We start from the raw sequence: 115,343 nt of genomic DNA on the forward strand, positions 1-115,343 counted from the left end.
GTGCAGCCTTACATATGTAATCAATTATAAAAATATATATGAGTCAGATTAAGCCATCTTGTTGACAGCAGCTGTAAGACGTGATACTTTACGAGAAGCATTGTTCTTGTGGTAAACGCCCTTTGAAGCAGCCTTGTCGATCTCTGAGATAGCAACCAGAAGATTTGCCTGAGCAGCTTCTTTGTCACCAGCAGCGATAGCAGCTTCTACCTTTTTGATAACTGTCTTAACCTTAGACTTGATCATCTTGTTTCTTAAAGTCTTCTTGTCAATTACTTCAATTCTTTTCTTTGCAGATTTGATGTTAGCCAAAATTCTCTACCTCCATTTGAATTATAGATTATAATAAGGTTTTTACATTAAAACCGGACACGGACAATTCAATGTAAACATACTCATCAATATTAGTATAGAGAGATTTATTTGTCAAGGGGCGAAGTGAAAATATTTCCATTTCTGAAAAATAAGATCGGATCTTATTCCTATCAATTTTATTTCTATCTTATTTCATCCTATTTCTGGTACTTGTTGGCTTGTATGGAAAGGGAGGACATGGTATACTGTCTCTATTAATGCGTTATATATTATTACATACCAGGAGGTAAGAAAATGTTTGGATTTGATGAAATTACAAAAGTGGATCCGGAAGTTGCGGCGGCAATGACGGATGAACTGAACAGACAGAATAACAATCTGGAGCTGATCGCATCAGAGAATATCGTATCAAAGGCAGTTATGGCAGCTATGGGAAGCCATCTGACAAACAAATATGCGGAAGGTTATCCCGGAAAAAGATATTATGGTGGATGCCAGTATGTAGACGTAGTGGAAGATCTTGCCAGAGAGCGTGCAAAAAAAATTATTTGGATGTGAATATGTAAATGTTCAGCCACATTCCGGAGCACAGGCGAATATGGCAGTATTTTTCGCTATTTTAAATCCCGGCGATACGTTTATGGGAATGAATCTGGATCACGGCGGACATCTGACACATGGTTCACCTGTAAATATGTCCGGTAAATATTTTCATTGCGTACCTTATGGTGTAAATGATGATGGATTTATAGATTATGACAAGGTTCTTGAGATCGCAAAGGAATGCAAGCCAAAGCTGATCGTAGCAGGTGCATCAGCATATGCAAGAGCAATCGATTTCAAGAGATTCCGTGAGATCGCAGATGAGGTTGGTGCATATCTGATGGTAGATATGGCACATATCGCAGGTCTTGTAGCAGCAGGACTTCATATGAGCCCGATTCCATATGCACATGTTACAACAACTACTACACATAAGACACTTCGCGGACCTAGAGGTGGTATGATCATGTGCAGCAACGAGATCAATGAGAAATTCAACTTCAATAAGGCAGTATTCCCTGGTATCCAGGGTGGACCTCTGATGCATGTCATCGCAGGTAAGGCAGTATGTTTAAAGGAAGCATTACAGCCGGAATATAAGGAGTATCAGGCACAGGTTGTAAAGAATGCAGCAGCACTCGCCTCTGCATTAATGGCAAGAGGCTTCAATATCGTATCAGGCGGAACAGATAACCACCTTATGCTGGTAGATCTTCAGAATCTGGGCCGTACCGGTAAAGAAGTGGAGAAGCTTTTGGATGAGGTTCATATCACTGTAAATAAGAACACAGTACCAAATGATCCAAAATCTCCGTTTGTAACAAGCGGTATCCGTATCGGAACACCTGCAGTTACAACCAGAGGGGCAAATGAAGCCGATATGGAGACAATTGCTGAGGCGATCAAGGCAGCAGTGATTGATGATGATAAGGCAAGAGCAGAAGCCCTTGTTAAGAGTATTGTAGAGAAATATCCACTGTATGCATAAGGTTGTTATATGGAAGATTTATTTGACGAGAAGCTGTTAGAAGCGATCCGGCTTGCAGAAGCATTGCAGGATGGACAGTCAGAAGAAAAAGAGTCAGAAGGAAAAAAGACAGAAGTAAAACAGGATACCGAAAGCAGCGGTCCGGTCAGCCGGCAGGAAGAGCAGGCGGCTGACCTGGCTCCTCAGACGGGTGAAGAAGCTGTTGATCTGTTGATCAAAGAGATCGTACAGGAAGCGCAGGATGAGATTGCAGCGGAAGGAATCCTAACCGAAGATATAAAAAAGAATTTTTTTCAAAAGAAAGCGGAAAATCAGAACGAAACTTCGGTCAGAGAAAAAACTCAGAATCAAAAAAGAGATATTGAGAAAAGTACAGATGAGGATCTGTATGTACGTGCGCGGGAACATAAGCGAATGGGGCCGAAAAAGCTGCGTGATCCGTGGAGCCTGAAGAAGAAAATAATTGTTGGCACATTTGTGGCGATCCTTGTTCTGGTCGGAATACCGACAGCTATTCTGGCTTGGATGATAAATCAGGGAAAGAAACAGCTGGCAGCAAATGCAGCATCGGAGATCATTAGTTTTCATGAGGATGGTTCGCATTCTACTGCGGTAACCTATAATGGAAAAAATTATGTATATAATAAAGACATTATATCGATCCTTGTATTTGGCGTAGATAACAGTGAGTATCAGGCACCAAAAGAGGATTCTTCCGGTGACCTGAATCTGTATGGGGAAGAGACAACGGAAGAAACCGATACCAGAGACAGGGATGATGAATTGACATATTCCGATGCAAATGGATCGGAATATGTACGATATGGTGGAAGGGTTGATATGTGTTTCCTGTTTGTATTTAATAAAAAGACAGGAAAACTGGATGTGATCGATATTAACCGGGACAGCATGACGGATGTCGATATCTGTACAACGAAGGGCGAGGTCGCGCTGACTGATACGATGCAGGTGGGGCTTGCCTATGGATATGCAGATGACGGGACGATAAGCTGTCAGAATTTCACAAAGACGATTTCAGAGATGCTCTACGATCTTCCGATCCATGGTTATATCGCACTTGATATGGAAGGGATTGCGGATATCAATGACGCGGTAAAAGGTGTTACCTTATATGCCAAAGATACGGTGAGTGAAAATGTATTTGCCAAGGATACAGTGACGCTTGAAGATGAGGATGCATATAAGTATGTAGAGAAGATGGCGACCAGAGTGGAGACTCTTGGGGAACATGCAAACCGGATGGCAAGACAGGAACAGTATCTTACTTTATGGATTGAGCGTTTCCTGCAGCTTTATGGAGATAGCAGGAAAGAAGCAAAGCTTGTATATGAAGCGGCAAAACCATATATGCAGACAAATCTGGATCGAAATGATATCCTGTATTTATATTACCGGATGCATGGTATTGATCTGAATGTGGCGGAGTCGGATGTGATAGATCTTCCGGGTAGATACGAGAGAAATACATATTTTGATGAATATAAATTGGATCAGGAAGCGTTGGTTGATTTATTGATCCGGGTATTTTATACAGAAAAAGAATAATTTGTAAAAATGTTCCAAATGCGGATTGAAGCAAGATCAGAAAAATGGTAAAATTGACCTAGATTTTGCGGGTTTTCCGTATTTGGAATTTTTATTTTACAGGGCGGTCTGCTCCGCAGACAAACGAAGACATGGAGGGTTGCATAATATGAAAAAATGTGTAAAATTCGTAACGGCGTGGCTGCTAACCATTGTAATGGTAGCAGTGACAGTATTCCAGTGGGGAGGACTGGCGGCAGGTGCCGGAGGAACCGTACAGGCGGCAGACCTGATCGATCTGAGTGATGAAGACACGAATAACGTAAAAATTAATCTGACAAATAGCACAGGGAACTTCCGGTATACAGGTTCTCCGATTGAACCGGAATTTTCTGTTACCGTGAATGGACAGACGATCAGCCCGAATTGTTATACGGTTGAATATAAGGATAATGTAGAGCTTCGAAAGGGAACAGAATCAGCTGAGATCTGGATCTATGGTATTGAGAGTCGGGGATATACAGGTTCTCAGTATGCATATTTTCATATTATAGAGGGCAATATTTCAAAAGCTGACATTGCTTTTAAAGGTGATGCATATTATAACAGTACAGGATCGATCCTGTATGTGCCATATGTAAAACCGGGAGTAATGAATCCACTTATTGATAAAGTATCCTATGGAGGAAAAAAGTTAACTGAAAATAAGGATTATACATTGACAAAGGGAAACGCATTAAAAGGAGTTGGAGGAAGTGGCAATCTTGTTATTACAGGAAAATCAGGCTCTAACTGGTCATCGGCTTCTTCTTACAGTAAGAAAATACCTTGGCAGGTAGTAAAGACAGATATTGCGTCCGAGAATATCACCATGGAATATACAAATTGTACCTATGATGGAACAGCAAAGGCACCAAAGATTACAATAGAGGATTCCAGATTCAGAACATATTATCCAACAGCAACAGTTGATGGAACATTGGAAGAGGGTACAGATTATACAGTTACATATGGCGATGCAGCTCATGATAATATACAGCCGGGAACCGTGAAAGTAGTGATCACAGGAAAAGGTAATTATTCTGGTTCGGTTGAGAAAGAATTTACGATCAGTGATGCCGGAAAGAATCAGGATATTTCCCAGGCGGATATCAAAGTATCGGATGCAACTTATACCGGTGCAGCGGTGACTCCGGATGTAAAAGTTGTCTATGCCGGTACGACATTGAAAAAGGATAAGGATTATACGGTTCAATATCGAAATAACATAAATGTTGGTACAATGACTGCAACTGCAGTTATCAGTGGAATGGGTGATTATACAGGCTCGGTAGAAAAGAACTTTACGATCAATAAAAAGGATTTGAGTGATCCGACCATTAAGGTTACAGCAAGTGATGTGACATATGCATATGGTTCTAATGTTTCATCACCTGTAATTACTGTTACAGATACAGCATCGGGAAAAGAATTAACTGGTGGAACATATGGTACAGATTATACGATCAGTTATCCTACACGTCCTACAGAAGTTGGAGACAATTATTCATTTACGATCACAGCAAAGGCAGATTCTAATTATACAGGAACTGCAACAGGTACATATCGGGTGCTGCCACTTGATGTGTCACAGTCCGTACAGGTGACACTGGCACAAACGGAATATGAGTATAATGGTGAGGCGTTTAAGCCTGCTGTAACAGCTGTAGTTGTAAATGGAATAACCTTGGAAACCGGAAAAGATTATGCAGTAGATTATAAGGATAATATAGATGCTGGTGATAAGGCTAAAGTTATTGTTACATTTAAAGGAAATTATACAGGAAGTGTGACATCATACTTTACGATCACATCACCACTTCCAAATGTTAAAGATGCGTCTCTTGCAATAGAGGATCAGACATATACAGGAAAACAGATCACTCCGGATGTAAGTACGATAACGATAGCAGGTCAGACCTTTACAAAGGATAAGGATTATACCGTTACTTACGGGGAGAACAAGAATGTTGGTTATGGTCAGATCACATTGACAGGAAATAAACAGACCTGTGCAGGAACCCGTTTGATTGAGTTCAAGATCAATGCAGCGAATATTAATCGGGTTTGTACCGTGAAAGGTCTGGTATCCGGTCAGAAATTCGCATATACCGGTTCGGCGATCATACCAAAGATATCTGTAATTTACGGAAACATTACTCTGGTTGAGAATGAAGATTATACGATCCAGTATAGTTCATCGAATCCGGTAAAAGCGGGATCGTACGTTGTGGTGATCACTGGTAAAGGTAATTATACAGATCATATAGACCTGTTGTATATGATCACTTCCGTTTCTATTGATAGTGCAACCGTTAAATATGCAGAATATGATAATATCTATAATGAATCTGCAAAAAAGCCTAAGGTTACAAGCATTGTAACGGAAGATGGAACAACAATAACTGATCTGAATGCTTTTGATGTTACATATACAAATAATGTAGATGCAGGAACAGCTACGATTACAGTAAAACCAAAGAGTACAAATAGTAATTATACAGGAACTGCAAGTACAACCTTTACGATCAAGAAAGCAACCCTTTCAAATGACACCTGTACGATCAATACTGTTTCGGATCAGACATTTACCGAAAACGAGATCAAGCCGGAACCGACACTGACAATTGCCGGAAGAACCCTTGTAAAAGGAACTGACTATACGGCAGATTATACAGATAACATAAATGTCGGAACAGCGACGATCCGGTTTACAGGAACAGGCAACTATACAGGTAATGCAGTAAAGACATTTAATATCGTAAGTAAGAGTATTGCAGGAGCCAAGGTAACAGTTCCGTCACAGACATATACCGGTTCAGCACTTGCACCGTCAGCTGATCGGATATCTGTTGTATTAGATGGCAAGACGCTGGATTCAAAGTATTATACAGTTAAGTATACAAATAATACGAAGGCGGGAACAGCTACAGCAACTGTAACAGGTAAAAACGGATATAGCGATTCGGCATCAGGAGATTTCACGATCGAGAAAGCAACGATTGATAGTTGTACCGCTGAATATTCCGGAAAAATGATGTGGAATAACGGACAGGCAATTACGCCGGAGATCACTTTGAAACTCGGCAATTACACCCTTGTAAAAGGAACCGATTACACAGTTATTTATAAAAACAATCAGAATGAAACCGCAAATGCTGAGATTAATGTAACAGGTACAGGCAATTTCACAGGAACTAAGACCTATTACTTCGAGATCACAAGAAACAGAACAGATATTAATGACAGTTCCATTAAGGTTAATGCATCAGATCTGGAATATGATGGTGGAAAGGAAGTAACACCGGTTATAACAGTGACACAGAACGGAAAGCTTCTGGCAGAAGGAGAATCTTATGATGTAGCTGTGACAAATAAGACCAATGGATATGAAGTCGGTTCAGTAATTACTGTGAAGCTCACCGGTAAAGATGCATTTGCAGGAACAAGAGAAGCGACATTCAAGATCACGGCAATTGACCTTACAGGAGCAGTAGCAGAACTGGAGAAGGATACATTTGAGTATACAGGGGATGCGATCATTCCGGTTGTGAAGATGATCACGACAAAGTCAGGGAAGAAGATTACAGATCTGTCTGAACTGAGGGTACAGCCTTCTAATAATACGGCGGCAGGTACAGCAACGGCAACGATCACAGGTAAGACGAATCATTATACCGGAAGCATATCAAAGTCTTTTGAGATCCGGAGAAAGTCAATTACGGCAGCAGATATTATTTGTAAAGTAGCAGATGCAACCTATACAGGATCTCAGATACGGCCGAAGACATCAGATGAAATTAAGGTAACCAGAAATGGTAAGGAACTTAGTTTATGGACTGATTATAAGATCACATCCTATGGAGAAAATATCAATGTAGGTAAAGGTAAAGGTAAAGGATTTGTAGTTATTGAAGGTGTAAATAATTACACCGGTCAGAAGACTGTATACTTTACGATCAATCCGCAGAGTATAACCGGAGCAACAGTAAATGTTAATCGTTCTTATACCTATAATGGAAAGGCATGGGAGCCGCAGGCATCTGATCTTACAGTCAGCGTAAATAGCAGACAGTTAAGTTCAGGTGACTACACGATCACACGCTATGATGATAATACAAATGCAGGTACAGCCACAGTTACAGTTGCAGGTGTTGATAACTACACCGGGACAATGACAGGCAATTTCACGATTGCGGCTAAGAACTTACAGGATAGCAGCATTGATGTGAGATGTGCCTCAAAGGTATCCTATGAGGATGGTAAGGAATGTAAGCCTCCAGTCAGAGTTTATGATGGAAGTAAAGAACTGACTGGAAATGATTATACTGTTACCTACGAGAACAATACAGCTGTAACAACGGAATATTCAAAGGCAAAAGCTATTGTCAAAGGTATGGGTAACTATACAGGTCAGTTTACCAAAGAGTTTGAGATCAGTAAGGACATTATTAATATTACCGGTGCCACAGTAACGGTAAATAAGACATTTGTATATAACGGAAGTGTACAGACACCGGAAAAAACGGATATCACTGTAAAATTAGCAGATGGAACGGTACTTGATAATACATCATATACAATTGTAGCAGTAAAGGATAATATAGGTGCAGGTACGGCTACGATAACTGTAGAAGGCTGTGGAGATTACTCAGGTACGGCATCAGGAACCTACATGATCGCACCAAAGAATATCACAGAATGTCAGGTCCATTATTCTTCAAGTGTTGATTATACCGGTGCAGAATGTAGACCGGGAGTAACTGTAATGGATGGAGAAGCTGTAGAACTTGCAAAGGATAAGGACTATACAGTTTCTTACAGCAATAATACAAATCCCGGAACAGCTACGATCACTATAAAAGGTCAGGGCAATTATACCGGAATCTATACCGGAAGCTTTACGATTGTAAAGAAGAATGATCCAACACCGGAGAAGATCAATCTGTCATCCGCTGTGATAACAGTTGCAGATCAGACCTATACCGGACAGGCATTGATACCAAGTATAACAGTAGTGTTAAATGGAGCGGTTCTTCCGGCATCAGCTTACACCGTAGCATATAGCAATAATATAAATGTTGGAACGGCAACTGTTACGGTTACAGGTCAGGGTAATTATGTTGGAAGCGCTTCGGCGACATTTGCGATCAAGGCAGCAGCAAAGCCTGTTACACCTACGGTAACAAAGCCGGGTAAGGTAAAAGGAATCAGTGTAAAGAGTGTAAAGACAACATCTGCAACCCTGAAATGGAAGAAGGTATCAGGCGCATCCGGTTATATGATTTACAGGAAGAATCCATCAACCGGAAAGTCGAAGCTTGTGAAGACTGTAAGTTCAAAAACAGTTTCTTATAAAGCAACAAAGCTGAAATCAGCAACCAAGTATACATACACGATCTATGCTTACAAATTGTCAGGCAAGACCAAGATCAAAGGTTCCGGCACAGCATACACATTTGTTACAAAGCCGGGTGCTGTTAAGAAGACAAAGGCAGTATCCAAGAAAGCAAAGACATGCGTAGTAAGCTGGAAAAAAACAAAGGGAGCCGATGGTTATGAAGTCTATATGGCTACGTCCAAGAAGGGCAAATATAAGAAGATCGGTCAGACAAAGAAATTAACACTTACCAAGAAGAAATTAAAGAAAGGTAAGACCTGTTATTTCAAAGTCAGAGCGTATAAGACATATAAGGGCAAGAAAACCTATGGTGCTTATACAAAGGTTATAAAAGCAAAAATCAAATAGATGAAAACTTTATAAAAAACTCCATCCATAGCGGATCATATTCAGAGAGAATAAGGGCTGCTGTGGATGGAGTTTTATTTATATATGATTATTCTATAGTTTATAATGCTTGCCGTTAGGCATACGGATGTTATTTACATAAGATGTTTATCATATAGGGAATTGCCAGATAATTGTCTGCCTGATCCTGTAAAAAGGAGGTGATATTCTTATAAGGAAAGATTTTTGTCTCACAATCATCAGGAGAGTTCTGTGTATTAGAGCAGACCGCCTGATTACCAGAGCCGAATGCGGCCTGATCTTCAGACACGATTGCCTCCGCGGTTCCGACATATGCCGATAAACTTGTTTTTATCATTCCGGCATCTTCGGGTATACATTCTTTGATATGTATATCTTCCGCCCGGTATGATACATGATCCGGGACAAATGGATGAAACTGTCTGTTCAGAACAGGATTGATCCGGTCATACTCGCCATAGAACCATTTGTCAGAGAAGAAGTCCGCAAGCGGGATTCGTGCCTCCTGCCCTTTGAGAAGCCTTACAAATAAGGGATGCCTGGTATCGACAGAGGGAGCACCGGATTCATCTTCAAAGACAAAAAAATGCTGCCAGAAATCCGTCACATAACTGGCATCCAGTTGTAAATGAGCAAGAATCCCCAGATCGATAGGAGAAAGCTCCTGATTCCCATACAGAGCATAAACCGCTGTCATGTCCGGATATTTCGTGATCTGATATTTCTGGTATAATGGACGAAAATGCGTTCGCTCTTTATCCGATGTGACATCGGGAAGGATGCATCCAAGCATGAATTCTTCTGTAAATGTCTTAGATATATTTATTTGTTTTTTTAAATTATTTAAAATCATTTCGCCTTCTACAAGGTGCATCAAAAATCCTGGCATTGTCTTGACCTTCTTTCTCAGATAATAATAGATAGTTTATAGTAGAGTGTCAAGCACGGAGAAATAAGCTGCACCATTCATTTCCGGTGTTGACGAAATATGGAAAAGGCTTTAAAGTAAACGACAGAAGTACATTTGTTTGAAAAGAGGTGCGGTATATGGGTACAAAGCTTTGCCCGATTTGTGACAGTTCGGTAAATAGTATTAATTTTTGCAAGACATGTAAGCGGTTTGTTACTCCAATCGAGAATAATCATACATTTTATCTGAATGAAAGACGAAGTGATGTAGATTATCAGCGAGATTATAATTTTGACGGAGATGTCTATGATTATAGTGCGGATAAGATGGAGGTAGAAGATATTGTATCTGACTGCCATGATGAATTTGAATTCGACAGGGATGAGCGAAAGGATTTTCATGACGGATTCGGATCTGATCATAATGAAGATTACAACCGGAAGGAGAAACAGAAAGCATATTCTGACATACAGAACGGACAGACTAAATCGACAGAGGGAGAATGGAAATCCTGGCAGAATCGTGCACCGGGAACTTCATATAATACAGGAAATAAGAAAAAGAAAGCATCTGCGCTTGCTATTATCGGTGTCATTATTGGTTTATGCTGCGAATTTTTACCGGTCATATTTGATCATATAAAGGATGATTCGTATGAGGCAGATACAGAAGAAGAGTATATAGAAGATGATACTTATATGGATCAGGATACGGAATGGGACAACGAAGACATAGATGATGCTTCACTTGTTGCTCCGGACGGCTATATGTATTATACTTCTCCCGGAGAAAAACAGGGAACAGAAGGTAATTATTACACGGCACTTTCAGCAGAAGAAGTGTCAGAGGATGGCGGGGAATGTACTCTGGTTGGTCATTATGATGGCACAGCCATGGCGGATTTTGAATCTGATATGCTTGCAGGCGCGCAGAATATGGGAATCGATCTGCAGGCGGATGAGTATGGCAGATATCTTGGACTCTATAAGTATGACGATGGAAATACCTGCTATGAGAAAAAAGATTCATTTTATGCAGATATGGGATTCCTTCGTGTTGCGGTCTATGGAGATTATAACTCTGACAGAATTCATTCATTGATGATTGCACAGAAGATTCAGGATGACAATGATTATTACCGTATGGATGATATATATACGATAATTGCAAATGCTCTTGATGAACCGGATCTGGAATCCGGAAGTGGTTATGATTCTATTATAGCAGGGCTCCATACTTTGCGTGATGCGACGGATACATCAGATGAAACGGGAAATAATTATACAGAAGTACATATTGGAGAATGGGAGATATCGGTTTCACGTCTGGGAGGCTATCTGTACGTTGATATGTATGTAGAGCAATAAAAAGGTTAAATCTTCATGAACAAAAATGCTATTATATTGCAAGCAAAAAAGAATATGTCTATAATGAATGCGAAATTATCAGAAATACATACAAAAGAAAGATACAGTATAAGAACTGTATAAAAGGAGGTTCCGATTGGACAATAATTTACCGGAAAACAGTAACAATAATAACAACAGCAATAATAACAATAATAATGGAAATAAAGGGAAAAACAACCGCTCGATCATTGTGATCCTGGTTATTTCCATTTTACTGACATTTTTATTCTGGCGCGTATTTGACCGGGTGTCATCCGGCAGAGAAGAGGAAGTCACATATGGTCAGTTTATCGAGATGTTGGATAAGGGCGAGGTTGGTTCTGTAAAGATCTACGGAAGCAAGATCGTATTTGAAAATAATGCTGATGATAAGCTGATCAGTAAGACCAAATATACAGCAACCAGAATATCGGATGACAGTCTGGCAGAGAAGCTTCGTCAGGCAAAGACCAAATATGGAACAGAATATGAAGGTGTAGATGAGAGTGGAAGTGCTATGGTTGGTACGATCATTTCTTATATCGTGATGATCGTTGCATTCTATCTGCTGTTGTCGATGATCATGAAACGAAGCGGCGGCGTAGGCAGAGCCAATGCGAAGATCTACGTTGAGAAGAAGACGGGCGTTACCTTTGCGGATGTAGCCGGTGAGGAAGAAGCAAAAGAGTCTCTGACAGAGATGGTTGATTTCCTTCACAATCCAAAGAAATATCTGGATATCGGTGCGAAGCTGCCGAAGGGTGCGCTGCTTGTCGGCCCTCCGGGAACCGGTAAGACCCTGCTTGCAAAAGCTGTGGCAGGTGAAGCAAATGTACCATTCTTCTCTATGTCCGGTTCCAGCTTTGTAGAGATGTATGTCGGTGTGGGTGCTTCCCGTGTCAGAGATCTGTTCAAACAGGCGACACAGATGGCACCATGTATTATATTTATCGATGAGATCGATGCGATCGGAAGAAGCAGAGATTCCAGACATGGCGGAGATTCCGAACGGGAGCAGACCTTGAATCAGCTTCTTGCGGAGATGGATGGCTTTGATACATCAAAGGGTATTGTAATTCTTGCAGCAACGAATCGCCCGGAGGTACTTGATAAGGCACTTCTTCGTCCGGGTCGATTTGACCGCAGAGTTATCGTAGAGAAGCCGGATCTGAAGGGAAGAATCGATACACTGAAGGTTCATTCCAAGAATGTCAAGATGGATGAAACCGTTGATCTTCATGAACTGGCACTTGCAACTTCAGGTGCAGTTGGTGCGGATCTTGCAAATATCATAAATGAGGGAGCACTGGCAGCCGTTCGTGATGGCAGAAGCCTGGTTTCTCAACAGGATCTGATCGGCGCGGTAGAGGTTGTATTTGCCGGCAAAGAGAAAAAGGATCGTCTGCTCAGTAAAGAAGAAAAACAGATCGTTGCTTATCATGAAGTCGGACATGCATTACTTGCTGCAATTCAGAAACACACTGAGCCAATCCAGAGGATTACAATCGTTCCAAGAACAATGGGATCTCTGGGTTATGTATGGCAGGTTCCGGAAGAAGAAAAATATCTGGGATCCAAGAAAGAGCTGGAAGCAGAGCTTATAACCCTGCTTGGCGGACGTGCAGCGGAAGAATTGAAATTCGACTCGGTGACAACAGGAGCATCAAATGATATCGAGAAGGCGACCAAGACAGCCAGAGCCATGATAACCATGTATGGTATGTCAGACAAATTCGGTATGGTGCAGCTTGAATCGATAGAAGGGCAGTATCTGGACAGAAATCTTGCCCTTCAGTGTTCGGATGAGACCGCTACCAAGATCGATAAAGAGATCCGTGATATGCTGCGAGATTCCTATAATAAAGCAAAAAGACTTTTGTCTGCTCATATGGCAGCCCTGGATTCCATCGCCAGCTTCCTTATAGAACATGAAACGATCACCGGCAAAGAATTCATGTCGATTCTTGCTCAGGTGGAACCACAGAGATAGGTGCAATACCGCACATGGACGGTTATATCACACAACTATTATTCCGCAAGACGCTTGCGCTCTATTTCCACGCAACGGTGCTAAGTTCTCCGCCTGTGGCGGTTCACTAAGAACCGGCGTGGAAAAAGGCTTGCTACATAACAGTGTGTAATATAACCATCCATGTGCGGTATTTTTGATATTCCCTAAAAAACATATACCACCGCATAGTTGCAATATGTTGTGGTAGTTTTAAAAATGCCGTTTTTGGCGTGGCATGTAATACACTGTTATGAAGCAAGCCTTTCCGAGCGTCGGTACTTAAGTTGCGTATTTTGCAACTTTATGTACCGTTACGTCGAGGAATAGAGCGCAAGCGTCTTGCGGAATAATAGTTGTATTACATGCCACGCCAAAAACGGCATTACTAAAATTAAAATTGAAGTTGGTCGAGGTTTTTGCCGTAGGCAGGGAGGAAGTCGGACAGGAAATGGGTAACTTCCGGAAGGTCGGCAGCAAGCTTGTCGACAGCAGCCTTTGTGGATTCGTAGGCACTGGAAAATTCCGGATTGCCGACAGAAGTTTCTTCCATACATTTGATAAGAGCGGACAGCTTATCCGCAGCCTTTACAAGCTTCCAGATATATTCATCCCCGGACTGACGAAAGAAGAGCGGTTCATACTGTGGCTTCATCTCATCCGGCAGTTTGTTTAACAGCTTATAGCAGGCTGTTTTCTCGATCATTTTAAATGATTCCTTGATGTCATCATTATAATACTTGACCGGAGTCGGCATATCACCGGTTATGATCTCTGAAGCGTCATGGTATAGCCCGATCAGAGCAGCCCGTTCCGCATTCAGATCCTTTTCGTAGTAAGTATTGCCGATCACGGCAAGGGCATGAGCGATAATACTGACTTCCAGACTGTGTTCACACAGATTTTCTTCCCTTGTATTCCGCATCAACGCCCAGCGGTCGATGTATTTCATTCTCGAAATCATAGCAAAAAAATTATATTCCATCTTTCAATCTCCTTGTTGTATGTATGCAGATATTTGCAAAGATATATACCCGCTACACCTTGTTTGAACTAAAAACCGCCCACAGTCTGGAATATTGCATACTGTTATGCAGCAAGCCTTTCCGAGCGTCGGTACTTAAGCTGCGTCTTTTGCAGCTTTATGTACCGCTACGTTGAGGAACAGAGCGAAAGCGTCTTGCGGAATAATAGCTATGCAATATGACAGACCTAGACCTCTGGTGGCTTTTTCGTTCTAATACAACTGGGTAAATATCTGCATACAGATTATCTTATTCCTTGTGGAAAAATTCGTACACCATTTCGGCGGCGTTCCGGTTCATGGATGACACCTGCATCAGTTCATCGACGGATGCCTCCCGGATCTTTGCGATATCCTTGAAATAGCCCATCAGATCCTTTCGTCTGGCAGGGCCGATGCCCGGTATATCCTCAAGGATCGAATGTACCTGAGATTTGCTTCTGAGGCTTCTGTGATATTCGATGGCAAAACGGTGGGCTTCATCCTGCAAACGGGTGACCATGTCAAATGCCTGAGTATTTTTCGGAAATTCCACTTCTTTATTGTTAAAATACAGACCTCTGGTTCTGTGGTAGTCATCCTTTACCATGCCGCAGACCGGAATGTTCAGATGCAGCTCGTTAAGAACCTCCAGAGCAATGTTGACCTGTCCCTTACCACCATCCATCATAAGGATGTCAGGATAGACCTTAAAACGTTCATCGGTAAATCGTCTTGTCAGAACTTCACGCATACTGGCGTAGTCATCCGGTCCGTCGATCGTTCTTAATTTGAATTTGCGGTATTCATTTGGCCTGGCTTTTCCATTTTCAAAGACCACCATTGAAGCAACCGAATGGTAGCCGCTGATGTGCGAGATATCGAAGGCTTCCAGCCGTTTGGCCGACGGAACTCCGATCAGCTCCGCCAGTTCCTTTGCTGCGCCTTCTGTTCGTGCCTGCTCCCGTTTCAGCTTTTCTGTATCCTGTGTCAGAACAAGAAAGGCATTGTCGCGCGCAAGCTTTAACAGCTTGGCTTTGTCACCTTTTTGAGGGGTGAGGATGTGCACAAGATTCCCCCGCCGCTCGCTTAAGTATTGTTCGATCAGCTCCTGCTCATTTACTTCATGCTCCAGAATGATCTCCTTAGGGAGAAATGGAGTAGAAGCGTAATACTGCTTTAAAAATGCAGCCATAATATCTCCATAAGATTCCGACTGCACACCGGTCATATGGAAATGCTCTCTGCCGATCATCTTGCCGTTACGGATGAAGAAGACAGAGATAACGCCCTCGTTCATGTTGTTGGCAGCCATTGCGATCACGTCACGGTCATCGGTTGTTGTGTTGTCAACACGCTGTTTTGATGCGATATGTTTAATGCTTTCGATCAGATCACGAACCTCTGCCGCCTGTTCAAATTCCATGTCGGCTGCAAGCTGTTTCATCTTTTCTTCCAGCTCCTTTACCGTCTGCCGGTGATGTCCGGTCAGAAAATGAATTGCCTGTTCCACCTGCCTGCCGTAGTCCTCTTTTGAGATGTAACCCTGACAGGGAGCCTTGCATTGCCCAATGTGGTAATACAGACATGGACGATCCAACCCTGTTTCCTGCGGTAGCTTTTTGTTGCAGCTACGCAGATGATACAGCTTCTTTAACAGATCAATGGTATCCTTGACGGCACCTGCATTAGTATAAGGACCAAAATATCTGGCATGATCCCGGTGCATCTGATGCGAGAACAGAATACGAGGAAAATCCTCGTTGACTGTGATCTTGATGTATGGGTAGCTTTTGTCATCCGTAAGCATGGTATTATAGTGCGGACGGTGTTCCTTGATCAGGTTGCATTCCAGCACCAGCGCTTCAATTTCGGATTCGCAGATGATATATTCAAACCACGCGATGTGGCTGACCATTTTTTCGATTTTAGGTGAGCGTTTATATCCTGCCTGAAAATACTGGTGTACCCGGTTATACAGATCAATGGCTTTGCCGACATAGATGATTTCATCGGTCTTATTATGCATCAGATAGACACCCGGTGTATGAGGCAGTTTTTTTAATTCTTCTTCAAAATTAAACATACTTTGAATTAATTTCCTTTCCGCTGTTTATTCTAAAAATAACAGGTTCACACATAAAAATCAGTATAACACAAGATACAGAAAACAGGTGGCTTTTTTCCTGAAAAAATGAATTGATGAATTGACGATAAATAGGTTGTAGAATATAATGAAACAAGAACTGAAACTAGGGAAAACAGGAGGAGAAGATGGTTTACAGTATAACAGTATCCAAACTCATAGAGAAAATGAATCTGAAGAATTATACACCGGAGATCGATACCGATAAGGTGCTGATCCAGGATCCGGGTATGAACCGCCCGGCGGTACAGTTTGGAGGATTCTTTGAACATTTCGATGCAGGACGTATCCAGATATGCGGAAATGTAGAACATGCCTATATCGCAGCAATGCATACAGAGGAAGAAAATATCAAGATCATAAATGAATTTTTTTCGTATAAACCGCCATGTCTGATATTCTGCCGGGATCTCGAACCGTATGAATTTATTATAGAAGCAGGAAAGAAGCATGGAGTGCCTGTCCTTACATCCAGTGCAGTTACATCTGCATTTGTACATGAGGTAGACCGTTGGCTCCATGTAGAATTGGCACCAAGAATATCCGTACATGCCGTACTGGTCGATGTATACGGCGAAGGTGTTCTGATCATGGGCGAGAGTGGCATCGGTAAATCAGAGGCTGCTCTGGAACTGATCAAGAGAGGGCACCGTCTGGTTGCGGATGATGTGGTAGAGATCAAGAAGGTCAGTGATGCTACTCTGGTTGGACGTGCACCGGATATCACCAGACACTTTATCGAGCTTCGTGGTATCGGAATCATTGACGTAAAATCCCTGTTTGGTGTAGAATGTGTAAAGCTGGATCAGAATATCGATCTGGTTATCAATCTGGAAGAGTGGAGCAAGGATACGGAGTATGACCGTTTGGGTCTGGAAGACCAGTATACGGAATTCCTTGGAAATAAAGTCGTAAGTCATAACATCCCGATCCGTCCGGGTAGAAATATCGCGATTATTGTTGAATCTGCCGCGGTTAACCACAGACAGAAGAAGATGGGATATAATGCAGCACAGGAATTATATAACAGAGTGACGCAGAATATCATGAAGGGCAATGCAAATAAGGAGGAGCAGTAGAAAATGGCAAACTATGTATTTGGAGTAGACATCGGAGGAACAACTGTAAAGATCGGTCTGTTTACAATACAGGGCGAGATGGTTGAGAAATGGGAGATCACAACAAGAACAGATGAAGGTGGAAAGTATATTTTAAACGATATCGCAGCATCTGTTGAAGATAAACTGGCAGAGAAGAAGATCGAGAAGTCTGATGTGGCAGGTGTTGGAATGGGTGTTCCGGGTCCTGTAAAGGCAGATGGAACTGTTATCAAATGTGTAAATCTTGGATGGGGAATCTTCAATGTAGAAGAAGAACTCAGTAAATTATTAGACCTTCCTGTGAAAGCCGGAAATGATGCGAACATGGCAGCCCTCGGCGAGATGTGGCAGGGTGGCGGAAAAGGCCACAAGGATATCGTCATGGTAACACTCGGAACCGGTGTCGGCGGTGGTATTATTTTAAATGGAAAGATGCTCGCAGGAACCAACGGTGCAGGCGGGGAGATTGGACATATCTGTGTAAATGATGACGAGACAGAAGTCTGCGGATGCGGCAACAAGGGCTGTCTTGAGCAGTACACATCAGCAACCGGTATCGTTCGTATGGCAAAGATCATTTTAAATACAACAGACAAGCCATCCAAGCTTCGTCAGATTCAGTATATCTCAGCGAAAGAGATATTTGACGCAGCAAAAGAAGGTGATGAAGTTGCGGCAACACTGGTAGAGAACCATGGAAAGGTTCTTGGAAAAGCACTTGCACAGATTGCCTGTGTAGTAGATCCTGAGATCTTCGTGATCGGTGGCGGTGTATCCAGAGCAGGAGATATACTTATCAATACAACCGCTAAATATTTTGCACAGTATGCTTTCCATGCATGCAGACAGACCAAGTTCGCACTTGCTACACTTGGTAATGATGCAGGTATGTATGGTGGCGCATGCAGTATACTGAACCAGTAAAATGTATTAAGTAAACTATGTGTAAATTACATAAATTGGATTGAAACACCCTGAAATTTCTATACATTTTTAATATTGAATTCTAAAAGCCTTTAATGTATGATATTGTGTGGTAGCGTTCGAGATTTTGAGAAATCAACCGGAACAGCATGCAAAATCTTATATTAAGGGCTTTGTTTTGTCTATCAGGTTTGAAAGATTCTTGAGAGTTCGGAATAGAAAACAGGTCAGGAGTTTGTAGTTGTATGGCATCGTTTTATGAGAGAGCAGCAGCGATCACAGGAGAAAACAGAATAAAAACAAAAGAGCCTTTGAACCGATATACAACTTTTCGGATAGGCGGGGAAGCAGATTTTATGGCAGAACCGGAAAAACCGGAACAGATCGCAGAGCTTGTAGATCTGTGTAAAGAAGAAAACGTTCCATTTTTTATTATGGGAAATGGAAGTAACTTACTGGTATCAGATAACGGCTATCGTGGAATGATCATTCATATAGCAGATGGAATGTCTAAAATCATGGTAGATGGAACAAGGATCACTGCACAGGCCGGTGCATCCCTGATCAAAGCAGCAGTAACGGCAAAACAGCATGAACTGACCGGAATGGAATTCGCATCAGGAATACCGGGAAGTGTTGGAGGTGCTGTTTATATGAATGCCGGAGCATATGGAGGAGAGATGAAGCATATTATTTCATCCGTAAAAGTGCTGGATCAAAACGGACAGATTTATGATATTTCAGGTTCGGATATGGAATTTGGTTATCGCCACAGTAAGGCTGAGAAGGATGGTCTGGTCGTATTGGAAGCTGAATTTGAGCTTCAGACAGGAGATGCAGCTCAGATAGATGCAGAGATGAAGCGACTGGCAGAATCCAGAATTTCAAAGCAGCCACTTGAATATCCGTCGGCAGGTTCGACCTTTAAGAGACCGGAGGGATATTTTGCAGGGAAACTGATCATGGATGCAGGACTTCGCGGTTATACTGTAGGAGGAGCCCAGGTATCAGAGAAACATTGTGGTTTTGTGGTGAACAAAGGCGGCGCAACAGCGGCTGATGTCATGCAGTTGGTAAACGATGTAAAGAAAATGGTAAAAGACAGCTCCGGTGTGGATCTGGAGCTTGAGATAAAGACACTGGGGGCATTCTAGGATGAGATTTGTAATTGTAACAGGAATGAGCGGTGCAGGAAAAACAACAGCGATGAAAACGCTGGAAGATGCAGGATATTTCTGCGTAGATAATCTTCCAATCCAGCTTATCAAACGTTTTGCGGAAATTGCATACGATGAACAGATTCAGGTAGATAATGTGGCGATCAGTGTGGACATTCGAAGCGGAAGAGCGTTAAGCCAGTTGAATGCCTGTCTGAATGATATGAAAGAAAATGGGTATCAGTATGAGATCCTCTTTATGGAGTGCTCAGATGAGAAACTGGTAAAACGATTTAAAGAAACAAGAAGAAATCATCCGTTATCTGCTAAGAATGGAAGAATTATAGATGGTATAAAAAAAGAAAGAGAATTGATCAGCTTTATCAAGGATGAAGCGGATTATATTATAGATACAACGAATCTTCTGGTAAGGGAATTTAAATCTGAACTGGATAAAATATTTGTCCAGAATATGGAATATGGGAATTTTATCATTACCATCATGTCATTTGGATTCAAATACGGAATCCCGAGAGACTCCGATATTGTGCAGGATGTGAGATTCCTGCCGAATCCTTATTATGATGAAGAGCTACGTCCGCTTACCGGAAATGATAAAGTGATTCAGGATTATGTCATGAACTGTGAGGAAGGACCGGAATTTCTGGACAAATTCATTGATCTGGTGCAATTTCTGATTCCCAATTATATTAAAGAGGGAAAAAATCAGCTTGTTATCTCGATCGGATGCACCGGTGGCAAACATCGTTCCGTAACGATTGCGAATGAAGTATATAATCGCCTGCAGAAATCCACATACACTGTGAGAATATATCACCGTGATATCGGAAAAGATGCAGTTGTAAAGAAATTATAGAAAAGGAGTGAGGCATATGTCCTTTTCCTCGGAAGTAAAAGCAGAGCTTGCCAAGAATATCAGCAACGCAAGACATTGCAGAATAGCGGAACTTTCAGGAATGATGTCCATGGTGGCAGATGTGTGGTACAGAAATGGTTCACTCTTTAAATTATGTATAACAACAGAACGAAGTATTATAGCAAAGACAATGGCATCACTGATAAAGGTGTTGTTTGACATCCGTATGGAATGTTCGGTGAAAAGAACAGGTAGTAACAGCCGAATCTATCGAATGGTACTGGATCGGCCGGACGAGATCGAACGGATGCTGCAGACTTTGAAGCTTTCCCCGGATTTTAGGATTTCACAGAAGGGTGTGACAAAAGTAAGCTGTCAGGATATGACAGTGAATCGAATGGTAGTACAGCAACAGTGCTGTAAGCGGGCATTTATCAAAGGTGTATTTATGACATCGGGGTCCGTCAGTGATCCTAAAAAAGGATATCATCTGGAGATTGTCTGTGATAATGAAGACCGGGCGGGAATGATTGAGAAGATTATGGCGGAGCTTGATATCGAGAGTCGTATTATTGCCAGAAAAAAATACAGTGTCTGTTATATAAAAGATGGAACCATGATCGTTGATGTGTTAAATATCATGGGCGCTCACATTTCTCTGATGAATATGGAGAATGTGAGAATATTGAAGGATATCAGTAATAATGTTAATCGCAGGGTAAACTGTGAAGCCGCGAATCTGAACAAAACAGTCAGTGCTGCGGTCCGTCAGATTCAGGATATAAATTATGTGATAGAGACAAGAGGTATCACATATCTCCCGGATAATCTGAGAGAACTGGCGGAACTTCGTCTGGAAGAACCGGATGCATCCCTGAAAGAATTAGGTGAGATGATGAATCCCCCCATTGGAAAATCGGGAGTCAATCATAGATTAAGAAAAATAAGTGAAATAGCAGATGACCTAAGACAAAAGTCGTATGTGTAGGAGGAAAAAATGTTAGAAAAAACAGTTAAGGTAGCTATGACCGAAGGAACCGAAGAAAGACCGGTAGCAGTTCTTGTACAGATTGCAAGCCAGTATGAGAGTCAGATCCATCTGGTATCGGATGACAAGAAGATCAATGCAAAGAGCATTATGGGAATGATGAGCATGGGATTTACAGAAGGGCAGGAGATCACAATTATCGCAGATGGCAAAGATGCGGAAGCTGCAGTAAATGAGATCGCGGATTACCTGACAGCAAATGCATAAATTCTTCCGGCAATTAATTGGTGTTTTTATTGCACGCTTTGTTTGAATGTGATAAAATCAATTTATTAATGGACATGTGTCATCGGAGGAAGTAGATATGGGATTTTTTGATGGGATTTTTAAGAAAATACCTTTCGTATCCAGATTTTCTAAAAAGAAAGCACCGGTCAATAACGTAGAGTTACAGTATAATAAGGCGATGAACCTTATGGATAACGGAGATTCGGAAGAATCGGTTAAAATACTGGAGCAGGTTTCAGACATTGGTATAATGGATACCCAGTATAAATCATATGGGGATGACGCCCTGCTTGCACTGGCAGAATTTTATGAAAAGGGTGTTTATCGTAATGCAAAGACAAATGTAGATATGAATAAATCTACAAAATACTACGAGAAGTATGTAAATCAGAACCGTGACGGAGATGTTATTTACAAACTTGCCAAGATGATGCTGGAGATTCAGAATTTCTCAAAAGCAATCAAGTATTTTGAAATAGCCGCAACCGATTATGGCATCAAGGCAGCATATATGAGCCTTGGTTCTATTTATGAGAGCGGATTGAACCGAATCGATGAATATGGAAATAAGAGTGATTTTGTAGTTCCTGCTGATCTGGAAAAGGCAATGCAGTGGTATAAGAAGCTTGCAGATGCAGGCGATGCAAAGGCAAAGGCTTCATATGAACGTGTACTATATGCGAGCACACATGAGGACAGCCTGGAATTTGAAGAAAAAGATAAGCTGTATACAGAGATTTCCCAGAGAAGAAAAGAAAAGGGAAAAGAACCGAGATACAAGGTGATTGAGGCCTCCAGACTTCAGTATCAGTATTCCTATGTACATAATCAGGTGGAAGGTTATATTCACAAGCTTCCGAAAGACTGGGTGAAGACCATCAATGAGTCAACAGGCGAAGAATATTACGCACCAAGCCTTACATATAAAGATTTTGCAATCTATGTTTATTACGACAGTATACCAAAGGATTCTAAGAAGACGTTGGAAAACTATCTGAGATATTGTAATGATGCATTTGACGAAGATTTACAGTTGAAAGCATATATTACAGAGTATGCAGATGGTATCTGCACGACATACTACCATAAGGATATGGAAAAGGGTATTGTTTCATTTGCGTTCTATCAGGGAAGACGACTGGCATGTATGCGTTTCGTATGTGCAACGATGGAGATCATTGAACAGTACGAGGAGATTATCTTCGAGGTAGCAAACTCATTTGCATTTATTGATCCGACACTGGTCAGTGAAGAAAGTGCAAACCGGAGAGATATGCAGTATTACAATGAAGCAATCTACTGCTATTATCTGGAAGATTATGAAGGCGCAATGAAGGCTGCAAAGCAGGCTTTGAAGTTTGGCAGTATCAAGGCAAGTTATCTGCTTGTAGAACTGTATTATGATGAAGACAGTCCATATCGTGATCTGGAAAAAACGATCAGTTATGCAAAGCAGTTATTTGAAGCAACCAAGGATCCTGAACTTGCATTTCTGATCGGAAATGTCTACGATCAGCAGATGAAGGATTACATGAAAGCATTGAATTGGTACGAGAACGCAGAGAGATTGGGACACAAGAGAGTTGCATTCTATCTGGGACGTATTTATTACTATGGTCTGCTCCGTACCAAGAGAGACGGAAGAAAGGCTCTGGAATATTTTAAAAAGGCAAGAGCGAATGGTATACCGGAAGCAGAGGGCTATATTAAGGATCTGGAGGAACTGAAGGGTGAAGATCTTCAGACGGCCGTTGAGAAATGGGAAAGAGCGGTTCAGGCAGGAAGTGAATCCGCGGCAATTAAGATCGCGATGATGAAACAGCAGCAGATTTTCTATATAGCAACGCCGTACGAGATTGAAAAAGCATATCTGGAAGCACTTGGACTTGGAAGTGCCAGAGCAGGATATGAACTTGGACGTATCTATCAGCTTCAGGAGAAACAGGAAAATTATAAGGGCGAGATTAAGAGCATCAAGTATTTTGAGAAAGCCTTTAATGCGAACTTTGATGACTGGGATAAGGAAAACTTATTCAAGGTTATCAATTACAAGGTTGAAAAAGGTCTCGATAACGAAGAGGCTATCAAGCTCTATATTGAAAATGCAAGTATGGGTTACGTTCCGGCTATTGAGAAGCTGTTTGAACTGGTTCCGTTTACGACACAGCAGATTTGGAGTCTGTATGATGCACTGATCGAGCTTGCAGAGACCGGTGATGAGACTGCTATCGTAGCGATGAACAAACTGGAAATGCATTATGTGGATCTGATCATCCGTGAACCGGGTAAGGGACAGAAGATTGTGGAGAATAAGTTCTTCCGCCTGTGCGTTCCAAAAGAGTGCTCAGCAACGATCAATGATGAAGGCGGTACTATCAAGCTTGCCGATTCTGTTGTTGAATTTGCGGTAGCTGAGATGCCTGTCAATGCGACAGCAGAGCAGGATTATCTTAAGATCTATAAACTGATCGTATCAGAGTATCTGCCGGATGAGAATGCAGAAGTTATTATTGCGAACTCCAGAATGATCGGTTCGGCGATCAGAAGTTCAAAGGATAATATACATACATACAGTATTCTTTTGATCAGTTCAAAGAACCAGTATATCTTCAAGCTTAGTTCGAAGGATAAACGTGAGATGATGCAGTTCAAGGATGTATTGAATTCGATTGCTAAATCTCTGGTTGAGACCGGCGAGATCTATAAGGCAACAGGTGAAAACAGAAAGAATATTGGTCTTGCATTCCTTCTTAAGGCAAATGAGAATGGATTCCTTTCGATAGGAAAAGATGCTTAATAGAATTTAGAACAGTATGTTTTAAAGCAGTATCTTGCCCGAAGAGTAATTCTTCGGGCAAGTGTCTGTTGAAGCAGTATGTAGAAATGGCAAATGCGTTTGTCGTAGAGGTGAGTACAAATGTTTAGAAATATCATGAACGATCTGGCAACATGGTATGAGATTGGAGAAAATAAAGCAGCACTCATTAGAGGAGGAAAGTTTGTAGGAAAGACATGGGCAGCCCTTGATTTCGCTACAGGCTTTTTTGACGAACACATTCTTATCAATCTGGAGCAGTATCCGGATTTTTGCCAGTATATTTCAAAGGAGCGAAAGCCTGAGAAGCTTCATGCGAAATTAACGACCTCACTGGATAAATACGACTTTCAGGGCAAGTTATTGATTTTTGACAATGTACAGCTCAGTACGATGGCGGTACCAAATCTGGTAGAGTATGCGAAGGTAAGTAACAATGTGCGAATCTGTATGCTTGCAACTGTTAATGGACCGTTACCGGGTGAAGCGGAATGTCAGGATGATCTCTTTGTATACGAGTTGATGCCGATGACTTTTGATGAATTCTTAAAAGCCGGAAAGGGGCGTAAACTCTGGAAATATATCGAGAACCAGAGACTGGAAGGATTGCCGGAAGAGGTACGTAAAAGCATAGATACAATGTTGGATGCATTTTTAGTGACCGGGGGAATGCCGGAAGCGGTAAATGCATATTACAAAAATGAAAATTTTGAAGAAGTTGAAGGTATTTTGCAAAAAACACTTGACAAAATGACCGAATATATAGTAAAAGTAACACCGAAGAAACTTTTAACAAAGGTTATGTTGATCTGGAACAGTATTCCTGTTCAGCTTACCAAAGAGAATAAAAAGTTTATGTACGGATATGTAGATCCCAAGGCGAGAGCCAGAGAGTACGAGTCGTCTGTTGACCATCTTGTACGGATCGGAGTTGTCCGTCAGGTATATCGTATAAGACACGGGGTGTTACCACTTGCAGAGCAGGTGGATGAGAAATCCTTTGAGATTTATCATTTGGATCACGGTCTTTTAAGAATTATGGCAGGCATTCATTATAATGATATAGATAAGACCAATATCGTTGATACGATGGATGGTATGATAGCCGAGCAGTATGCACTAGAAGAATTATATGCGAATAAGAATATTGGCAAGCTGTTCTTCTGGATATCATCTGCAACAGCAAAGGTTGATTTTGTGTATGAAGGTGATGGCGAGGTTGTACCGGTTGATGTACAGACAGAGCCACATACCAAGGCACAGAGTTCCAAGGTGTTCAAGCAGAGATATGACAATGCGACGTCTATCAGAATCTCAACAGATGATATGTATATGAATAACGGACTTTTAAATGTTCCGTTATACGGCATCTGGAATTTTTAACAAACGCCGAAATAGCTCAGTTGGTAGAGCAACGCATTCGTAATGCGTGGGTCGAGGGTTCGAGTCCCTTTTTCGGCTTTAAACCTTATACCCCGAAACCTAAGAGAAAGCAAGGGCTTCGGGGTATTTTTTATGCCTTAAAATGGTTTTAGGGGCAGAATTATGAAAATTCTCAGGTAACTGCTTTCTTGGGTGTTGGCAAAAAGGGTAAAATGAAATACAATAAAAATCGAACAATATTTAGAATGAAATCGGAGATGAAAAGTTTCATGAATATGAACTGGTATAAACATTTGAAAACGATCAACCATCATAAGTGGCTGGTTATGAAGAATTGCTTTCGGGTAGGCTTATATAAACAGGGACTGCTGCATGATCTGTCCAAATATTCATGGACGGAGTTCTCGGTAGGTGTGAAGTATTATCAGGGAGATCGCAGCCCAAACGACGCGGAGCGTGAAGAAAAAGGATATACAAGCGCATGGCTGCACCACAAGGGAAGAAACAAGCATCATCTGGAATATTGGGTAGATTACAGTATGGATCGCTCCGGTGCATTGGCAGGCTGTAAAATGCCGGAGAAGTATGTGGTCGAGATGTTCTGCGACCGGATTGCAGCAAGTAAGAATTATAATAAAGAGAAGTATAATGATTCCTATCCACTGGAATATTTCAGAAAAGGAAAAGCAAGAAGAAATCATCTGCTTCATCCGGAGACGGATGCACTGCTTGAAAGTCTGCTTGTAATGTTGGCAGAAAAAGGAGAAGATTATACCTTTGACTATATACGACGTGAAGTGCTGCATAATAAAAGACCGAAGAAAAAGCAGAAATAAGATCGTTATCGGCAGTAACGTCAGACCGGAGAAAGTATATAAACGGAAGAGAGGCTGAAAAGCCGGAGGGATAAATATGGATTTTACACATTTACATGTGCATACGGAATATAGTTTGTTGGATGGATCGGCGAAGATCAAGAGTCTGGTGAAACGCGCGAAGGAACTGGGGTATGATTCGCTTGCGATCACTGATCACGGCGTTATGTATGGTGTTATTGATTTTTATGAGGCAGCAAGGGCAGAGGGGATCAAGCCGATCATAGGCTGCGAGATCTATGTCAGCCCGGGATCACGATTTGACCGTGAGAATACCAGAGGAGAGGAACGATACTATCATCTGGTGCTGCTGGCAGAGAACAATCAGGGATATAAGAACCTGTCAAAGATTGTATCCAGAGGATTTACCGAGGGATTTTATTATAAGCCGAGAGTAGACATGGAAGTGCTGGAACAATATCACGAGGGTATTATTGCGCTTTCAGCCTGTCTGGCAGGCGAGGTTGCGGTCAACTTAAGAAAGAACAACTATGAGGAAGCCAAAGAGGCAGCGCTCCGTCATTTGAAGATATTTGGAGAAAATAATTATTTCCTCGAGATGCAGGATCATGGACTGGCAGAGCAGGCGACGGTAAATGCGGGTGTTATGCGGTTGTCCAAAGAGTTGGGTATTCCTATGGTCGTAACTAATGATTCTCACTATATCCTTGCGGAGGACTGGGAGGCACACGATGTTCTTCTGTGTATCCAGACGAACCGTAAGGTACATGATGAAGATCGTATGCGCTATACAGGCGGACAGTATTACCTGAAATCCAAAGAAGAAATGTATAAGCTTTTCCCTTATGCGAAGGAAGCGCTTGCAAATACACAGAAGATTGCAGACCGTTGTAATGTAGAGATCGTATTTGGTGAGCAGAAGGTGCCGGAATTTGATGTGCCGGATGGGCTGACAGCCGAGGAGTATCTGGAAAAACTCTGTATGGAGGGTATCAGGAAGCGTTATAATCCGGTAACACCGGAGTTGATGGAGCGCCTGACCTATGAGATCAATACGATCAAGAAAATGGGATATGTGGATTATTTCCTGATTGTATCAGACTTTATAAGATATGCCAAGGATCATGGGATTGCGGTTGGTCCCGGCCGTGGATCTGCAGCGGGCAGTATCGTGGCCTATTGTCTGGAGATTACGAATATTGATCCGATCCGTTACAATCTTCTGTTTGAACGATTTCTGAATCCGGAGCGAGTATCTATGCCTGATATCGATGTGGATTTCTGTTATGAGAGAAGACAGGAGGTTATCGATTATGTTGTCCGTAAATATGGAAAAGAAAAGGTAGTACAGATTGTAACCTTCCAGACGATGGCAGCACGAAATGTTATCCGCGATGTCGGTCGTGCGTTGGATCTTCCGTATGCACTCTGTGATTCGGTAGCGAAGACAATTCCGATGGAGATCGGTATGAATATTGATACAGCTCTGAAGGTCAGCAAGGAGCTGAAGGAGATGTATGAGGGAAATGCAGATGTCAAGCAGTTGATTGATATGGCAAGGAAGTTAGAGGGACTTCCGAGAAATACCGGTATGCATGCGGCTGGTGTCGTAATCGGCAGAGATTCTATCGATGAATATGTACCGCTTGCAAGAGGCGGTGATGATTCGATCATCACACAGTTTACAATGACTACGATCGAACGGTTAGGACTTCTGAAAATGGACTTCCTCGGACTTCGTACTCTGACCGTTATTCAGGATGCGGTGAAGTTCATAAAGCAGGAGACCGGAGTTGATATTGATATCGACCATATCGATTATGACGATAAGAAAGTATTTGAGTTAATTACTTCAGGAAAGACAGAAGGTATCTTCCAGCTTGAAAGTTCCGGTATGAAGAGCTTTATGAAGGAGCTAAAGCCTCAGAGTCTGGAAGATGTCATAGCAGGAATCTCTCTGTATCGTCCGGGTCCTATGGATTTTATTCCGAACTATATCAATGGTAAGGAACATCCTGAGAAGATCACCTATGATGTGCCGGAACTTCAGGAAATCCTGGAACCGACCTATGGCTGTATCGTATATCAGGAACAGGTTATGCAGATCGTTATGAAGCTTGCAGGATATACACTTGGACGAAGCGATCTGGTACGCCGTGCTATGTCTAAGAAAAAAGCGGATGTCATGGCGAAGGAACGACAGTATTTCGTATATGGAAATGAAGAATTAGGAGTGCCGGGCTGTATCGCCCGAGGTATCCCGGAGGCAACTGCAAATAAGATTTTCGATGATATGACGGATTTTGCAAAATATGCATTTAACAAATCCCATGCAGCAGCGTACGCGGTTGTTGCCTATCAGACGGCATTTTTAAAATGCTATTATCCGGTTGAATTCATGGCGGCGCTGATGTCATCGGTAAAGGATAACAGTTCCAAGGTCGCAGGCTATATCCAGTCCTGCCGCCAGATGGGAATCCGGATCCTGCCGCCGGATATCAATGAAGGCTACAGCGGATTCTCAGCAGCCAAGGGTGCGATACGATATGGCATGTCAGGAATCAAGAGTGTCGGAAGTGCAGTAGTAGACCGGATCGTAGAAGAACGGGAGGCAAATGGGCCATATAAAGACATGAAGGACTTCCTGGTTCGTATGACACCGAAGGAGACAAATAAGAAGACTGTTGAGGCGTTGATCCTTGGAGGTGCATTTGACAGCTTTGGCGTGAAGAGACGTCAGATGATGATGGCATATCCGATGATGATCGATGAAGTCTATAAAGAGCGGAAGAATTTATCTGCAGGACAGATGTCATTTGCAGAATTCTTTGGCGGTGAGTTTGCAGAAGCTGCAAAGACGAAATTTCCGGATGTAGAGGAATATGACGAGCAGGAGAAGCTGGCACTTGAGAAATCCGTACTGGGTATCTATATATCCGGCCACCCGCTTCTTGATTATGAGAAACTGATGAGTGAGAAAACGGCATTTTCATCGGTGGATTTCATGATCGATGAGGAAGAAGGACGTGCAAGAGTTCAGGATCAGAGTATCTGTATTCTTGGCGGTATGGTAGCAGATGTTACGGTAAAAATGACGAAGAATAATCAGAATATGGCGTTTGTAACACTGGAGGATATGGTCGGACAAACGGAGATCATCGTATTCCCTAAGAAATATGAAGATTATCGTGAGAAGCTGACGGCAGATAATAAGATCTTCGTAAAGGGACGTGCAACGGTATCCGAGGAGGATGCGAAGCTGATCGCTGAGGAGATCCTGACCTTTGATGAGGTTGTGGCCGGAAATGATTTCAGCCGTTATAATAACAGCGGCAGAATGAAGCCACGCAGAGAAAATGCAGGAAAACCGGAATTTACAGAAGGTGATCTTCAGGTCTGGGTATGTTTTGACGATAGAAAAGAATATGATGAACTGGAGAAGGATTTCCTGTCGATTCTTGAAGAATATAAAGGAAACTGTCCGGTATACATATTCATAAAACAGGAAAAACAGTATAAGAATATGGGCAGAGGTTTTATGGTTGATGGCGCTTCCGGTATTGTTGACCGGTTGAAGCTGGAATATGGTGTCAGCCGTGTGACGGTTCGCCCGAACAAGAAGAAATAGCAGAGTTCCGGCGTGTATATATGGTGGCTGTGAATGATATTTAGAATAGATAAATGACAGGAGGATGCAGATATGGAGATCATTACTGCAAATTCAAATCCCAAGATAAAGAATATAAACAAGCTAAATAAAAATGCGTCATTTCGCAAAGAAGAACAGGTGTTTATAGTAGAAGGAATCCGTATGTTCCGGGAACTTCCGGTTGATCGTGTTAAGCAGGTATTTGTATCGGAAACGGCATATCAGAGATATGGAACCGAGCTTCCGGAAAAAGGAATCACGGAACAGGACAGACGACTGGTTGTCGTATCAGACAGCGTATTCCGATCGATGTCGCAGACGAAGACACCGCAGGGACTTCTTGCTGTCGTTGAGAGATATCATTATACAATGGAAGATTTGATTTCTGTGATGGATAAACGCGAGAACGGAAATACTTTCTTAGTTCTGGAATCTATACAGGATCCGGGTAATCTCGGTACGATCGTGCGGACGGCAGAGGCTGCCGATGTTACAGGTATTATTATTGGAGGAGATTCCTGTGATATATACAATCCGAAAGTGGTACGATCCACAATGGGAACGATCTTCCGTGTGCCGTTTGTCTATGTGGATGATCCGGCGAAGGCGGTTGACCGGTTGAAAGAACATGGGATCGTTGTCTATGGGGCGCATTTGGATGGATGTGACCTGTATGCAGGGAAGCTTAAAAGAAACAATGCGTTTCTGATCGGAAATGAAGGAAACGGACTGACCGATGAGTTATCATCAAAGGCTGATCGTCTGCTCCGTATTCCGATGGCAGGACAGGTGGAATCATTAAATGCTGCAATATCGGCAACCCTTCTTGCGTATGAAGCATACAGACAACGCAGATGATTAGAAATATGTGATATTAAAAAGGAGCCGGGCTTATATAGTCCGGCTTTATTCTATTTATTCAATTAATTTGCCCTAACTCCCGATATAAGACAAAACAAGACAAAAAAAAGCAGCATATCTTCCGGTATAAAAGAATATATTTTATGGTATACATTCGAAGGGATATACCAGAAGGGAGAAAAAACATGGAAAAAACATTAAACAATAACCAGGTGATCGTAGCGGGGGAGATTGCATCAGACTTTACATTCAGTCATGAGATCTTCGGAGAAGGATTTTATATGGTGGATCTTGTCGTTGCCAGACTGAGTGATACCTATGACGTAATACCACTTATGGTGTCTGATCGGTTATTTGATGTAGAGAATTCCCATATCGGGGAAAAGGTGATGGCGAGAGGACAGTTTCGGTCTTATAACAAGCATGAAGAGACGAGAAACCGTCTGATCTTATCGGTATTTGTCAGGGAGATATCGGTACTGGATGAAGATGATGAGGAAGCAGAGAATAAGCCGAATCAGATCTATCTGGACGGTTATATATGCAAAGAACCGGTGTACCGTATGACACCACTGGGACGGGAGATCGCAGATATTCTGCTGGCAGTCAACCGGGCATATGGCAAGAGCGACTATATTCCTTGCATCTGCTGGGGCAGAAACGCAAGATTTGCGGGAAAACTGAAGGTGGGCGAGCATGTCGCTGTATGGGGCAGGATCCAGAGCCGGGAATACCAGAAACGAATCGGGAATGATCAGATCATCAGCAAGACTGCTTATGAGGTATCTGTCAGCAAAATGGAATGCCTGGAGTAGACCGGTAAAGGGACAGTAAAGCAATGAACAGACAGGGAAAAGAAGTCGTTACATATTGACAGAAACAGACAGGAATGATATAGTAATTTTATCTAATGGAAAAAAGAAAAATTCAGTAGAGGCGCGGTATTTATCAGTAAATATATGGATATATATGGAGGTAGATGATATGTGTTGAAAGGGGATACCGCCGAAGGAAGCAGTTATCCATAGAGCTGTAACCTGGTTGTGCAGCGAATAACTGTATGACTGTCATCGTCACAGATGGAGGGCTACTTTTTAAAGAAGTATATTATTTCTAAAGGTCGGCGCTCGTATGCCGACCTTTAGTGCTGTATGGATACAGTAAAGAGAGTTCCGCGACGATTTTATGTATTAGATTTTAAGGAGGAAAATTTCATGTCAATTTTTGAAGGATCAGGTGTAGCTTTAGTAACACCGTTTAAGGAGAATGGTGAGGTTGATTTCGATAAGATGAAAGAACTCGTTGAATTCCATATTGCAAATGGTACAGATGCCATTATAGTATGTGGAACAACAGGTGAAGCATCCACATTATCACATGAAGAACACCTTGCATGTATAAAAGCATGTGTAGAATATGTAGATCACAGAATCCCTGTTATCGCAGGCGCAGGTTCTAATTGTACAGGAACAGCCATTTATCTTTCTACAGAAGCAGAAAGCTATGGCGTAGATGGATTGTTGTTAGTAACACCATATTACAACAAGGCAACTCAGAACGGTCTGATCGCGCACTTTACAGCTATTGCAAATTCTGTAAAGGTTCCGATCATCTTATATAATGTACCATCCCGTACAGGATGTAACATTCAGCCGGAGACAGCGGTTACACTTGCAAAGACTGTGCCGAATATCGTAGGTATCAAGGAAGCATCCGGTAATATCGCACAGGTTGTTAAGCTGGCAAAGCTGGCAGACGGCTGTATTGATATTTATTCCGGTAACGATGATCAGGTAGTACCGCTTCTGTCATTAGGCGGAAAAGGTGTTATCTCAGTAACAGCAAATATCGCTCCGAGAGATGTACATGATATGGTTAAGAAGTTCATGGATGGCGATGTAAAGGAAAGTCTTGATATTCAGTTAAAGATGATCGATCTGTGTGAGTCACTGTTCTGTGAAGTAAATCCGATCCCTGTTAAGAAGGCAGTTGAGCTTATGGGCTTATGCGGCGGAACGATGAGAATGCCATTAACAGAGATGGAGCCGGCACATGTAGAGAAGTTAAAGGCTGCAATGACAGCATACGGCTTACTTTAAAAAAGAAACTACAGATGATCTGATAAAGAGCCATTCTGTATGATATAGACAAAGATGGACAGAAGGGATACAGGAATCTGTCTGCAGTATATAAAATCCCGCAGGCTCTGCGGGATTTTTGTTTACGCGGTTACGTAAGCCAAAGTTCATGCCGCATGAGAATCTGGCGGCTGCCGCGGATGAATGAGTAAAACACAGGATAAATGGAGGAAAAGAACATGGTTCGAATCATAATGCATGGATGTAACGGTAAGATGGGACAGGTGATCACAGGACTTGTAGCAGATGATCCAAATGCACAGATCGTTGCAGGTATTGATATAGCAGATAACAGAGATAACGGATATCCGGTATTTACAGATATTAAGAAGTGTGATGTGGCAGCAGATGTAATCGTTGATTTTGCAGCAGCAGCGGCAGTGGACGCACTTCTTGATTACAGCGTGGAGAAACAGATCCCGGTAGTTCTCTGTACAACCGGTTTAAGTGATGAACAGCTTGCAAGGGTAAAAGAGAGCAGTAAGAAGGTTGCGATCTTAAAGTCAGCCAATATGTCGCTTGGAATCAATACTCTTATGAAGCTGTTAAAGGATGCTGCAAATGTATTTGCACCGGCAGGCTATGATATCGAGATCGTTGAGAAGCATCATAACCAGAAGGTAGATGCACCATCCGGAACAGCGATAGCACTTGCGGATTCTATTAATGAAGCAAGAGGCGGAGAATATGAATATGTCTACGACAGAAGTCAGGTCAGAAAAAAGAGAGATAAGAAAGAGATTGGTATCTCAGCCGTTCGTGGCGGAACGATCGTTGGTGAACATGAGGTCATCTTTGCAGGAATTGACGAAGTGATCGAATTCAAGCATACTGCATATTCCAAGTCAGTATTTGCAAAGGGTGCGGTAGAAGCCGCAAAATTCCTGGCAGGAAAACCGGCAGGCATGTATGATATGGCAGATGTGATAGGATAGGAGAAACAATGAAACCAGAAAAGGTTGTATTATGTGCTAGTTCGAAGTACGAACAGAAATTTTATCTGAATGAGGAGTTTAAAGGACTTCCGGAAGAAATAAAAAAAGAATTAAAAATCATGTGTGTATTGTTTACAGAGGATGTAGGTGGTATACTGAGGCTTGAATTTGACCAGGAAGGAAGCCTGAATCTTGTAACAGAGGCATTTGATGAAGATCTGTTATATGATGAGATCGGATGCGAATTGAAGATCAAGCAGTTACAGAAGGACAAGCAGCAGCTGTTTTCCAGTCTGGAATTGTTTTATAAGGTGTTTTATCTGGAAGACTATTAGAGGTGAGAGATGCTATTTGCAATTGATGTAGGAAATACGAATATCACGATGGGATTGTTTGACGGGAAAAAGTTAGAGAAGACATTCCGTATGACGACAGGAATATCGAGAACTTCAGACGAATTTGGTGTGTTTTTGGGAGAGTTGCTCAGAATGAGAAATCTTCCGTTAGATGTGATCGATGAAGTTATCATTGCATCTGTAGTGCCGAATGTGATGCATTCCTTGACAAACGGAATAAGGAAATATTTCAAACTTGATCCTCTGATCGTAGAGCCGGGAGTAAAGACAGGTATTAATATTGCAATTCCAAATCCAAGGCAGCTCGGGGCAGACCGTATTGTAGATGCGGTAGCCGCGTATCATATGTATGGCGGGCCTGTGTTGGTGATCGATTTTGGAACAGCAACCACATATGATCTGGTAAATGGAGATGGTTCATTTATAGCAGGAGTAACATCGCCGGGTATCCGTCTGGGTGCAAATGCATTATGGAGCGGAACTGCGAAGCTGCCGGAAATCGAGATCAAAGTGCCGGATACGATACTCTGTAAGGATACGATCTCCAGTATGCAGGCAGGTGTATGCCTTGGGTATATCGGACAGACCGAATACATTGTAAAACGTATGCGGAAGGAATCCGGTTTTGATAATATGAAGGTTGTTGCGACCGGTGGACTCGGTAAGATGATCTATGAGAATACCGATTGCATCGATACTTATGATCCGGATCTGACCTTATATGGATTACGAATTATTATGGATAAACAAAAACAGGCATAGGAGTATTTATGGATTTTACGAATAAACTTGTTTTGGCGCCAATGGCTGGGGTATGTGACCAGCCATTTCGTTTGTTGGCAAAGGAACAGGGCTGCGATATTTTATATACGGAAATGATCAGTGCAAAGGGCTTGTACTATGATAATAAGAACACAGTTCCGCTGCTTGCGGTTTCGCCGGAAGAAGATCCGATCGGTGTGCAGTTATTTGGGTCAGACCCGGAGCTGCTTGCAGAGATGGCGAAGAAGATCGAAGATCGTGGATTTGCATTTGTCGATGTGAATATGGGTTGTCCGGTTCCGAAGATTGTGAATAACGGCGAGGGATCTGCGCTGATGAAGAATCCGCTGTTAATAGGAAAGATCGTGTCGGCAATGACAAAAGCATGTAAGCTTCCGGTTACCATTAAGATCCGAAGCGGCTTTGACAGTGAGCATATCAATGCACCCGAGGTTGCACATATAGCGGAGGAAAGCGGTGTGGCTGCCGTGGCTGTACATGGCAGGACCAGAGAGCAATATTATCATGGCCATGCGGACTGGGGAGTGATCGCAGACGTGAAAGCGGCAGTGAATATCCCTGTGATCGGAAATGGGGATATCCTGACACCCGAGGATGTGATTCGGATGAAAGAACAGACGAACTGTGATGCTTTTATGATAGGAAGAGGTGCACGAGGCAATCCATGGATCTTCCATGAATTAAAGACATACTTTGAGACAGGAGAGATTCCGCCAAGACCGGATAAGCAGCAGGTGAAGGAAACAATGCTCCGTCATGCCAGGCTGATGATCGATTTTAAAGGAGAGTTTACAGGGATTCATGAGATGCGGAAGCATGTTGCCTGGTATTCGGCAGGTATGTATGATTCTTCCAGACTCCGGAATCTGATCAATCAGGTAGAGAGCTATGATGAGATGGTGGAGCTGCTTGATGCATGGACGGATGGAATGCTGCTTTAAGTCATGTATGAATCCGCAGGTGTGTTTTTGGGGGCTGATTGGTTCTATATGTAAACAAATGACTCATTTCGTTTCTATTCGATACACTCAACTTATTTGTCAGCAGTCGCCCAAACTCGCCCTGATAGGCTCAAACATGGGCTTGGTGCTGACTGTTAGGGTGTATCTCATAACGAAACTATATGAACGTCCTTGGTTACATATAGAACCAGCCAGCCCCCCAAAAACACACCTGCGAATTCAGATACAGACTTGGTGTGTCAGACATTAGAAACAAATAGAGATGATTTTGAAATATATGCAGCTGGATGCGTGTGCGATTCAAAATTATTTCTATTTTTTTTAAGAAAAAATGCAGTTTTGATGCTAAAAATTAAGAATTTATCTTTGTGGAAGTGTCCAATGTGCCAAGTTGTTGCATAAATGTTAAGATGTTAAAATATGCAAAATGCACAATACACAATTATTAAAATTATATAAAAATACCATATTATTTTGGTAAAATATTTTGTAGCTACGACATAATTAATAAAAATGGCTGGTTTGCTTGACCTTTTGATTGTCAGGCATTATAATAACGATACAAACAAGAGTTAATCTTTTTGTAACAATTTCGAAACTGAAAAGAAATCAAGGAGAGAAAATTATGAAGAAATTTTCAAGCTCCAGCCAGATGTTTTCAGAAAATATTAAGAAATATCTGATGAGAGCAGGTATTGTTGTAGTATCCACTTCCCTCGGAGTTGCATCATTTGTCACTCTGGCTTCGGATGAATCACGAGTTCATTCAAAAGCAAAGCTGGTAGCTGTTTCACAGCTTGAATCTACAGCAATCGAAGATACGAAGGTTGAATATTCTAAGATAGAATACACAGATTTACAGAAGTCCATCAATGATGCCGATATGTTGGCAAAGGTTGAGAAGACAAGTAAAGAGACAGAAGCCGTTGCTCTTGCAGCAAAGGAAGATAAAGTTGATCTTCTTACAGTTGAAGACAGAACAGAAGCAACTGCTGAGGAACCAACAGAAGTTACAACTGAGGCAACAACCGCTGAGGCAACAACGACAGAAACGACTACAGAGGAGCCGGCATCTTCATCAGAAGAGATGGCACTCGCAAAGAAGAGCAAGAAAGCAAAGAAGACAACAGAGAGCGTAGGCGATGAGAAGCAGCAGCGTGGTATCGAAGCTACAGAAGCTACGGAAGAAGCTACAGCTGGTGCAATCTATGTAGAAGATGACAGCTATCAGCCGGGAACTTATCTTGGTACATTCACAACAACAGCTTACTGCGGATGTTCATACTGTTGTGGTAAGTCCGATGGAATTACAGCCAGCGGTACATATGCTACAGAAGGAAGAACAATTGCGGCACCAAGTAATTTTGCGTTTGGTACAGAACTTATCATTGATGGTCACACATATGTCGTAGAGGACAGAGGTGGTGCAATTCGTGGTAACAGAATCGATATTTTCTTCTCAAGCCATCAGGCAGCTTTAAACTACGGAAGAAGAACTGTTGACGTATATGTCAAATAATTCAGTATAGACAGAGTGGGACAGAACCCTTTGGGTTCTGTCCTTTTTGCGTAGCGAGTAGACCATGCCCTGCTCACTGTGTGGCAACGATAAAGCCCATGTGTAGTAACAGCCTTCTATGATCGGGAATGACTCATTTCGTTTCTATTCGACACACTCGCCTATTTGTCAGCAGTCGCCCTAACTCACCCTGTGGGTTCAGACAAGGGCTTGATGCTGACAGCTAGAGTGTATCTCATTACGAAACTACATGAATGTCATTCCCGATCATAGAAGATTGTTGCCACACATGGGTTTTATCTGTTATATATATCATGAATAAGTTCCTATATGACGACATAAGGCCTGACTGCCGAACTACTCATATAAAACACATGACTCATTTCGTTTCTATTCGATACACTCGCTTGTTTGTCAGCAGTCGCCCTAACTCACCCTGCGGGTTCAGACAAGGGCTTAGTGCTGACAGCTAGAGTGTATCTCATTACGAAACTGCATGAATGTCATTGCTTATTATATGAGTAGTTCGGCAGTCAGACTTGTGTCTGTTATATATAACAAGATCAGATTAATATGAACAAAATACCTGGTAATATTTGTAAGGATGGATAGTGGATTTTCATTGTGGGATCCGGAAGTTATTGGTATAATTGATTTAACTGCGAATAAGAAGGATTGTTTCGGTGAGCTCATGACATGAGGGGTGGGATTACCGGAACGGCTTTTGAGAAAAAGGAAGGAGAAGGTATGAGCAGACAAAGGGACAAATGGGTTACAAGGGTCATAGCATGGATGCTGTCATTTGCGATGACAGTAAGCCTTGTGGTGATTCCTTCGGACAGGACAGAGGCAGCGGAGGAGACGATTGCTCTGTCTTACAGTACGGGTCAGGTGACGGCAAGTGGAAATGTGGATAATCAGGTCAGCCTTGATCTTGGAAATGGCGGATACAGCGATCTGTCGGAGCTTAAGAGTGCGGGGCTTACCAAGCTTCGTGTCAGCTTCGAGGTATCATCAGCCAGCGGAACAGGAAATGTTGGCGGACAGGCGTTTGTAAACGCGAAAGGAACATGGAAGGGTGAATGGGTCAATGTGAATGCAGGCTCCGGCACTCAGACCGTAGAACTGGATCTGACACAGTTCTATAGCAAATCCGGTCAGTTATATAATTTTGGTTTTCAGTTTGAGAACGTAACAAGTATCACATACAAGATCACAGAGGCTGTACTGGTAAAATCCGGCAGCAGTTCAGGAAGTGAATCAGGTGGTGATTCCGGTTCTTCTGATTTTGGAACAGAGAGAGATTACTCATCAGGCGTAACAGCAACTGTGGCGAATCAGGGATCACCAAGTACTGACTGGTCAGGCTTTGAAATGACGATCAATAACAATACAGGGGTATCAATCTGCGACTGGATCGTAGTGCTGCAGGTACCATCCGGTACGGCTTCGGCATTTAAGTGTTGGAATGCAACCTTTGTGGCAGATGGTGATACGATCTATATGTATCCGATGAAGAGTGGTGCAAATGCAGTCCTTGCGGCAGGAACGATGAAGAAGGACATACCGGGTGGCGGTTTCTCGTCAAAATATATTGATGCATCCAGTATTCAGGTAAAAGCCGTTTATTATAACAAAGGAACCTCTTCTTCTGTGGATTATTCCAAGGGCGAGACAAATGATGATAATACAGGCGGCTCCGGTGGTTCCGGTGGAACCTCGTCCGGTGATACCACAACGAATAAAGATCTGGATGTAGAATTCAACTATGCAAAGGCATTGCAGGAAAGCCTGTATTTCTATGATGCAAATATGTGTGGCAATCTGGAAGGAACCTGCGCACTTTCCTGGCGTGGCAACTGCCATACTTACGATAAAAATGTAACATATACAAAGAACGGAAAGACCTACAATGTAGATGCTTCCGGCGGCTTCCATGATGCAGGCGATCATGTGAAATTCGGACTTCCACAGGGATATGCAGCATCCATGCTTGGAATGAGCTATTATCAGTTCAAGGATGCATTTGACGAGCTTGGTCAGAAGGAACATCTGAAGAAGATCACGGATTATTTCTGCGATTACTTTAAGCGGTGTACAGTGTACGAGGGAGATCAGGTTATCGCATTCTGTTATCAGGTAGGTGACGGCAATACAGATCATGGTGTATGGACAGCACCGGAAACTCAGACTTTAAATCGTCCGGCATTCTTTGCAGATGCGAGCAATCCGGCTACCGATGAAGTGAGTGTTGCGATCGCAGCACTGGCATTGAACTATATTAACTTTGGAAATGATGAGGATTTAAAGACAGCAAAGGATCTCTTTACATTTGTAAAGAATAATAATAAAGCATGTGCAACTGATGGGGCATCAACATTTTATGCATCAAGATCATATGGTGATGATTATGCATTTGCTGCAAGTACACTTGCAGCTGCTACAGGTGATACTTCTTATAATTCTATTTATAACGATTATAAAGATAATTCTGATAATGGCGTGAATCAGTATTGGGTATTGGACTGGGGAAATACCGGAGCACTGGCGTGTATGCTTCAGAAGGATACCGCAAAGCTCAAAAGCATTACAGAGGTCTGCACGAACAAGAGTAAGATCGATGGAGTATTTAACTGTGTCAGTGACTGGGGCTCCTGCAGATACAGTGCAGCAGAACAGTTTACCGGTCTTGTGTATGATAAGCTGACAGGAACAACGACTTACGCCAAATGGGCAACCAGTCAGATGAACTATATGTTAGGCGATAACCCGAATAAACGATGCTATATCGTAGGCTATAATGAGAACTCCAGTAAATATCCGCATCACAGAGCGGCATCCAGATCGACAGATTCAAAGATCATAAACAGTGATCATTATACGTTGCTTGGAGCATTGGTAGGCGGACCCGGGGCGGATGGAACTTATAAGGATGATCAGGGAGATTATTTCTGTAATGAAGTAGCACTTGATTATAATGCCGGACTGGTTGGTGCGGCAGCCGGACTTTATCTGGTACATAAGAATGATGAGACTGTATATTTATCCTATGCTAAGAAGAATACAACGAATTACAGTACAAAGACAGCATCTGCTACAGAGCTTGGTGCTGTAGGCGTGAAGACTTATTACGGAACCAATTCCGGTGGTGATACAGAGGAAGAAGTAAAGGCAACAGCCATCAAACTGGATAGCCTGATCGTTGAATTAACAGAAGGACTCGACATTACGATCCGCGCAACGGTTACTCCGAAGACTGCGGAACAGAAGGTGATATGGAAATCTGAAAACGAGAAGGTAGCGACCGTTTCGGAAACAGGAAAAGTAACTGCGGTCGGAGCAGGTGAGACAACTGTGACAGCTACAACGACAGATGGAACAAATCTCACAGCAAGCTGCAGGGTGACAGTAAAGGCAGCACCAAAGGCAGAATTTGTTACAGATCAGACAGCTTTAACCTGTGATCCTGTTATTTATGGATATGAAGCAGGATCGACAGCATCATTTGTATTAGAGAATGAGGGAAATGATACAGGATTTGTAACGATAGCGTTAGAAAAAGGCACAGACAGCCCATTTGAAATATCCGGCGATACATCGATAAAGGTTGCAGCGTCAGATAAGACAACAGTGGGTATCGCATTAAAGACAGGTAAGGATGCAGGTTCTTACAGTGACAATCTGTTGATAGAGGCAGATAATGGACAGTCCTTTCAGATCCCGGTATCTGCAACGGTTGAGAAATGTCCGGTAACGGGTATTACATTCCCGACAGCAGGAATGATCGTAACCGGTCAGACACTTTCTGAGTCGAAGTTATCTGGTGGAGATGAGACCTATGGAACATTTGCATGGGCAGATGCAGCAACGAAACCGGAACGAGGAACGTATCAGGGACAGGTGGTGTTGACCCTTCGTTCCGATGTGAAGAAGAATTATGCATTTGACCGGATTACAGGGTATGATGCGGCAGCAGGCACGATCACACAGAATGTGACCGTAATAGTCAGCAGAGCAGGACTTCCGGCTATCACGTTCCCGGAGGCTTCTGATCTGGTATATGGACAGACACTTTCAGATTCTGTGCTGACAGGTGGTTCTGAAGAGTACGGAACATTTGCGTGGAGCACCCCGGATGTGAAGATGGGTGAACAGGAAGTAGCAAATGGAACCAATCAGTATGAAGTTGTATTTACATGGAGTGATGCAAGCAAGAAGCAGTATCAGATCGAGGATACAGATGAGGATGCTGTATATAAGAAAATGGTTTCTGTAAAGGTACAGAAGGCAGAACAGACAGCGGTTCCGGATAGTGTGGCACTTCTTGCAAGAACAAAGGATACGATCCGGATCTCCGGTCAGGCTGGCGTCCGGTATTCAGTGGATGGAACAACGTGGAAGCAGGCAGCTTCAAATGGCGAAACAATTGAATTTACAGGTTTGCGAAGCTTTACAAAGTATACGGTTTCAGGCAGATATGCAGAAACTGCAACTGCATATGCAGGAAAAGCAGTGGAATTGCTTACGGTATATACACTTGTTCAGGATCCGTATACGATCGATATAGCAAAGATTGCGGACAAAGAATATCAGGATGCATTACGGACAGAGGATGGAAGAACAACTGTCGATTATACAGAACCGGTTCTTAGACTTACAGAGGATGGCAAAGACTATGTGATCACAGGAAAGAATAGGGAGCTTGTTATTAAGGCAGGTGGAGCAACAAAGATCACATTGGATCAGGCGGAGGTCGGAGCTATTGAGATCACCGAAAATGCTGGTGGTAAGACCGAGATCGTGAGAAAAGGAACGATAACGATCGCAGGTAATGTCGAGACAGACGGCGGACTTGTGATCAATGGTGACGGAACGCTTATGGTTTCCGGTAAGATATCTGCGACCGGTGACATAACGATCAAAGGCGGAAAGGTATCGGTTGATGGAGGAGTCTTAGCAGGCGGCACAGTTCTGATCCGGGATACAGAGCTTGTCGCAGGTACAGATGAGACAGGAACGGCGATCAAAGCAGATACTGTACGGATCGAGGATTCCAAGGTAACGGTCGGAGCGAATCAGGATACGAAGAATCCACCGATCAAATCAGACAATATTATTCTGGTTGGAGACAATACAGTAGCATCCTCTTCAGGTTCAAAGGATATCTTTTCGTCGAAACCAAAGGATGAAAATGGAGATGAGATCCCGGATACGATCCTGATCGAGAAAATCACGTTAAACAAGACCAGCGTGGTATTAAATATTGGTGATACAGAACGGATCGCAGTAGCGGTCGTTATACCGGCAAATGCAACACTGAAGACATTTGACTGGAAGAGCAGCAACGAGAAAGTGGCAAGTGTATCACAGACCGGTGAAGTGAAGGGAGTAAGTGCCGGAACTGCAGTTATTATGGTAACAGCGAAGGACGGAAGTGGTGTTACAGGCTCCTGCACCGTTACGGTAAAGAAGAAAGAAACTGTAACACCGACACCAACACCGAATCCGGAAAAGCCGACGACCGAGAAACCTACGATCGAAAAGCCGACGACCGAGAAACCAACAACCGAAGAACCAAAGAAGACGGTCAAACCGGCAAAGGTCAAGATCCAGGCAGCAACCAAAAAGATCGCTCCGGGCAAGAAACTGACCTTAAAGGCAACGGTTACACCTAAGAAAGCAACAAATAAGAAAGTAAAATGGACGATCCGTAAATCGGATAAGAAGTATGCTTCTATCAACAGCAAGGGTGTTCTGACAGTTAAGAAAGCTGCCAAGGGTAAGACGATCAAGGTAACCGCAACAGCAGTCGGTAACAGTAAGGTGAAAGCAACTTATACTGTTAAAGTCATGAAAAAGGCAGTTAAGAAGGTTACGATCACATCAAAGAAAAAGACTGTGAAGAAAGTAACGATCAAGAAGAAACAGTCCGTAACCTTAAAAGCAAATCTGACTCCGACAAAGGGAATCAGTAAAGAGGTGACCTGGACCTCCGGTAATCCGAAGATTGCAAAGGTAACAGCCAAGGGTAAGGTAACCGGAAAGAAGAAGGGAACGGTTAAGATCACGGCAAAAGCAAAGGACGGAAGCGGTAAGAAAGCAACCATTACCCTTAAAGTAAAATAATCTTTTCCATTTGTAACAGGTGGAAACAGACAATACGATGGCGGAAGAATGATCAGATCCTGTAAAATATAAAAAACAGATTTGATAGATGCTTCCGCCGTCTTGTGTTTTGAAAACGGGTATGCTATAATGTGGACGCTTGCAGGTTGATTTCAGTATGTCTGGATAAAAGCATCGGAAAAAGAAAGCCTGCATAAGTCAAAAGAGTAAATAAAACAGAAGGAGAGTGCCATATGGAATTGATATACAGAAGTACAAGAAATGCAAATGAAACAGCGACCGCATCAGAAGCAATCTTAAAGGGTCTTGCAAATGAAGGAGGATTATTTGTTCCTGACAGTATTCCTGCTCTTGATGTCAGCCTTACAGATTTGGCGCAGATGAACTATCAGCAGGTTGCTTATGAAGTAATGAAGCTGATGTTTACAGATTTTACAGAAGAAGAGTTAAAGCATTGTATCAATTCAGCATATGACAAGAAGTTTGATACACCGGAGATCGCACCACTCGTACATAAAGCAGGTGCATATTATCTGGAATTATTCCACGGTTCAACGATTGCATTTAAGGATATGGCATTATCCATTCTTCCTTATCTGCTTACAACATCCGCAAAGAAGAATCATGTAAAGAACGAGATCGTTATTCTGACAGCTACTTCCGGTGATACAGGAAAGGCAGCACTTGCAGGATTTGCAGATGTATCGGGAACAAAGATCATCGTATTCTATCCAAAGCATGGTGTAAGCCCGATCCAGGAGAAGCAGATGGTAACCCAGAAGGGTGAAAATACATTTGTCGTAGGAATTACAGGCAACTTCGATGACGCACAGACAGGTGTTAAGAAGATGTTCTCAGATGAGAAGCTTGCTTCATACATGGACGAGAAAGGATATCAGTTCTCATCAGCTAATTCAATCAATATCGGACGTCTGGTTCCGCAGATGGTTTATTATGTATATGCATATACAAGACTGGTTAAGGACGGAACGATCAAGGCTGGCGACAAGATCAATGTTGTTGTACCAACCGGTAACTTTGGAAATATCCTTGCAGCATATTATGCAAAAGAAATGGGACTTCCGATCGCGAAGTTCGTATGTGCATCAAATGACAACAAGGTATTATATGATTTCTTTACAACAGGTACTTATGACAGAAATCGTGAATTTATCTTAACAACATCACCATCTATGGATATCCTGATCTCAAGCAACTTAGAGAGACTGATCTACAAGATCGCAGGAAATGATGCAGAGAAGAATGCAGCACTGATGAAGCAGTTAAGCACAGAAGGTGTATATACGATCACAGATGAGATGAAAGCAAAGCTTGCTGAATTTGCGGGCGGTTATGCAACAGAAGCAGAAACCTCGGCAACGATCAAGAAAGTATATGAGTCGGATTCTTATATCATGGATACACATACAGCAGTAGCAGCAACCGTATATGACAAGTATGTAAAAGAAACAGGAGATAAGACTCCTACGGTTATCGCTTCTACAGCAAGCCCATACAAGTTTACAAGAAGTGTTATGGAATCTATCGACGAAGCTTATGCAGCAAAGAGTGACTTTGAATTAGTTGATGAGCTCTGCAAGTTATCCGGTGTAAAGGTTCCACAGGCGATTGAGGACATCCGTACAGCTCCTGTTCTTCACGACACAGTATGTGACAAAGAAGAAATGGAGAGCGTCGTAAAGAAGTTCTTAAACATCTAAAAACAGATGCCGGTCAGATATGACAGACAATGCAGAAACAGAATAACTGACAGTTCATTAATACCATCCTGTCACTAAACAAAACTAGGAAAACACGCGCATGAAGGGCATTTTCCTATATGCGCGTTTTTTACATAGGAATGTTATATTGCACAGCTGTCAGCTTGTACGATGTAATAAGCATCGACATTTGTGTAGTTTCGTTATGAGACCTGCACTAGCTGTCAGCACCAAGCCCATGTTTGAACCCGTATGGGTGAGTTTGGGCGACTGCTGACAAATAGGCGTGCAGGTCGAATAGAAACGAAACAAGTCGGGCGATTACATCGTACAAGCTGACAGCTGTGCAATATAACATTCGAAAATAAAAGAAAGAGGAAGATATGTACAGTTTAAAGACAAATTCAAGTTTTGACAGCGCGCATTTCCTTGCGGGCTATGAGGGTAAATGCAGAAATCTGCACGGACACCGCTGGACGGTTGAAGTTGAAGTCGGCGGCGAGAAGCTGATGCAGGACGGACAGACCAGAGGCATGGTTGTAGATTTTGGAGATCTGAAAAAGGATCTCAGAGAGAAAACAGAAGAGATGGATCATTGCCTGATCATGGAGAAAGGTACATTGAAGGAAAAGACGATGGAAGCACTGGCAGAAGAACAGTTCCGTATCATCGAGCTTCCGATGCGTCCGACAGCAGAGAATCTGGCAAAGTATTTTTATGAATATATGGCAGATAAGGGATATCAGGTGATTCGTACCACAGTTTATGAGACCCCGACCAATGCAGCAACGTATATGGCATAATAGCAGAAGAAAAACTATATAGTGTAAAATAATATAAGACAAAAAAGACTTAGAATAAATAACAGGCAAGATCAAGGATGTCATAATAGATAAATGACATCGAAGGATATCATATACAAAAAGTAAGAAGGAAATAGAAATGGCAAAATTTAAAGTAGCGGAACGATTTGTCAGCATCAACGGTGAATCCGTAAAAGCCGGAGAATTGGCAGTATTTATTCGTTTTACAGGCTGCAACCTGAATTGCAGTTACTGTGATACCAAATGGGCAAATGAAGCAGATGCCCCATACGAAGAACTGACGGATGAAGAAATCTATGACTATATCAAACGAACCGGAGTCAGAAACGTGACATTAACCGGTGGAGAACCATTGATCCAGAAGGATATCGATAAGCTGCTCCTGATGCTGGCGATGGATGAGGAGCTTCAGGTAGAAGTAGAGACAAACGGAAGTGTTGATATCGCAGAGTTTAAAGCACTGACAGACCGGGTAGCATTTACACTTGATTATAAGCTTCCGGGAAGCGGAATGGAAAGTAATATGTGCTTTTCAAATTATAACTACATTGATAAGAAGGATGCGGTAAAGTTCGTATCCGGCTCGATCAAGGATCTGGAAACAGCAAGAGACATTATTCATGAATGGGCATTGGATATCAAATCAAACGTCTATATCAGTCCGGTATACGGTAAGATCAATCCGGAGGATATCGTTGATTTTATGATCGAGAATGAAATGAATGGTGTAAAATTACAGTTACAGCTTCATAAGTATATCTGGGATCCGGAGATGCGCGGAGTGTAAAACGGATGAAACCGCAGATATCGATATTAACATATTATTTGGATAATAGATTAAGAGTAATAAGAGAATGGAGTAGAAATGGCAATTGATAAAGAAGCAATAAAGGAGCATATTCGTGGAATCCTTGTAGCGCTTGGTGATGACCCTGACCGGGAAGGCTTAAAAGAGACACCGGACCGTGTTGCGCGAATGTATGAAGAAGTATTTGAGGGAATGAATTATACCAACGATGAGATTGCTGAGATGTTTGGCAAGACATTCAAAGAGGAAGATGCAGCACATACAAGTGATATGGTATTCGTAAAGGATATCGAGGTGTTTAGCTACTGCGAACATCATATGGCATTGATGTATGATATGAAGGTGTCAGTGGCATACATCCCACATGGCAGGGTCTTAGGACTCAGCAAGATCGCACGGATTGCAGACATGGTAGCGAAGCGGTTGCAGCTTCAGGAGCGGATCGGATCCGATATCGCATATGTGGTTGGAAAGGCAGCAGGCTCACCGGATGTAGCCGTACTGATCGAGGCCAATCATAGCTGCATGACAGCAAGGGGCATTAAGAAGCCGGGAACGAAGACCTATACAACGACGTTCCGTGGTGCATTTGAGAATGATGTGAATTTACAGAATAAAGTATTGATGATGAACCGATAGGAGGATATGAAAGATGCAGAATTTGAAGAACAGAGATGAAGCAGTTGTTGTATTCAGTGGTGGACAGGACAGTACGACCTGTTTGTTATGGGCGCTTAAGAAGTATAAAAAAGTATACGCAGTATCATTTGACTATGGACAAAAGCATATAAAAGAATTAGAATGTGCAAAGAAGATTGCTGAAAAATTTGGAGTAGAGCATCATATTCTGGATATGAGTCTGTTGAATCAGCTTGCACCAAATTCATTGACAAGAAGTGAGATGAAGGTAGACGAGAATGCACCGGAGGTCGGTACACCGAATACATTTGTAGATGGAAGAAATATGGTATTTCTGACATTTGTAGCGATCTATGCGAAGCAGAAGGGCGTCAGCGACATTATAACCGGTGTCAGCCAGAGTGATTTCTCCGGCTATCCTGACTGCAGAGATATTTTCATCAAATCATTGAATACAACACTGAATCTTGCGATGGACTATGAATTCGATATCATCACACCATTGATGTGGATCGATAAGATGGAGACCTGGAAGCTGGCAGATGAACTCGACGGACTCGATGTTATCAGAGATATGACCCTTACCTGTTATAATGGTATTCCGGGCGAAGGATGCGGTCACTGTCCATCCTGTAAGCTCAGAAAAAAGGGATATGATCTCTACATGGAATATAAAAAGAATCACAATGCATAAAGCATAAACCGGACGGGAACAGAGCAATCGGATAAATGCGTTCCTGTAAACAGTAATGAGGTATGATTATGAAAAAAATGCTGTTTATTGTAAATCCCAAAGCGGGACGAACAACTTTGAAGAATTGTCTTATAGATGTCATAGATATCTTTTGCAAGAAAGACTATGAAGTCAGAATTTATCTGACACAGGGAGTCGGTGATGCTGCCCGTGTCGTAAAAGAAGAAGGAGAGAACTACGATGTGATCGTATGTGCCGGAGGTGACGGAACTCTTGGTAATACGGTTACGGGATTTATGGAATGTGGACTGAATCGGCCGTTGGGGTATATCCCATGTGGCTCGACAAATGATTATGCCAGAAGCCTTGAGATTCCGAAGGAAGCAATCGAGGCAGCGGAACAGCTTGTCGCGGCCGCACCTTTTTCGGTAGATGTCGGAGAACTGAATAAGAATTATTTTGTCTATGTTGCGGCGTTTGGCATTTTTTCGGATACATCTTATGCAACCCCTCAGAATATGAAGAATATTTTAGGACATGCTGCATATGTATTACAGGGTATGAAGAGTCTTGTAAATGTTCCGACATATAATCTGAAGATTGAATTTAATAACCAGACATATACCGGTGAGTTCATGTTCGGTATGATATCGAATTCAGTATCGGTTGGTGGATATAAGAGTCTGACCAGCCATGGAGTTGAATTCGACGATGGCTTGTTCGAAGGAGTTCTGATCCGTAAGATCCAGAATTTTGCAGATCTCCAGAGAATCATCAATTCGCTGCTCCTTGGAAATACAAATGAGACGAATATGGTGGCATTCCGTACGAATCGTGTTGTGATCGAGAGCGAAGAGCCGATCGCATGGACCCTGGATGGTGAATATGGTGGAGAATATACCAGATCAGAGATATCGGTTCACAGACGGGCAATCGCTCTACTGGTATCACCGGAAGAAGAAAAAGAAGAAGTTAAGTAGTTCAAACTGAGTTGAAAGAAAGAGGTTTACAGTTATGGGTAAATATTTTGGAACAGATGGATTCAGAGGTGAAGCAAATAAGGATCTTACTGTACAGCACAGCTTCAAGGTCGGACGTTATCTTGGCTATTATTATGGCAAGAAGAATCCGGAAGGCAAGGCAAAGGTGGTTATCGGTAAGGATACCAGACGTTCAAGTTATATGTTTGAATATGCGCTGGTCGCAGGCTTAACGGCAAGTGGTGCAGATGTATATCTGATGCATGTAACACCGACACCGAGTGTTTCCTATATTGTCAGAACCGATGGTTTTGACTGTGGAATCATGATCTCGGCAAGTCATAATCCATACTATGATAATGGTATCAAGATCATCAATGGCATGGGTTACAAATTAGAGGCTGCGGTTGAAGAAGAGATTGAGCGTTATATCGATGGTGAGATTCCGGAGATTCCGCTGGCTACAAAAGAAAATATCGGATGCACGGTTGATTACTCCATGGGAAGAAATCGTTACATGGGATACCTGATGACGATCCCTACCCGATCCTTTAAGAATATGAGAGTTGGACTGGACTGCGCAAACGGTGCAGCCTATCAGGTTGCAAAGGCAGTATTTGATGCACTCGGAGCAAAGACCTATGTGATCAATAATGATCCGGACGGAACCAATATCAATACAAATTGTGGATCTACCCACATTGAGGGACTGCAGAAGTTTGTAGTAGAAAAAGGACTGGACGTAGGATTTGCTTATGACGGTGATGCAGATCGTTGTCTGTGCGTTGATGATAAGGGCGAGTTAGTAGACGGAGATAAGATCCTGTATGTCTGCGGACGTTATATGAAGGAACGCGGAGAACTGAATAAGAATACGATCGTAACAACGATCATGTCAAACCTTGGCTTATATAAAGCATTGGATAAGAAGGGAATCTCCTATGATAAGACAGCAGTCGGTGACAAATATGTATTTGAATCCATGATGGAGCATGGATATTCTATCGGCGGCGAACAGTCAGGACATATCATCTTCTCCAAATATGCAACGACCGGAGATGGTGTATTGACGTCTTTGAAGATCATGGAAGTTATTCTGGAACGCAAATGTAAATTATCAGAGTGCTTCAAGAGCCTGACAATCTTCCCGCAGCTTCTGGTAAATGTAAAGGTATCCAGTAAGGATGCGGTTATGAATGATCCGGATGTGCAGGCATTAAATCAGAAGATCGCAGAGGAGCTTGGTTCTGACGGAAGACTTCTTCTTCGCCAGAGCGGAACAGAACCGCTTATCCGTGTTATGGTAGAAGCAGAGAGTGATGAACTCTGCAACAAATATGTATATCAGATGGTAGATCTGATCAAAGAGAAAGGTTATGCAATATAGAGAAAATGGCTGTTAATTTCCGGAATAATTTTTCACATTCCAACATTGACAGAAAAACAGAAAACGTATAAAGTCTTAGTGTGTTAAAAAATAAAATACGAGAGGCAAAACATGAACGAGAATATAAGATCCCATTATTTTGAGAATGATGACAAGATGCATGAAGAATGTGGTGTTTTCGGAATGTATGATTTTGACAACAATGATGTTGCAACCTCCATTTATTATGGATTGTTTGCATTGCAGCATCGAGGACAGGAGAGCTGTGGTATTGCAGTATCAGACACGGAAGGTCCCAAGGGGAAGGTAAGCTCCATGAAGGGCATGGGTCTGGTAAATGAGGTGTACACACCGGAATCCTTTGAGAAATTAAAAGGAAATATCGGTGTCGGACATGTCAGATATTCAACTGCCGGCGCGAGTACGATAGAAAATGCTCAGCCATTAGTCTTAAACTATGTAAAAGGTACACTTGGTCTTGCACACAATGGTAATCTGATCAATGCGCCGGAGCTTCGTAAGGAACTGGCACTTACAGGTGCGATCTTCCAGACGACGATTGACTCCGAGGTTATTGCTTATCATATCGCAAGAGAACGTGTGAACAGTGCAAGTGCCGAGGAAGCAGTTATGAAAGCACTCAGAAAAGTGAAGGGATCTTATTCACTTGTAGTAATGAGTCCAAGAAAGCTGATCGGAGCCAGAGATCCGTTTGGATTCCGCCCGCTCTGTATCGGAAAACGTGATAATGCCTATATCCTTGCATCGGAAAGCTGCGCCCTTGATACGATCGGTGCAGAATTTATCCGTGATGTAGAGCCCGGAGAGGTCGTAACGATCTCGCCTGAGTATGGTATTCAGTCCTATAAGGATATGTGTCAGGAGAAGCATGCAAGATGTATCTTTGAATATATCTATTTTGCTCGTCCGGATTCCGTATTTGACGGAATGGGAATCTATGAATCCCGACTGATCGCGGGAAGATGTCTTGCAAAGGACAGTCCGGTAGATGCAGATATGGTTGTAGGTGTTCCGGAATCGGGAAATGCAGCAGCTCAGGGATATTCACTGGAATCCGGCATTCCATACGGAACGGCATTTGTCAAGAATGGCTATGTCGGCAGAACATTCATTAAGCCACAGCAGAGCCAGAGAGAGTCCAGTGTCCGCGTGAAGTTAAATGTATTAAAAGAAGCGGTAAAGGGCAAGCGTATCATCATGATCGATGATTCCATTGTCAGAGGTACAACCTCAGACCGTATCGTAGGAATGCTTCGCGAGGCTGGCGCAAAGGAAGTTCATGTAAGGATCAGTTCGCCTCCGTTCTTATATCCTTGTTATTTTGGAACGGATATCCCGGACAGAGAGCAGTTGATAGCATATAACCGTTCGGTTGATGAGATCTGCAAGATCATCGGCGCCGATTCCCTTGCTTATCTTCGCAAGGAGCGGCTGGTAGAGATCTCCGGTGGAAGACAGTACTGCCACGGCTGCTTTACAGGGGAATATCCGATGGAGCCACCAAAGGAAGATATCCGCGGAGAACATGAGAATTTCAAACGCGGTGAAGATTCAAAAGTAAAATAAAGAAATACAGGAGAGGTAAAAATGAGTACAGACAGATACACAAGCCCATTCTGCGAGAGATATGCAAGTAAAGAAATGCAGTATATTTTCTCTCCGGATAAGAAGTTTAAGACATGGAGAAAATTATGGATCGCCCTTGCAGAAACGGAGTATGAACTCGGCCTTTCTGAAAACGGCAAGCCGGTTATCTCACAGGAGCAGATCGATGAGTTAAAGGCACATGCAGAGGACATCAATTATGATGTAGCAAAAGAGCGTGAGAAGATGGTTCGTCATGATGTTATGAGCCATGTATATGCATACGGCGTTCAGTGCCCAAAGGCTGCCGGCATCATCCATCTGGGAGCAACAAGCTGCTATGTTGGTGATAACACAGATGTTATCGTTATGACAGAGGCTATGAAGCTTGTCAGAAAGAAATTATTAAATGTAATCAACGAACTGTCCAAGTTTGCTATGGAATATAAAGATCTGCCGACACTGGCATTTACCCATTTCCAGCCTGCACAGCCAACAACTGTTGGTAAGCGTGCAACCTTATGGCTTCAGGAACTGATGTTAGATCTGTCTGATCTGGATTACATGATCGGTCAGCAGAAGCTCCTTGGATGTAAGGGAACAACAGGAACGCAGGCAAGCTTCTTAGAGCTCTTTAACGGAGATCATGAGAAGGTTCGCCAGATCGATAAGAAGATCGCAGAGAAGATGGGATTTGAAGCATGCTATCCTGTATCAGGACAGACTTATTCCCGTAAGGTAGATTCCAGAGTCTTAAATGTACTTTCCGGTATTGCACAGAGTGCACATAAGTTCTCAAATGATATCCGTCTGTTACAGCACTTAAAAGAGATCGAGGAGCCATTTGAAAAGAACCAGATCGGTTCATCAGCAATGGCATATAAGAGAAATCCGATGAGAAGTGAGAGAATTGCATCTTTATCAAACTACGTTATGGCTGATGCATTAAATCCTGCATTTACAGCAGCAACACAGTGGTTTGAGAGAACGCTGGATGATTCCGCAAACAAGCGTGTATCTGTTCCGGAAGCATTCCTTGCAATTGACGGTATCTTAGACCTGTACCTGAATGTTGTAGATGGTCTGGTTGTATATGATAAGGTTATCTATCAGAGATTCATGAAGGAGATTCCGTTTATGGCAACTGAGAATATCATGATGGATGCTGTAAAACGTGGCGGCAATCGTCAGGAGCTGCATGAGCTTATCCGTGAATACTCCATGCAGGCAGGCGCAACTGTAAAGAAAGAGGGCAAGGAAAATAACCTTGTTGATCTGATTGCAGCAGATCCTGCATTTGGCATGACCAAGGAAGAGATCGAAGCCATCCTTGAGCCAAAGAACTTTGTCGGACGCGCACCGGAGCAGACCGAGGAATTCATCACAGAGGTTGTAAAGCCGGTACTTGATGCAAATAAAGACATACTTGGCATGACCGCTGAGATCAACGTATAAAAGTTAAATATCACATGAATCAATTAGGGATGCATATCCCACTGTAATGACGCGTTGTGGTTTCTATTCAGTGCACATACCTGATTCGTAAATGCTCTTGTGCTAATTCGCTTTTGGCTCAAACAAGCACTCGCATTTACTGGTAATGTGCACTTCATAACGAAATCCTCACAATGTCATTACAAGGGGATATGCATCCCTGTTTAATTCATGTGATATTTTGTTATAGCGTTATAATCAATATAGCTCAGAAGTTCATTAACAGTTAAAGGTTTACTGTAAAGGTAGCCTATCTGTCATCCGATAATTGGTCCTTCACCTGTTTCTCCGGCATCCCTCTATGATGACATTGTGAGGATTTCGTCGTGCGATGCACATTACCAGTACATACGAGTGTATGTCTGAGCCCGAAGGGCGAGTTTACACAGGAGTATGTACGAATCAGGTATGTGCATCAAACAGAAACCGCAACACGTTATCATAGAGGGATGCCGGAGAAACAGGTGAAGGACCAATTATCGGATGACAGGAAAGCTACAGCAATTCCATCAACTTCATAGCGGCGATGCTCATGCCACGCCTGCGGTCACTGATGATGCACATGTTCCGCTTGGGGATGTGCTTCTTGAAATTTAACCGAAAGATCTCATCACGGTCAATATAGTCACCGGCAAAGTCAGCCACGATCGATCCGATCCCAAGGTTTCTCTTTGCAAACTGTGCGATCATATCACTGGTTGCAAGCTCGAATTCAGGGGTCAGCGTGACGCCTTCATTTGCAAGAAACTGATCTACATAGGCTCTTGTGCTGGTGTCATTTTCCAGACAGATGATCGGAAGCTTTTGCAGATCCGGATAGTCGAGAACTTTACCTTTCAGGTCGTTAAATCTTGGACCGGCTATAAAGATATCTTCGATCTCCCGTGCGTTTCGAATCTCCATGTTCGGATTCTGTGGGAGAGGAGTTGTAACGATACCGAAGTCAATGTTATTTGCAAATAAGTGGTCGATCGTACTTGGGGTCGGAGCATTTGTTACATGTACCTTGATGCCGGGATAGAGCTGGTGGAAGCGTTCGAGATGCGGAAGCAGATAGAACTGGAGTGTCATATCACTGGCTCCGATCCGGATCTCGCCGGTTTCCAAGTGCATCAATCTGGCAAGCTGCTGTTCGCCCATGGAGATTGCCTCGTATCCTTCGGCTACATGTTTGTAGAGAAGTTCGCCTGCACCTGTCAGGGATACACCTTTTTTCGTCCGGATGAACAGGTTGATACCGATTGCCTGTTCTAAAGATTTGACCGCCTGACTGACAGCGGGCTGGGATACGCACAGTTCTTTAGCAGCAGCAGAGATGCTTGCTGTCTTTGCCACATAATAGAAAATCTTATAATATTCATAATTAATATTCATAGTCGAAACTCCCGGTTAATTTTATTACAGATAATTGTAAAAACGTTATTAAGGTCATGCATATGCATATATCGGGTACATGTATATCAAATGATGTATACACGATATCAAATATAGAAATGCAGTTATGCTAATTGTTGTATATAAAGTGTAAACCGAACCTGTGTATTTGTAAAGAATAAATATAAGTACAACTTATGTTATATATAATTAATATCGATTTTACTTATAATACATACATGCTATAATGTAAAAGTAATTGAGTTCAATTTCGGAAGATATTTCCGGGAAAATGCCATGAAAGCGAGGATAAAAATATGGTAAGAGCGGTTGTCGGAGCCAACTGGGGCGACGAAGGAAAAGGTAAAATAACAGATATGCTGGCGGAAACATCTGATATTATTGTCAGATTTCAGGGTGGTGCAAATGCAGGTCACACAATTGTAAATGACTATGGTAAATTTGCATTGCATACACTTCCGTCCGGTTGTTTCTATGATCATACAACAAGTGTTATCGGAAATGGTGTAGCATTAAATATCCCGGTTCTGTTCAAAGAGCTGAACAGCATCGTAGAAAAGGGAGTCCCAATGCCAAAGATCCTGATCTCAGACAGAGCACAGATGGTTATGCCATATCACATTCTGTTTGATGAGTACGAGGAGGAGAGACTGGCCGGTAAGTCATTCGGATCTACAAAGTCAGGTATCGCACCATTCTATTCAGACAAATATGCAAAGATCGGTTTCCAGGTAAGCGAACTGTTTGACACAGAGGAAGAATTGAAGGATAAGATCAGCAGAGTTATCGCATCCAAGAATGTTCTGCTTGAGTATCTGTATAAGAAGCCGCTTCTTACAGTAGATGAAGTATATGAAACATTGATGGAGTACAAGGCTATCGTAGAGCCATATGTATGTGATGTATCCGCATATCTTCATGAGGCGATCAAAGCTGGCAAGACAATTTTGTTAGAAGGTCAGCTTGGAACATTAAAGGACCCGGATCATGGTATTTATCCTATGGTTACATCATCGTCCACACTGGCTGCTTATGGTGCGATCGGTGCCGGTATCCCTCCATATGAGATCAAGCAGATCGTAACAGTAGTAAAGGCATATTCAAGTGCTGTAGGCGCCGGTGAATTCGTCAGCGAGATCTTCGGAGATGAAGCAGATGAGTTAAGACGTCGTGGTGGTGACGGCGGTGAGTACGGTGCAACAACCGGACGTCCAAGACGTATGGGATGGTTCGATTGTGTAGCTTCCAGGTATGGCTGCCGTATGCAGGGAACAACAGATGTAGCATTTACCGTACTTGATGTACTGGGTTATCTGGATGAGATTCCTGTATGTGTCGGATACGATATCGATGGTGAAGTAACAACAGACTTCCCTACAACAGCTAAGTTAAAGAAAGCAAAGCCTGTATATGAGGTTCTGCCGGGATGGAAGACAGATATCCGTGGTATCAAGAACTACGAAGATCTTCCGGAGAACTGCAGAAACTACATTGAGTTCATTGAGAAACATATCGGATATCCGATCACTATGGTTTCAAACGGACCAAAGAGAACCGACATTATCTACAGAAATAAATAAGAAATAAAAAGAAAAACCATACTGACAGCATATATATTTGGGTGGATAGGTAAATCACATAAAAAATATATATGCTGCCGGTATGGTTTTTTGATTATATGGAAAAAGCTGTATTAGAATATATTATGCAAGGTTCTTTTGACAACGCTTCAGCATCGCCGGGGTCTCCTGACCGAACTTGCGGCGAAGACGTTTTACAACATAGATATAGGCAGGAATCAGGAAGATATCTGCAAATATCCATGCGAGCGGACTGCCGAGTGCTACAAAGACATAACCGAATTTTGGTACCAGGATAAAGCCTGCGATCGTACGGGCAACCATTTCACAGATACCTGCGATAACGGCAAATGCGGAGTAGCCGAGTCCCTGAATCATAAACCGGACGATATTTACAAGGGCAAGCAGGATGTAAGCTCCTGAGTTGCCAAGCAGGAAATAATATACAAGCTTGATGATCTCTGTTTCTTCTGCATCCAGGAAAAGCAGTGCCAGATTCTTGCCGAATAACAGGATAAATACAAATGCAAGAATCGCATAGACAATACCGAGTTTGATACATGCCTTTAAGCCGGCATCCACACGATCCATTTTCTTAGCACCGACATTTTGTCCGCCGTAGGTTGCCATTGTCGATCCCATGGCATCAAACGGACAGCAGAGGAACATGGAAATCTTTGTTCCGGCGGATACGGCAGCGATAACGGATTCACCCATCGAATTAACTGCAGCCTGAAGAATAACACTGCCGATCGCTGTGATCGAATACTGAAGCCCCATCGGAACACCCATACCGCATAAGGTCAGACAGTGGCGCATACTAAATGCCCAGTCCTGTTTTGTAAAATGAAGATATCCGAGCTTCTTACACATATAGATCAGACAGCCGACACCGGAGATTGCCTGTGCAACAACGGTTGCAACAGCAGCACCGGCGACACCCATCGGACGAACTAACAGGATATCCAGTACGATATTTAACAGGGAGGATGCGATCAGACAGACAACAGGGGTTACACTGTCGCCGAGAGAACGCAGGATACCGGAAACCATATTATAAAGGAAGGTTGCAGGTATTCCCATAAATATAATAAATATGTAGATAAATGCCTGATCCAGGATGCTGTCCGGTGTCTTCATCCAGATCAGAATATTTCTGGTAAGAATTCCGACTGCAACTGTCATAACGGCAGCGAAGAAGATCGAAGCCCAGACACAGTTTGTAATGTACTTCTTCATATTATCAGTGTCCTTTGCTCCAAAGGCCTGAGCAACCGGGATGGCAAAACCATTGCAGATACCGATGCAGAAACCGAGTATCATAAAGTTGATCGATCCGGTTGAGCCGACGGCTGCAAGTGCATCGACACCCAGAAATTTACCAACGATGATCGTATCGACCATGTTATAAAATTGCTGGAATAAAAGCCCAAATAATAATGGCAGTCCAAAGTTCAAGATCAGTTTCATAGGATTGCCTTCAGTCAGATCCTTGGAACCGTTAATTTTTTTCAGTAAGTTTTTCAATGATTTTACCTCCTTGTGTTAGTTTAGTCGTTGCGAACAGTTTATTTACGAATCATACTGACATTGCCAACAGGAAACGCTTCCGCTCGTTGAGTCCTGCAGCGGTACTAAGATGCCGCTTATGCGCCATCGCACCACAAGGGTGCGCTTTTGCTCTAAGTTCGTGCGAGCACTCACTAAGTGCAAAATGTGAGTACCGGCGGACTCAAATGTCCCTGTATTGGCAAGTTGTATGATTCTATTAAATAAACTGCCCGCAACGACTTCCATATTCTAAATGCATACTGGATATTACTTCTTTTTATAAGAAAAATCAATCTGGTAAAAATCATGTTTTTTGTCGGGGGTTTTAGTGCAAAATGTCATGTTTACTCTGGCTTGCTTTTTATGACTGTAGAAAATATAATAGAGAACAGAAAATATACAGAAAGAACGAGGAAAACACATGCAGCATACCGTAAAGAAAAACAGAGCAACCAGAATTGCATACCGGATGGTGGGTGTCTTTTTTGTTGCTATCGGAGCAGCATTTATTCTGTTAATGATCAAAACACATGGCAGTGCCGGCGGACGGATATTCAAGCTGGCATTTGGACTTGCACTTGCGGCATATGGATTGATGCTTGTGAAATCTTCATTTCGCAAATCGGCATTTGATCTGACCTATCGTTTTGAAGACGATGAACTGGTAATAGAAAAGGGAAGGAAATCCTATCATACACCATACGATAAGATTACAAATGTGAATCTGGTCATCCCTGATCCACATATGCCATATTACATATTAAAGATAGATATAGGAAAAGAGCAATTCGTACTGCCGTTCAGCGGTAAACGTGAGAAGTGCGATGCAATCTATTATCATTTGTTAAAGAAGATGGGAATTTATCAGGAAAGTGAGACAGAAAGAAGGTAAATCATGAAAGAAAAAATCCTTGCGCTGCTTCGAACGAGCAGTGATTATATATCCGGTCAGGCAATCTGTGAGAAATTAGGTGTCTCGAGAACCGCTGTCTGGAAAAATATCAATGCCTTAAAGGCAGAAGGCTACATTATAGATGCAGTAAATAATAAAGGCTATCGTCTGGTCGGAGAGCCGGATGTCGTTACGAAAGAGAAGATAGAGGCAGCACTCACGACATCGGTGATCGGAAGAGAACTGTATTATTATGATGAGACGGATTCCACAAATATACGGGCAAAGCTTGCAGGAGAGACAGATGGAACACACGGAGCGTTGTTTGTTGCAAATGAACAGAATGCAGGACGAGGAAGAAGAGGAAGGGCATGGAGCACTCCGAAGGGAACCAGCATAGCCATGACATTTCTGCTCCGTCCGGATGTGCCGATCGAGAATGTATCCAGACTTACGATCCTGTCGGCACTCGCAACGGCGCGTGCTCTTGCAGATACAGCGGGCTTGCAGGCACAGATCAAATGGCCGAATGATGTTGTAGTCGGCGGCAAGAAGATCTGTGGCATTCTTACAGAGATGAGTTCGGAAGGTATGGATATCAAATATGCAGTTGTAGGTATCGGCATCAATGTATCCATGATGGAATTTCCGGAAGAACTGGCAGACAAGGCGACGTCGATCAAGCTGGAAAACGGAACCGGCTGTGACAGAAGCAAACTGGTCGCTAGTGTGGCAAATCATTTTGAAGAGTTGTATGACGCATTTGTCAAATGCCAGGATCTTCAGTTCATGCTGGATGAATATAATTCCATCCTTGTGAACAAGGATGAACAGGTCTATGTGATCGAAGGATATAACCGGACAGAATACACAGCCCTCGGACTTGCACCAAATGGAGGACTTCGTGTGAAGGATAAAGATGGACAGGAGTCGATCATTATATCTGGGGAAGTGTCCGTGCGCGGAATTTACGGATATGTGTAAAAAACTTTCAAAAAACTGGAAATAGCAGCATTTTTCATGTATAATTCTAGGCGTGTATAAAAACAGGTAAGTAATTAGAACTATAATAAAAGAACATGGAGGAACGAGCAAGATGGAAAAAATTCAAATGACTACCCCTTTAGTAGAGATGGATGGAGACGAGATGACCAGAATTCTCTGGAAAATGATCAAGGATGAACTGATCTATCCATTTATCGATCTGAAATCCGAGTATTACGATCTGGGACTTGAATATAGAAATGAGACAAATGATCAGGTAACATTTGATTCCGCATATGCAACACAGAAGTATGGCGTTGCTGTTAAATGTGCAACGATCACACCAAATGCTGCACGTATGACAGAGTATGATCTGAAGGAAATGTGGAAGAGCCCAAATGGAACGATCCGTGCGATCCTCGACGGAACAGTATTCCGTACGCCGATCATCGTAAAGGGCATTGAGCCATGTGTAAAGAACTGGAAGGCTCCTATCACAATCGCAAGACATGCATATGGTGATGTATATAAGAACGTAGAGATCAAGGTTCCGGGTGCCGGTAAGGCTGAGTTGGTATTCACAGGTGCAGATGGCACAGTGATCAAAGAGACGATCCATGAATTCGACGGACCGGGTGTGATCCAGGGACAGCACAACATCAACAAGTCAATCGAAAGCTTTGCAAGATGCTGCTTCAACTATGCGCTGGATATCAAGCAGACAATCTGGTTTGCAACCAAGGATACGATCTCAAAGAAATACGACCATACATTCAAAGATATCTTCCAGGAGATCTTTGATAAAGAATACAAAGAGAAATTCGATGCAGCAGGTATTGAATATTTCTATACACTGATCGACGATGCTGTAGCAAGAGTTATGAAATCCGAGGGTGGATTCATCTGGGCATGCAAGAACTACGATGGTGACGTAATGAGTGATATGATCTCATCTGCATTTGGTTCACTGGCCATGATGACATCTGTACTGGTTTCCCCAGATGGAAAGTATGAGTACGAAGCTGCACACGGAACAGTTCAGAGACACTACTACAAGCACTTAAAGGGTGAAGAAACATCCACAAACTCTGTTGCAACAATCTTTGCATGGACAGGCGCACTTAGAAAACGTGGTGAACTGGATGGCATCGACGCTCTGGTTGATTTCGCAAACAAGCTTGAGAAAGCAACGATCGCAACGATCGAATCCGGAAAGATGACAAAGGATCTTGCACTTATCACAACCCTTGAGAATCCAACTGTATTAAACAGCGAGAACTTCATCAAGGCAATTCGTGAGACCTTAGAGGGCATGTTATAAAAGGACGCAACAATTGTCCATTTAATAAATGATGACATAAAAATGGAAGAATGATTACATATTATTACGCAAGACGCTTTCGCTCTATCTTCATGTAGCGGTTCTAAGTTCACTGCATTCAGCAGTTCACTAAGTACCGACATGAATAACTGAGATCTTATCGAGGTTTTGTCGAGATTAGTTCGAAGTTACACAGAGTGGACAGGCTTGCTTCATAATAGTAATTCATTCTTCCATTTTTTGTCATAAATGAAATATTTTGAATGGACAATTGTTGCTGAACAGCAGGACGACTTCATTTGGACATAGACTTGCAAACAACGGAGTTATGTGGTACACTCTAACTAATTTTGTGGTACTATAAATAATAGTAGGCAATTGCCTAATAAAAACCAGACAAGGAGACATACCATGGTTATTACAGACGAAACAATCGATTATGTAGGTATTCTGGCGAAGCTTGAGCTTTCCGATGAGGAGAAGGAGCAGGCAAAGAAAGATATGTCAGATATGCTTGACTATGTAAGTAAGTTAAACGAACTGGACACTGAGAATGTAGAAGCAATGAGCCATACATTTTCTTATAATAATGTATTCCGTGAAGATGAAGTAACAAATGGCGACGACAGAGAGAATATGCTGTCAAATGCACCGGAGCAGAAAGATGGCTGCTATAAGGTGCCAAGAACATTTGATTAGGAGGTAACGGACATTGGATATGATGAGTATGACAGCAGTAGAGCTTGGAAAGAAGATCAAGGCCGGAGAGATCTCCGTTATGGAAGCAACCAAAGCCTGCATCGAGAATATAAAGACATACGACAAAGAATATAACTGTTTTATCACCGTAGATGAAGAAGGTGCATTCAAACAGGCAGAAGAAATACAGAAGAAGATCAACAGCGGCGAGCTGACAAGCCCGTTGGCAGGTGTACCGATCGCGATCAAGGATAATATGTGTCAGAACGGTGTACTTACCACCTGCGCATCCAAGATCTTATCAAACTTCGTACCGACCTATACATCAGATGCTGTTGTGAAATTAATGGAAGCAGGAGCCGTGATCGTAGGCAAGACAAATATGGATGAGTTCGCAATGGGAAGTACAACCGAGACTTCTTATTATGGCGAGACAAAGAATCCATGGGATACAAATAAAGTTCCGGGTGGTTCTTCCGGTGGATCAGCAGCCGCTGTTGCAGCAGAAGAAGTACCGTGTGCACTCGGTTCCGATACCGGTGGATCGATCCGTCAGCCGGCAGCATTCTGTGGTGTAACAGGAATCAAGCCAACTTACGGCAGAGTATCCAGATACGGTCTGGTTGCATATGGTTCATCTCTTGACCAGATCGGACCACTTGCAAAGGATGTAACAGACTGTGCAACGATATTAGAGATCATTTCCCGGTATGATAAGAAAGATTCTACATCTGTAGAACGTACGGATAATGATTTTACAAGCGCATTAAAGGACGATGTAAAAGGTATGCGCATCGGACTTCCAAAGGACTATTTCACAGAAGGACTGGATCCTGAGATCAAGGATGCTGTGTACCATGTAGCTGAAGTATTAAAAGAAAAAGGTGCGATCGTGGAAGAATTTGACCTTGGTATGGTAGAATATGCAATTCCTGCATATTATATCATTGCATCCGCAGAGGCAAGCTCGAATCTGGAACGTTTCGACGGCGTAAAATACGGCTATCGTACAGCAGAGTACACAGACCTTCACAACATGTATAAGAAGACACGTTCCGAAGGCTTTGGCGCAGAAGTAAAGAGACGTATCATGTTAGGTTCCTTTACCCTGTCATCCGGTTACTATGATGCATACTATGTAAAAGCACTTAAGGTAAAAGCCCTGATCAAACAGGCTTATGATAAAGCATTTGCAAAATACGATATCATCCTCGGTCCGGTTGCACCTACAACTGCACTGACCATGGGTGAATCCTTATCCGATCCGATCAAGATGTATCTGGGCGATGTATACACCGTTCCGGTCAACCTTGCAGGACTTCCGGGTATTTCCCTTCCATGCGGATACGACAAAGACGGCATGCCGATCGGTGTCCAGATGGTAGGAGATGCATTTAACGAGAAAGCAATCATTCAGGCGGCATATGCATTTGAGCAGACAAGAGAGTACAAGCAGCCTGCCGCTGTAGCAGAAAGGGGTCTGTAAGATGAGTAAAGTATACGAAACCGTGATCGGTCTGGAGGTTCATGTAGAGCTTGCGACAAAGACGAAGATATTCTGCGGCTGCAGTACCGCATTTGGTGGTGCACCGAATACGCATACATGTCCGGTATGTACCGGTATGCCGGGTTCCCTTCCGGTACTGAATAAAGGGGTAGTAGAAAAAGCAGTTGCTGTCGGTCTTGCAACCAACTGTACGATCACACAGAACTGTAAATTTGACCGTAAGAATTATTTCTATCCGGATAATCCACAGAACTATCAGATCTCTCAGCTGTACTACCCAATCTGCAGAAACGGAAAGGTAGAGATCGAAGTAGAGGGCAAGAAGAAATTCGTAAGGATCCATGAGATCCACATGGAAGAGGATGCAGGTAAACTGGTACATGATCCATATACAGACAGTTCACTGGTGGATTTCAATCGTTCCGGTGTGCCTCTGATCGAGATCGTATCTGAGCCGGATATGCGTTCTGCGGAAGAAGTAATTGCTTATCTTGAGAAATTACGTCTGATCATCCAGTATCTCGGAGCATCAGACTGTAAGTTAAATGAAGGCTCGATGCGTGCCGATGTCAACCTGTCTGTTCGTGAAGTCGGAGCAGAAGAATTCGGAACAAGAACAGAGACAAAGAACCTGAACTCATTCAAGGCTATCGCCCATGCGATCGAGAACGAGAGAGAACGTCAGATCGACCTGATCGAGGCAGGTGAAAAGGTTGTACAGGAGACCAGAAGATGGGATGATACCAAGGAATATTCATATCCAATGCGTTCCAAAGAGGATGCACAGGATTATCGTTATTTCCCTGATCCGGATCTTGTACCGGTACAGATCAGTGACGAGTGGATGGAGGAGATCCGAAGCCGTCAGCCGGAATTCCGGGATGAGAAGAAGATCCGGTATAAAGAAGAGTATGATATCCCAGACTATGATATAGATATCATTACAAATACAAAGAAGATGGCAGACCTTTTCGAGGAGACGATCGCTCTCGGAGCAAATCCGAAGAAGGTATCCAACTGGCTGATGGGAGAGACCATGCGTTTGATGAAAGAACATTCCATCGATGCAGATGAGTTGTCATTCAGCGCAGAGCACCTTGCAAAGCTGATACAGATGGTAGATGCGAAAGCCATCAACAGCAATGTCGCAAAGGAAGTATTCGAGAAGATATTTACAGATGATATCGAACCGGAAAGCTATGTAAAAGAACATGGACTTGCCACCGTAAATGATGAGGGTGCACTCCGTAAGGTTGTAGAAGAAGTAATTGCCAATAATCCAAAGGCGATCGAAGACTTCCGTGGCGGAAAAGAAAAAGCACTTGGCGCATTGGTCGGACAGACCATGAAAGCAATGAAGGGCAAGGCAGATCCGGCATCCGTAAACCAGATGCTCCGTGAGCTGTTAAAATAATCGATACCAATAGAAAAAAATGAAGAGAAAGCAGGTGGCATATCCACCTGATGACCACCTCTCATGGTGGGATGGAGATTGATATGGAAGAAACCAGACATGTGAGAAAGAGAGACATTTACAAACGTATTATTACATTTTCGGAAGGCGTGCTTCTGTTAGCTGCGGAAGTACTGCTGTTTGCGAGAATGTGGTATACCGAATATGCAGATAATACTCAGGCTATCCAGATTCCGTTCTGGAACAAAGGTAACTGGGCGGTAATCGGTATGTATGCGATTATCATTTATCTGTTTACGAAGCTGTATGGTGGTTATAAAGTAGGCTTCCTCCGGGTGATGGATGTTCTCTTTTCACAAATATTATCATTGGTCTGTGCAAATATCGTAGGTTATATCGAGCTGTGTATCATTGCCCGTAATTATCTGCCGGCACTGAACATGATCGAGCTTACATTCTTAGAGATCATAGTTATATTTATATGGGTATTTGTCTGCAGGATGATGTACCGCAAGTTCTATCCACCGAGACATTTACTGCTTGTCTACGGATATAAGACACCGACCGAATTCATTGATAAGATCAATGCCAGAAAAGATAAATATATCATTGCTGACCGTATTCATGTCAGTGAAGGTGAGAAAGCATTAAAAGAAAAAATCTTACAGTACGATGGCGTTATCCTTTGTGAGACAAAGGCATATATCAGAAACGAACTGGTAAAATACTGCTTCGAGCATTCAATCCGTTCGTATGTGGTACCGAAGTTATCGGATATCATTATCTTAGGAGCAGAACCGATCCATTTGTTTGATACACCGTTATTATTATCCAGAAACCAGGGACTGACAGGAGAAGATATGATCTTCAAGCGTCTGATGGATATTATCGTATCTCTGATCATGATCATTATCTTTTCACCGTTTATGATCCTGATCGCACTTGCGATCAAGCTCTATGACAGAGGCCCTGTATTCTATAAACAGGATCGTCTGACCCTAAATGGCAGGGTATTCAAGATCATGAAATTCAGAAGTATGCGGATGGACTCCGAGGAACATGGCGCACAGCTTGCAAGAAAGCATGATGACAGAATCACACCGGTTGGCCGTGTGATCCGTGCCACACACTTAGACGAGCTGCCACAGCTCTTTAATATCTTAAAGGGTGATATGTCAGTCGTAGGTCCTAGACCGGAGCGTCCGGAGATCGCAGCGCAGTACAGGGAGACCTTCCCGGAATTCGATTATCGTCTGAAGATGAAAGCCGGACTTACCGGATATGCGCAGGTCTACGGTAAATATAACACCACACCGAGAGATAAGGTGAAGCTTGATCTGACATATTATGAGCAGTATTCCTTATGGCTGGATCTGAAGCTGATCCTGCTGACCTTCAAGATCTTATTCCAGAAGGAGAACACGGAAGGAATCGATGCAAATCAGACGACAGCGATCCGTGAAGACAAGACAAAGAAAACAGGCATCAAGCATCCGCATGATGAAGCCGAGGATGCCTTCTATAGTGTAGAGGAAAAGAAGTAAATGAAACCAGAAGTATCCGTGATCATTCCGGCATATAATTGCAGTAGAACAATTAAACAGGCAATCGATTCCGCACTTTGTCAGGATGTGATATCAGAGATCATCGTGATCGACGACTGTTCACCGGAGGATCCGACGGAGTGCTTGGCAGAATATAAAAGCAATCCACAGGTTAGACTATATAAGAATGAAACCAATCTTGGCGTAGCAGCAACGAGAAATAAAGGTGTGCAGCTTGCAGAGGGCGAATATGTAGCATTCTTAGATTCCGATGATATCTGGCGGCCGGGAAAGCTCTCAAAGCAGCTTGCTGTTATGAAGAAGACCGGAGTGGTATTATCCTCAACTGCCAGAGAACTGATGGAAGAGGACGGAACCCATACCGGGCGGATCTTGCCGGTACCGGAGAAGATCACTTATAAAGGTATGTTATATGGAAATGTGATCAACTGCTCATCCGTAGTGATGAAGCGTGAGGTGGCAGCAGAGTTCCCGATGGGGGATGATGATGCTCACGAGGATTATATCTGCTGGCTGCAGATCCTTAAGAAATACGGGGAGGCAGCAGGCATCAATGAACCGTTACTGCTTTACCGGATGGTGAAGAACAGTAAATCAGGTTCCAAATTACATTCTGCAAAGATGACGTATCAGGTATACCGGAAGATGGGATTTGGAACAGTGAAGTCACTTGGATATTTTGCAGGATATGCGATACATGGAGTAAAGAAGTATTTTCTTTAAATAAAAAGAAACGGAGCAGGGAGATGGCAGAGGAAATCAAGAGAGGTCCGGGAAGACCGACCGATAAACGGAAAGACACAATTCTGAGACTAAGAATCGACACAGATACACATGAACTGCTTTCAAAGTATGCAAAGCAAAAAGGTGTATCCATGTCGGAAATCGTCAGAGAGGCAGTCTACGGTATCGTAAAACAGGCGAACATAGAAGAATAAGACTGTCAGACAGGAGAACATTGACCATGGAAACAAATAAGGAAGGGGATATGACCCTATCTGTCGTCATGCCCGCCTATAATGAAGGAACACATATAGCAGATAATCTGCTTGAAACCAGCAGGGTGTTGTCCGGTTTCGTCAAACGGTATGAGATCATAGCAGTTGATGACGGAAGTGCAGATAATACCGCAGAGTGTATCCACCGGGCTGAAATGCAGGATACCCATATCAGGGGGATCTCGTATCAGCCGAATGGTGGAAAAGGACATGCCATCCGGACAGGGATCGCAGCAGCAGAGGGACGATACATCGCATTTCTGGATTCCGATCTGGAACTGCCACCGATCCTGCTGAAACGATTCTTAAAAGATATGAAGGAGCAGAACGCCGATATCGTGATCGGTTCCAAGTTGCATCCGGAATCGAAGCTCCATTATCCGATGCTGCGTAAGATTATGAGCTATGGATATTATCTGATGTTAAAGATGATGTTCCATCTGAACACCCACGATACACAGACCGGTATCAAGTTATTCAAAAAAGAAGTGATCAAACCAATCGTCAGCCAGATGCAGGCAGAAGGATATGCATTTGATATTGAGATCCTTGCCATGGCAGCAAAAGATGGCAGAAAGATCTGCGAAGCTCCGATTGAGCTGAACTACAGCCGGGATGACAGCAGGGGCGGAAGAAGGATTGGATTAAAGGATGTAGCAAAGGTCTTTAAAGAGACGTTAGAAGTGAGAAAACGTGTTATGCATTGAATAACGGACGTTAATGACTGCGGATATATTGTATTCCGCAAAACGCTTCCGCTCTATCTTTGACGTAGCGGTACATAAGGCTGCAAAATACGCAGCCTAAGTACCGACGCAAAGAGAGGTTTGCTACATACAATATATCCGCAGTCATTAACTGGCTATGTAAAGCAGATATTGTATTCCGCAAAGCGCGGTTTGTTGCATACAATGTATCTATAGTTATTAACTGACAGTGTAAAACAAGATAACGTAAATGCCACGAGTATGAGGTTTTGCTATATATTATGAAGCAAACCTATCTGAGCGTCGGTACTTAGGCTGCGTCCTTTGCAGCCTTATGTACCGCTACGTCGAAGATAGAGCGGAAGCGTTTTGCGGAATAATAGTATAGTTAACCTCATACATAGTGGCGACATAGAAATGTGAGGGAAAATATATGACATATGAAAACGCTTTGGAAATTTTGAAAAAGTACGGGCAGGAGCATGTGCTCGCCTATTATGATGAACTAAACGATGAAGAGAAGCAGAGCCTGCTGTTACAGATCGGCGAGATAGACTTCTCGATGTTTGATGTGTTAAAAGAAAAAGGCACAGCCGGAAAGACCGGCTCGATCACACCGACAGCGGCATTAACGCTTGATACGATCAAAGAATACGAATTCGCTTACAAGGTACTTGGCGAGACGGCGATCCAGAAAGGACAGCTCGCTCTTGTTATGCTTGCCGGAGGTCAGGGAACCAGACTTGGATTTGATGGGCCGAAGGGCACATACAATATCGGACTGACGAGAGATCTCTATATCTTCGAATGTCAGGTGAAGACGATCCTGACTGTTGTGAGGACACTTGGACGATGGATCCATCTCTATATCATGACCAGTGATAAGAACTACGAAGCAACGACATCCTTCTTTGCAGAGCATAAGAATTTTGAATATAAGGAGGAGTATCTGCATTTCTTCAAACAGGAGCTGGTACCATCCGTTGATTTTAATGGAAAGATATTGATGGAAGCACCATCAAAGATCTGCCTGTCACCAAATGGAAATGGTGGCTGGTTCTCATCCATGAAACGGGCAGGACTGGTAGAACAGCTTGATAAAGAAGGCATCCGGTATATCAATGTATTCGCTGTAGACAATGTCTTACAGAAGATCGCAGACCCGGTATTCCTTGGAGCAATGATGATGGAGGATTACCAGTCGGCAGCAAAAGTCGTAAAGAAAGCAGATCCATATGAACGGGTAGGCGTCCTTTGTAATCTGGATGGAAAGCCACATATCGTAGAATATTATGAATTAACAGATGATATGCGGTTTGAGAAAAATGCAAACGGTGACTATGCCTATAACTATGGGGTGATCTTAAATTATATCTTCCCGGTTGATCAGTTGAAGGTGCTCTTAAACGAGAATATGCCGCTTCATGCTGCGAAGAAGGTTATTCCATATATGAATGAGAAAAAAGAGTTGGTAAAGCCTGCGGAGCCGAACGGCTATAAGTTCGAGACACTTGCTCTTGATATGCTTCAGTTCATGAATGACTGTCTGCCATTCGAGGTTGTCAGAGACTATGAATTCGCCCCGATCAAGAATGCAGAAGGTGTGGATTCACCGGAGACAGCGAGAGCGCTGTTAAAGAAGAATGGATATAAGTTGTAGAACTGCGTCGAATACTTTGGAAAATTTGCCTAAAATAACAGTATTATTTCCGGAAATTTCTACACTCAACTTAAACGTAGAAAATTGACTTTTAATAAGAATTGAATTATAGTTGTTAGTGGCTAAGAAGCGTTAAGGATTTCTAAGCCATTAACAACTATATTTATATAGCTTGACTTGATAAAGATACATGATGAACACATTTATGAGGGAAATGAGGGAATACAATGTATAGAAAAGGACCGCAGGGCTGGTTAAAACATCTGGATTTTACAGTGCTGAATCTGATAGCACTGCATGCATCTTATTGTATGGCGTATTTTATACGGATGGGAACAGAGAATCCGTATCATAGTAAGTTATATCGGACAATAGCCGTACTTCTGACATTATTTCAATTATTGGTTACCATAGTATGTCATATATATAAAGGCGTATTGCAACGAGGACGTTTTCGTGAAGCAATCGCATCCGTGAAGCAGTCTGTACTGGTTGTACTTCTGGCAGTATTTGTTCTGTTCATGATGAAGATGGGTGCGGCCTATTCCAGAAAGGTTATGGCTTTGTTTGGCATGATTTATCTGGTTATGGGTTATGTGGTTACACTTCTCTGGAAGGAATATATACGAAGACATCGTGTGGCAAAGAAATCTATTGTGATCGTGACAGTCAAAGAATATCTGAATGCGTTACTTGCAGAAATGGATACAGAATACTATAATCTGTATCGGGTTGCAGGTGTTGTATTATTAGATGCAACTGAGGATGAGGCAGAAAGCTACAATACAGAATATGCAGATTTGGAGCTTAGTATATATACATATTCAGACGAAGTTCTGGAACAGATCATGCATGGCTGGGTAGATGAGGTCTATGTGAATATACCATTTGAGAAGCATATTCCGGAGAATCTTCTGGGACAGCTTGCAGATATGGGAATCACGGTTCATGTGCGGGTGCGTGTTCCGGCAGAGCTTTCTAATTATCAGTATGTATTCGATAAACAGCTTGGTCATCATGTACTGACCGTCAGCACTACATATATAACGATGTATCAGGCTTTTGTGAAGCGGGCAATCGATATCCTTGGTGGAATTGTGGGATGTATCTTTACAGGCATTCTTACGATCATCCTTGCACCATGTATCTATATTGCATCACCGGGACCGATCTTCTTCTCGCAGTACCGTATCGGTAAGAATGGTAAGAAGTTCAAGATCTATAAATTCCGAAGCATGTATATGGATGCGGAAGCACGAAAAGCAGAGCTGATGGAGCAGAATCAGGTTAAGGATGGCATGATGTTCAAGATGGAATATGATCCGCGAATCATTGGCTGCAAGAAGCTGCCGGATGGTACGATCAAGAAGGGCATCGGAAACCGGATCCGTGACTGGTCACTCGATGAATTCCCGCAGTTCTTCAATGTGTTAAAGGGTGATATGAGTCTGATCGGAACCAGACCGCCAACAGAGGACGAATGGGAGAAGTATTCCGCCCATCATAGAGGACGTATGGCGATCAAACCGGGTATCACAGGACTCTGGCAGGTCAGCGGAAGAAGTAATATCACGGATTTCGATGAGGTTGTAAGATTAGACCGTAAGTATATCGATGAATGGAGTCTTGTAAACGACATCAAGATACTGTTCAAGACAGTGGGTGTTGTGTTGAAGGGTGAAGGATCGATGTGATATTGGTTTGGATATAATGAAATTTTAAGGGAAAACTTAGCTGACTAGGAGCAGCAAAAGGAAAAAGAAATACTATCTGTGAAGAGCAGATGTGTACATAGATATGAAGGTACTTTTAAGGGATTGGTTCGAGAAGAACCAGAGGAGTAAATAAATGATTATTACACAGACACCTTTCCGTATGTCTTTTTTTGGCGGCGGAACAGATATGGAAAGCTTTTTTAAAGAATATGGCGGTGCCGTTTTGTCTACCACATTTGATAAATATTGTTACGTGAACGTTAGACACCTGCCACGTTTCTTTGATTACTCTACTGAGTTATCTTATTCAAAAACTGAGCGTGTGACAAATATCGATGACATTCAACATCCTGCAATTCGCAATGCGATGAAGATGCTAGACATGCACGAAATTCGTCTTACATATGAAGCTGATCTCCCAGCACGTTCCGGGTTAGGAACATCAAGTTCTTTTGCAGTAGGAATGCTGAATGCCTTTTATGCGCTAAAAGGAAAATATGCTGATAAGAAAAAATTGGCAGATGAAGCAATTTATCTGGAGCGAAATCTGTGTCAGGAAGCAGGTGGCTGGCAGGATCAGATTGCAGCATCATTTGGTGGATTTAATCGTATCAACTTTAATGCGGATGGATATGAAGTCCTACCTATGATCATTTCACCTGAGAGAAAGAAGCAGCTAAATCAAAATTTAATGATGTTCTTTACTGGTTTTACTCGCTTTTCTTCTGACGTTCAGAAAGTAAATGCCTCAGGTAAGGTTGATAAAACAGGACAGTTAAAAGAAATGCTGTCTTTAGTTGACGATGCAGAGAGAGTTCTGACAGATAAGGAAAAGAATCTTGATGATTTCGGTAGGTTGTTGGATCACACATGGAAGTTGAAACGTCAAACGGGATCAGCGGTGTCCACAAATAGCATTGATGAACTTTATGCAAAAGGAATGGCTGCTGGTGCTTTGGGCGGAAAACTTCTTGGTGCCGGCGGTGGTGGATTCCTTGTATTCTATGTACAGCCGGAACGACAGGATGCTGTTCGTTGGGCGATGCGCGACCTACTCTATATTCCGTTCAAATTTGAAGATAGTGGAACGCGTATAATCCATTATACACCGGAAGACTATACACCGAAGGATTAGAGACATGAAAGTAGTGATTATGGCAGGCGGGAAAGGCACTCGTATTTCCTCTGTAACGAGTGATATTCCTAAGCCGATGATAAAAATTGAAGGCATTCCGGTATTGGAACGAGAAATCAAATGTCTGAAAGATCAGGGATTTGATGACATTATTATGACGGTAAGTCACTTGGGAAATATTATTATGGATTACTTTGGTGACGGTTCTGGAAACTCTCCGGCAACAGGAAAGCCGTTTGGTGTACATATTGAGTACTATTTTGAAAAAGAGCCACTCGGCAATGCAGGTGCGCTGTTCAAAATAAAAGATAAGCTGACATCTGATTTTTTGCTCCTAAATGCAGATGCGATGTTTGATGTGGATTTTAACCGCTTTGTTGCTTTTCACCGGAAACGTGGCGGATTGGTTACACTTTTTACGCATCCGAATAGTCATCCCTATGATAGCGGACTAATTGTCGCGGATAAAAATGGCACAGTCGAAAAGTGGTTGACCAAGGAAGATGCACGGCCACAGTACTACAAAAATCGTGTGAATGCAGGTTTACATGTTATTAATCCTAAAGTACTGGAGTTTTCCGGTATTGATGCAGATTTAATAGGTAAAAATGGCGCAAATGGTAAACCGGTAAAAGTCGATTTGGATCGTCAGTTATTGAAACCATTAGCGGGGACAGGAAAGATGTTCTGTTATGACAGTCCAGAGTATGTCAAAGACATGGGCACTCCAGAGAGGTATTACTCTGTATGTGCAGATTATAAAGAGGGCAGAGTCTCTGGAAAAAATCTGAAAAACAAACAAAAGGCGGTATTTCTTGACCGAGACGGTACTATCAATAAATATGTTGGGTTTCTTAGAAAGATAGATGATTTTGAATTGATTGATGGCGTTGCGACGGCAATCCGTAAGATTAATGAATCTGGTTATCTAGCAATTGTTGTGACAAATCAGCCGGTTATTGCCCGTGGAGAAGTGTCTTTTGATGAACTTGAAGAAATCCACAATAAGATGGAAACACTCCTTGGAAAAGAAGGCGCATATTTGGATGCCATTTATTATTGCCCGCATCACCCTCATAAGGGATATGAAGGTGAGTGCCCGGAACTGAAGATTGAATGTGACTGTCGTAAACCGAAGCCAGGAATGCTGTTGAAAGCAGCAGAAGATTATAACATTGATTTGTCACAGTCGTGGATGATTGGCGATGGGGAAAACGATGTTAAAGCTGGCATCAATGCTGGATGCAAGACTGTGCTTTTAAGCGAAGTTGATGAAAACTATGGTCAGATGGTTACGGTTAAATCGCTATCTTCATTTGTAAATTCAGGTATGAAGTGAGGAGAGAAATGAACATATTGTGGAAGTGGGCACATGCTCTCATTAATCGAGATGGAGGAGTGCTACAGAAGATAGGAAGATTCTTAGATATTCTAGAACACATACTCTTTGCAAATTCAATCAGTGCTAAAGCTTCAATAGGTGCAGGAACCTATTTTTACCATAGAGGACTTGGTTGTGTTGTGCATCCCAAATGCATAATTGGCGAAAAATGTACTATTTTTCAACATGTAACATTAGGTAGCAAGTGGTCAGGAGGAATTAATGAGGGTGGTGCACCTGTAATTGGAAATCATGTGATGATAGGAGCTGGTGCATGTGTATTAGGCAATGTGACAATCGGTGACAATGCGGTTATTGGTGCTAACGCCGTAGTGACACATGACGTTCCTTCAAATGTCGTTGTTGCTGGTAATCCTTCCAGAATAATTAAGGAGAAATCGAATGAATGAGATTGAGATACTTGTAAAAAGATATCCTGAACTTTTAGTGGCAAAAGATGATATTTTGAAGGCATATAAAGTTCTTAGAGATTGCTATGGTTGCGGTGGAAAGCTACTGATTGCTGGCAATGGTGGATCAGCTGCAGATGCGGAACACATTGTTGGCGAATTAATGAAAGGCTTCAAACTCCCTCGAAAACCAGACGCAGATTTCGCAGATAAACTTGTTAAGGAAAATAAGGAGCTTGGAACTGTTCTTGTAGAAAACCTGCAAGGTGCGCTTCCTGCTATTGCACTGGATGGACATCCGGCGTTATCTACTGCGTACATGAATGATTGCGAACCGCTTCTGTGTTTTGCACAGCAGGTAAATGGCTATGGCAAGACCGGGGATGTGTTTCTTGGCATTTCGACAAGTGGAAACAGTAAAAATGTTTTGTATGCAGCGACGACTGCTCATGCCAAAGGAATGAAGGTGATTGGCCTGACCGGTGCAAAGGACAGTAAGTTAGCGCAGATGAGTGATGTGTGTATCAAAGTTCCACAGACTGAGACATATATGATTCAGGAATTGCATCTTCCTGTTTACCATTGTCTGTGTCTGATGCTAGAGAATGAATTTTTTGGAGAAATTAAGGATGAGTAAAGAAAAAACAATATTATTTATAATGCCAAGACTTCCATTTCCGGCATCTTCTGGCAGAAAGACATCTTTATATCATTATTGCAGAATTTTATCAGAAGAATTGGGTTATCGATTGGTTGTCGCTGCATTTTTGGAGAGCAGTGATGATCCTACACAAAAACCGGAATTTATTGATAAATTAATCGTCCTACCAAAAGCGTCTGCAAAAAGCCGCATATTGGGAATTGTAAAAGATTCTATTATCTTGCATGAAAAACCGATGCAGGTAGCATTGTACTGGAGTCCTGAAGCAAAAAAGATGGTAGATGAACTTGTTGAAAAAGAACATCCAAAATACGTAATTGGAGACATGGTTCGCAGTACTGAATACATAAGAGACATAGATTCTTTTAGAATTGCAGATCTGGATGATAGAATTTCGTTGCGCTACAAAAGACAGTTAGACAATGACATTGATGGAATAAATCCATACGGGGCATTTCTTTATACTGTGCCGAAAGTTCTCCGAGCAATAATGCTGGTCAAACCTTTGAAATTGGCAGTAATGAAGAATGAGGTTGCTTTGTTGGAAAAATATGAAAAAGAAATTGGACAGATATGTGAAAAAACAGTATTTGTCGCAGAAAAAGAGGCCTATGAATTTAATCAGGAATTAAAACAAGACAAAGCGGTTGCAGTTCCGATAGGTGTGGATGTGGATTATTTCTATTACCGCGAACCTAAGGCAACAAAAAACATAGTCGGCTTTTTGGGAGCAATGAGTGTAGCACACAATGAAAATGCAGTCCGACATTTTATTTCAGAAATCCTACCAATTGTTTTGCAAAAGGTTCCGGATACAGTGTTCATGGTTATTGGTGGTGGTGTATCGGAGGAATTGCGTAAGCTTGAATCAGAACACGTGTATTTTACTGGACGTGTAGAAGACGTCCGAGATTATCTGGAGCGGTGTAAGGTTTTTGTTTGCCCAATGACATTTGGAAGTGGAATAAAAACCAAAAATCTTGAAGCAATGGCGATGGGACTACCCATTGTAACGACAAGCATTGGAGCCGAAAATATAAATGCTGTGAACGGTAAAGATTGGATTGTTGCAGACGATAATTCGGAGTTTGCAGATTGGGTCACTGATCTGCTTACAGATGAAGCCAATAGATGCTTAATTGGAAAAAATGGAAGTGACTTTATTAAGGATAATTTCACTTGGAATGTTGCAAGAAAAAAATTTGAAGAACTGTTGATAGAATAATCAGGTGGGAAGAGTGTAGACATGAAGGTTAAAAATATTATTGTTGTTTGTGATTTTGCAAATATAACTGGTGGTGCTGAGAGAGTAGCTGTTACAAGTGCTGTTTCACTTGCAGAAACAGACAGCAATGTTGTCATGTTTACAGGAAAAGGTTCGGTATGTGATGAGCTAAAAAATAGCAACGTACATGTTATATGCCTGAATCAAGAGGAAGCAATAAAAGACAGCAACAGGTTGCGTGGAATCATCAGAGGAATTTACAATCGTTCTGCACGGCAGGAGATGGAGAAGTTGTTAAAAGAGTATGATCCTAAAGATACGGTTATCCATATGCACGGCTGGTCAAAGGTACTGAGTTCATCCATTTTTATTCCAATTAAGAGGATGGGATTTAAAGTTCTTGTGACAATGCATGACTACTTTCTACAATGTCCAAACGGCTGTTGCTATGACTTTCAAAAGAAAGAGATATGTGAAAGAGAAGCACTGAGCGTTGATTGTGTGACGTGTAACTGTGACAAGAGAAGTTACATATATAAACTGTATAGAATTATCCGGCAGATTGGCATGCACAAGCTGGTTAAAGGAACAGACTTATATGTGGCATTTATCTCAAAATTCAATGAGAATGTTTCTGAGAAACGAATTCCTTTTCGCTATAAAAAGATGGTGATTACGAATCCAATCAATGTTGAACTGCGGTCAATTGTTCCTGCCAGCAAAAATAAAAAATATTTGTATATTGGCCGCTTGTCGTATGAGAAAGGCATAGATTTTTTCTGTGAGGGAATCACTAAAGCCGGAGTGAGTGGACTGGTAATTGGCTCTGGAGATAGACTGGATGATCTGAAAAAAAAATACCCCATGATAGAGTTTGTTGGATGGAAACAACAGGCGGAAATGAAGGAGTATATCCTTCAGGCACGTGCACTTGTTTTCCCATCGGTATGGTATGAAGGTGCTCCGTTAACTATCCCGGAGGTAATGGGAGGATATTGTCTGCCGTGTATTGTTTCAGATTGCTCAGCCGGTAAAGATTACATTCAGCATGAATATAATGGACTGATTTATTCAGGGAAAAAAGTAAATGCTCTTTATAAGGCTATCTGTAGTATGGAAAGTGATGCGCTTGTAACCAAACTGCAGTCCAACATTGAAAAAGATTTTAATAGAGAAAAGTATTCTTCGGAACATCACGTTATAAAACTGATGGAGTGCTATGAACGAATGCTTAGTGAGGAGTAAGGGTCATGTTTTTTGTTCATAGAGTTTTAATAAATGCCAGACGGATAGTGATAACTGCATATTATCGTTTCGTATACAGAGATAGATTTGTATACGGACAGCATTTTAAATTCAGAGGTAATTTTAAACTGTATATTGAACCTACAGGTCGTGTTGAATTTGGCGATAATTGTTTTGTGAATAATTATTTTTCAGCGACGTCAATAAAGAAAATTAAGATTGGAAATGATTGCATTTTTGGCGAGGGTGTTAAGATATACGACCATAACCATAAGTACAGTGAGAAGAATGCTGGAATTTCGATTCATTCACAGGGATTCACAAGCAAGGAAGTTTCTATAGGAAATAACTGCTGGATAGCAAGTAATGTAACAATTCTTGCAGGAGTGCACATAGGTGATAATTGCGTGATCGGTGCAAACTGTTTGATTTATAAGGATGTACCAGCAGGATCTGTTATTAAACACAAGGAAGAATTAATGGGGGGGATACAATGAAACCTAAAGTTTCTATTATCATCCCTGTATATAAAGTGGAGAAATTCCTCACTAGATGTCTGGATTCTGTGCTAGGACAGACACTTAAGGAAATTGAGATTATACTCGTGGATGATGGATCGCCTGACAATTGCGGAAATATCTGCGATGAGTATGCTGCCAAGGATAAGCGAGTTATCGTAATCCACAAAAAGAATGCTGGGGTATCAGCAGCAAGAAATAGTGGACTTGAAGTGGCATCAGGTGAATTCGTAGGATTTGTGGATAGTGATGATTACGTTGCTGCTACGATGTTTGAGGATATGTATCGGCAAGCAGTCTTGGCTGATGCAGAGATGGCTATGTGCCAATTTGCAATTACTGATGGTGCGACTGATCAACTTGTACACAGGTCTTCGGGTGATGACTTCAATGTGCTGAAATTTGACAATAAGAAAGCATTTGAGCTCATAGCAGATTTTAGCCGACCAGTTCAAGTGACAGTGTGGAATAAACTTTTCAAACGGGAACTTATCCAGAATCTGCGTTTTGATACCAGTAAAAGAATGGCAGAGGATTTGGAATTTTTGATGCGCGCCTTATTTAAAAGCAGAACGGTTGTTTATGTACCGTATGCGCTCTATGCGTATTATGCGCAACGTGAGGGTGCGGCAACATTTCATGCTGATCACAGCATCGCATGGTATTTGGAACAGAACAGCAACATTACCTCCATTATGGATGAAACTGCACAGAATTGTGCCTCTATGAAAAATCTGGCTATAGGATATAAATGCGTAAATGGTGATCTTTCTATTGCAAATGCGATGGTTCGTGCAGGAAAACTGGATTCAGAGGCTGTGAAGCTCGTGAAGAAAGATTTAAAGAGTAATATACGGGAAATTATGACATCAGAACTTCATGCAGTAAAGAAAGTTCAGATGTTGCTGTTTATTGTTAGCCCAGCACTGTATATGAAGGTTATGAAGAAAAAGCTAGTTGGATAATAAGGAGAAAATATGTCAAAGGTTGCAGTAATAACTTTACATTATATTAGAAATTATGGCTCTGTGCTCCAGACCTATGCAACACAAAAAAAGCTGGAGTTGATGGGGCATAAGGTTGAGATTATTGACTATGTTAGACCGAATGCGGAAGAAGATGCTATGCTCAAAGATGGGCTTGAGAGCAAGCATTTTGGAAAAAATGTATTGAAGTCAGTAGCGTATGTCGCATTGAAAAAAATAGAAAATATAAAGAGAAATAAGGTCTGTGTGAATTTTTTAGCACAAAATGTATCACTGACAAGAAGATATAAGGACTATGATGATTTAAAAAAGAATCCACCGGTAGCCGATGTGTATTGCACTGGAAGCGATCAGACTTGGAATAGCGAATACAATGGTGGAATACTTCCAGCATACTATTTGGAATTTGCTCCTGATGGAAAAAAACGAGTTGGTTATGCGGTCAGCATTGGTATGAACTCAATTAAGGAAAATGAACGTGCCGAAATGAGTAATTATGTACACAAGTACAGCGCAATTTCGGTGCGTGAAAATAAAGCTAAAGAACTTTTGGAAGAACTTGGATATAAAAATGTTGAACACATCCTTGACCCGACGCTTGTGCTGAATAAAGAGGAGTGGAGTGACATGATTGCCCCTCGAATGATTCGGGAAAAATACATTATTATTTACCGTTTAAATCCAAATTCAGAGATGGAACAGTTCGCTAAAGAACTTTCTGAAAAAACGGGCTGTAGGATTGTTAGAATGAGCTATTATCTGAACCACTTAAAAGAACAGGGAAAAATGATCTACACACCGACAGTGAATCAATTTTTGTCGTTGATCAACTATGCTGATTATGTGATTACAGATTCGTTCCATTGTACAGCCTTCTCTTTAAATTTCAACAAAGAATTTTTCATTTTTTATCCTGGTAAATATAATTCCAGATTGCAGAGTGTGCTGGAACTTACGGGAACAGAACATCGTGTAATGAATAATAAGAAGAAATACGAACCAATTGATTTTGCAAAAGTCAATGATGTGCTTGAACGAGAAAGAGTAAAAGCAACAACATTTATCCAGAAGAATTTTTGAATGAGGATCAGAAAGGGGAGAAGTGAATCGGATGAATAACATAGAGCTTTTTCATGAAAAGAGAAATTGCTGCGGATGCGGTGCGTGTTACAGCATATGCCCGAAAAACGCAATAAAAATGACAGAAGATCAAGACGGATTTATTTATCCCCAGATTGATAGAGACAAGTGTGTGCAATGTGGTTTATGCAAGATAGTATGTAATTATCAAAAGAACCATGAGGCATTTAAACCGATTGTGGGATATGCTGCAACAAATACAAATCACGATCAGTTAATGAAATCATCTTCCGGAGGTGCATTCAGCGCATTTGCGACAGAAATGCTTCAGAATGGCGGTGTTGTATACGGCGCAGCCTATGAGATGAAAGATGGAAACTATACGCTGAGGCACATAAGAATTGATACGATTGAGGAACTTCCAAAAGTTCAGGGTTCCAAATATGTGCAGAGCTATATTTTTGATGTTTTGCCATGTATTAAAAAGGACCTTGAATCAGGCAAGAAAGTTCTTTTTTCTGGTACACCATGTCAGGTGGATGCTCTGAAGGGTTACTTAAAAAAGAAATATGACAATCTCATTACGGTTGATATAATCTGTCATGGTGTTCCTAGTCAGAAACTATTGAATGATTACATCCACACGCTTTCAGATAGCGTAGAGACTTTTGAATTTAGGGATAAGAAAAAAGGCTGGAAGGATTTTTATATCAAATATGGTATAAATAAAAAGTCAAGGCATATTCATTGTCGAGTTTCTTCATTTTACGAGTATTTTCTCCAGGGTGAGACTTATCGCGAGAATTGTTATAGCTGTAAATATGCGTCTGAAATGCGGTATAGCGATATTACTATCGGAGATTATTGGGGCATCGAACATGAACATCCGGAACTTTTTAGAGATAAAAAGTGGAAAGACAGAGTATATGATGGCATTTCTTGCGTTTTGGCTAATACAGAGAAAGGTATGGAGCTAATAGCAGATACAGCTTCGTTGGAATTAGTCGCATCCAACTATACACGAATTTCGGCAAATAATGGACAACTGAGAAAACCATCCCATTATAGCGAGGAACGAGAGAAAATTATGAAACTGTATCATGCGAAGGGGTATGATGCAGTCGATGAAGAATTTAAAAAGAGTCTTGGAATAAAAAGAGTGATGCTGACTTTAAAAGCATCAATTCCGATTGGACTAAAAAAGAAGCTGAAAGAGCTGGTGGAAAAAGGTTAAAGAGGAGAGAATAGCAATGGCAATATATTTTGTATTAGCTGTATTTATATATATATACGGAAACTTGTATCGAGCAAACAGTTCAAATAGACGCAGAAAAATATATCTGATTGTTACATTTGGTGTTTTGATTTTGGTGGCAAGTTTAAGAGATCCAAGTGTTGGAACGGATTTAGCGGGGCACTATGCAAAACGTTTTAATATGATTGGAGATTATAGCTGGTCGCAGATTCCTACATTTTCAACTACGATTGGCTACGAAATTGGATATTGCTATTTTACTAGATTCTTACATCTTTTTTCAAATGATGTACAGTTTTTCATTTTTGTGACTTCTTTTCTAATGTGCGCAGCATTTGGATATTTTATCTATAAGGAGTCAACGGATGTTATACTAAGTACGGAACTTATGCTGTTCAGCTGTTTTTATTATCGATTTATGACAATGATGAGGCAGGGATTGGCGATTTCAATCATATTGGTTGCCTATACATTGTTGAATAATAGCGAAAGAAGAATAAAAGATTATATAAAATTTGCATTGTTGATTTTGCTGGCATCAACCTTTCACAGCTCGGCTATTTTGTGTATACTGATGATTCTATTTGATCGGCTAAGGTTCACAAAGAAACAAATAATCATTGGTGTAGGAGTAATGGTAGTTTTTTACTTGTTTTATATGAATTTCTATACTGCTGCACTCAATTTCTTTGGAACAGGAAACAATTATGAACGATATTTGACAAGTGCTTCGGAAGGTGTTGGACATATAAATCTCCAGACGATTTATAATTTTATTCTTGCATTTGTACCATTTTTACTTGGCTATTATGTTTTGGTGTGGGAAAAGAAAACAGAAAATCATTTTTTGAAAGATGATGAAAGTATGTACTGCCTAGCGAAAAATGAAAGCTTTTTACTTTATATGGCTTTGATAGCGTCGACATTTAACTTATTGATTTTCCGCATGAATATTCTGAATAGATTTTCATTATACTTTACACCTTTTATTTTGATTCTTTGTCCTTATGCAATCAGCTCAATGAAGTTGAAATCCAATGTACCAATTGTTAGAGCGTTCATATATTTCATGTTCGGCTTTTACTTTGTTTGGCTGACGATAACTAAGGCAGCAGAATTCTATGGAGTAGTACCATATCAATTTATGTGAGAGTGCGAAAATATGAAAGATAAAAAAATACTTATTATGGTTAGCAGTTTTACTCAAAATAATGGAGTAACGAATAGTATCATGAATAATTACGATGAACTGATTAAAAGTTCAAAGTGTGTTGATTTTTTAGTGCTAAAAAATGTTGATACAGCTAACGAAAAAAAAGCTATTAGAAATGGAAGTAAATTGTATTTAATACCAAAAGCAGATTCTTATATTAGCAAAAAGAAGATGAAATTTTTGGATGAAATTATGGGGCAACGGTATGATGTTGTTCATGTAAATGTGCCGAATCATAATGGAGCGGCCGTTCTATTGTCTGCTTACAAAAACAAAGTTCCGGTTAGAGTGTATCATAGCCATGCTCAGAAGCTGGCAGATACTTACAAAAATAAAATCAAATCTTTTGTTTTTGATAATTTGTGTTCAACATTGTCTAATGCACATTTAGCTTGTTCTACAGCAGCAGGCAACGAAATCTTTGGAATAGGAAATTTTAAGATCCTCCCCAATGGAATCCATGCCGAAAAATATGTGTTCAACAAGGAGAATAGAAATCAAATTCGAGAATCTCTTGGGCTGGCAAATGCTGTTGTAGTTGGAGTAGTCGGACGATTGAGTTATTTAAAGAATCCGTTTTTTTCAGTAAGAGTATTTGCTGAATTCCAGAAATTAGTGCCTGATGCCAGGCTATTATGGCTAGGAGCGGGAGAACTGGATGAACCGGTTAGAGAGTTAGCAAAAGAGCTTGAGATAGCGGATAAATGCCTGTTTATGGGAAGTGTGGGTGATGTTGAAAAATGGTATTCTGCAATGGATATACTTCTTTTTCCTTCTAAAATGGAGGGATTAGGAATGGTTGCGGTTGAGGCACAGACGTCTGGATTATTTTGTTTTGCTTCAGATCGAGTTCCAGAAGACACAAAACTTACAGAAAATATCAGGTATTATTCTTTAAATGAAACTCCGCTTGAATGGGCACAAAGGATGATGAATGAAAAAGTAAATTGGGAAAAAACAAGAACATCACACTTGGATGAAATAAACGAAGCAGGTTATAACATTGATTCAAGCAAAATAACATTGGTTACTCTTTATGATGGTTTTTTGAATGCTGTTCATAGATAGTAAGTGAGAGGATTATTAAGGTCAGATGAAAAAAGTAGGTATAATTTCACTTTATTATAATAGTAAAAACTATGGTGGCTTATTGCAAGCCTATGCTTTGGATAAGTATATTAGTGAATTGGGATATGATAGTGAACTAATCTCTTATAAAAGAGAGAATATAAAGCCGTTATATCTGCCGCCGCAACAGACGAAAATGCAGAAACTGGTAAAAATGGGCATTGCTGAAGTTGTATGGCGCGTATATTCTAAGATAGTAACAAGATTCTTTGCAAAGCGGTATTCAGAATGCTTGAATTCGCGTACAGAAAAAGTATCGGAATTTAGAGAAAAATCTATTAGGCATTCTAAAGTTTATACAGAAGAAACAATTTCTGAGTGTAAAAAGGAATATGATATTTTTATAAGTGGAAGCGATCAGATCTGGAAACCAGGTGTGGTTGATGATGGATATGTATTCAATTTTTTAAATGCTAGAGATCATAAAATTGTTTTTTCATATGCATCAAGCGTATCGGTAAGCAACCTGCCGGATGTGTATATTCAATATATGAAAAAGGCATTAGCTAAATATTCTGCTGTTTCGTTAAGAGAAGAGGCAACGGTGGAGCAGTTTAAAAGGTGCATTTTTGATAACACAAAACATGTATTAGATCCGACACTTTTAGTAGACAGAGAAAGTTGGCATGAGTTAGCAGGAAAGCAGTGCATCAATGGAAAGTATATTTTTTGTTATATGCTTGGTGATGACCGAAATCAAAGAAAACAAATAAAAGAATTTGCTAAGAAAAAAGGATTAAAGCTTGTCACGCTTCCACACATTGTTAATAGCAGTGTTTTTCAGTTTAAGACACAGGATTGGCATTTTGGTGATGAACAGTTATATGATATTGGAATTCCAGAATTTCTTAGTCTTATCCAGCACGCAGAAATTGTTGTAACAGATTCATTCCATGCAGGTGTATTTTCCTATGTTTTTCATAAGGAGTTTTATTTGTTAGAGAGACCAACAAATAATCCTGAAGATTTGATGAACGTTAGAATATATGATTTAGTGAAACTGTACGGAACGCCGGATCGTGTCATTTCTATTAATGAAAATTTAGTGACCCAAACAGTTAATCCAATCGATTACTCGATTGTCGATAAAAATGTTCTTACTATGCAAAAATCTTCCAGAGAGTTTTTGAGTAGCGCATTGAAGAATTGATTGTATGTCGCTAAAATTATATTGGGGTTCAAACAGGATGAGGTTTGTGTAGTAAATGAGTCTAATAAATGAAAGGTTTAGAATAGAAAATTTTGAAAAATGAAAAATATGATTAATCAGCGAAAAGCCGGTGTTATACTATCATATGCTGGTGAATTAGTAAAAATATTAGTTAGTTTAATTTACACCCCTATTATGTTGCGCCTTTTGGGACAAAGCGAATACGGATTGTATCAGTTAGTGTATTCGGTGGTTTCTTACTTGAGTCTTTTAAGTTTGGGATTTGGAAGTTCCTACTTACGGTTTTATTCAAGGTATAAAGCACAGAAAGATGAAGATGGCGTTGCAAGGTTGAACGGAATGTTTATGCTTATTTTCTGTTCCATTTCTGTTATCTGTGTTTTATGTGGACTTGTAATGATAGGAAAAATTCGTGGCATTTTTGGTACGGGTCTTACAGAAAGCGAATATGCTACCGCTAAGGTTTTGATGGGACTGCTCATTATAAACCTTGCAATGACGTTTCCGAATTGTGTATTTAACTGCTCAATTACGGCGCACGAAAAGTTTCTGTTTCAAAAACTGCTGATACTTCTTCAGAATTTATTTAGTCCTTTTTTGACGTTGCCATTACTTATTATGGGGTACGGATCAATAGGCATGGTATCCGTAACAACATTTCTTACATTTGTGTTATTGATATCTAATATGTTCTATTGTTTTAGAAAATTACATATCAGATTCGCGTTTAGAGGACTTCAACTTAGTTTGCTTAAGGAAATGTGGGTGTTTACATTTTTCATCTTCCTGAATCAGATTATCGATCAAATTAATTGGAGCGTAGATAAATTTTTGTTAGGTAGATTTGCTGGTACGACAGCAGTTGCCGTATACGGAGTAGGCGGACAGATTAATACATTATATCTTCAGTTTTCTTCGTCCGTGTCAAATGTTTTTGTTCCAAAAGTTAATCGTATTGTTGCCGAGACAAATGATAATGATCAATTAACAAAACTTTTTACAAAGGTTGGACGAATTCAGTTTATGGTTTTAGGACTGATTTTGTCTGGATTTATATTTTTTGGAGTTCCCTTTGTAAAAATTTGGGCAGGGACGGAATACGGTGCTTCGTATGCTGTGGCACTGTTGCTTATTATTCCTGTTACAGTTCCCTTAATACAAAATCTTGGAATTGAGATTCAAAGAGCCAAGAATATGCATAAGGCAAGGGCAGTTGTCTATTTGGCAATTGCAATTGCCAACATATTTATCAGCATTCCGCTGATTAAACTTATGGGACCAGCTGGTGCTGCGCTTGGAACAGCTATTTCTCTTATTGCGGGTAATGCTATCTTCATGAATTGGTATTATCATGCCCGTATTGGAATGAATATGATTTATTTTTGGAAAGAAATTGCAAAGTTTATCCCTGCATTGATTGCACCTTGTGTAGTCGGATTTTTCATTATGAAATTTGCCAGTATTACGGGACTCGTTAAATTGGGAGTGTTTGCAATTATATATATGATCGTGTATGCACTTTCGATGTTTTTCTTAGGGGTGAATGCGGAAGAGAAACAGCTAGTTGTGGGACCAATTAGGAAAATTTTTAGGAAATGATTATAGAAGAGGAATGCGAATGAAGCCAGAAAAAGTATATGCTTGTTACAATATAAATAAAGATTTGAGATTGAACAGTTCTTCTGGGGCAGTTTTTTCCTCTCTGGCAGAGTATGTGCTTAATAAACAAGGCGTTGTGTATGGTGTCGCAATGTCTGAGGATTGCTATTCAGCAGAGTTTATTGCAGTTACAGATGAAGTGGGAATGGCAAGGCTACGTGGATCAAAATATCTTCAGGCAAAGATAGGAAATACGTTTAAGAGTGTTAAAAGGAATTTAATAGCTGGAAGACATGTACTATTTACCGGAACAGGCTGTCAAGTAAATGGATTAAAGAATTTTCTTGAAAGAGATTATGACAATCTTATATGTGTAGATGTAATTTGCCATGGTGCACCATCACCAGCTCTATGGAAGAAATACGCAGAATACCAGGAAAAGAAAAATGGTGGCAAGCTAAGGGATATTAATTTTCGTTGTAAGGATGACGGTTGGGTTGATTTTGGCATGAAAGAGATGCTTAAAAATATACCTCAGAGTGAAGAAAAGAAACTGTATATATCTAGAGATAAAGATCCTTATATGCAGATGTTTCTGAGAGATTACTGCCTGCGGCCATCCTGCTATGAGTGTGCGGCCAAGGAAGAAAGAAAGTCTGATTTAACAATTGCAGATTTTTGGGGAATCAAAGATGTTGCTCCTGAAATGAATGACGGGTTAGGAACATCTCTCGTATTAATTCGAACAAAAAAGGGACAAGAAATATTTAACTATATCAGTTGCGAAATGAAATTAAAAGAAGTGACATATGAAGCTGGTGTAAAAGGAAATCCAGCTGAATATAAGTCGTGTATAAGGCCATCACAAAGAGATACTTTTTTTGACGATATGTACACAATGAGTTTTGAAGAATTGGAAGAAAAATATGCAGCTCCGATTAAATATTCTTTAAAAACAAGAGTTAAAAGGAAGGTAAAGAAAATAATGAAAAGTATGCTTCGAGTGATCGGGGGGGCAGAGAGTAATTTAGAATACGGCTTACTCTTTGTGTTTCGTGTTTGATTGTAAGGAGAATAAAAAATGTCTAAATACTTTGGAACGGATATCCTGTACATCTATGGCTGCTATATGAAAGAACGCGGCAAACTGCTGAATAATACAGTTGTTACTACGGTCATGTCCAACTTTGGTCTGTACAAAGCATTTGATGAGTAGGGTATCGGTTACGCTAAGACCGCTGTGAGCGACAAATATGTCTATGAATACATGGTTAAAAACGGCTGCCGCATTGGTGGTGAGCAGAGCGGTCATATCATCTTCTCTAAGTATGTAACCACTGACGATGGTATCCTGACCAGTCTGAAGATGATGGAAGTGATGTTGGCGAAGAAGAAAACGATGAGTGAACTGGCGGTACCATTGAAAATCTATCCGCAGGTGTTGGAGAATGTTCTTGTGACCGATAAGAAAGCCGCACAGAATGCTCCTGCTGCACAGGAAGCGGTGCCCAAGGTTGCTGAAGCACTGAGCGATACTGGCCGTATTCTGGTGCGTGAGTCTGGCACAGGTCATGAAAGCAAAAGGTTGTCTGTCTAATCTGATTGAGAAAACAGCTGGCGGTAAGGCATTGAAAGGAACCTGTGGTATTAGACACACTCGCTGGGCAACACACGGGGAGCCAAGCCAGATTAATGCGTATCCGCATGTTTCTGGTAACTGTACTCGTTCTGGATCTGGTGCAGTGGAGTCCGAGGTAGTCGGTGTACATAACAGTATCGTCGAAAATTACACAAAACTGAAAGAAAAACTGCTGAAGCATGGTTACACTTTTTATAGCCAGACTGATACAGAAGTAGTTGTTAAGCTGGTTGATTACTATAATAAAAAATACAATCTTGGAGTGATTGGATATGGAAAGAGAAATACCGGTACTATATAAAAGAAAAGAAGAATGCTGTGGATGTACAGCCTGTTATGCTATTTGTCCGAAAGAAGCTATTTCAATGGTAGAGGATGAAGAGAAATTTGAGTATCCGCAGATTGATGAAAGCAAGTGTGTGCGGTGCTATCAATGCATTAAGGTATGTCCGATAAAAGCAGCACGATCATGATGGGTTACAGCTATCAGACATCTTCTATAACGCAGTGGGGGAATGTTCGGCGGCTTGATGTAGCGGTAGGAGTAGATGTGTCTTGCAATATTGAAAATACTGAGGTGATTGTGAATGAGCGAAACATATCTGGTTTATCATTATTGTACAGTTGAAACGTTTAAGAGTATTTTAAAGAGTAAAGTGCTTTGGCTGTGTGATTTAACAGATTCTAATGATGAGCAGGAAGTAATTAGAACTTTTGTTGTTCTTTGGGAAGGCGTCAAGAAAAGATTAAAGCAAACCGACATTCCAAAGGATGTTTTGGATAATGCTATTCAGCTGATTGATCAACAGTACAAGACAGAAATCCAAACTGGACCACCGTATGGAGTGTGTTTTTGCCAGAAAGAAGATATATCCTCTCAATGGACTGAGTATGGAGATCACACAAGAGGGTTGTCACTAGGATTTGATATAAATTGGTTTATTCATAATGACGGCATTAGGCAACAGAAACCGCATCCGAGCACTGTTCAATCAAATGCCATAGGGTGTGATACTGTTATATATCATTCAGAAGAATTTGAAGCACAAATGACAGATGTTTGCTATAGGGCATTGAAAGAACAGGGAACATCGGCATGGATAATGTGCATTCGTCCTACATTTAAACATTATTCAGGGTTTGTGAAAAACCCTACTTTTGAGTCTGAAGCAGAAATTCGAATTGTTTATTATCCAATTGAAGAAATTGAATTTGCGCAGAAAGGTGTTAGTGTTAGTGACTTAAAAACACATATAAAGAAGCATTATGAAATTCCATGGATAAAAGAATCGTCAAAAGCATTAAAGTCTGTGTGCATCGGTCATAACTGTGAATTATCTGAAGCAGATGTTAGAAAATTGCTTGTAGAAAATGAAATTGGAACGGACGTCCAAATAAAGCAATCGGAGTGTACATATAGAATACGATGAAATACGGATTTTGCTGCATGTGCACATTTTAAATGTTAGATGTTAGGCAAGAGAAAACTAAAATAAGGCAGATGACTGACAAGAGAGTATTAGCAGTCAGACACGTATTGGATCAGATAGATTTATAAATATTGTATTAGAAAAACAATAGAAGCTGACATTATTGAATGCAGTTAAGCCTATTAGCATGGTTTTGACAATTTTTTACTAGCACGTGAAAATATCGAATTCAAATTGAAGAGATTGAATATCATTTCAAAGAGTGATACAATCGCAGATAAATCTGACAATAATAATACATTCAGGTATTGATACAGATGATAAAAATAATGAGCAAGGGAGAATAAACAAATGTGTGGAATTGTTGGTTATGTAGGTAAGGAACAGGCAGCACCGATTCTTTTGGATGGTCTGTCAAAGTTAGAGTATAGGGGTTATGATTCAGCAGGTATTGCTGTCAGAGATAATGCCTCAGCGATAAAGATCGTTAAGGCAAAAGGACGTTTGAAAGGTCTGATTGAGAAGACAGATGCAGGACATGCTGTATTTGGCACTTGTGGTATCGGACATACCAGATGGGCAACGCACGGTGAACCATCAGAGACAAATGCACATCCTCATACAAGTGATGATGGAAATGTTGTAGGTGTACATAATGGAATTATCGAGAATTATCAGGAGCTGAAGGCGAAGCTTGTTAAGAATGGTTATTCTTTTTATTCTTCAACCGATACAGAAGTTGCTGTGAAGCTTGTGGATTACTATTACAAGAAATATGAACATACACCGGTAGATGCGATTAATCATGCGATGGTTCGTATTCGTGGTTCTTATGCACTTGCAATGATGTTTGAAGAGTATCCAAATGAAATCTATGTTGCAAGAAAAGACAGCCCGATGATTATTGGTATTGCTGATGGGAATTGCTATATCGCATCGGATGTTCCTGCTATTTTGAAATATACAAGAAATGTTTATTACATTGGAAATATGGAGCTTGGTCGTCTGGCTGACGGTAAGGCAACATTTTACAATCTGGATGGCGATGAGATCCCAAAAGATCTGGTTGAGATCAAATGGGATGCAGAAGCTGCCGAAAAGGGTGGCTATGAGCATTTCATGATGAAGGAGATTCATGAGCAGCCAAAGGCTATCTTGGATACGATGAATTCTAAGATCAAAGATGGCAGAATTGACCTGAGCGATATGGGCTTGAGTGAGGAAGATATTAAGAACATTTCACAGGTATTTATCGTAGCGTGTGGTTCTGCATATCATACAGGTGTTGTTACTCAGTATGTGATGGAAGATCTTGCAAGAATTCCTGTTCGCGTGGAGCTTGCATCGGAATTCCGTTATAGAAGACCTATTTTGAATAAAAATGATCTGGTTATCGTGGTTAGCCAGTCGGGTGAGACGGCAGATACACTTGCAGGACTTCGTCTTGCAAAAGAGCAGGAAGTGAAGACTCTTGGTATCGTGAATGTTGTAGGTTCATCGATTGCCCGTGAAGCAGATAATGTTTTCTATACTCTTGCCGGACCGGAGATTGCGGTTGCTACAACCAAGGCATACAGTGCACAGTTGATTGCGGGATATATGCTGTCGATAGAATTTGCAAGAGTTCGTGGTGAGATCACAGAAGAACAGTATACAGGATATATAACAGAGCTTCAGACGATTCCGGATAAGATCGGCAGAATTCTTGAAGATAAGGAGCGGATTCAGTGGTTTGCAGCCAAACAGGCGAATGCACAGGATATTTTCTTTGTAGGTCGTGGTATTGATTATGCGATTTGTCTGGAAGGCAGCCTTAAGTTAAAAGAGATCAGCTATATTCATTCTGAAGCATATGCTGCCGGTGAGTTGAAGCACGGAACGATCAGCCTGATTGAGGACGGCATTCTTGTAATCGGCGTGCTGACTCAGCCGGAACTCTATGAGAAAACGATTAGTAATATGGTAGAATGCAAGAGCCGCGGTGCATCCCTTATGGCACTTACAACCGTAGGCAATTATTCCATCGAGGACACAGCGGAATTCACTGTATATGTTCCGAAGACGGATGAGCATTTCGCTGCTAGTCTTGCAGTTGTGCCATTACAGTTGCTTGGTTATTATGTATCTGTTGCCAGAGGATTGGATGTTGATAAGCCAAGAAACCTTGCAAAGAGTGTGACGGTAGAGTAGAAAGTTCACCACTGACCGATATGTGGTATATAAATGGTCGGGGGTGAGAGTTTACCGCTGATCGATACGCGGTATATAAATGGTTGAGTTGAAAGTATAGTCCTTCGCTGTGAGGTGAGGGACTTTTTTCTTGATTTCAGATTAGGATGAAGTTTTTGCATTATGAGTATAAAATTTTAGATTTTGTTGGGAAAAGGGGGATGTTTATGCTGAAGAAATTGATTGGTAATAAAGCCAGAAAACCATTGATCATTTCACTTGTATTTGTCCTGATTACTTTATGTATATTATTCTACTTGACATTCCAGACACCGGATGATACGGTTGCCCTTTCGGAAAGAGTGGGGCATCTGCCTCTTGTGGAAAATTTCCTTAACTGGGTCAGTGCATTTGTGGATTGGTCAGTACGTCAATGGGCACATGTATTTGAATTCCTGATCATCGGCATCTGTGTTAGTATTTTTTATGCATTTGCAGCGAAGAATATTTGGACTATGTTGGTGTTGGCAGTATTAACTTGTATGTGTATATCGTTGTGTGATCAGTCCGTTCGGATATTCATTGTCGGGAGACATTTTGATTCCTTTGATCTGGTGTTGGATGCACTGGGATATGTGGGCGCTATCGTGGTTGTGAGCATATGCAGGGAAATGTATAGATTGGTGGTTAATAGAGATAAATGAGATTGAGCTGGAACGGCGGAACCTTGGATGGAAAAGGGGAGGCTGGGCTGGCTTTTTTGATTGATAAACAAAGTAGCGTTTTGATGTCGAAGAATGTTGACTTTGCGTATAAATAGGGGTAATATGTAAAATATAAATAATCGAATAGAGGGGGGATTTCTTTTATGCCTTTTGGGGCAGATCTAATTAAAATCCATGAATCGGAATAATTGAATAAGTATAAGTGAAAATAATAGTATTGTGTTGATTCCCTTTATTTAAGGGGATCGAGAATTGTAATATTGATATGTAAAAACGGAAACTAAATAAGTAATGAAGAAATAAATTTCTTTACTTTATTATATTATATGTGGAGGATTGTGAATGGATACATTAGAGAGAAAACAAAAATTACAAACATTGCCGTGGTATGCATTACATGAAATTGCTAAAAAAATGTGTATAGACGAAAAGGAAATAAATGGAAAGGAAAAAGTGTAATAATCAGCAAAATTTTATCTTATGGAGGGCTTTCGGATGAGGAAATTGAGCAATATGTAAATGATTATATTTATGGGGATCGAGTTACATTTACATTGTGGACATTTGGCAGCAAATTGGAAGCATCCGATTATGAAATAATAAAAAAATTAGAAAATAAGGAGGAGTATATAGATTTATCAGGATATAGAAAATTAAAAATATTATCTGTTAAAGAATATTTGGATCGTATAGAGATTTTATATGTTTATAGCAGAGAATATATGTATATAGATGAAAATGGTAAAAATGCAAATATTTGGGAACAACATAGAGGATGCTTATGGATAGGAAGGACAGAAACATATTTAGCATGTATTAGTAAGCATGAAAAAATGACAATATACATTACGAAATATATTGCGGACGTATTAAAAAATTCTATAGTACAAATAAAACCGCCTAAGTCAGCTATTGATAAATGTACAAATTTTAAGGCAATAAGTAGGATTGTATTACAGGGAAAAGATGGAGAAAAAACAATTGTTTCAAGAGCGGGAGGAATTACTATTGAGCAAGAGGAAGAAATAGATAGAATTAGAAATGATCGTATGGATACATCGGGAAGTTTTATTTCGTCAATTACAAGTGACATAGAGGCAACAATTAAATATAATGTTCGAAATGGAAGTATTGGAATATATAAACATTTACCAGCACAAGTGTTATTTAAGTGGTCGGAAAACGCAATAGGTATTATTTTAGAAGAAATAGAAAATCTGAAAGGTCAACCAGCAGAAGAAATATTTAAGGAAGTTGGACAGGAAATTAAATGGACTGGAGTAAGTACATCAGAAATAACTCAGTTAAATTGGTATTTAACGCAAGTTATTGCAGCCCTTAATAGAGATGATGATTATGCATTACAAATACCTAACGATAAATTATCTTTACTGGATAATGATAAATGGTTTACTAAAATTTCAAGAATATTTTGTAAGACATGTGATTCTTATGAGGTTCCGTATTGTTCAGAATGCGGAGAAGAATTAAGAATAAGCAAAGGTATTTTACGTGAATGCGGATGTGGAGCTCCGTTGAAGATGAAATGTGCAGAAGGCCATGAAACATGTGAAATTGTAAATTGGTATGTTCCAAAACCAATGTTAATTCGAATGATAGATAAAAATATACGAAAAATATATAAGGATGATACGTTAAATTATAGTATTTGTATTGCAGGTGATTGGATACATATAGCAAATCTTTCGGAAAATACACAAGAGAGGGTAGAAATTCCGTTTGTGGAAATTGAATGTTTTAAACATCGGTGTACAAGGGGTACAAACAAGATAAAATAGAAATGAGGGGCGATAGAGCGGAAATGTCAGATTTTCCACTCTATCTGAACACGGTCGCTGGTGGCCTTGATCGTAGAGATCAAACCATCGGCGGCTTTTCTTTTGTCGTCAAAATCTATGCTGTCCCAGTTGTCGAGATAATAGGATAACTTCTTTATCTGCTGGGGAGATATGGTTTCAACGCTCAATTCAGCGATTGCCTTTGAAATGGTCTGGCGTCGGGTGTCCAGTTCTTCAATTTTTTTGTTAGCGTAGGCAAGCAAGGTCGCATTGGCTCCGGTCAGCGTATCCAGCAGCTTTTCAATTTCTGCCTCCACCTGTGCCAGTTCCACTTGATAGGCTGTCAGTTTCGGATTGACTTTTTCCTCCCTGCCGTGGAGTATCTGAAAATCTTTGAACTTTTCCTGCATGGCCGAGAAAATGAATTGCTCAAATTCTTCTTTGCGGATTTTCCCGCAGCCCGGACAGCCTTTATTTTCCGTCCGTTTGGTACAGCGGAAATACCCGGTGCTGTTTGGTACATGGGTGGCTTTCAGAGCATACCCACAATGACCGCACTTGATTTTTCCAGCCATCCAAGTGTTCTTCGGTTTTCGTCCCTGCTGGAAGGTGGTATTTGCCATAAGTTTTTTCCGACATTTCAGCCATGTGTCAGAGGAAATGAGTGCTTCATGAGGAGCGATAACAAGTATCTGGTCTTTTAAGCACCTGTCCTTGTCCTCCTTCACATCCCGTCCCTGATAGAGATAGCAGCCGTTTGTTCCGGCAAAGTCAGAAGCGTCATTGACAATCGCTGCGCCCTGACTCTTGAAAAATTCGTACAGCTCCAAATCGGCCTGTGCGTAAACGGGGTTTCTTAAAAGCTGGGAAAGAAATGTACGGAACATGGATTTGCCATAAATTTTTATGTCATGTTCCTCGAAGTATCGGGTAATATCTCCGAAGGAGGTTTCCGGTTCAGCGTACATTTCAAACATCAGCCGAACATGGTCGGCGGCTACGGGGGCGGCAACCATTTTCTTTGTGCGGATACCTTCTACCACAGTAGGCTCTAACTGATAACCGTATGGTGCCTGTCCGCTCATGTGAAAGCCTTTCAGGCACCGGGAATAGTAGGCGTCTGTGACACGCTTCTGAATTGTCTCACGTTCAAGCTGGGCGAATACAATGCAGATATTTAGCATGGCCCGGCCCATCGGGGTCGAAGTATCAAACTTTTCCGTGGAGGATACAAACTCCACATCGTACTCTTGAAACAGCTCCATCATCGTTGCAAAGTCCAGAATAGAGCGGCTTATACGGTCCAGTTTATACACGATGACCCGCCTGACCTTTCCCTTGCGAATCTCGCCCAACAGCTTTTGAAACTCCGGCCTATCCGTATTTTTACCGGAATAGCCTTTGTCCTTGAATACCCGGCAGTTCCCACCTTTCAATTCATACTTGCAAAAGTCAATCTGACTTTCAATGCTGATACTGTCCTTGCGGTCTACTGACTGTCTTGCGTAAATACAATCTTCTCTGATAAATTCCATATTGGGCTCCTTTCCTTGTTGGAATGGAGCTACCAACCTTACAACTATATTATACCATCAGCAGCCCCGGACAACAATGTTGCGAATGATTAGGGAAATCTGTCCCCATATTTGCTGAACACCTCATAAAGACAACGCTCAATTTCTTTTTTGCGCTGTGCTTTCTCCTTCGGGGGAAGTACCGGCGTGAGGCTTTCCAGCACAATGATCTTCCCTTGAAATGCGACAGCCTTTGTTTCTCGTTCATAAGTGACAGCTTGCGTCATTGAAAACCTCCTTTGCGAAAGTGCGTGTATATGCCAGCCTTTCCCACTTGTCCCGTGGGGAAATGTCAAAAGACGGCACCCCGCAGGTGCCGCCCTTTGAGCTTTCTCCACTTCGGGTCGATGTGGCCCGAGGTCAGTAAGGACTGGAATGGTACTTTTCTTTGGCGTCCTCCACGCTGTTGAGGTCAAATACTTCATAAAGCTGCCCCACAACACGCCGTATATCCTTCTTTGAAAATCCGCAGTTCTCCATTGCCATAATGACATAACCACGGCAGGCGTCATTGCTCCATTCGTCCGGTTCCAAGCCGGGGATCATTCCAAACGCATTTCCCATAAAGTGCTCCTCTTTTGAAAAGATGGGGAGCCACGCCGGATCGGTTGGCCTATCATCAGACAGCATTGCCGGGGGCTCCCCATAGGTTTTCACTTCATTTCAGACACATCGGACGGACATAGGCTTCATGCCCCATAGTATTTCAACTCTCCCCATTCTGATGGCAAGGCGTTCTCATTGCCTGCGACGGCTCACGGCTTGCAAGGCCGCTTCAACGCTCGGACTGTGACTAAACGCAAGTATCCGGGTTCTGCGCCTGTTCCGGTGGAGCCAGCCTTGCCCCACCTATGGCATGGACCTGTTCGCTCGCTCAGTTTTACAAAGACTGTATTCTCTGAAATCCGAGGTCATGGCGGGTCTGTCACACAGCGCGTTCCCCTTCGTATCCGGGTGTCTTTTTATTCAATTTTCAATCTGCATGAGGCTTGTCTGAACCTCGGGCCATTGTGAGCCGAAGTGTTTTACCTCTCATAAGCCATTTCATTTTCCGGCCTAAATCGGTACGCCTTACAAAGAATTTTTCAAAATTTTTTCTAAGCGACGCAGACCTCGCTCGATTGCGACACGAACTACTTTTTCATGGACGCCCTCTGCCCGGGCAATGTCCTGTTTGGTCATGCCGAGAATGAAATGGGCATAAATCCGTTTTGCCTGTTTGTCTGGCAGACTGGTAATCGCTGCGTGAAGTTCCTGCATGGTCACTTTCCGCTCATACAGTTCATGGGGAGATAAAGCGACAAAGACAGCCTCATGCTCCAGCCCGTCATCCCGATCAAGGGAATAGTAGGCTTTGTGGCGGTATGTACGCAGCCGATAAGCAGCCTCTTTACGATCAAACTCTTTGAACATTTCTGCAACTTCTTCCGATACTTCCATGAAGCAATCCGATGTATAGAATGGGTAATAGTCCCGCAAATTGATAATAGCCATATTGACCTCCGTTTCGGTTGTTGGTTGACGAGTGACCGAAACGAAGGCGGCGGGGAGCGGCACCGGGGAATGACTTCGGGCCAACATGACCCGAAGCAGCCCCATAAGAACACAAAAGCGCCCGGGCGGCATGAAGCCACACGGACGCATGAAATGACATGATAGTTAAGGTTCCAACAAATTTCGCATACATAGCCGGAATAACCCGGAGGGGGAGCTACGCTTTTTTTAGCTGGTGCAGATCATGGGTACTGTGAAAAAAGACAAAAATAGACACGGCGGCAATCCTCCTATATGCCGCCGTGGATTTACACGGTGTTAGGTCGTCGTTGGTTTAGGATAGACGAAAAGAAACGGCGGCTCTGAAAATCAAAGCCGCCGCTTCATAGGCGCGTGAAAATGTGTCTGCTTTACGACGGCTTTTTTTCTTTTGCCGTCGTCCGGCAGATCATTAGATATATTGCATTTATTTAGTCTTGCGGTTCAATCCTTTCAAAATTAACAATGACAAAATCACACAAACCATCAGAATTACAACGCCGATTAAAACCTGAAACATATTTGCATTATAATAACCAGAGATATTGAAAACGGCTGTCATGGGATATACCGTCTTTAACTGCTGGGACATACTCGCAAATAATCCAGCAAACGAATAAATTTCTGCAAATACCAGAGCCAGCCAATACCCCTTTTTCATCCGCGCTACCAGAGCGATAATAGGAGAAATTGCAAAGAATACGCCTACCCCATCCAGAAAATATATTTTCAGATTTTCTAACACAAGGCCAACGGAAAGTGCTTCTAAATGCAAAACTGCCTCGACAAGAAAGGTAATTGCAAAAAGTAAAAGGTAAATCAGAACGCTGAACACAAAGGCAAGTATCATTTTGGCAAGTGTCAGTTTCACTTCATCTACGGGAATGAGCCGCAGAGATTTTAAGGTATCCTCCTGTTCCTCCCGGCAAATCATATAACTTCCCAATAGGGCAATTACAGCAGGCAGAACATAAAAGGTAGCAAGGGATTGGGCCGCTGTCATAAACCATCCAGCCCCGTCAATATATCGGCGGTCATAGAATGTAAACTGTCCCTGTGCAAAGACGATCAACCCTACCATGACTGTTGCAAACCCAGCAATCCAGAGTATTTTGGAACGGTGGAGTTTCTGACTCTCCGCCCAAAGCAAATCTTTCATCATTTTTTGCACCTCACTTTCTCCGAACCAATGCCACATTCGCCAATACAGCCGAAGCAGCAGCCCATACACCAATACACAGAAATGCGGCTGGAATATTTAATGGCTGATCGAATACAACACCCGGAATATCATACATAACAATAGCGGTCATACTGGACAGCGGATGTAGGTACATATTCACCATCAAGAGGATAAAGCCGAGGAATGTATAAATCAGCGTCAGGCAAACAGGGAGAATATAGCCCTTTTGCGCTGCGGCAACCGCCAGTACTGGTAACATCGCAAAGGCGGTCAACAGAGAAATTTCCATACACTTCCGCAAAAGATAAAGGACACTTTCACTGTCAAAGGGAATATAACCGGATAGTATGCCGGTCAGAATGGACGCCGTTGCGGTAACTAGCATAAAGCAAATGGAATACACCAGCACCACAGCAAACTTGCTGAAAAAGTATGCCATTTTATTGACCGGTACAATCCAAAGCTGTTTGAGCATATCATACTGGTTTTCGTTATACATCAGCATGGTACACAACATCCCCAGCACTACCGGTAGGATGATCCACGGGGTATAGCTGAACGCTGTCCATTTGTAAAACATAATGGGGTCCACACCGGTTCCTTTGACACTTGAAAAGTAAAATACGGCAGCCAGTGGCATAAAGAGCGCCGCCAGCAGCATGAGCCAGATAAACTTTCTCCGGCGCAGTTTTAGAAATTCAACTTGTATCAGTTTAAGCAATTCCCTCTCCCCCTGTGATCTGTTTGAAATAATCCTCAAGGGTATCATTGCAGATTTGGGAGCTGATAACAGCTACATCCTGCACCACAAGGGCCTTGTTGATTGCCGCCATATCCAGTGCGGTGTCATAAAGCCGCAGGTTGTGTTCGTCCTGCACCGCATAATCGGTCACATGGAATTGCCTTTCCAAAATTAAAGAGGCTTTTGGAATATCCGACACTTGAAGCTGGATGTATTTCCGATTTTTCTTTTCTAATTCTTCCATGCTGCTTTCTTCCAGCAGAACCCCGTGGTCGATAATGCCTATGTCATCTGCCAACAGTGAAATTTCGGAAAGTATATGGCTGGAAATTAGGATGGTTTTGCCACGCTCCACACTTAAATTCTTAATAAAGTTCCTCACTTCGGCTATACCGATAGGGTCAAGTCCATTGGTCGGCTCGTCCAAAATCAAAAGCTCCGGGTCATGCAGAATAGCGTTGGCAATACCGAGGCGCTGCTTCATGCCGAGGGAATACTTACTGAACAGCTTTTTGTCCTTGTAGGGCAATCCCACAACTTCCAGCACGTTCTTGACGGCATTGGGCTGGGGTGTCCCTCGTAACTTCGCAAAAATTTCAAGGTTTTCTGTGCCGGTCAGATTCGGATAAAAACCGGGAGTTTCGATGATGGCTCCAATACGGGGATAAATGCGTTTCTCATGGCCTTTGATGTTCTGTCCGAACACATCTACTTCGCCGGAAGTGATTGGTGTAAGGCCCAAAATCATTTTCATAATTGTGGTTTTACCGGCTCCGTTGCGTCCTAAAAGTCCATAAATCCGGCCCGGTTTTACATGAAGATTCACAGAATTAACGGCAGTTTGTTCCCCGTAAATCTTTGTCAGCTTTTTGGTTTCAATCACAAGATCACTCATAAAAATGCCTCGCTTTCTCATTTTGTTTCGTTCTTCCAGATAACATAGTTGTAAAGGCTGCCATCCGGGAAATAGTTGATGAATACTTTGAAATTGCCTTTGTCACAAGGAATGACAAATTCAACACGGATTTGGTCAGAGTGTTCCGGCACATAGCAGGACACATCCGGGGAAGTGTTCTCCGGCAGCCCGCCCAGCTTATCGACTTCTTCTTCCCATGTTTCCTGTATCGTCTCCGCAGAAATATTGTCCTGTACGCCCGGCGGCAACGCATTGAAGAAAGTTTCAAAATCTCCATCCATCATTTGGTTAAAGTATTCGGTTGCTTCTTCCGTAATGGCCTGTTGGTCGGGAGCCTCGCCGGAAGATGGAGCGGCCTGCTGGCAGGCACAAAGAGAAAAAACAAGCAGAATACCGAGTAATAAACAACTCAATCGTTTCATAGGTCTTTCCTTTCAGTAAGATTGCTTTTTTAGAGCCACTACGGATGCGGCGGCAAATGTAGCACCGATCAAGAGCAGCGAACCGACACAAACAAGCGGCGAAGTATTGAATAAAACGCCTTGCATCAGGCTTTCTACCATAGCTGCGGCCGCTTCGGAAATATGGGGATAAATCCCCATCACGCTTGCCAGCGGGTGTATTCCCGTAAGATAAGCCGGGGCAATGACTACGGGAATCAGATAAAGCAGCGTTGCGCCAATGGGCAGGATATATCCCTTTGACAGCGTGGAAAGAAACACAATCGGAAGCATGGCTATGGGAATCAGAATACCACCTGCCAGATACAAAAGACCAGCGTCCATCAGTGTTTGGGCGTTCAGATCGGGAAAGCCTCCGGCAATCAGCCCACCGACAACACACAAAAGAAAAGTAATCAGGCACAGTCCTACGGACATCAGAATAACCACAGCGACTTTTGAAAAGTATAGCTGTGCTTTTGTAATAGGGATGATAAGCAGTTCTTTCATCGTGTCATTTTTGTGTTCATCGAAAAACAGTGTCGTTGCAAACATTCCCAGCACAATCGGCAGAAACAGGCTGGACAGATTCTTAAAGGCCAGTGTGTAAAGGTCGCCAAAACTATCCATAAAGGGACTGCTCCTTGAAATGCTGCAAGCCCTTTCAATCGCAAACGCTCCAAGCAGAAGTGTTAGAGCCAAAATGCACCAGACAATTTTATTCCGTTTCCATTTCTGGATTTCAGTTGTAATAATCGTCATACGGTTTCCTCCTTTCATGGTTCCAATTATAAAACGCAAACCTTGCCATAACCTTGCCGAGATAAAATTTTTTCAAAAAAAGCTCCGTGGGATCACAGAGCTTTCGGAAGTATGATGATAAAGGTTGTTCCGTTTCCGGGAACACTAGCGGCTGTAATCGTTCCTTTATGAATACTGACTAACTCTTTGGCAATCGAAAGGCCCAGCCCGTTCCCTTTGGCAGAACGGGAGTGATCGCATTGATACATCCGTTCAAAGATATGCGGGAGATCAGAGGCGGCAATCCCGTTGCCGTTATCAGCAACAACGATTTTTGCCTGCTGCTCAGTTTCAGTCACGGTCAGGAAAACTTTGCTTGCATCACTGTGCGTCAGAATATTTTGCAGTAAATTATTGAGAATACGAGTGTAGGCGGTAGAGTCAACCCGTGTCATGTATTCTGTTTCGGGTATCTCAATTTCATAGCTAAGATCGTGGTTTTCCAGCAGCGGCACCCAATCAGCCATGATGTCACGGGAAAGCTCATTCAGGTCGCAGACCTCAAAATGAAAAATCTGTTCCCCGGCATCCAGCTTCACCCATTCAAACAGGGCGGTCACAAAATCTTTCAGGTGGTGGGCTTTTTCCATAGCCACCCGAATGTATTCTTCCTTCTCAGCTCCTGTTACCATCTTGCTTTCCACAGCCTCCAAATATCCAACCAGAGAAGCAAGAGGGGTTTTTACATCATGGGAAAGGCTTGTCATAAGCCGTTTATAAGCCTGTTCGGATTGCTTTTGCTGTATAAGCCGAGATTGGCTGCTCATGGCAATCTCGTTAATATCATAACAGATTTGTTTTGTCAGGTCGCTTTCCCGCACCAATACACGGCGGTTCAAATTCCCGGCTTTTATATCGTTTAGGGCATCCCTAATAAGAAAAAGCTGACCACGGACGCGGTGAAGTTTTCCCAAAAGATAGCTGATTACCAGCAAAGCAATCAATAAGGACAACAATAGATAAAGGTTAATTTCCATGCTCATGCCTCCTTGTTAAAGCGATACCCTACACCGCGGACAGTCTGAATATAAAAAGGTTGTTCTGGATTTGGCTCGATTTTTTTTTCGCAGTTTACTGATAAATGCCATGAGGTTATTGTCGTCAAAATCATATTCTTCTGTCCACACCTGCGTATAAAGTTGTTTTTTAGTAAAGACCCGACCCTTGTTGGACGCCAAAAATAGAAGCAAATCAAACTCTTTGCCGGTCAAGTCTACCGGGAGATTTTGAACCGTTACGGTTCGGTTGATTTTATCAATTACCATATCTTTCAGAAGCATGGTGGCGGCTTCGTTTCCGGTCACAGGGTTTAAGGTGGTATAGCGCCGGATTAGAGAATTGACACGAGCCATTAGTTCGTTAATTCCAAACGGCTTTGTCAGATAATCGTCCGCTCCCAGCCGCAGACCAGAAACCTTATCTTCTTCGTCGCTTTTGGCGGTCAGCATCAGCACCGGCACATTGTTTTTCTCTCGGATTTTCTGCAATACTTGAAACCCGTTCATATCTGGCATCATCACATCCAGAATAATTAGTGAACAGGTATCCTTGTTTTTTTCCAGTAGCCTCAGACCCTCTAAGCCGCCATGTGCTACTACCGCAGATAAATTTTCTTGTTCCACACATTTTTTCATCAAGGCACAAAGTTTCTTGTCATCGTCTATAATCAAAACACTATTCATGTTTCAGCAACCTCCCTTGTTTTGTCCGGCCATCAATCGGCTTTTCCGCAGCTTTAGGGATCAGCCAAACACCAGCCATTTTCACAGCACCGGGGATACGTCCACCAGCACAATAATAATTTGCCCTACGAGGTGTCACGCCCCACTTTTCGGCGGCCCCTTTCAATGTCATATAGTCCATTTCGCGCCTCCACAGAATACATTATAGTTCTTTACCTCGAATAGTACAAGTTGGAGGCTGCACATTGATGAAATGAAATACTACTTTATGTAAAATTTCATTACATTCTCATAATCCAACCCGAAATGTACAATGATATAGGGTGATATGAGAATGAACCAAAATGAAAGAAGGTTTGACTTTCACGGCCTCGGGGCGGCTCTCAAACGGGCCAGAGAAGAAAAGGGCTGGACGCAAGCCTATGTTGCGGAATTGGTAGACCGTGACTCCCGTACCATTATGAATATTGAGAACAAAGGTCAGTATCCCAGCTTCGACCTTTTTGTTAAACTCATTACTATGTTTGACGTTTCAGTTGACCAGTTTATTCATGCGGACGGAGGGGCAAGGTCAAGCTCTTGCAGAAAGCATATTGATGTGCTCCTAAATTCCATGAACGAGAAAGAGCTTGTTGTCATGGAGGCCACAGCCGAAGGGCTCAAGAAAGCCAGAGAAACGGAGGTTCCAGAATAAGGGCCTCTGTTTTTTTGCGCCATTTTCGGGGGTGCCGCTAAGTGGCAAGCAATGCCTCTGTGGCCACAAGTGGCACAAAGGCGGCTTGTTGGGGCTCGCCCCAAACCCGTATCTTCGGGCCAACATGGCCCGAAGTGTCAGCGTCGCTTTGCTCCTTGTTTTCATAACCTTAACGCTCCTTTTCCTGCTTTCTTCCCGGTTCGGTGTAGCCCATCAGAGTGTCAATGTTCGCTTTGATCGTGACGATCTCCTGCATATCCCGTCGTGCCTTTTGATATTCTCCATAGAGCTGTTTTTTCTTTGCTGTGAGCTTACGGCCTTCTTCCTTCAGCACATCCATTTTGGGGAGCTTCGCCCCGCCCAGCAGAGAGCGCATTTCCGCTTGTGCAGCCCGGTACAGTTCAAGGTCGGCCTCATGCTCCGCAAGGAATTTCCGGCTGTACTTCGTCGCCTTATACTGCTCAAAGACTGGGCGGGTTTTGGCATACTGAACCGTTGCGGCCTTTAGCCCGGCATTGGTTTTCATGGCCTGCTCCGTCTGCTTGACCTGTTCGGAAATAACATGGAAACGGTCTGCCGCCTCGGTGGCTTTCTTCGCCAACTGCTCATAATCGGTCAGGTTATTGTCCTGTATATAGGCAAGAGCGGCGGCCATCTGCTTAATGTTAAATACCTTCGCCCAGCGTTCATATCCCGGCCCCTTACCGGCAGCCAGCTTTGCTTGAATATCCACCGCCAGACTGATTTTCCGCTCCGAGCGCCCGGGGCGTTTTTCTTTGCCCTCAATGGCGGACAGAACATCTTGCAAGTCGTAGCCGTCCCCCAGCGTGGAGGCACGCAGACGGGTGAAGCGTTCCTGTCCCTGCCCGGTCAGCCGGAAGCTGATACCGCCGCCCCGAACCGTCTTGACCTCATACCCGGCCCGCTTCATCAAATTGAGAAATTCGTCCAAATCAGCGGGGCGTTCCGCCAACGCAGTATCAATGGCAAGGCGCAGCCTGTCCTGATAGGAAAGCGGCCCTTTCCGGTCTTTCTGCCACTCTCCATAGTTCCGATACTTGCCCTTGCTCCGGGGCTTCGGGTTCTCCACGATGGATAGCCCGTTTTCAAGGCACAGCCTGTCAGAGAGCCGCCGAAGGGCGAAGCTGGAGCCCCAAAAATTTCGGAATTTCCGGGTGCAGTCAAGGGTGGTGGAGTTGTAATAAATGTGACAATGGATGTGCTGCTTATCGGTATGCGTGGTAACGATAAAAGCGTGCCGCCCCTTTGTCCAGCGCATAGCCAGCTCATAGCCGATACGGTTCGCCTCCTTCGGGGTGATCTCGCCCGGATAGAAGGATTGTCGTATCTGATAGCACAGCACATTATTTTCTTTCTTCTGTTCCCGGCCCGTCATAGCGGCATAGCTGGCCTTTGCCAAAAGGAACTCGTCCGCCACGGTGGCCGGATCACATTCATAAGCGGAGATATACTTTCCGCTTTCTGTTTTCTCCGGGTCCTTGCCATAGTCCAGACAATCCCGGATAGCCTCAGCAATCGTTTCGCCTTCGCCCGCATGGCGCTGTAACAAAGTTGTGGTAGCCAAAAATCATTCCTCCTTTCCATGAGAAAGGGGCGGCCCATTCAGACCGCCCCGACTTCGGGCCAGTATGGCCCGAGGCTGCTTAACTTGCCAGAAACCGGTACAGAGCGGATTTGCCTCCGTCCAGCGCCCAAAGAAGGGAGCCCGCCGCCGCTTGCAGTCCATACGGCGAAAGAAGGAAGGCAAGAAACAGAAATACAATCCCGCCTATGGGCGTCGGCGTGAAAAAGAGAGCGACACCCAGCACCGTCAGGATCACAGAGGCAATCGTCAGCAGGACGGCACAAATATCAAATAGGAACACCAGCAGAGCCGCCAGAAGGGACAACGCTAAAGCAAAGGGAGCAACCAATATTTTCAGCAGTATCTTCATCTTCAAAACCTCCTTTATCTATCCTTCCTACCTCTATTTTATCATGCTTGCCCGGGGACATAAATGTTGCGAAAGATTAGTAAATCCTGTCCCAAACTTTTGGGTCATACTGGCCCGAAGTGGTAAAAAAAGAGCAGGGCGGCAAGCTCCGCAACGGAAGCCTGCCGCCCTCGTCTTACTTTGCCACCAGCTCGGAAAGCTCCCGCAGCACCTTTGACACCTCGCCCCACAGCTTTTCATAGTCCCGCTTCAATCCGTCGATTTCCTCCGGGTACACGCCATAGGTGTGTGCGTGTACGGCGACCTGATTGAGATTGTTGGAACAGCGCCGTTGCAGAGAGATCAGCTCTTTTACGGGCGTAAGGTCGATGTGCAGGATATACCCGTTCAGAGCCATTTTCCGTACATAAGCCCCGGCGTTGGAAATGCCCGCCTCGGCCATCCGCTCATGGATGGCCGCCAGCTCGTCCGGTGTTACCATGACGTGCAGATGGACATTCCGCTTGCGGTTCTCCATCAGCGTTCCAGCTCCCGGCCTTTCCGGCGTTCTTTGGGCTCCTTTACCTTATCCAGCGGTTTTGTGTCCAACTCCGGGGGCGTGGGCGGGATGGGCGTGTTGTTGGGTACGCCGTCGATCATGTTGCAGTTCTGCTCTGTGGAGAGCTCGGCGGTTTTCAGATAGTTGTCTTTTTCGTGCATGGCGATCCTCCTTTATCGTTCCTCATGGTTTTTATGGTTTCGCTTCTGGCCGGGTTCCTTCGGGGGTTCCTGCCCTCTGGTTTCATCTTTGAGCCGGGCAGTAATGGATGGGCGCACCCGGTCAGGATTGCCCGGTGCTGGTTTCAGCTCATAATCCTCCATCTGCTTTTCGGTCAGCGGCTTTGCGTAGGTCAGTTCGCCCCATGCCATCAGCCTGCCGTCTGCCACAGGACGCCGCCTGTCATCATCGTAGTTGACGATGGAAAGAGGCTGGTTATCCGGCGGCTTCGGGTAAGTTCCTATGTCCACGGGCCGCTGGGTGGAATAATAGCGGTAAACGCCCTCCGGTCCCAGCTCGGTATGCTTGACCGCCGCATGGTAAAACTGCTGATAGTCGTCCACCCGGCGGTCAAAGTCCCTCTGCGCCCACGCCTGACTGGTTCCATAGCGGCCCCAGTAGTAATCCCGATGGCCGTTTTCCCCCTCGGTAAACTGCCAGGTCACAAAGGGGCTCGGCGCTCCCGGATTATGCCCCAGCGCAAAGCCGTGTCCGGTTTCAAAGGTGGCAGCTTTCAAAATCACATATCCTTGTACTGTCTCCAAGAGATTCCTCCTTTCTGTGCCTCGGGCCAACATGACCCGAAGTGCTGGATGTTACGAAATAAGAGGGCAGACCGGGGAGGAATGTAATAAGATATTCCCACCCCGGAAACACCCTCAAAAAAGCCCGGAATGTCAAGCCTTTGGAGGCGGCAAATCGTAACAGCCGCCCGGCCTTTTCTCCCGCAGTTTCCTCATGCGTTCCCGGCTTTTCCGTCGGTTCCCTTCGGCCTTGCAGGCGTCGGAGCAGTAGGCTTGACGCCCCTCGGGCAAAAATGCCTTTCCGCAGACCGCACAGGCCCGCAACTCCGGGGAGATGCCTTCCGTTGTCAGCGCCGCTTGAAGCTCCGGGTTAAGGGGCAGGACAGCCTCACGGAAGTAACGGCAGTACGCCCCTGTCCAGCACTTGTGCAGCATATAGCAGGCACAGTCAAGAGGAAGGCACAGGCCGCTTTCCCGGTCATAGTTGGCGCACATCCCCGTGACCAGAGTGCGGATTTTCTTCTTCTCGTCACGGGTCAGCTCCCGGGCGTCCATTTATGACTTCGGGCCACGATGGCCCGAAGGGCGGGGCTCCACGATCAGCGCCCGGAACTTCTTCCGGCACTGTTTTTTCTTTCCTTTGCACTCCTTGTAATAACGGCATCCCTTACAAGGGTCGTCATTGTCCCAGCCGGGGTGCGGTACTTCCTTCATCATTCGTTCAAAAGGGCTGCTTGTAAAATTCATTCTCATTCCTCCGTATCTTCCTCCCATGGCGGGGTATCTTCGTCCTCGGGTTCCTCTGCGATCTCCTCCAGCTCCCCGTCCTCATATTCGCAGTAATCATCTTCCAAATCCGGGGCTTCATGCTTCGGCTTGTAAATCTTGAAATAGTAACCAATTCCACCGCCGGCCAGCACCACCGCACCGATCAAGAGCAGAGAGAGAAGGGGGCTGTCCTTTTTCTCCGGCTTGGGTTCCGGTACTTCCTCCACCGGTTCGGTGGGCTTTGGCTCTGGCTCAGGGGTCACTTCTTTGGGCGGTTCCTTACCCTGTTCAGCAAGAGGCAGAAGGTCGTCTGTGGTAACGGTATTGAGGAAATAGACGTTCTCGCTGGTTTTCTGTTTGTCGATCACCAGATAAAACACGCTCTCGTCTGCTGTGGTGATGGTGTAGAACTCCTTTCCATCCTCGTCGGTGGCGTTGTCCACCACGGTTCCCGTCCCGTCCGGGGTAAAGGGGTTCTGGGTTTCCGGCTCTGCTTCGGTTTCTGCCGGGGAGGGAGCTGTCTCCGGCTGCGGCTCGCTGCTCTGTGCATAAGCCGGGACTGTAAAGATCAGGCAACACAAAAGGCTGGCAGCCATCGCCGCCAGCCTGCGAAATTTAGTTTTCTTCATGGGCCGTGTCCTCCTTTTCGGGTGCCTCCGGCTTCGGGTCAGTATGGCCCGAAGCGGTAAGGCTGTTTTTGGGGTCATTCAGAAAAGCCATAAGCTGGGCGGGCGTCAGTTTGAGGGAGCGCACCGCCTGCACGATCTGGCTGTTTTCTTCCTCCTGTTTCTGCTTTTCCAGCTCCCGGATTTTGGCCTGCCATTCGGCGGCCTTCTCCCGGGCTTTTTCCAGTTCCTTATCGAGCTTGTCGATTTTGTTCATGCAAGGACTCCTTTCCTCTGGCTCACAAACGCCCGAAGGCATAGAAATGTGTCTGCCAGTAGCTTGAATTGATGTTTGCGTATTGGATGGGCGAACCACAATGGAGCATCATCCCGTCGCCCACATAAATCCCCACATGGGATACAGGGCCGGGGCTGTCATAGGTTCCCGTGAAAAAGATAATGTCGCCGGGCTTTGCCTCGGAGGGAGAAATGATAGCACACTGGTTGTAAATGCCCTGCGCCGTGGTACGGGGCAGGTTGTGGACGCCGCTGGCCGTGTACACCCAGCAGACAAAGCCCGAACAGTCAAAGGAGGTGGACGGGCTGGAGCCGCCCCACACATAGGGCCAGCCGATGTACTTTGTGGCTTCTTCCATGAGCGCCGCAAAAGCCGGGTCATCCAGCGCCTCGCCGGGTATCTCATAGCTGGGGCCGGTATCTTCGCCACCGTTGTAAATCCCTTCCCACAGATAGGGTTTGTTGCCTTTGAGCTGCTGCATAACGGTGTAGATTTCCCGCTGCTGTTCGTTAAGCCTCGGCAGGATCACGGCAGGCAGCGTCTTGTTTGTGAGGGTCACATTGAGAATGTAATACTCATAGGGAACTTCCTCGGTGGTGGTTTCCCCGGTCTCCGGGTCGGTGCTGGTTTCGGTGCGGTAGCGTATCTCGACTTCCTCCGTCAAGGTCAGTTCATACTGTGCCTCGAAAATCTCCCGCAGCTCGTCCTGCACCTGTTCACGGAAATACACATGGTACTTTGCCGAGAGATAGGACGCCAGCTCATAGGGGTTATGGCCGATCTCGTCCACGGAATAGCGGTACTCGTCATAGCCGGGATGGGTGCTTTCGATGTTCGCTACCGTCTGCGCCAGCTCGTTTTCCAGCGCTGTGTAGTCCTCGTCCACCCCCAGCAGGTCCGTATCCTCCGAGGCGTAGGAGGTGCCGGATAACGCATTGGCGAGGCCGCTGCCAAGCGTGGGGAAGATGGAACTTACCGCCGACACAAGAAAACAGAGCAGCAACAGCAGGAGCAGGACCAGCACCGCCACGGGATGACGGGTCACAAACTGCGCCGCCCGACGGGTCGCAGTTCCCGAAGCGGCAGCGGTTTTCTTTGCGGCCTTTGCGCCCTGTTTTGCAGCCGCCTTTGCTTCTTTGGAATACCGGCGTTTCAGTTTCCATTTCTGCTGCACACGGGAAAGCGGATTGCTGGCAAGCTCCGGGTGATCGGAGGCCATCTTTTGAAAATCCACATTGGCCCGGGCTTTTATGTCCTTCCGTTCCCACTTTGCCACCTTCCGGGCCGGGTGTTCCCGGTATCTCCGTTTGGCATACCGGGTCAGTTTCCGGGCTCCGGCCTCGGCCACAAGTTCCGACTTATGGGCTCCTTCCACACCCACATTTTCATGCTCAACTTCGTGGATTTTGTTGTGGAGATAAAACCATGCTTCGGTGCGGGCTCCCCGGACAGCTTTCTTCGCAAGCCCCGGCGGCTTCTTCGCTGCCCGTTTTGCCTCGGTCTTGTCCAGTTTCTCCCGGGCCTTTCCCAGCTTTTCCCCGGCGTGTTCCGCTTTTGCCTGTGCTTTCTGGTACTTGTCCTTTTTGCTCCCGGCCTTCTCGGCGGAGCCCTCCGGCTCCTGTGCCTTGCCGGTATCCTGCGGCCCGTCCGCTTCATCTTCCTGCCTCATGCGGTCAGAGGGACGGCTTTTCCGTCTGTCCTCTTGAAACTTGCCGCTTTTGGACTTCGGGCCATCATGGCCCGAAGGACTGTCCTGCCCGGTATCCTCGTCCTTAAACCGCAGGCGTCGGGATGGTGCGGGGGAAGGCCCTTCCCGTTCAGCCGGTCCGGGGCGATTGCTCCCGGTATCCTCCGTCGGCCCCGGCCTTTGAAAATTCCGTTTATCCGGTTTCTTTCCGATGATGTATCCCTCCTTTCCAAACCTCGGGCCATCATGGCCCGAAGTGCGTTATGCCCGGTTCATTTCCTGTTTTTTGTCCTCCGGGCGGGTGGTCATAATGGCGTACAGCTCGGTATTCTGCGGGAAGCGGTCAACAAACGGGATGGTGGTATTCCCGAAGAACAGCAGCCCTTCGCCGGAATTGGTATGGGTCACATAGGAAAGCTGGTGGGGGCTGATCCCAAGCTGTTTGGCTAAAATCTGCCGGTCCCCCTGTGCCTGCGAGAGCAGCACAAGGAAGTCCGAGTTTTCAAAGATGTTCTCGATCTCCGGGCTTGCCAGAAAATCCTTCACGTTCTGCGTTAAAGCACTGGGAACGCACCCTTTTTTTCGCAGCATTTTCCAGATCGCCACACAGTAGCTTGCCGTCAGCCGGTCACGGAGCAGCACATGGAACTCGTCGAAGTAGCACCATGTAGCGATACCGCGGAGGAAATTCATGGACACCTGCGAGTTTACCAAGTCCTGCATAATGAGCATGGCAATCGTCCGAAGCCCGGCCCCCAGCTTTTTTAAGTCAAGGCATACCAGACGGCGGTTTAAGTCCACATTGGTTTCATGGTTGAACACGTTAAGGGAACCCGACACATAGATTTCAAGGGCAGTTGCCAGCCGTACCGCCTCGCCCTCCGGCTGGGAACAGAGCAGGTCATACAGGGTTTGGAGGGTCGGCATTTTGCTTGTTTCCGGGTCCTGCAAATGTTCCCGGTACATCTGGCGTACACAGCGGTCAATGACGGTCCGCTCCACCGGCTGCAAGCCATCCTTGCCGCCAACGATCAGCTCCATCAGCGACAGGATAAAGTCGGCTTTCAGCGCCATCGGGTTTTCCTCGTCAAAGCTTAGGTCAATGTCCATCGGATTGATGTGGTGGGGGCTGTCCGGGGCGATCTCGATGACCTGTCCGCCCAGCCGCTTGATAAGGGGCGAGTATTCGCCCATCGGGTCTACCACAATGATCCGGTCACGGGTGGCAAGGAACACGTTCACAAGCTCCCGCTTTGCGGCAAAGGATTTGCCGGAGCCCGGCACGCCGAGGAACAGGCCGTTGGGGTTTTTGAGCTTTTTCCGGTTTGCCATGATGACGTTATGGGAAAGTGCGTTGAGCCCGTAATAGACGGCTTCGCCATCCATGCGGAGCTCCTGCGTCATAAAGGGAACGAAAATGGCCGTGGAGCTGGTCGTCATGCCGCGCTTGATCTCAATGCCGTTATGGCCCAGCGGAAGGCTGGAAAGAAAACCATCCTCCTGCTGGAAGTCCAGCCGCTTCAAGGTGCAGTTGTATTTCTGGACGATACCCGACACCGTGAACAGGTCATTGTCCAGCTCCCGGCGGGTCGGGGCCATGTTTACCACAAGGAAGGTCAGAAGGAACATTCGCTCATTCCGGCTCTGTAAATCTTCCAAGAGGGTCTTTGCGTCGTTGCTGTACGTTACAAGGTCGGGTGGAAGTATGTCCATGTCGTACCCTGACCGGGCTGCCTTCTTTTGTTCCTCCACCTTCATCTTGTCAATGTCGGAGACTTTGGCCTTGATGGATTTTACGGCGGCGGCCTGATCGACGGTTTGGATATGGAGAGTGATGGTCATTTCCGCATCCATTTCCAAAAGCTCCGCCAGCAGCTTGTCCGAGAGCTCCGAGGCCAAAATCTGCAAGTAGGAGGCGGCACCCCAAGTCGTCCCCACCCGGAACAGACGGCTGAAACGGAAGTCGAAGCTGTCCGGGGCGATAAAGTCTTTGGTGGAAAGCCCGGTTTTGGGGATCATATCCCATGAAAACCGGAAGGGGGAGCCGCTGCCGGGGTGGAGCTGCCCGTGAAGAAGCTCCAGCCGTTCCAGCCCCGAAAGGGAGCGGCACTTGACGCCCAGCTTTTTGAAGTTCCCGCAAATGTCCGCCTCTACACGTTCCAGCCTTGCCCTGGCGGTGGGAAGGTCGTCCACATTCACGCCGAAGGTCAGGAGCTTTGTGCGGACAATGCCGTTGTTGCTTTTGGCGATCTGGTTTTCCAGCATTTCCACATACTCACACCGGACGCTGTTGTAATCATCGTCCTGCATGGGGATGTTCACGCTGTACCGGCTGCCCGGGCGGCTCCGGTGGTTGAGGAAGGAAAGCTGGAACGGAAGGCTGCTGTCAAAGTAGTTGAGGCAGGCGCTCCACCCGTCAAAGATGGCTGCCTGATCTTCGGACTGTGCGAGCTGGTAGTTGATGTCCTCGTATTCAATGGTTTTGGTGTAATAGCGGTCCGCTACCCGGCACACCCCGTCCCGGTACATTTCCCGGTAAGGGAGGGTCTGCTGGGCGGTGGTGGGAATGTTCTTTCCTTTCGTGAACAGGCCGGTAAGGCCCTGCTTTTCAGGCTTTCTGCCTGCGGGCTTTCCGGCCCTTCTGCTGTTTCGCAATCGGCTGCGCCTCCTTTCTGGCGCTAAGCAGCGCATAGAAGTTTTCGGTTTTGTAAGGCCGCACACGGGGATAGAGGAACCGTGTGCGGATGATGTTTTTCAGCACTTTTTCCAGCGGCAGACCGTCTCGTTCATACATAGCCAGAAAGAAGAACGGGAGCATGAGGCCGATCATCAGGAACATGGCGGCACTGTTCCCGATACTGCCACGGGAAAACAGGTAAGCCGGGAGGCCCACCGCCGCCGCGCTGGAAAAACAAACAAGCTGGCGCTTCGTTAGGTTGAAGGCCAGCTTTGTCTTGATTTTGGAAAGGTCTTTTGGTACTGGCACATAGGCCATTTTGGTACACCTCCTTTATTGCTTCGGGCCAGCATGGCCCGAGGTTATCTTGCGGCCTCTTTGGCCGGGGCTGTGCTGCGGGCAGCTTCGGCGGCCTCTCGTCCGCTCTGCCTTGCCCGCCAGTATTCGGGGTGATACTGCCGGATGGACTGATTGAGTTTTTCTTCAAACTGTCCTTTGTCCTTAATGCGGTCAGGGATTTTCCACAGCTTTTTGTCCAGCAGCTCCCGGAGCACTACGCTTTCCTGTGCGTCCTCCTCATAGCAAATATAGCCCTTGTCCTTGAAGCCGCATTTTTTGGCTGCTGGGGAGAGAACGGCGGCTACCTCGTTTGCCACCATCGTTCCGCCGTGGCTGGCGGTAGATACCAAAAACACCCCCGGACAGAGGGTTTCACAATTCTGCACCTCGCCCCACGGGGAGCTTTTCGGCGCATGGAACATTCCGCCCGTCCGTCTCCGGTCTGCCTGCATGAGTGCTGCCTTTTCTAAGATGGCTTTCAGTTCCGGGGAAAAATAGGCATATTCCCGAAGGACACGGGCGGCCTCCCCGCCGCAGGCGTTCATCAACAGGGTATAGGCGTCGCTGTCCGCTTTGGTACAGCGACCCAGCAGTTTTCCGTCGTAATAGCAGGCCGCGTCATAGCCCGTCCGTTTGCGTGGCGTGGTTCCCGCCTCCTTTCTGCTTCGTGCCAGCATGGCCCGAGGTCAACGCTCTGCACTGCGGCTGGGCTTTTCCTTCGGAGGCCGCCCTGCCTTTGCCTGTTCGGCAGCCGCTTTTCCGGCTTTGAGTTGGTCGCTAATGGACGCACGCCCCACAGAGCCGCGCTCCGCCATCTGTTCCAGCTTTGCCTCATAGGCTTGCAGAACAGCAGTATTGAGCTGTTCCCGGAACTCCTTTGTGACAGGGTAGGCCATATCCCGATAGC

Annotated in this window: 96 protein-coding genes, 1 tRNA gene, 4 pseudogenes and 1 riboswitch (1 of these 102 cut by a window edge); of the genes and pseudogenes, 70 read left to right on the forward strand and 31 right to left on the reverse strand. The window is 43.2% G+C overall.

Features of this window, described 5'->3' with window-relative positions; all coding sequences use genetic code 11:
* Window positions 1–48: 48 nt before the first annotated feature.
* On the reverse strand, window positions 49–312 hold the full coding sequence (rpsT, locus tag CLOL250_RS05905; RefSeq protein ID WP_008401332.1) for a 30S ribosomal protein S20: 264 nt from the start codon (window positions 310–312) through the stop codon (window positions 49–51).
* A gap of 297 nt (window positions 313–609) precedes the next feature.
* On the opposite strand from rpsT, the pseudogene glyA reads away from it, so the two are divergent.
* The 3 genes and pseudogenes from glyA (at window position 610) to CLOL250_RS05920 (ending at window position 9,179) form a co-directional block, all read left to right on the forward strand.
* Window positions 610–1,846: pseudogene (gene glyA, locus CLOL250_RS05910) on the forward strand (serine hydroxymethyltransferase).
* A gap of 9 nt (window positions 1,847–1,855) precedes the next feature.
* Entirely contained in the window at window positions 1,856–3,412 is a 1,557-nt protein-coding gene (locus CLOL250_RS05915; RefSeq protein ID WP_008401337.1) for an LCP family protein, read from the forward strand.
* A gap of 148 nt (window positions 3,413–3,560) precedes the next feature.
* Window positions 3,561–9,179 (forward strand): fibronectin type III domain-containing protein, encoded by a 5,619-nt coding sequence (locus CLOL250_RS05920; RefSeq protein ID WP_044945262.1) that lies wholly within the window; start codon window positions 3,561–3,563, stop codon window positions 9,177–9,179.
* Between the two features lie 130 nt (window positions 9,180–9,309).
* Here the strand turns inward: CLOL250_RS05920 and CLOL250_RS05925 are convergent, their stop codons facing one another.
* Window positions 9,310–10,089 (reverse strand): hypothetical protein, encoded by a 780-nt coding sequence (locus CLOL250_RS05925; protein WP_008401339.1) that lies wholly within the window; start codon window positions 10,087–10,089, stop codon window positions 9,310–9,312.
* A 158-nt stretch (window positions 10,090–10,247) separates the two neighbouring features.
* Between CLOL250_RS05925 and CLOL250_RS05930 the strand changes: the two genes are divergently transcribed.
* Together CLOL250_RS05930 and ftsH are read left to right on the forward strand one after the other, a co-directional pair.
* Complete coding sequence (locus tag CLOL250_RS05930; RefSeq protein ID WP_008401340.1) at window positions 10,248–11,477, forward strand: hypothetical protein; 1,230 nt, start codon at window positions 10,248–10,250, stop codon at window positions 11,475–11,477.
* 136 nt (window positions 11,478–11,613) lie between these two features.
* Complete coding sequence (gene ftsH, locus CLOL250_RS05935) at window positions 11,614–13,488, forward strand: ATP-dependent zinc metalloprotease FtsH (RefSeq protein WP_008401341.1); 1,875 nt, start codon at window positions 11,614–11,616, stop codon at window positions 13,486–13,488.
* Window positions 13,489–13,900: 412 nt separating this feature from the next.
* Here the strand turns inward: ftsH and yfbR are convergent, their stop codons facing one another.
* Both yfbR and uvrC read right to left on the reverse strand, forming a co-directional pair.
* On the reverse strand, window positions 13,901–14,491 hold the full coding sequence (gene yfbR / locus CLOL250_RS05940; protein WP_008401342.1) for a 5'-deoxynucleotidase: 591 nt from the start codon (window positions 14,489–14,491) through the stop codon (window positions 13,901–13,903).
* A 289-nt stretch (window positions 14,492–14,780) separates the two neighbouring features.
* Window positions 14,781–16,595, reverse strand: coding sequence for an excinuclease ABC subunit UvrC (gene uvrC, locus CLOL250_RS05945; protein ID WP_008401343.1), 1,815 nt, complete (start codon window positions 16,593–16,595; stop codon window positions 14,781–14,783).
* Window positions 16,596–16,783: 188 nt separating this feature from the next.
* Between uvrC and hprK the strand changes: the two genes are divergently transcribed.
* The 29 genes from hprK to purB all read left to right on the forward strand — a co-directional run bounded on the left by hprK (window position 16,784) and on the right by purB (window position 54,465).
* The gene (hprK, locus tag CLOL250_RS05950; RefSeq protein WP_008401344.1) at window positions 16,784–17,734 is read left to right on the forward strand and encodes an HPr(Ser) kinase/phosphatase; all 951 of its coding nucleotides are present in this window, start codon (window positions 16,784–16,786) and stop codon (window positions 17,732–17,734) included.
* Between the two features lie 3 nt (window positions 17,735–17,737).
* Window positions 17,738–18,679, forward strand: coding sequence for an ROK family glucokinase (locus tag CLOL250_RS05955; RefSeq protein WP_008401345.1), 942 nt, complete (start codon window positions 17,738–17,740; stop codon window positions 18,677–18,679).
* A 245-nt stretch (window positions 18,680–18,924) separates the two neighbouring features.
* The gene (murB, locus tag CLOL250_RS05960; RefSeq protein WP_008401346.1) at window positions 18,925–19,833 is read left to right on the forward strand and encodes a UDP-N-acetylmuramate dehydrogenase; all 909 of its coding nucleotides are present in this window, start codon (window positions 18,925–18,927) and stop codon (window positions 19,831–19,833) included.
* A gap of 1 nt (window position 19,834) precedes the next feature.
* Window positions 19,835–20,713: an RNase adapter RapZ gene (gene rapZ, locus CLOL250_RS05965; protein ID WP_008401347.1), complete on the forward strand. Its 879-nt coding sequence runs from the start codon at window positions 19,835–19,837 to the stop codon at window positions 20,711–20,713.
* 16 nt (window positions 20,714–20,729) lie between these two features.
* Window positions 20,730–21,701, forward strand: coding sequence for a DNA-binding protein WhiA (gene whiA / locus CLOL250_RS05970; protein ID WP_008401348.1), 972 nt, complete (start codon window positions 20,730–20,732; stop codon window positions 21,699–21,701).
* A 9-nt stretch (window positions 21,702–21,710) separates the two neighbouring features.
* The gene (locus CLOL250_RS05975) at window positions 21,711–21,968 is read left to right on the forward strand and encodes an HPr family phosphocarrier protein (RefSeq protein WP_008401349.1); all 258 of its coding nucleotides are present in this window, start codon (window positions 21,711–21,713) and stop codon (window positions 21,966–21,968) included.
* A gap of 97 nt (window positions 21,969–22,065) precedes the next feature.
* Entirely contained in the window at window positions 22,066–24,786 is a 2,721-nt protein-coding gene (locus CLOL250_RS05980) for a tetratricopeptide repeat protein (protein ID WP_008401350.1), read from the forward strand.
* 120 nt (window positions 24,787–24,906) lie between these two features.
* Window positions 24,907–26,187, forward strand: a complete 1,281-nt coding sequence (locus CLOL250_RS05985) for a DUF4143 domain-containing protein (RefSeq protein WP_008401351.1) — start codon at window positions 24,907–24,909, stop codon at window positions 26,185–26,187.
* Window positions 26,188–26,192: 5 nt separating this feature from the next.
* Window positions 26,193–26,265, forward strand: a tRNA-Thr gene (locus CLOL250_RS05990).
* A 197-nt stretch (window positions 26,266–26,462) separates the two neighbouring features.
* Window positions 26,463–27,023, forward strand: a complete 561-nt coding sequence (locus CLOL250_RS05995; protein ID WP_044945368.1) for a DUF5662 family protein — start codon at window positions 26,463–26,465, stop codon at window positions 27,021–27,023.
* Window positions 27,024–27,099: 76 nt separating this feature from the next.
* Entirely contained in the window at window positions 27,100–30,651 is a 3,552-nt protein-coding gene (locus CLOL250_RS06000) for a DNA polymerase III subunit alpha (RefSeq protein ID WP_008401353.1), read from the forward strand.
* Window positions 30,652–30,723: 72 nt separating this feature from the next.
* Window positions 30,724–31,530 carry a TrmH family RNA methyltransferase gene (locus tag CLOL250_RS06005; RefSeq protein WP_008401354.1) on the forward strand — a complete coding sequence of 269 codons (807 nt, stop codon included), beginning with the start codon at window positions 30,724–30,726 and terminating at the stop codon, window positions 31,528–31,530.
* A gap of 188 nt (window positions 31,531–31,718) precedes the next feature.
* Window positions 31,719–32,348 carry a single-stranded DNA-binding protein gene (locus CLOL250_RS06010; RefSeq protein ID WP_069591596.1) on the forward strand — a complete coding sequence of 210 codons (630 nt, stop codon included), beginning with the start codon at window positions 31,719–31,721 and terminating at the stop codon, window positions 32,346–32,348.
* A 108-nt stretch (window positions 32,349–32,456) separates the two neighbouring features.
* A riboswitch (Lysine riboswitch) is annotated at window positions 32,457–32,631 on the forward strand.
* A gap of 116 nt (window positions 32,632–32,747) precedes the next feature.
* Window positions 32,748–33,632, forward strand: a complete 885-nt coding sequence (gene dapA / locus CLOL250_RS06015) for a 4-hydroxy-tetrahydrodipicolinate synthase (RefSeq protein WP_044945265.1) — start codon at window positions 32,748–32,750, stop codon at window positions 33,630–33,632.
* A 218-nt stretch (window positions 33,633–33,850) separates the two neighbouring features.
* On the forward strand, window positions 33,851–34,606 hold the full coding sequence (dapB, locus tag CLOL250_RS06020) for a 4-hydroxy-tetrahydrodipicolinate reductase (RefSeq protein WP_044945267.1): 756 nt from the start codon (window positions 33,851–33,853) through the stop codon (window positions 34,604–34,606).
* 8 nt (window positions 34,607–34,614) lie between these two features.
* Entirely contained in the window at window positions 34,615–34,941 is a 327-nt protein-coding gene (locus CLOL250_RS06025) for a DUF6145 family protein (RefSeq protein ID WP_008401359.1), read from the forward strand.
* Between the two features lie 9 nt (window positions 34,942–34,950).
* Window positions 34,951–35,724, forward strand: a complete 774-nt coding sequence (locus tag CLOL250_RS06030) for a type III pantothenate kinase (protein WP_008401360.1) — start codon at window positions 34,951–34,953, stop codon at window positions 35,722–35,724.
* Window positions 35,725–35,732: 8 nt separating this feature from the next.
* Window positions 35,733–36,686 carry a tRNA dihydrouridine synthase DusB gene (dusB, locus tag CLOL250_RS06035; protein WP_008401362.1) on the forward strand — a complete coding sequence of 318 codons (954 nt, stop codon included), beginning with the start codon at window positions 35,733–35,735 and terminating at the stop codon, window positions 36,684–36,686.
* Between the two features lie 646 nt (window positions 36,687–37,332).
* Window positions 37,333–38,226, forward strand: a complete 894-nt coding sequence (locus CLOL250_RS13300) for a 3D domain-containing protein (RefSeq protein ID WP_049941090.1) — start codon at window positions 37,333–37,335, stop codon at window positions 38,224–38,226.
* A 747-nt stretch (window positions 38,227–38,973) separates the two neighbouring features.
* Window positions 38,974–44,352 carry a glycoside hydrolase family 9 protein gene (locus CLOL250_RS13305; RefSeq protein ID WP_274922249.1) on the forward strand — a complete coding sequence of 1,793 codons (5,379 nt, stop codon included), beginning with the start codon at window positions 38,974–38,976 and terminating at the stop codon, window positions 44,350–44,352.
* 233 nt (window positions 44,353–44,585) lie between these two features.
* A complete protein-coding gene (gene thrC, locus CLOL250_RS06060) occupies window positions 44,586–46,073 on the forward strand; it encodes a threonine synthase (protein ID WP_008401368.1) in 1,488 nt (495 codons plus the stop codon).
* A gap of 383 nt (window positions 46,074–46,456) precedes the next feature.
* The gene (gene queD, locus CLOL250_RS06065) at window positions 46,457–46,876 is read left to right on the forward strand and encodes a 6-carboxytetrahydropterin synthase QueD (protein WP_008401369.1); all 420 of its coding nucleotides are present in this window, start codon (window positions 46,457–46,459) and stop codon (window positions 46,874–46,876) included.
* A gap of 139 nt (window positions 46,877–47,015) precedes the next feature.
* Window positions 47,016–47,684 carry a putative 7-carboxy-7-deazaguanine synthase QueE gene (gene queE / locus CLOL250_RS06070; protein WP_008401370.1) on the forward strand — a complete coding sequence of 223 codons (669 nt, stop codon included), beginning with the start codon at window positions 47,016–47,018 and terminating at the stop codon, window positions 47,682–47,684.
* A gap of 78 nt (window positions 47,685–47,762) precedes the next feature.
* Entirely contained in the window at window positions 47,763–48,344 is a 582-nt protein-coding gene (gene folE, locus CLOL250_RS06075) for a GTP cyclohydrolase I FolE (protein WP_008401371.1), read from the forward strand.
* A 13-nt stretch (window positions 48,345–48,357) separates the two neighbouring features.
* Window positions 48,358–49,038, forward strand: a complete 681-nt coding sequence (gene queC, locus CLOL250_RS06080) for a 7-cyano-7-deazaguanine synthase QueC (RefSeq protein WP_008401372.1) — start codon at window positions 48,358–48,360, stop codon at window positions 49,036–49,038.
* Window positions 49,039–49,106: 68 nt separating this feature from the next.
* Window positions 49,107–50,018 carry a diacylglycerol/lipid kinase family protein gene (locus CLOL250_RS06085; RefSeq protein WP_044945269.1) on the forward strand — a complete coding sequence of 304 codons (912 nt, stop codon included), beginning with the start codon at window positions 49,107–49,109 and terminating at the stop codon, window positions 50,016–50,018.
* Window positions 50,019–50,052: 34 nt separating this feature from the next.
* Window positions 50,053–51,405 (forward strand): phosphoglucosamine mutase, encoded by a 1,353-nt coding sequence (gene glmM, locus CLOL250_RS06090; RefSeq protein ID WP_008401374.1) that lies wholly within the window; start codon window positions 50,053–50,055, stop codon window positions 51,403–51,405.
* 111 nt (window positions 51,406–51,516) lie between these two features.
* Window positions 51,517–52,992 (forward strand): amidophosphoribosyltransferase, encoded by a 1,476-nt coding sequence (gene purF, locus CLOL250_RS06095; RefSeq protein ID WP_008401375.1) that lies wholly within the window; start codon window positions 51,517–51,519, stop codon window positions 52,990–52,992.
* Between the two features lie 21 nt (window positions 52,993–53,013).
* Window positions 53,014–54,465 carry an adenylosuccinate lyase gene (purB, locus tag CLOL250_RS06100; RefSeq protein ID WP_021944856.1) on the forward strand — a complete coding sequence of 484 codons (1,452 nt, stop codon included), beginning with the start codon at window positions 53,014–53,016 and terminating at the stop codon, window positions 54,463–54,465.
* A 534-nt stretch (window positions 54,466–54,999) separates the two neighbouring features.
* On the opposite strand, the gene CLOL250_RS06105 is transcribed toward purB, so the two are convergent.
* On the reverse strand, window positions 55,000–55,878 hold the full coding sequence (locus CLOL250_RS06105; protein WP_008401378.1) for a LysR family transcriptional regulator: 879 nt from the start codon (window positions 55,876–55,878) through the stop codon (window positions 55,000–55,002).
* A 317-nt stretch (window positions 55,879–56,195) separates the two neighbouring features.
* Here CLOL250_RS06105 and CLOL250_RS06110 point away from each other — a divergent pair, with 317 nt between their 5' ends.
* Window positions 56,196–57,479, forward strand: a complete 1,284-nt coding sequence (locus CLOL250_RS06110; RefSeq protein ID WP_008401379.1) for an adenylosuccinate synthase — start codon at window positions 56,196–56,198, stop codon at window positions 57,477–57,479.
* A gap of 123 nt (window positions 57,480–57,602) precedes the next feature.
* Here CLOL250_RS06110 and CLOL250_RS06115 read toward each other — a convergent pair whose 3' ends face one another.
* Window positions 57,603–59,006 (reverse strand): MATE family efflux transporter, encoded by a 1,404-nt coding sequence (locus tag CLOL250_RS06115; protein ID WP_008401380.1) that lies wholly within the window; start codon window positions 59,004–59,006, stop codon window positions 57,603–57,605.
* A 445-nt stretch (window positions 59,007–59,451) separates the two neighbouring features.
* On the opposite strand from CLOL250_RS06115, the gene CLOL250_RS06120 reads away from it, so the two are divergent.
* From CLOL250_RS06120 to CLOL250_RS06285, 34 genes and pseudogenes are all read left to right on the forward strand, one after another.
* The gene (locus tag CLOL250_RS06120; RefSeq protein WP_008401381.1) at window positions 59,452–59,922 is read left to right on the forward strand and encodes a hypothetical protein; all 471 of its coding nucleotides are present in this window, start codon (window positions 59,452–59,454) and stop codon (window positions 59,920–59,922) included.
* A gap of 3 nt (window positions 59,923–59,925) precedes the next feature.
* Window positions 59,926–60,906, forward strand: coding sequence for a biotin--[acetyl-CoA-carboxylase] ligase (locus CLOL250_RS06125; RefSeq protein WP_008401382.1), 981 nt, complete (start codon window positions 59,926–59,928; stop codon window positions 60,904–60,906).
* A 112-nt stretch (window positions 60,907–61,018) separates the two neighbouring features.
* Window positions 61,019–62,227, forward strand: a complete 1,209-nt coding sequence (locus tag CLOL250_RS06130) for an NADP-dependent isocitrate dehydrogenase (protein WP_008401383.1) — start codon at window positions 61,019–61,021, stop codon at window positions 62,225–62,227.
* A gap of 411 nt (window positions 62,228–62,638) precedes the next feature.
* On the forward strand, window positions 62,639–62,926 hold the full coding sequence (gene gatC / locus CLOL250_RS06135; protein WP_008401384.1) for an Asp-tRNA(Asn)/Glu-tRNA(Gln) amidotransferase subunit GatC: 288 nt from the start codon (window positions 62,639–62,641) through the stop codon (window positions 62,924–62,926).
* 19 nt (window positions 62,927–62,945) lie between these two features.
* On the forward strand, window positions 62,946–64,412 hold the full coding sequence (gene gatA / locus CLOL250_RS06140; RefSeq protein ID WP_008401385.1) for an Asp-tRNA(Asn)/Glu-tRNA(Gln) amidotransferase subunit GatA: 1,467 nt from the start codon (window positions 62,946–62,948) through the stop codon (window positions 64,410–64,412).
* Window position 64,413: 1 nt separating this feature from the next.
* A complete protein-coding gene (gatB, locus tag CLOL250_RS06145) occupies window positions 64,414–65,847 on the forward strand; it encodes an Asp-tRNA(Asn)/Glu-tRNA(Gln) amidotransferase subunit GatB (protein WP_008401386.1) in 1,434 nt (477 codons plus the stop codon).
* Window positions 65,848–65,930: 83 nt separating this feature from the next.
* The gene (locus CLOL250_RS06150) at window positions 65,931–67,391 is read left to right on the forward strand and encodes an exopolysaccharide biosynthesis polyprenyl glycosylphosphotransferase (RefSeq protein WP_207665998.1); all 1,461 of its coding nucleotides are present in this window, start codon (window positions 65,931–65,933) and stop codon (window positions 67,389–67,391) included.
* Window positions 67,392–68,135 (forward strand): glycosyltransferase family 2 protein, encoded by a 744-nt coding sequence (locus tag CLOL250_RS06155; RefSeq protein WP_008401389.1) that lies wholly within the window; start codon window positions 67,392–67,394, stop codon window positions 68,133–68,135.
* 23 nt (window positions 68,136–68,158) lie between these two features.
* On the forward strand, window positions 68,159–68,350 hold the full coding sequence (locus tag CLOL250_RS06160) for a ribbon-helix-helix protein, CopG family (RefSeq protein ID WP_008401390.1): 192 nt from the start codon (window positions 68,159–68,161) through the stop codon (window positions 68,348–68,350).
* 26 nt (window positions 68,351–68,376) lie between these two features.
* Window positions 68,377–69,117: a glycosyltransferase family 2 protein gene (locus tag CLOL250_RS06165; RefSeq protein WP_008401391.1), complete on the forward strand. Its 741-nt coding sequence runs from the start codon at window positions 68,377–68,379 to the stop codon at window positions 69,115–69,117.
* Window positions 69,118–69,550: 433 nt separating this feature from the next.
* Window positions 69,551–70,777: a UTP--glucose-1-phosphate uridylyltransferase gene (locus tag CLOL250_RS06170; RefSeq protein ID WP_008401392.1), complete on the forward strand. Its 1,227-nt coding sequence runs from the start codon at window positions 69,551–69,553 to the stop codon at window positions 70,775–70,777.
* 227 nt (window positions 70,778–71,004) lie between these two features.
* Window positions 71,005–72,471: a sugar transferase gene (locus CLOL250_RS06175; RefSeq protein WP_008401393.1), complete on the forward strand. Its 1,467-nt coding sequence runs from the start codon at window positions 71,005–71,007 to the stop codon at window positions 72,469–72,471.
* Between the two features lie 154 nt (window positions 72,472–72,625).
* Window positions 72,626–73,627: a GHMP family kinase ATP-binding protein gene (locus CLOL250_RS06180; protein WP_008401394.1), complete on the forward strand. Its 1,002-nt coding sequence runs from the start codon at window positions 72,626–72,628 to the stop codon at window positions 73,625–73,627.
* A 4-nt stretch (window positions 73,628–73,631) separates the two neighbouring features.
* The gene (gene gmhB, locus CLOL250_RS06185; protein WP_008401395.1) at window positions 73,632–74,966 is read left to right on the forward strand and encodes a D-glycero-beta-D-manno-heptose 1,7-bisphosphate 7-phosphatase; all 1,335 of its coding nucleotides are present in this window, start codon (window positions 73,632–73,634) and stop codon (window positions 74,964–74,966) included.
* 8 nt (window positions 74,967–74,974) lie between these two features.
* Window positions 74,975–75,418: a serine O-acetyltransferase gene (locus CLOL250_RS06190; protein WP_147554299.1), complete on the forward strand. Its 444-nt coding sequence runs from the start codon at window positions 74,975–74,977 to the stop codon at window positions 75,416–75,418.
* The gene (locus CLOL250_RS06195) at window positions 75,411–76,055 is read left to right on the forward strand and encodes a D-sedoheptulose-7-phosphate isomerase (RefSeq protein ID WP_008401397.1); all 645 of its coding nucleotides are present in this window, start codon (window positions 75,411–75,413) and stop codon (window positions 76,053–76,055) included. The genes CLOL250_RS06190 and CLOL250_RS06195 overlap by 8 nt, the downstream gene beginning before the upstream one ends.
* Window positions 76,048–77,304: a glycosyltransferase gene (locus tag CLOL250_RS06200; protein WP_044945274.1), complete on the forward strand. Its 1,257-nt coding sequence runs from the start codon at window positions 76,048–76,050 to the stop codon at window positions 77,302–77,304. Before CLOL250_RS06195 ends, CLOL250_RS06200 begins: the two co-directional genes overlap by 8 nt.
* 21 nt (window positions 77,305–77,325) lie before the next feature.
* Complete coding sequence (locus CLOL250_RS06205; RefSeq protein ID WP_008401399.1) at window positions 77,326–78,549, forward strand: glycosyltransferase family 4 protein; 1,224 nt, start codon at window positions 77,326–77,328, stop codon at window positions 78,547–78,549.
* 5 nt (window positions 78,550–78,554) lie between these two features.
* A complete protein-coding gene (locus CLOL250_RS06210; protein WP_008401400.1) occupies window positions 78,555–79,046 on the forward strand; it encodes an acyltransferase in 492 nt (163 codons plus the stop codon).
* Window positions 79,043–80,032: a glycosyltransferase family 2 protein gene (locus CLOL250_RS13310; protein WP_008401401.1), complete on the forward strand. Its 990-nt coding sequence runs from the start codon at window positions 79,043–79,045 to the stop codon at window positions 80,030–80,032. The genes CLOL250_RS06210 and CLOL250_RS13310 overlap by 4 nt, the downstream gene beginning before the upstream one ends.
* A 12-nt stretch (window positions 80,033–80,044) precedes the next feature.
* Window positions 80,045–81,133, forward strand: coding sequence for a polysaccharide pyruvyl transferase family protein (locus CLOL250_RS06220; RefSeq protein ID WP_008401402.1), 1,089 nt, complete (start codon window positions 80,045–80,047; stop codon window positions 81,131–81,133).
* Window positions 81,134–81,164: 31 nt separating this feature from the next.
* On the forward strand, window positions 81,165–82,367 hold the full coding sequence (locus tag CLOL250_RS06225; protein ID WP_044945277.1) for a Coenzyme F420 hydrogenase/dehydrogenase, beta subunit C-terminal domain: 1,203 nt from the start codon (window positions 81,165–81,167) through the stop codon (window positions 82,365–82,367).
* A gap of 16 nt (window positions 82,368–82,383) precedes the next feature.
* Window positions 82,384–83,538 (forward strand): EpsG family protein, encoded by a 1,155-nt coding sequence (locus tag CLOL250_RS06230; RefSeq protein ID WP_008401404.1) that lies wholly within the window; start codon window positions 82,384–82,386, stop codon window positions 83,536–83,538.
* A gap of 12 nt (window positions 83,539–83,550) precedes the next feature.
* Window positions 83,551–84,669: a glycosyltransferase family 1 protein gene (locus CLOL250_RS06235; protein WP_008401405.1), complete on the forward strand. Its 1,119-nt coding sequence runs from the start codon at window positions 83,551–83,553 to the stop codon at window positions 84,667–84,669.
* Window positions 84,670–84,694: 25 nt separating this feature from the next.
* Window positions 84,695–85,879 carry a polysaccharide pyruvyl transferase family protein gene (locus CLOL250_RS13315; protein ID WP_008401406.1) on the forward strand — a complete coding sequence of 395 codons (1,185 nt, stop codon included), beginning with the start codon at window positions 84,695–84,697 and terminating at the stop codon, window positions 85,877–85,879.
* A 99-nt stretch (window positions 85,880–85,978) separates the two neighbouring features.
* Entirely contained in the window at window positions 85,979–87,499 is a 1,521-nt protein-coding gene (locus tag CLOL250_RS06245; protein WP_008401407.1) for an oligosaccharide flippase family protein, read from the forward strand.
* A gap of 19 nt (window positions 87,500–87,518) precedes the next feature.
* Window positions 87,519–88,562, forward strand: coding sequence for a Coenzyme F420 hydrogenase/dehydrogenase, beta subunit C-terminal domain (locus tag CLOL250_RS06250; RefSeq protein WP_008401408.1), 1,044 nt, complete (start codon window positions 87,519–87,521; stop codon window positions 88,560–88,562).
* A gap of 33 nt (window positions 88,563–88,595) precedes the next feature.
* Window positions 88,596–89,066 (forward strand): annotated as a pseudogene (locus CLOL250_RS13905) (phosphoglucosamine mutase); the annotation flags it as partial.
* Window positions 89,065–89,391 (forward strand): annotated as a pseudogene (locus CLOL250_RS13910) (glutamine--fructose-6-phosphate transaminase (isomerizing)); the annotation flags it as partial. The pseudogenes CLOL250_RS13905 and CLOL250_RS13910, both read left to right, overlap by 2 nt.
* Before the next feature lie 19 nt (window positions 89,392–89,410).
* Entirely contained in the window at window positions 89,411–89,611 is a 201-nt protein-coding gene (locus CLOL250_RS06265) for a 4Fe-4S binding protein (protein WP_008401413.1), read from the forward strand.
* Between the two features lie 114 nt (window positions 89,612–89,725).
* Entirely contained in the window at window positions 89,726–90,568 is an 843-nt protein-coding gene (locus CLOL250_RS06270) for a DUF2971 domain-containing protein (RefSeq protein ID WP_008401414.1), read from the forward strand.
* 351 nt (window positions 90,569–90,919) lie between these two features.
* Window positions 90,920–92,758 carry a glutamine--fructose-6-phosphate transaminase (isomerizing) gene (glmS, locus tag CLOL250_RS06275; protein ID WP_008401415.1) on the forward strand — a complete coding sequence of 613 codons (1,839 nt, stop codon included), beginning with the start codon at window positions 90,920–90,922 and terminating at the stop codon, window positions 92,756–92,758.
* A gap of 206 nt (window positions 92,759–92,964) precedes the next feature.
* The gene (locus CLOL250_RS06280; protein WP_044945283.1) at window positions 92,965–93,441 is read left to right on the forward strand and encodes a VanZ family protein; all 477 of its coding nucleotides are present in this window, start codon (window positions 92,965–92,967) and stop codon (window positions 93,439–93,441) included.
* A 437-nt stretch (window positions 93,442–93,878) separates the two neighbouring features.
* Entirely contained in the window at window positions 93,879–95,261 is a 1,383-nt protein-coding gene (locus tag CLOL250_RS06285) for a hypothetical protein (RefSeq protein WP_008401419.1), read from the forward strand.
* A gap of 26 nt (window positions 95,262–95,287) precedes the next feature.
* Here CLOL250_RS06285 and CLOL250_RS06290 read toward each other — a convergent pair whose 3' ends face one another.
* From CLOL250_RS06290 to CLOL250_RS06340, 12 genes and pseudogenes are all read right to left on the reverse strand, one after another.
* Window positions 95,288–96,796: a recombinase family protein gene (locus CLOL250_RS06290; RefSeq protein WP_044945288.1), complete on the reverse strand. Its 1,509-nt coding sequence runs from the start codon at window positions 96,794–96,796 to the stop codon at window positions 95,288–95,290.
* A gap of 89 nt (window positions 96,797–96,885) precedes the next feature.
* Window positions 96,886–97,062: a hypothetical protein gene (locus tag CLOL250_RS14145; protein ID WP_005945143.1), complete on the reverse strand. Its 177-nt coding sequence runs from the start codon at window positions 97,060–97,062 to the stop codon at window positions 96,886–96,888.
* 133 nt (window positions 97,063–97,195) lie between these two features.
* The gene (locus CLOL250_RS06295) at window positions 97,196–97,399 is read right to left on the reverse strand and encodes a hypothetical protein (RefSeq protein ID WP_117506436.1); all 204 of its coding nucleotides are present in this window, start codon (window positions 97,397–97,399) and stop codon (window positions 97,196–97,198) included.
* A 507-nt stretch (window positions 97,400–97,906) separates the two neighbouring features.
* Window positions 97,907–98,329 carry an RNA polymerase sigma factor gene (locus tag CLOL250_RS06300; protein ID WP_172679366.1) on the reverse strand — a complete coding sequence of 141 codons (423 nt, stop codon included), beginning with the start codon at window positions 98,327–98,329 and terminating at the stop codon, window positions 97,907–97,909.
* Window positions 98,330–98,795: 466 nt separating this feature from the next.
* Window positions 98,796–99,527: an ABC transporter permease gene (locus CLOL250_RS06305; protein WP_179148991.1), complete on the reverse strand. Its 732-nt coding sequence runs from the start codon at window positions 99,525–99,527 to the stop codon at window positions 98,796–98,798.
* Window positions 99,528–99,540: 13 nt separating this feature from the next.
* Window positions 99,541–100,272 (reverse strand): ABC transporter permease, encoded by a 732-nt coding sequence (locus tag CLOL250_RS06310; protein WP_008401423.1) that lies wholly within the window; start codon window positions 100,270–100,272, stop codon window positions 99,541–99,543.
* Window positions 100,265–101,188, reverse strand: a complete 924-nt coding sequence (locus CLOL250_RS06315; RefSeq protein ID WP_147554301.1) for an ABC transporter ATP-binding protein — start codon at window positions 101,186–101,188, stop codon at window positions 100,265–100,267. The genes CLOL250_RS06310 and CLOL250_RS06315 overlap by 8 nt, the downstream gene beginning before the upstream one ends.
* A gap of 17 nt (window positions 101,189–101,205) precedes the next feature.
* Entirely contained in the window at window positions 101,206–101,631 is a 426-nt protein-coding gene (locus CLOL250_RS06320; protein ID WP_008401425.1) for a DUF3887 domain-containing protein, read from the reverse strand.
* A gap of 12 nt (window positions 101,632–101,643) precedes the next feature.
* Complete coding sequence (locus CLOL250_RS06325) at window positions 101,644–102,411, reverse strand: ABC transporter permease (RefSeq protein WP_005945168.1); 768 nt, start codon at window positions 102,409–102,411, stop codon at window positions 101,644–101,646.
* 92 nt (window positions 102,412–102,503) lie between these two features.
* Window positions 102,504–103,427 (reverse strand): sensor histidine kinase, encoded by a 924-nt coding sequence (locus CLOL250_RS06330; RefSeq protein WP_044945291.1) that lies wholly within the window; start codon window positions 103,425–103,427, stop codon window positions 102,504–102,506.
* Between the two features lie 2 nt (window positions 103,428–103,429).
* A pseudogene (locus CLOL250_RS06335) lies at window positions 103,430–104,132 on the reverse strand (response regulator transcription factor).
* The gene (locus CLOL250_RS06340; protein ID WP_005945178.1) at window positions 104,125–104,313 is read right to left on the reverse strand and encodes a hypothetical protein; all 189 of its coding nucleotides are present in this window, start codon (window positions 104,311–104,313) and stop codon (window positions 104,125–104,127) included. Before CLOL250_RS06340 ends, CLOL250_RS06335 begins: the two are co-directional and overlap by 8 nt.
* 147 nt (window positions 104,314–104,460) lie before the next feature.
* Between CLOL250_RS06340 and CLOL250_RS06345 the strand changes: the two genes are divergently transcribed.
* Complete coding sequence (locus CLOL250_RS06345) at window positions 104,461–104,826, forward strand: helix-turn-helix transcriptional regulator (RefSeq protein WP_187383057.1); 366 nt, start codon at window positions 104,461–104,463, stop codon at window positions 104,824–104,826.
* Window positions 104,827–104,995: 169 nt separating this feature from the next.
* Here CLOL250_RS06345 and CLOL250_RS06350 read toward each other — a convergent pair whose 3' ends face one another.
* The 13 genes from CLOL250_RS06350 to CLOL250_RS06420 all read right to left on the reverse strand — a co-directional run.
* Window positions 104,996–106,411 (reverse strand): relaxase/mobilization nuclease domain-containing protein, encoded by a 1,416-nt coding sequence (locus CLOL250_RS06350; RefSeq protein WP_008401432.1) that lies wholly within the window; start codon window positions 106,409–106,411, stop codon window positions 104,996–104,998.
* 79 nt (window positions 106,412–106,490) lie between these two features.
* Entirely contained in the window at window positions 106,491–106,781 is a 291-nt protein-coding gene (locus tag CLOL250_RS06355; RefSeq protein ID WP_005927606.1) for a CD1845 family protein, read from the reverse strand.
* Window positions 106,782–106,956: 175 nt separating this feature from the next.
* Window positions 106,957–107,298, reverse strand: coding sequence for a plasmid mobilization protein (locus tag CLOL250_RS06360; protein WP_005927607.1), 342 nt, complete (start codon window positions 107,296–107,298; stop codon window positions 106,957–106,959).
* Complete coding sequence (locus CLOL250_RS06365; RefSeq protein WP_005927608.1) at window positions 107,298–107,480, reverse strand: DUF4316 domain-containing protein; 183 nt, start codon at window positions 107,478–107,480, stop codon at window positions 107,298–107,300. Before CLOL250_RS06365 ends, CLOL250_RS06360 begins: the two co-directional genes overlap by 1 nt.
* A 12-nt stretch (window positions 107,481–107,492) precedes the next feature.
* Window positions 107,493–108,083 (reverse strand): defense against restriction DarA-related protein, encoded by a 591-nt coding sequence (locus tag CLOL250_RS06370; protein ID WP_202615304.1) that lies wholly within the window; start codon window positions 108,081–108,083, stop codon window positions 107,493–107,495.
* Window positions 108,084–108,215: 132 nt separating this feature from the next.
* Window positions 108,216–108,617, reverse strand: a complete 402-nt coding sequence (locus tag CLOL250_RS13690) for a cysteine-rich VLP protein (protein WP_005927612.1) — start codon at window positions 108,615–108,617, stop codon at window positions 108,216–108,218.
* Window positions 108,618–108,811: 194 nt separating this feature from the next.
* A complete protein-coding gene (locus CLOL250_RS06385; protein WP_005927619.1) occupies window positions 108,812–109,459 on the reverse strand; it encodes a DUF4366 domain-containing protein in 648 nt (215 codons plus the stop codon).
* The gene (locus CLOL250_RS06390; RefSeq protein WP_005927622.1) at window positions 109,446–109,712 is read right to left on the reverse strand and encodes a DUF4315 family protein; all 267 of its coding nucleotides are present in this window, start codon (window positions 109,710–109,712) and stop codon (window positions 109,446–109,448) included. The genes CLOL250_RS06385 and CLOL250_RS06390 overlap by 14 nt, the downstream gene beginning before the upstream one ends.
* Window positions 109,713–109,734: 22 nt before the next feature.
* Window positions 109,735–111,402 carry a C40 family peptidase gene (locus CLOL250_RS06395; RefSeq protein ID WP_008401436.1) on the reverse strand — a complete coding sequence of 556 codons (1,668 nt, stop codon included), beginning with the start codon at window positions 111,400–111,402 and terminating at the stop codon, window positions 109,735–109,737.
* Window positions 111,403–111,681: 279 nt separating this feature from the next.
* Window positions 111,682–114,111: a VirB4-like conjugal transfer ATPase, CD1110 family gene (locus CLOL250_RS06405; protein WP_370866625.1), complete on the reverse strand. Its 2,430-nt coding sequence runs from the start codon at window positions 114,109–114,111 to the stop codon at window positions 111,682–111,684.
* Entirely contained in the window at window positions 114,029–114,415 is a 387-nt protein-coding gene (locus CLOL250_RS06410) for a PrgI family protein (protein WP_003500106.1), read from the reverse strand. The genes CLOL250_RS06405 and CLOL250_RS06410 overlap by 83 nt, the downstream gene beginning before the upstream one ends.
* 44 nt (window positions 114,416–114,459) lie before the next feature.
* A complete protein-coding gene (locus CLOL250_RS06415) occupies window positions 114,460–115,113 on the reverse strand; it encodes a DUF7007 domain-containing protein (RefSeq protein ID WP_005927635.1) in 654 nt (217 codons plus the stop codon).
* A gap of 9 nt (window positions 115,114–115,122) precedes the next feature.
* On the reverse strand, window positions 115,123–115,343 hold the 3' end of the coding sequence (locus CLOL250_RS06420) for a SpoVG family protein (RefSeq protein WP_005927636.1). The gene runs 232 nt beyond the window's last position; the window shows 221 of its 453 coding nt (coding positions 233–453); its start codon lies beyond the right edge, outside the window — the gene reads right to left on this strand; it ends in the stop codon at window positions 115,123–115,125.

The sequence above is a fragment of the Clostridium sp. L2-50 genome, assembly GCF_000154245.1.
Lineage (GTDB): Bacteria > Bacillota > Clostridia > Lachnospirales > Lachnospiraceae > Coprococcus.

What these genes read in the sequence shown, in the direction of transcription:
- CLOL250_RS05915 (WP_008401337.1), top strand. Translation starts at nt 1,856, where the DNA reads ATGGAAGATTTATTTGACGAGAAGCTGTTAGAAGCGATCCGGCTTGCA.
- CLOL250_RS05920 (WP_044945262.1), top strand. Translation starts at nt 3,561, where the DNA reads ATGAAAAAATGTGTAAAATTCGTAACGGCGTGGCTGCTAACCATTGTA.
- CLOL250_RS05925 (WP_008401339.1), bottom strand. Translation starts at nt 10,089, where the DNA reads ATGCCAGGATTTTTGATGCACCTTGTAGAAGGCGAAATGATTTTAAAT.
- CLOL250_RS05930 (WP_008401340.1), top strand. Translation starts at nt 10,248, where the DNA reads ATGGGTACAAAGCTTTGCCCGATTTGTGACAGTTCGGTAAATAGTATT.
- yfbR (WP_008401342.1), bottom strand. Translation starts at nt 14,491, where the DNA reads ATGGAATATAATTTTTTTGCTATGATTTCGAGAATGAAATACATCGAC.
- uvrC (WP_008401343.1), bottom strand. Translation starts at nt 16,595, where the DNA reads ATGTTTAATTTTGAAGAAGAATTAAAAAAACTGCCTCATACACCGGGT.
- hprK (WP_008401344.1), top strand. Translation starts at nt 16,784, where the DNA reads ATGGTTTACAGTATAACAGTATCCAAACTCATAGAGAAAATGAATCTG.
- CLOL250_RS05955 (WP_008401345.1), top strand. Translation starts at nt 17,738, where the DNA reads ATGGCAAACTATGTATTTGGAGTAGACATCGGAGGAACAACTGTAAAG.
- murB (WP_008401346.1), top strand. Translation starts at nt 18,925, where the DNA reads ATGGCATCGTTTTATGAGAGAGCAGCAGCGATCACAGGAGAAAACAGA.
- rapZ (WP_008401347.1), top strand. Translation starts at nt 19,835, where the DNA reads ATGAGATTTGTAATTGTAACAGGAATGAGCGGTGCAGGAAAAACAACA.
- whiA (WP_008401348.1), top strand. Translation starts at nt 20,730, where the DNA reads ATGTCCTTTTCCTCGGAAGTAAAAGCAGAGCTTGCCAAGAATATCAGC.
- CLOL250_RS05975 (WP_008401349.1), top strand. Translation starts at nt 21,711, where the DNA reads ATGTTAGAAAAAACAGTTAAGGTAGCTATGACCGAAGGAACCGAAGAA.
- CLOL250_RS05980 (WP_008401350.1), top strand. Translation starts at nt 22,066, where the DNA reads ATGGGATTTTTTGATGGGATTTTTAAGAAAATACCTTTCGTATCCAGA.
- CLOL250_RS05985 (WP_008401351.1), top strand. Translation starts at nt 24,907, where the DNA reads ATGTTTAGAAATATCATGAACGATCTGGCAACATGGTATGAGATTGGA.
- CLOL250_RS05995 (WP_044945368.1), top strand. Translation starts at nt 26,463, where the DNA reads ATGAACTGGTATAAACATTTGAAAACGATCAACCATCATAAGTGGCTG.
- CLOL250_RS06000 (WP_008401353.1), top strand. Translation starts at nt 27,100, where the DNA reads ATGGATTTTACACATTTACATGTGCATACGGAATATAGTTTGTTGGAT.
- CLOL250_RS06005 (WP_008401354.1), top strand. Translation starts at nt 30,724, where the DNA reads ATGGAGATCATTACTGCAAATTCAAATCCCAAGATAAAGAATATAAAC.
- CLOL250_RS06010 (WP_069591596.1), top strand. Translation starts at nt 31,719, where the DNA reads ATGGAAAAAACATTAAACAATAACCAGGTGATCGTAGCGGGGGAGATT.
- dapA (WP_044945265.1), top strand. Translation starts at nt 32,748, where the DNA reads ATGTCAATTTTTGAAGGATCAGGTGTAGCTTTAGTAACACCGTTTAAG.
- dapB (WP_044945267.1), top strand. Translation starts at nt 33,851, where the DNA reads ATGGTTCGAATCATAATGCATGGATGTAACGGTAAGATGGGACAGGTG.
- CLOL250_RS06025 (WP_008401359.1), top strand. Translation starts at nt 34,615, where the DNA reads ATGAAACCAGAAAAGGTTGTATTATGTGCTAGTTCGAAGTACGAACAG.
- CLOL250_RS06030 (WP_008401360.1), top strand. Translation starts at nt 34,951, where the DNA reads ATGCTATTTGCAATTGATGTAGGAAATACGAATATCACGATGGGATTG.
- dusB (WP_008401362.1), top strand. Translation starts at nt 35,733, where the DNA reads ATGGATTTTACGAATAAACTTGTTTTGGCGCCAATGGCTGGGGTATGT.
- CLOL250_RS13300 (WP_049941090.1), top strand. Translation starts at nt 37,333, where the DNA reads ATGAAGAAATTTTCAAGCTCCAGCCAGATGTTTTCAGAAAATATTAAG.
- CLOL250_RS13305 (WP_274922249.1), top strand. Translation starts at nt 38,974, where the DNA reads ATGAGCAGACAAAGGGACAAATGGGTTACAAGGGTCATAGCATGGATG.
- thrC (WP_008401368.1), top strand. Translation starts at nt 44,586, where the DNA reads ATGGAATTGATATACAGAAGTACAAGAAATGCAAATGAAACAGCGACC.
- queD (WP_008401369.1), top strand. Translation starts at nt 46,457, where the DNA reads ATGTACAGTTTAAAGACAAATTCAAGTTTTGACAGCGCGCATTTCCTT.
- queE (WP_008401370.1), top strand. Translation starts at nt 47,016, where the DNA reads ATGGCAAAATTTAAAGTAGCGGAACGATTTGTCAGCATCAACGGTGAA.
- folE (WP_008401371.1), top strand. Translation starts at nt 47,763, where the DNA reads ATGGCAATTGATAAAGAAGCAATAAAGGAGCATATTCGTGGAATCCTT.
- queC (WP_008401372.1), top strand. Translation starts at nt 48,358, where the DNA reads ATGCAGAATTTGAAGAACAGAGATGAAGCAGTTGTTGTATTCAGTGGT.
- CLOL250_RS06085 (WP_044945269.1), top strand. Translation starts at nt 49,107, where the DNA reads ATGAAAAAAATGCTGTTTATTGTAAATCCCAAAGCGGGACGAACAACT.
- glmM (WP_008401374.1), top strand. Translation starts at nt 50,053, where the DNA reads ATGGGTAAATATTTTGGAACAGATGGATTCAGAGGTGAAGCAAATAAG.
- purF (WP_008401375.1), top strand. Translation starts at nt 51,517, where the DNA reads ATGAACGAGAATATAAGATCCCATTATTTTGAGAATGATGACAAGATG.
- purB (WP_021944856.1), top strand. Translation starts at nt 53,014, where the DNA reads ATGAGTACAGACAGATACACAAGCCCATTCTGCGAGAGATATGCAAGT.
- CLOL250_RS06105 (WP_008401378.1), bottom strand. Translation starts at nt 55,878, where the DNA reads ATGAATATTAATTATGAATATTATAAGATTTTCTATTATGTGGCAAAG.
- CLOL250_RS06110 (WP_008401379.1), top strand. Translation starts at nt 56,196, where the DNA reads ATGGTAAGAGCGGTTGTCGGAGCCAACTGGGGCGACGAAGGAAAAGGT.
- CLOL250_RS06120 (WP_008401381.1), top strand. Translation starts at nt 59,452, where the DNA reads ATGCAGCATACCGTAAAGAAAAACAGAGCAACCAGAATTGCATACCGG.
- CLOL250_RS06125 (WP_008401382.1), top strand. Translation starts at nt 59,926, where the DNA reads ATGAAAGAAAAAATCCTTGCGCTGCTTCGAACGAGCAGTGATTATATA.
- CLOL250_RS06130 (WP_008401383.1), top strand. Translation starts at nt 61,019, where the DNA reads ATGGAAAAAATTCAAATGACTACCCCTTTAGTAGAGATGGATGGAGAC.
- gatC (WP_008401384.1), top strand. Translation starts at nt 62,639, where the DNA reads ATGGTTATTACAGACGAAACAATCGATTATGTAGGTATTCTGGCGAAG.
- gatA (WP_008401385.1), top strand. Translation starts at nt 62,946, where the DNA reads ATGATGAGTATGACAGCAGTAGAGCTTGGAAAGAAGATCAAGGCCGGA.
- gatB (WP_008401386.1), top strand. Translation starts at nt 64,414, where the DNA reads ATGAGTAAAGTATACGAAACCGTGATCGGTCTGGAGGTTCATGTAGAG.
- CLOL250_RS06150 (WP_207665998.1), top strand. Translation starts at nt 65,931, where the DNA reads ATGGAAGAAACCAGACATGTGAGAAAGAGAGACATTTACAAACGTATT.
- CLOL250_RS06155 (WP_008401389.1), top strand. Translation starts at nt 67,392, where the DNA reads ATGAAACCAGAAGTATCCGTGATCATTCCGGCATATAATTGCAGTAGA.
- CLOL250_RS06160 (WP_008401390.1), top strand. Translation starts at nt 68,159, where the DNA reads ATGGCAGAGGAAATCAAGAGAGGTCCGGGAAGACCGACCGATAAACGG.
- CLOL250_RS06165 (WP_008401391.1), top strand. Translation starts at nt 68,377, where the DNA reads ATGGAAACAAATAAGGAAGGGGATATGACCCTATCTGTCGTCATGCCC.
- CLOL250_RS06170 (WP_008401392.1), top strand. Translation starts at nt 69,551, where the DNA reads ATGACATATGAAAACGCTTTGGAAATTTTGAAAAAGTACGGGCAGGAG.
- CLOL250_RS06175 (WP_008401393.1), top strand. Translation starts at nt 71,005, where the DNA reads ATGTATAGAAAAGGACCGCAGGGCTGGTTAAAACATCTGGATTTTACA.
- CLOL250_RS06180 (WP_008401394.1), top strand. Translation starts at nt 72,626, where the DNA reads ATGATTATTACACAGACACCTTTCCGTATGTCTTTTTTTGGCGGCGGA.
- gmhB (WP_008401395.1), top strand. Translation starts at nt 73,632, where the DNA reads ATGAAAGTAGTGATTATGGCAGGCGGGAAAGGCACTCGTATTTCCTCT.
- CLOL250_RS06190 (WP_147554299.1), top strand. Translation starts at nt 74,975, where the DNA reads ATGAACATATTGTGGAAGTGGGCACATGCTCTCATTAATCGAGATGGA.
- CLOL250_RS06195 (WP_008401397.1), top strand. Translation starts at nt 75,411, where the DNA reads ATGAATGAGATTGAGATACTTGTAAAAAGATATCCTGAACTTTTAGTG.
- CLOL250_RS06200 (WP_044945274.1), top strand. Translation starts at nt 76,048, where the DNA reads ATGAGTAAAGAAAAAACAATATTATTTATAATGCCAAGACTTCCATTT.
- CLOL250_RS06205 (WP_008401399.1), top strand. Translation starts at nt 77,326, where the DNA reads ATGAAGGTTAAAAATATTATTGTTGTTTGTGATTTTGCAAATATAACT.
- CLOL250_RS06210 (WP_008401400.1), top strand. Translation starts at nt 78,555, where the DNA reads ATGTTTTTTGTTCATAGAGTTTTAATAAATGCCAGACGGATAGTGATA.
- CLOL250_RS13310 (WP_008401401.1), top strand. Translation starts at nt 79,043, where the DNA reads ATGAAACCTAAAGTTTCTATTATCATCCCTGTATATAAAGTGGAGAAA.
- CLOL250_RS06220 (WP_008401402.1), top strand. Translation starts at nt 80,045, where the DNA reads ATGTCAAAGGTTGCAGTAATAACTTTACATTATATTAGAAATTATGGC.
- CLOL250_RS06225 (WP_044945277.1), top strand. Translation starts at nt 81,165, where the DNA reads ATGAATAACATAGAGCTTTTTCATGAAAAGAGAAATTGCTGCGGATGC.
- CLOL250_RS06230 (WP_008401404.1), top strand. Translation starts at nt 82,384, where the DNA reads ATGGCAATATATTTTGTATTAGCTGTATTTATATATATATACGGAAAC.
- CLOL250_RS06235 (WP_008401405.1), top strand. Translation starts at nt 83,551, where the DNA reads ATGAAAGATAAAAAAATACTTATTATGGTTAGCAGTTTTACTCAAAAT.
- CLOL250_RS13315 (WP_008401406.1), top strand. Translation starts at nt 84,695, where the DNA reads ATGAAAAAAGTAGGTATAATTTCACTTTATTATAATAGTAAAAACTAT.
- CLOL250_RS06245 (WP_008401407.1), top strand. Translation starts at nt 85,979, where the DNA reads ATGAAAAATATGATTAATCAGCGAAAAGCCGGTGTTATACTATCATAT.
- CLOL250_RS06250 (WP_008401408.1), top strand. Translation starts at nt 87,519, where the DNA reads ATGAAGCCAGAAAAAGTATATGCTTGTTACAATATAAATAAAGATTTG.
- CLOL250_RS06265 (WP_008401413.1), top strand. Translation starts at nt 89,411, where the DNA reads ATGGAAAGAGAAATACCGGTACTATATAAAAGAAAAGAAGAATGCTGT.
- CLOL250_RS06270 (WP_008401414.1), top strand. Translation starts at nt 89,726, where the DNA reads ATGAGCGAAACATATCTGGTTTATCATTATTGTACAGTTGAAACGTTT.
- glmS (WP_008401415.1), top strand. Translation starts at nt 90,920, where the DNA reads ATGTGTGGAATTGTTGGTTATGTAGGTAAGGAACAGGCAGCACCGATT.
- CLOL250_RS06280 (WP_044945283.1), top strand. Translation starts at nt 92,965, where the DNA reads ATGCTGAAGAAATTGATTGGTAATAAAGCCAGAAAACCATTGATCATT.
- CLOL250_RS06290 (WP_044945288.1), bottom strand. Translation starts at nt 96,796, where the DNA reads ATGGAATTTATCAGAGAAGATTGTATTTACGCAAGACAGTCAGTAGAC.
- CLOL250_RS14145 (WP_005945143.1), bottom strand. Translation starts at nt 97,062, where the DNA reads ATGACGCAAGCTGTCACTTATGAACGAGAAACAAAGGCTGTCGCATTT.
- CLOL250_RS06295 (WP_117506436.1), bottom strand. Translation starts at nt 97,399, where the DNA reads ATGGGAAATGCGTTTGGAATGATCCCCGGCTTGGAACCGGACGAATGG.
- CLOL250_RS06300 (WP_172679366.1), bottom strand. Translation starts at nt 98,329, where the DNA reads ATGGCTATTATCAATTTGCGGGACTATTACCCATTCTATACATCGGAT.
- CLOL250_RS06305 (WP_179148991.1), bottom strand. Translation starts at nt 99,527, where the DNA reads ATGAAAGATTTGCTTTGGGCGGAGAGTCAGAAACTCCACCGTTCCAAA.
- CLOL250_RS06315 (WP_147554301.1), bottom strand. Translation starts at nt 101,188, where the DNA reads ATGAGTGATCTTGTGATTGAAACCAAAAAGCTGACAAAGATTTACGGG.
- CLOL250_RS06320 (WP_008401425.1), bottom strand. Translation starts at nt 101,631, where the DNA reads ATGAAACGATTGAGTTGTTTATTACTCGGTATTCTGCTTGTTTTTTCT.
- CLOL250_RS06325 (WP_005945168.1), bottom strand. Translation starts at nt 102,411, where the DNA reads ATGACGATTATTACAACTGAAATCCAGAAATGGAAACGGAATAAAATT.
- CLOL250_RS06330 (WP_044945291.1), bottom strand. Translation starts at nt 103,427, where the DNA reads ATGGAAATTAACCTTTATCTATTGTTGTCCTTATTGATTGCTTTGCTG.
- CLOL250_RS06340 (WP_005945178.1), bottom strand. Translation starts at nt 104,313, where the DNA reads ATGGACTATATGACATTGAAAGGGGCCGCCGAAAAGTGGGGCGTGACA.
- CLOL250_RS06345 (WP_187383057.1), top strand. Translation starts at nt 104,461, where the DNA reads ATGAGAATGAACCAAAATGAAAGAAGGTTTGACTTTCACGGCCTCGGG.
- CLOL250_RS06355 (WP_005927606.1), bottom strand. Translation starts at nt 106,781, where the DNA reads ATGAAGATACTGCTGAAAATATTGGTTGCTCCCTTTGCTTTAGCGTTG.
- CLOL250_RS06360 (WP_005927607.1), bottom strand. Translation starts at nt 107,298, where the DNA reads ATGGAGAACCGCAAGCGGAATGTCCATCTGCACGTCATGGTAACACCG.
- CLOL250_RS06365 (WP_005927608.1), bottom strand. Translation starts at nt 107,480, where the DNA reads ATGCACGAAAAAGACAACTATCTGAAAACCGCCGAGCTCTCCACAGAG.
- CLOL250_RS13690 (WP_005927612.1), bottom strand. Translation starts at nt 108,617, where the DNA reads ATGGACGCCCGGGAGCTGACCCGTGACGAGAAGAAGAAAATCCGCACT.
- CLOL250_RS06385 (WP_005927619.1), bottom strand. Translation starts at nt 109,459, where the DNA reads ATGAAGAAAACTAAATTTCGCAGGCTGGCGGCGATGGCTGCCAGCCTT.
- CLOL250_RS06390 (WP_005927622.1), bottom strand. Translation starts at nt 109,712, where the DNA reads ATGAACAAAATCGACAAGCTCGATAAGGAACTGGAAAAAGCCCGGGAG.
- CLOL250_RS06395 (WP_008401436.1), bottom strand. Translation starts at nt 111,402, where the DNA reads ATGAGGCAGGAAGATGAAGCGGACGGGCCGCAGGATACCGGCAAGGCA.
- CLOL250_RS06405 (WP_370866625.1), bottom strand. Translation starts at nt 114,111, where the DNA reads ATGCGCTGCTTAGCGCCAGAAAGGAGGCGCAGCCGATTGCGAAACAGC.
- CLOL250_RS06410 (WP_003500106.1), bottom strand. Translation starts at nt 114,415, where the DNA reads ATGGCCTATGTGCCAGTACCAAAAGACCTTTCCAAAATCAAGACAAAG.
- CLOL250_RS06415 (WP_005927635.1), bottom strand. Translation starts at nt 115,113, where the DNA reads ATGCTGGCACGAAGCAGAAAGGAGGCGGGAACCACGCCACGCAAACGG.